Origin of the sequence: Microvirga sp. 2YAF29 (genome assembly GCF_052114605.1) — a bacterium.
Taxonomy (GTDB): Bacteria; Pseudomonadota; Alphaproteobacteria; order Rhizobiales; family Beijerinckiaceae; genus Microvirga.
In genome coordinates this window covers 55490-164794 of the sequence record NZ_JBFRFB010000004.1, presented here as the reverse complement: position 1 = coordinate 164794, position 109305 = coordinate 55490, and the positions used below count along the sequence as shown (strand labels likewise).

Sequence of the window (109305 nt, the reverse complement as noted above, 5' to 3'; positions counted from 1 at the left end):
GGCGGGCGCGACCTTGCACAGCACCGGCACGCGGCGCGACAGACGGTCGATGTCGTTCATGGTGAAGTTCACCTCGGCCTCGCTCGCGGCGGCCAGCAGGTGCAGCACCGTGTTGCTCGAACCGCCCATGGCGATATCGAGCGTCATGGCGTTCTCGAAGGCGGCGAAGCTGGCGATGGAGCGCGGCAACACGCTCTCGTCGTCCTGCTCGTAATAGCGGCGCGCGAGATCGACGATCAGGTGGCCGGCTTCCACGAAGAGGCGCTTGCGGTCGGCATGGGTCGCGAGCGTCGAGCCGTTGCCGGGGAGCGACAGGCCCAAAGCCTCGGTGAGGCAGTTCATGGAATTGGCGGTGAACATGCCCGAGCACGAGCCGCAGGTGGGGCAGGCCGAGCGCTCGATGACCTTGATGTCCTCGTCGGCGATGTTCTCGTCGGCGGCGGCGACCATGGCGTCCACCAGGTCGAGCTTCTTCGTCACGCCATTGAGGATGACCTTGCCCGCTTCCATCGGCCCGCCGGAGACGAACACGACCGGGATGTTGAGGCGCATGGCGGCCATCAGCATGCCGGGGGTGATCTTGTCGCAGTTGGAGATGCAGACCATGGCGTCCGCGCAATGGGCATTGACCATGTACTCGACGGAATCCGCGATCAGCTCCCGCGAGGGCAGGGAATAGAGCATGCCGTCATGGCCCATGGCGATGCCGTCATCCACCGCGATGGTGTTGAATTCCTTGGCGACACCGCCCGCCTGCTCGATCTCCCTGGCTACCAGCTGGCCCAGATCCTTGAGGTGGACATGGCCCGGCACGAACTGGGTGAAGGAGTTGACCACGGCGATGATCGGCTTGCCGAAGTCGGAATCCTTCATGCCCGTGGCGCGCCAAAGGCCGCGGGCGCCCGCCATGTTGCGGCCGTGGGTGGTGGTGCGAGAGCGATAGGCTGGCATGGGTTTCCTCGTAATCGTTGACGTCTTGTTCAACCGAAATTGCGGAAGTTGCAAGAAAAATTGCCATTCCTTCCCGTTCACCCTGCCGTGCCGCAAGGACATTGCGCACCGAGCCGCTTTCGATCAAAAGCGATCCGGCGCCAACAACCGTGGTGGAGGGTTCCCGAACATCATGTCCCCAGACGCTTCCGAACAGGGGCTGCGCCGGATCGTCGCGATCGTGGCCGTCTTGAATCTCGGCTATTTCGGGGTGGAATTCGCGGTGGCTCTGGCCATCGGCTCCGTCTCGCTCTTCGCGGACAGCATCGATTTCCTCGAGGATGCCTCGGTCAATCTCCTCATCCTCCTGGCCCTGGGCTTCACCCCTCTCATGCGGGCACGGGTGGGCATGGTGCTAGCGGGAATCCTGCTGATCCCGAGCCTCGCGACCCTCTGGACGGCCTGGGACAAGTTCATGGAACCCGTTCCTCCGGCCCCGCTTCCCCTGACGCTGGCCGGGGCCGGGGCGCTTGCGGTGAATGCCACCTGCGCCTTGCTGCTCACCCACTACCGGCATCACAGAGGCAGCCTGACCCGGGCGGCGTTTCTCTCGGCACGCAACGACGTCATCGCCAATATTGCGATCGTGGCGGCAGGTCTCGTCACCGCCGCGACCCTGTCCGCCTGGCCGGACCTGATCGTCGGCCTCGCCATTGCGGCCATGAACGCCGATGCGGCGCTGGAAGTGTGGGAGGCGGCACGGGACGAGCACAAGGAGGCATCGGCTTGAGCATAAGGTATCGGACCCAAAAGTGGACTTGCTCTTTTGGGATGAATTCGATGCTTTCTCTTTGAGTGAGAGCATCGTTCGCGTGCAAAACCGGGCCCACTTTTGCGCACGATGCTCTAAGGCCAAGCTGAAACGGCCCATTCTGCCGCGCGTTGTCCCGGTCAGGTTCAACCATCAGGGCGGAAACATCATGGTGCCGGAAACCGATTGGGATGCCCCTGCTCATCTCCAGTTCGAGACCATGGGAGCGCAGAAGGGCGGGCCCGCCGCCCCGAGCGATATCACGGAGTTCAAGACGCTGCGCGAGGCTGTGCACTGGGCCATGAACAACGATGCCCCTGCCGGCATGCATGCGGTAATCCGCACCGCATCCGGTGAGGTCCTGGAGCCGAGCCACCTTGAGGAGCTGTGGGCAAGCTACCAGGGACCCTAGTCAAATCCACCCGAGACTCAGGGCGCCTACTGCGAGATAGCGCCCAGTCTTGGCAATCGCGACGAGCAGGATGAAGACGGGAAGCGGCTCGCGCAGCACGCCCGCCACGACGGTGAGTGGATCGCCGATGATCGGCGTCCAGCTCAACAGCAGCGTCCAGCGCCCGTAGCGCCGGTACCAGCCCTCCGCCCTCTCGACTTGTGCTTTGCTGACGGGGAACCAGCGGCGTCCCTCGAAGCGTGCCAAGAAGCGGCCCAGGTACCAATTGACGATGGAGCCGAGAATATTGCCGAGGCTCGCCACCGCAATCAGCGCCCACCAAGTGTAATGGTCGGCCACGAGCATGGCGAACAAGACTGCTTCCGACTGGAACGGGAAGATGGTGGCCGAGAGAAAGGCCGCGGCGAAGAGACCACCATATTCGAGCAGATGCGGCATGAGGGACGAGAGTTTCCGCGAGAGGAGGCCCGGTCCCTAACACGCTTTTCGATAACCGCCGAGATGCGGTGCCGCCGGCCTGACTGGAATGTGACCGGCGGCATCATTCGCTTACATCCGCTCGCTGAACGTCCCATGCTGGGCCTTCGCATTGAGCTGCGCGAAGTCGGTGCCCTTGAGGTGAATCAGCGTCGTGTGATCGCCGCCTTCGAAATACAGATCCGCTTTTTGCGCGAGACTGTCGTCGATGATGACGTTCAGGCCATAGCAGGAACCGATGGGCGGAATGGCGCCGAACTCGCAATCCCGGAACACTTCTCCCACCTCGTCCTCGCTGGCGAGGTGCATCTCATGTCCGAGTTCTTCCCTGAGATCGGCCAGGCGCAGGTGATGCGATGCAGGCAGAACGGCGAGCATGTAGTTCTGCCCATCGCTGAGCATGATGCCCTTGGCCACGCTGTCGGTTGGCACATGCCCGGCCTGGGCTGACTTGAGTGATGACATGGTTGGCTCGTGGGGGACCAGGTCGTAGCTGATGCCCCGGTCGGCCAGATACTTTTCCAGTGTCGGTGAAATCGACATGGCATAGCCTCCTGTGAACAGAGGAAGCTCGCGTGTCTTGAGAGCGAATGCGCAACCCGTCGCTTCAGACGCGCGGCTGCAAGGTTGAATCTTACACCCGCATGCGGATGCCAGCAATCGATCCGGCATTAGGCCGCAAAAAACCACCAACGATTTTGTATGTGGCTGAATTTATGACCGATTTATCATGATATTTGAGCGAGCTAACGGTCTGTGATCTCTCTCCTGCGAACCGTGAGACGTACTTACGCTTCACAAGGGAGTTCAAACCGCTTCCGGCGCGTCGGCCGGATTGCGCTAGAACCGATAGTGCAGCCGCACGCAGCCCTTGTCGATCGCCTGAGCGCTGATGAGCGTCGGGCTCGCGCGAAAGCCGGTGAGCGGAAAGAGCGGCCGGCCGCCGCCTAGCATTTCCGGAATGACGTAGATCTCGATCTCATCCAGTGCGCCGCGCTCGAGGAAGGCCATCTGCAACTGCCCGCCGCCCAGAATCCAGACGTCCCCGTCGTCTAGCCCACGAAGTTCGTGGATCAGCGCATCGACGTCGCTGCGGATTTCCAGTGGACCCTTCGGGTCGTCGATTGTCCGCGATGTGACGACGATCACGCGCTTGTCCCCGTAGGCCCAGGGCGAGGGATCCCCTGCTAGGAAATCGTACGTGCCGCGCCCCATCACCACGGTGCTCATGCGCTTTAGGAACGTGCGATAGTCGTGCTCGCCGAGGTTCATGCCGTCGTACTTGAACAACCAGTCGAGCTTGTCGTCCTCGGTGGCGATCTGCCCATCAAGACTGGCGGCAATGTAACCCAGGATCTTAGCCATGGTAGTCTCCCTTGATTATTAAATAAATGTACGTTTATATATTTCCATGGCAAGACCCAAGACAATCCCTGATGAGCAGGTGCTTGACACTCTCTTCGAAGCGCTCATGGAGAGCGGGCCCGGCGGCCTCACCTTCGCCTTCGCCGCAAAAAGCTGCGGTCTCTCGCCGGCGACGTTGGTCCAGCGCTACGGGGATCGCGAGGCGTTGGTTCAGGCTATTCTCTTGCGCGCTTGGGACCGACTGGACGCGGAGACCGAGGCAGCGGACGCGGAGGAGACGCCGACGCCTGAAGGCGCGATCAGCCTGCTGCTGCGACTAATGCCGCCCGAAACCGCGGAACGGGATGCCAGCAGCGGCCTGCTGCTCTTGAGGGAAGACCTCCGCAATCCCATCCTGCGCAGCCGAGGTGCGGCATGGGGCCATCGCTTGGCCGAAGCTCTCGGGCGCCGCCTTTCAAAGGATCGGGCGCGAGGCAAACGCCTCGGATGGCAGATGGCGAGCCTCTGGCAAGGCGCGCATACGTGGTGGGCCTTCACGCGCGAGGAGCCGCCGGAACGGGCGATCAGACGGGTGTTGGGAGAGTGGGTTAGAGGGCTGAAATGACCACTGTTGGGTCGAGCCGGAAGTAGACCGAACTTCGGCAAGACAGCGAAGAGCAGGCTCTCCACTGTCCCATCTTGAGTGCTTTCTATGCCCCAGAAATAGCATCAAGGGCAGACCTCGATCGACATCGTCTGCGACTGGCAATGCCGTAGTACAAGAGCATCGATCCGGCAGGCGCTCGCACGTTTTCGATAGAACGAAAACGAAGATCCAAAGCCCGTCGCCACGCCGATACCTCCCAATAGCGTCGCCACATGGGCCTGGTCACTTGCTATGATGCCAAGTCTCTCCATGACGTCCGACGCGATCTCACGTGGTGAAAGAGCGGGGCCGCTGAGAATAAGAGGGGCAGGCGGGGCTTTCGGCGATCCCATAGGGAGCGTTTGCCATGTCTACCTTCACGATCACCATCGACGATCCAAACGGTCTCGACACCAAGTTTATCTTTCCCGGAAGCGCAGCGCCCATCAAGGTGTATGGGGCGGCTTACGGTCCGACCTCGGGTGGTATCGCCTATCAGGTCATCGTCGATGGGGTTGTAGGCCCGCAAGCCTATCAGGCCCAGTTTTTCGGCACGAATTTCGCGCTGGCGACTATCCCGGCTGGAGTGTTCGATGTCGGCGGGAATGTCACCGGAATGACCCTTTTGGATGCAAGCAACGGTTTTCAGACCGTGGCCCGCGTTCAGTTCTCGCTGACCGGGCAAAGCTCGGTGCAGGTGAGCTCGTTGGCAAGCTTCACACCCGACATCCTTCTTTCTAAAACAACGAATGATTACAGCGCGCCCATCTTCTTCATCAACGGCAATATCGGCAACGATATCCTCCGGGGCAGCAACGGCCCTGACACGCTCGACGGCAAAAGCGGCGCGGACCGGATGATTGGCCATGACGGTAACGACACCTATCGGGTCGACAATGCCGGGGATGTGGTGCTGGAAGCGGTGGGTGGCGGGATCGATACCGTTCTGACCAGCGTCAGCTTCGCCCTTGGCGCAGGCCAAGCCATTGAGCACCTGCGGACCACCTCCGATGCGGGGATCGCACCCTTGAGCCTTACCGGAAACGAGCTTGCCAATAATCTGACCGGTAATGCCGGCGCCAATGTGCTCGATGGCTCGGGCGGCCCGGACACGCTGACGGGCGGAGCCGGGGATGACGTCTACGTTGTTGGCGCGGAGGATCAGATCTTCGAATTCGCCGGTGCTGGATTCGATACCGTCAGAACAGCGACCGGATTTACGCTTGCGGCAGGATCGAGCATCGAAGCGATGATCGCGGATGGCAGCTTTTCATTGAACCTGATCGGGAACGAGGCCGACCAGGCCCTGACCGGAAATGCCGGACGAAACTCACTCTACGGTTTTGATGGAAAAGACGTGCTCAGGGGCGGTGCCGGCAACGACAAGCTCTATGGCGGATTGCTGGCGGATACCCTGGCGGGCGGAGCGGGCAAGGACATCTTCGCTTTCGACACGAAGGCAAACGCCAGGACCAACGTGGACAAGGTCGTCGATTTCAAATCGGTGGATGATGCCTTCTGGCTCGATAATGCCGTCTTCACGAGGATAGGCGGGAACGGCAGGCTGAAGGCCGATGCCTTCCATCTCGGCAAACGGGCAGAGGATCGGGAGGATCGCATTGTCTACGACAAGGCAACGGGCAACCTCTTCTACGACGCGGACGGCACAGGGGCATCCGCGCAGATCAAGATCGCCATACTGACCAACAAGGCAAAGCTCGTTCTCAGCGATTTCCACGTGTTCTGAACCAGATCCAGGATTGCCGTAAAGGAAAGCGAAGCTTCGCCATTGCCGGACGTGATCGGACTTGCGATCCGTCGCGCTTTGGGCTTTCAACACCCGAACTTACTGCGCTGAGCCGCGCAGGGCATCAATTCGGGAATTCACCTCTTGGATACTTTCGACGTTGTGGTCATCGGCGCCGGGGCCGCCGGCATGATGTGCGCGGCCGAGGCCGGCAAGCGCGGGCGCTCGGTGCTGATCCTCGACCACGCGGCCAAGCCCGGCGAGAAGATCCGCATTTCCGGGGGAGGGCGGTGCAACTTCACCAACCTTCATGCGGCGCCTGCTAATTACATCTCACAAAATCCCGGCTTCTGCATCTCGGCTCTCAAGCGCTACACCCAACGCGACTTTATTGCGCTCATCGAAAGATATGGCATCGCCTATCACGAGAAGACCCTCGGCCAGCTCTTCTGCGACGGCTCCTCGCGGCAGGTGGTGGACATGATGCTCGACCAGATGAAGCAGGCGGGCGTTGTGTTGCGCCTGGGCACATCCGTCGAGCAGGTCGAGAAGAACGCGGAGGGATTTCAGCTGCGCCTGTCGCAAGGCACCGTTCAGTGCCGCTCGCTCGTGGTGGCCTCGGGCGGAAAGTCGATTCCGAAAATGGGCGCGACAGGTTTCGGCTACGATCTCGCGCAGCAATTCGGTCTCAAGCTTGTCGAGACGCGTCCCGCGCTCGTGCCTTTCACGCTCGACCCCTTGATGCTGGAGCGGCTCAACCCGCTCTCAGGGATCGCGGTGGATGCGGTAGTGGGCCGGGCTAAGACGAAATTCCAGGAAGCGATGCTCTTCACCCATCGCGGCTTGAGCGGCCCGGCCATGCTGCAGATCTCCTCCTACTGGCGCGAGGGCGACGAGATCACTGTCGCCATGCTGCCGGGCGTCGATGTGTTCGAGGAGCTGCGCGCAGCGCGCAAGGAAAACGGCCGGCAGGCTTTGCAGACCGCCTTGTCCAACCTTCTCCCCAAGCGCCTCGCGCAGATGATCGCGGAGAACGAGAAAGGACCGGCCAATCTCGCCGATCATTCGGACAAGCATTTGCGTAAGGTGGAGGAGGCGGTGAAGAACTGGCGCTTCAAGCCTGCGGGAACGGAAGGCTACCGCACGGCCGAGGTCACGCTCGGCGGCGTCGATACGAGGGAACTCGATTCCAGAACGATGGAAGCGAAGGCCGTGCCCGACCTCTACTTCATCGGCGAGGTGGTGGACGTGACCGGCTGGCTTGGCGGCTACAATTTCCAATGGGCCTGGTCGTCGGGATGGTGTACCGGGCAGGTGGCCTAACGGCTTTTGGGTGAAGCATCTGATCCGTGCTATCCTGCCTACCTTGGCAACTGGGGAGGGCCGTCATGTCCTCGCAGATGATCCTCACATGGATCGGCGTCATCCTCGTCATTGCGGGCGTGCTTTATGGCGTGGCGCAGGCCCTGGGACAGGGCCGCCTGAGTGTCCCAAGGCGTATGGGACCGACGGGAGCGAGCGAGAGCCTAGAGCCCCCAGATTCCGTCAAGGCTTTCAGTCTGCGAACACATTGGCCTGCTTTGGCGCTGATTACGGTCGGAGCCATTCTGATCCTGACAGAGACGGCTTTCTGATCAGGCCATTGGTTGCATCTCCAGTTGTGCTGCCTAATTAACCCCGCTGCATCCCTCGAACCTCTGGAGATTGCTATGCAGCAGCGTCGGCTTGGTCCCTTGCAAGTATCCGCTCTTGGTCTCGGTTGCATGGGAATGTCGGAATTCTACGGCGATGGCGATGAAACGGAGTCGATCGCTACGATCCACCGGGCCATTGAGCTGGGCGTCACGTTTCTCGATACGGCCGATATGTACGGCGTGGGCCGAAATGAGGAGCTTGTGGGGCGGGCGATTTCTGATCGGCGCGACAAGGTCGTTCTGGCAACCAAGTTCGGCAATGTGCGCGGCCCCAACGGAGAACGCCTCGGCATCAGCGGCAAACCGGATTACGTGCGCCAGGCCTGCGAGGCGAGCCTCAGGCGCCTGAAGGTCGATGTGATCGATCTCTATTACCAGCACCGGGTTGATCCCGATACGCCCATTGAGGATACGATCGGCGCGATGGCGGAACTCGTGCGGGAGGGCAAGGTGCGTTACCTCGGCTTGTCGGAAGCCGCACCTCAGACCATCCGCCGCGCGCATGCGGTTCATCCTATTGCTGCTCTACAGACAGAGTATTCTCTCTGGAGCCGTGATCCGGAAGGAGAGCTTTTCAACACAGTACGCGAGCTCGGCATCGGCTTCGTGCCATATTCTCCACTTGGCCGCGGCTTTCTGACGGGGCAGATCAAGAGCATCGACGATCTCGCAGCCGACGATTTCCGTCGCAATTCTCCACGCTTTCAAGGCGAGAACTTCCAAAAGAACCTCGACCTCGTAGGCGAGATCGAAACTATGGCACGCGAAAAGGGCTGCACACCGTCGCAATTCGCTCTGGCATGGGTCCTGGCGCAGGGCGATGATATTGTTCCGATCCCTGGTACGAAGCGCCGCAAATACCTTGAGGAGAATGTGGGCGCTCTCGACGTCAGGCTTACTCGTGAGGACCTAGAGCGCGTTGATCGCATCATGCCGATCGGCGCGGCCGCCGGCACGCGTTATGCCGCCGCGGGAATGGAGTCTGTTGGGCGATAATGGCAGCCCACGCATAAGAGCACACCGCGTAAGGGGCTCCGGTTGATCCGGAGCCTTTTCTCATAAGAGTAGATATCCATCCCTTGCATTCAATGATGCATGGTGTGGTGTTTCTTCTTCGCGTGAGGCTTTGCGACGCTGCCGGTCGTCAGGCCCAGCTTCCGCTGCTGCTGCAGCATGGACTGCTGATGCTCCTTCTCGGCATAGTTGCGGTAGACTTTGGGGTTCGTCACCTGCGAGCCGCTGGCACCGGGCACGGGTGTTTGAGCCATGGCGCTGGCTCCGAATGCGAGAGCTGTAATTGTCAGGGTGCCTATCAGAATACGACGCATCGGAAGTCTCCTTGCGTTCAAACGCACCCAAAAGGGTAGCGTTACGGTGAAACGCCAGGGGCGGAGGGAAGGTTCCTGCTTACCAGGTCAGGCGGCGACAGCTGAGCCGCTCTCCATGCGGCGAACAAGCTCGTCCACTTCCTCGACGCTCTGATAGAGGCCGAAGCCGATCCGCAATCGGTGGCCTCTCACATCGGTCACAACATGTTGCCGCTGAAGTTCGGCGTAGAGACCGTGCGCTTGCGGTGTTTCGAACGTCAGGAAGTTCCCGCGCCGCACCTCGTCCTGCGGCACCACGAGGCGAGCTTGACGGAAGACACCCCGATCGGCGGCGCGCAGCAAAAAATGTTGCTGCAAAGCCATGGCATGCGTGTGAACGATGGCGGGCGAGATGCCCTCGTCGCGAAGCCAGCGCATCACCGCGTTGAAACGGTAGAGACCGGATGGATCGAAGGTCGCGCCCATGAAGCGCCAGCCGTCTTCGCTGTATCCCACGCCGCCGTCTTGCGCGTTCGTGAGATTGCCGAAGGCCGCGTACCAGCCGGTGTCTCGCGGGCGAGGACCCCATCCCGGCGGACAATGCATGAAGCACGCGCCTTCGCCCGCCATGGCGTATTTGTAGCCGCCCGCGATGTAGAACGCGCGCTCCGCGACGGGGCCGAGATCCGTGGGACGGGCCATGAATCCGTGATAGCCGTCGATCACCACCATGGCATTGCCGCGCGCCGCTTCCACGAGTTTGCGCACATCCGTGGCGAAACCCGAATTGAAGAAGACCTGGCTGATGAAGACGAGATCGAACTCGTCCATTGATGCCGCCATCAGGCGGTCTTCGAAGCTGATGAGCGGCTCCACCGGAACGCGCGTCACCGCGACCGATCCGTCTTCTTCCAGCCGCGCGATCTGGCGGCTGAAGGAGTGAAACTCGCCGTCCGACGTGAGAATGCGGATCGGGCGGTCGGCCGGGAAACACGAGAGAATTCGCTTGAGAAATTCGTGCGTGTTCGGCGCAATTGCGATGGTGCCGGGATCGGGCAGGTTGAGATGGCCTGCCACATGCGCACGAAACTCGTCGAGAACGGGGCCGAGCATGTGCTCCCATTTGTCGTCGATCAATCTCGCCGCGTCGTCCCAAGCCTGCATATGGGCCTCGCGCGTCACATCCGGCCAAGGATGGTGGCTATGCGCGGCGAAGTGCAGACGCTCCGGTTCGGCGTTGAGAAAGCGTGAGAAATGAGAACGCAAATCGAGCATGTCACAGCCTTCAAAGCTTGCCGCGCACGGACCAGAGTTCGGGGAAGAAATAATGCTCGAGCGCCTTGCGCAGGTAGCTGACGCCGGTGCTGCCGCCGGTGCCGGTGCGCATGCCGATGATGCGCTCCACGGTCTTCATGTGGCGGAAGCGCCATTGCTGGAACGCATCTTCCAGATCCACCAGCTCTTCCGCGAGCTCGTAGAGATCGAAATGCTGGTTGGAGTGACGATAGATTTCCTCCCACACGGACTCGACGCCGGGATGCGCCGCATATGCTTGCGTGACGTCGCGGGTCAGCACCTCCGCCGGCACCGGATAGCCGCGTCGCGCCAGCAGGCGCAAAGCCTCGTCGTAGAGGCTCGGTGCGCGATAGGCGGCGTCCAACTGCGCCGCGAGATCGCCGCGATGCTGGTGCGGCGCCATCTTCACCGCGTCCTTCGCGCCGAGCTTGAACTCGACGAGGCGGTACTGCCAGGACTGGAAGCCGGAAGACTTGCCCAGCGACGGCCGGAAGCGCAGGTAATCCGAGGGCGTCATGGTGGAGAGCACCGTCCATGCCTGGATGAGCTGTTCCTGAATGCGGTTGATGCGGGCAGTGCATTTGAACGCAGGTTGCAGCTGGTCTGCGCGGATATGGTCGAGGGCGGTGTCGAGTTCCCTGTTGAGAAGCTTGAGCCACAGCTCCATCACCTGATGGATGGTGATGAAGAGAAGCTCGTCGTGCTCTCCCGTAACGGGGACCTGGGCGGAGAGGAGGGTGTCGAGCTGGAGGTAATCGCCATAGCTCATGCCTTCCGAAAAATCGGTGTGAATCCCTTCGGTCTCACTCGCCATGTTCCCCTCCCTCCGCCTGCTCGTTTTCCTCGAAAATCCTTGTTTTTCAAGGTATGCCGCAAAGAAACTAGGGCGCAAGCGAACATTGTCACGGGTCCTGTCGCTTCCCGAATTGGCATCGGGGCCGGGAGAGGCTAGGTTGCGCCCGATTTTGCTTCGAACGGAGATCTCTCGCATGGCCGACACGTTGCCCGACCGCCTGTCCACGAACCCGAACAGCCCCCACTACGACGAGGCGCTGCTCGCCAAGGGCGTTGGCATCCGCTTCAACGGGGTCGAGAAGACCAATGTGGACGAATATTGCGTCAGCGAAGGCTGGGTCCGCGTGACCGCCGGCAATGCCAAGGACCGCTTCGGCAACGCCATGACGATCAAGCTCAAGGGCAAGGTCGAGCCCTATCTGCAATCGAAGGATGGCGCGGAACCCGCGTGATCCTTACGGATCATTGCCGCCATTGACCGGCTGGCCAGGAGCCTTGGCGACCCGCGCCGGATCGGTCTCCTGGAGCGTATCCTTCGCAGGCTTTGCATCGTCGGCGGCGATCAATTCATGACCCACCGGCTCGCGCGGAGGCATTCCGTCACGAGCCGGCGGGCCCGCGACCAGGGTGCCGCCCATGTAGGAGGGTGGGTCGCTGGCCGGGAAGGAATATTCCGAGCCGGCATCGACAAGATCGTCTTCTGACTTCTTGGCTGTCACATCCGCTTCCTTTCCATGCTTGGGCGCCTCGCGAGAATATCGAGGCGCGCCCTGGATGTTCGGGCGGGGGCGGCAAAAATTCCGCAGCCAATCCAAGCCTGACGGCTGGACGACGCCCTGGGCGTGCACAACAATCAAGAACAAGCTACCCTTAAAGGCGCTCTCGGGAAAGGCTTGTCCTGCATGGCCTCAGGAAGGACATGGATCATCGTGGCCGCGGCTCTCTCTTTCGCCGCCTCGCAAGCACGGGCCCATAGCTGGTATCCGGCGTGGTGCTGCAGCGATCACGATTGCCGGGAATTGCTGAGGGGAGAGGACGTCACGGAAACGGAGGACGGCTTTCGCCTCTGGGACGGCCGCTTCATCGGCCGCGAATACGCGAAGCCATCTCCGGACATCAAATTCCACCTCTGCGAGGAGCCCGTTACCAGGGCGATCATCTGCTTCTTCGCTCCGCAGGGGCAGTCATGAGCGCGGTCCGCTCGCTCCTGCTGTTCTGCACCTTTCTAGCTGTGCCGGCCGCGCAGGCCCAGGACGCGGAGCAATCGGCGTCGCCGCCCGGTCTGCCCACCATCGGCAAATGGATGCTCACGGCGCAGGGTGTGCCCTCCGATTGGTTGGGGGAAATCTATCAGGGCCGCCATCTGCGTGAGCCCATCAACGTCCTCATTGTCGATGCGACGGCGGCCAATGCCGCCCAGGCTAAGGCGCGGCTCATCGCGGCGGCAGCCCATGCGGGCTATGCGATCCGCCTCGGGCACTCAGCCGGGTATCAGGGTCTCATCGCCGGTGAGCTTTACGCGCAGCTGCCTCAAGGCTGGGACGATGCCTTTTCCAACGAGGTGTTCGAGATCAGCAACAATCACGGCCGCATCTTCGGCCCGCATCAATTCGAAAACGGTTTCCTGTTCACCGCAGCCTTCAGCCGCGAGGTGGTGGACCCGTTCCGCTGGCCGGGCCACCGCTTCGGCTCATTCAAACAGGCGCGAGACGATTTCACGGAGCGGATGAGCCGCGGCACGACTTACAAAGCCGATAGTGCCGTCGATCTCGACAATGCGATTACGGATAATCCGGAACTGACGACCGGCGATCACGACGGCCGCGCGATGGTGCTGCGGACGGGGTCTGATCCGATCACTCCGCCATGAACTTCGCAAAAGCCCTCGGGTCTACGTTGCCGCCGCTGATGACGATGCCGATGCGTTTGCCCTGGCAGGGCACGGCGCCCTGAAGCACCGCTGCCGCCGCGAGGCAGCCGGTGGGTTCGACGACGATCTTCATGCGTTCGGCGAAGAAGCGCATGGTGTCCACCAGCATCGCATCGCTCACCGTGACCATGTCGTGCACCAGCGCGCGGATGATGGGGAAAGTCTTTTCGCCGAGATAGGTGGTCTGCGCGCCGTCGGCGATGGTCTTCGGCACGGGAATGCGCACGATGGAGCCGGCTCGGAAGGATTGCTGGCCGTCATTGCCCGCTTCCGGTTCCACGCCGTAGACGAGACATTCCGGCGAGAGGGCCTGGGCCACGAGCGCCGAGCCCGCGATCAACCCGCCGCCGCCGACCGGGACGAACAGCATGTCGAGGGGACCTACTTCGTCGATCAGCTCCTTCACGGCGGTGCCCTGGCCCGCGATCACGTCGTCATGGTCGTAAGGCGGGATCAGCGTGAGGCCACGCTCCTCGGAGAGCCTGCGCGCGATGGCATCGCGGTCCTCGGTGTAGCGGTCGAAGCTGACCACCTCGGCGCCATAGCCTCTGGTGGCGGCCACCTTCATGGCGGGCGCGTCGTTGGGCATGATGACGACGGCAGGCACGCCCTGGAGCCGGCCCGCATAGGCAAGCGCCTGGGCGTGGTTGCCCGACGAGAACGCCACTACGCCGCGCTTCCTCGCTTCGGGAGAAAGGCGCGAGATGGCATTGTAGGCCCCCCGGAATTTGAAGGCGCCGCCGCGCTGAAGATTTTCCGCCTTGAAGAACAGCTTCGCGCCCGTGCGTTCATCGGCGGTCCGCGAGGTCAGCACCGGCGTGCGATGGGCCACGTCCGCGATGCGCCAGGCCGCCGTGAGCACGTCGTCATAGGTGGGCAGGCCTTCGGGAATGATGGAAGAGGAGGCTGGCAGCGGCTGTGTCGAGGAGGTCATGGTCGATCCATCGCGGGGTGTTCTGGGGTCTGCGAACGGAATACCACTTCTGAGAATCCGTACAAGATTACAATGCGATGCGGCATGCCGGGTATGGTCTTAGCCGATAATTGCAAACAAAAATCCTAATCTTCGGCACCGGATCGAGCATCGCACAATTCCATGGCATGAGTGTGGACATGCGCAAATAGGTGAAGTTCGGAACAGCACTCCCTCGAAAGCCGTTCTGGTGAAGCGATCTCAAGAGGAGGCCACCATGAATCTTTGGCAGATGGTGCTGTCGGACCACGCGAACATCGAAGAGCTCTGCCGTGAGGTGCTGCGGGCCAGTCCCAGCGGCCCCAACAGCCGTGCCGAGCTTTTTGCCGATTTCGAGCTCGAACTCGACCGGCACCTGAGAGCGGAGCAGAACGTGCTCTATCCTGCGCTGGCCCATGACGGGCGCACGGAATCCTATCTCTCGGAGATCGATCACGAACATCATGACATCCGCCGGCGTCTCGATGCGCTCGCCGCGCAACCCGACAAGAACGGCCGCCGCTGGTCGCTGGACTTCAAGGATCTCACCGGCATCATCCGCCATGCCTTCACGCTGGAGGAGAACGGCATCCTGGTCATGGCGCACGGCATCCTTCCTCCGCGCGAGGCCGACAAGATCCGCCGTGCCTATGAGCGCGAGAAGATCGCATCCTACGAGGCAAGCCGCTGGCATCTGCCCGAGGCCATGATGCCGAGCCGCTACGGCATGCCGACGGGGATGGCCTTCGGCGTTCTCGCCGGTCTTCTCGCGGTGGGTGGAGCGGCTGTCGCCTGGAGCATGAGCCGCCACGGCTCCTCTTCCCGGTCCAACCGTCCTCTGCATCGCGTTTCCCGTCGCCCCGAGCGGCCGTTCCCGCTCAAGGCGGGCGTGGTGGATGATCGCATGAGCCGCACGTCGCAAGGGTCGATGAGCCGCAACCGACCGGGCGCTTCCGGGATGCGCGAGACGACAGCCACCGGCACAGGCGGCGAAGACTCGGGCGATAACTGGTTCTCCTCCGCCAATCCGCCGCGCGCGCCCTCGGGTCTTTCAACGCCGCTCCAGCCGGGTGGCACCGCTCCGGGCACGAGCGCCGCCGCGCCGGCGGGTTCGCTGAAGCGGGAGCCTTAAGTCTCTTTGAGGTTCGTGCCCCAGCGGCTGTGAAGGAACCGCTCCCACGGTGAGAACAGCAGGCGATCGACCAGAAGGCCGATCACCACGATCACAATCATGATGCCGATCACCTGCTCCATCGCATTGAGTTCGCGTCCGTAATGGAGCAGGTGGCCGAGGCCGAAGCCGGTGAGGATGGTGACGTAGATTTCCGCCGCCATCAGCGAGCGCCACGCGAAGGCCCAGCCCTGCTTCATGCCGCTCACGAGAAACGGCAATGATGCGGGCAGGATCACTCGCGTCCATTTGTGAAAACCTTTCGAACCCATGGTGCGCGCGGCCTTGGCATAGATCGGCGGAATGTTGCGCGCGCCGTGGTCGGTGGCGATGATCACCGACCACACGGTGCCCATGATGACCACGAACAGCATCGCTCCTTCCGTCTGCCCGAACCAGATGAGCGCCAGCGGCACCCAGCACACGCTCGGCAGCGTCTGGAGTCCGAGCGCCAGGGATCCGATAGTGTCTTCGAGAATCTGCGATGTGCTGGTGAGAAGCCCGAGCGGCAGGCCGATGATCACGCCCGCGATGTAGCCGACGAGCAGGCGCTTGAGTGTGACCCAGGTGGATTCGATGAGCGTGCCGTCCATGAGCGCTGCCCAGATGTATTCGCCGACCAAAATCGGTGAGGGCAGCAAAACGGCGGACCAGCGGCCGCTGCGGACGGCCAGCTCCCATACGAGGGCAATGCCCGCGAAGAACAGGAGGGCGACAATGGTGCGTTTCATTCGGAGACCGCTCCTCGATAGATGCCCTTGAGGGCAGCCGCGACCTCCGATGTGTAGCTCGCGAGCTCCGGAGAGTTGATGTCGCGCGGGCGCGGCAGATCGATCCGGAATACCTGCGAAATGCGTCCCGGCGACGGAGACATCAGCACCACCCGGTCCCCTAAGCACACCGCCTCGCGCACGTTGTGCGTCACGAACACAATGGTCTTGCGGCTTTCCATCCAGATCCGCTGAATGTCGTCGTAGAGCTGATCGCGCGTCAGCGCATCGAGCGCGGCGAAGGGCTCGTCCATCAGCAGCACCTGCGGGTCGGGCGCCAGCGCGCGGGCGAGCGCTACGCGCTGCTTCATGCCGCCCGATAATTCGTGCACATGCGCATGCTTGAACTTCGCGAGACCCACGAGTTCGAGATAATGGTCCGCAATCTCGCGGCGCTGCTTGTTGGTGAGATCGGGGCGCAGTTTCAATCCGAACATCACGTTGCCGAAAGCATCGAGCCACGGGAACAGGGCGGATTCCTGGAACATCACGAGGCGCTGCCGGCCGGGGCCGTTCACGACCTCTCCGTCCGCGAGAACGCGCCCGTCATCGGGCTTCGTCAGCCCCGCAATGATGTCGAGGAGGGTGGACTTGCCGCATCCGCTGGGGCCGATCAGGCACAGGAACTCTCCCTCCGCGACGGTGAGCGAGACATTGTCCAGGGCCTGCACCACGGTGCGCGTCGGGCTGAACCACTTGGTGACGCCCTCGATGATGAGCTTGGCCTTGGGGGCGGCGAGGGTGGCGTTGGGGGCCGCCTCCATCAAGGCGCCTCGATCATGCGCGACAGGTCAGGCGTGTCCCGCAGGAAGCCCACGGCCTGCGCGCTCTTCACGAAGGATTGGAATGCGGCGAGCGTCGTGTCGGGCGTGATCGTCATGCGCGTCCAGGCGCGCGCCACGAGCTCGGCCGGCATGCCGAGCTTGAACGACGCCTGCAACTCTTCCCGCGCGAGACGCTGCGCCTCCTCCGGATTTTTCTGAATCCATTCGGTCAATTCACGATGCGCCGTCACGAAGCGCTTGGCCATGTCCCTGTAGTCCTTCAGGAAGGCGGCGCTCGACACGAGCACCGTGGTGATGGCGTTCTTCTCCTCCACGAGAACCTTGCCGCCGGATTCCGATTCAAGCCGCGATACCCAGGGCTCGACGGTCCACACCGCATCGATCTGCCTGGTCTTGAACAGAGACAGCTGATCGGGATTGCTGGTCGGCAGCACATGCGCGTCGCCGCCCGTCTGCGTGATGCGCAATCCGCCTGCGACGAGCCATGCGCGCGCCGCGACATCCTGCGTGTTGCCGAATTGCGGCGTGGCGATGCGCTTGCCCTTGAAGTCGGCGGGCTTCGTCAATGTCGAATCGCCCTGCACCACGAGCGCGGAACCGCCATTCACGGCGCCTGCGATCACGCGCACCTCATCGCCGCGTGATCGCGCATAGGCATTGAGCGCGGGGTTGGGGCCTACATAGGTGAGGTCGAGCGACTTGGCGAAGATCGCCTCCATGGCGCTCGGACCCGCATTGTAGACATACCACTCGATCTTCACGTCAGGCCCGAGCCGCTCGGCGAACCAGTTCCGGCCCTGCCGCTCCATGGCGCGCGCCACAAGCGCCTGCACATGGGTGATGTTGGGAAAATGCCCGACGCGCAGGGTCATCCCTTGCGCCCAAGCGGAGCCTTGCGCCGTCAGCAATGATAACGCGGCAAAGGCAATAACACGCCATCCATGTCGCATCGTTCGATCTCCCATATTGAGGAAAGGAGGCTAAGGGATCCGATGGCAAGGTCAATGGAGGGAGAATTGTGCCCATAAAACAGGCACTTGCCGCATGCCTTAGCTTCGGAGGGGGCCTGGAGGGAAACGAAGGCATGGATCACGGCGGCGAAGTCCGGCATGATGGGGACCGCCGCAGGAGAAGCCTCTCGATGCGAACCGATGACCTCTGGCCTGATCTCCCTTATCGCCCATGGCGCGAGACCGCGCTGACCCTGCAACTCTGGACGCAGGTCGTCGGCAAGATCCGCCTTGCCCTGTCGCCTTGGCTCAATCATGGCTGGCAGGTGCCGCTCTATGTCAGCGCGCGGGGCCTGACTACATCGCCCATCCCCATCGGCCACGAGGTTCTGGAAATCGAGTTCGATTTCATCGCGCATCGTTTAGCTATGCGCACCAGCCGTGGCGAGGAGCGTTTTCTCGATCTCACGCCGCGCAGCGTCGCCGATTTCTATCGCGAGACGCTCCGACTCCTGCGTGAACTCGGCGTCACTGTTGCCATCAACGACAACCCGAACGAAGTGGCGGACCCTATCCGCTTCTCCGAAGATGACGTGCACGCATCTTACGACGCGGATGCCGCGCATCGTTTCTGGCGGGCGCTGGTGCAGGTGGATCGCGTGTTCAAGCTGTTCCGCAGCGGCTTTCTCGGCAAGGTCTCGCCGGTTCATTTCTTCTGGGGCAGCTTCGATCTCGCGGTCACGCGCTTCTCTGGCCGCACGGCGCCGTTGCATCCCGGCGGAGTGCCGGGCCTGCCAGACGACGTGACGAGGGAGGCCTATTCCCACGAAGTCAGCAGCGCCGGCTTCTGGCCCGGCAGCGATGCCTATCCACACGCGGCCTTCTATTCATACGCCTATCCCGAACCGCCGGGCTTTCGCGATGCCGCTGCCACACAGGGCGCAAGCTTCGACACGGCGCTTGGCGAGTTCATCCTGCCCTATGAAGCGGTGCGCAAGGCGCAGGACCCAGATGCTCTTCTGCTCTATTTCCTCAACCGCACCTATGCCGCCGCCGCCGATTCCGCCGGCTGGGACCGCGCCTCGCTCGAATGCGCGATGGGTGCGCCAGGGAGGGTGAGAGCGGTCTAGTGGCGCCGCGAGAGAGGGCAAAGTCCACCCTTGCGCATTGGTGAGACTTGTGAGGAAATGGAGGCGGGGCGTCCTTTTGAAGGGAGGCCTGCATGCGAACCTATTATGTCTTCCAATCCGGCGCGACGCCCGGGCTGCGCGGTTTCGCGGATGAGCCGCGCGAGAATATTCTTCCCGCCGAGTATGGCCCCTGGGTGCTGGCGCAGCAGATCGAACCGGACGAGGAATGGACGCTCGATGTCAGCCGCGCGGTCGTTGCAGCCGGCATCATCGAGAACGGCTATTATCTCGACGGCCCGCTCAAGGAGGCGGCCCCCAGGCCCGTGATCGAAAGCCACCGCGTGGAGGGAACGGCGGTCTATGACAGCAACAACAATCAGATCGGCACGATCAAGCGGCTCATCATCGAGAAGGTGAGCGGGCGTGTGCTCTATGTGGACGTGACCTTCGGCGGCTTCCTCGGCATGGGCGTTCGCCACCACACGATCCCGTGGGGCATGCTGACTTATGACAGGGAACTGGAAGGCTATCGCACCGGCATCACAGAAGATCAGTTGCGCGCCGCGCCTGTTTTCGAAACGGAGCATCGCAGTTGGCTCGACAGGCGGCGCGAGCGTGAGATGCAGGATTACTGGCAGGGCTTTCCGTGAGGCTCGATGCTCTCTCCCGTCATCGCCAGCCTTGTGCCGGTGACGACGGGAGGTTCGTATCGAGCCGCATTGATGCCGCAACTAACCCATTGCGCAGCGCCGGCGGATGATGCTAAGCATTGCTCATTCCACAGGGGTGCTCCGTATCGCCGGGGCTGAGATGATGGCGCGAAGCCGTCGGACCCTTCAGCTGATCTGGATAATACCAGCGGAGCGAGGCGGCATGTTTTCAGGAGCACAGGTCTCCCTTTATCCCATGTCCGACAATTTCGTCGGCATCATTCTCAAAGCCATCGGTGCACTTGAGCCTTATCGAGCGAACTTTCGCATCGAGACGGACGACATGTCGACTTTGCTCGTCGGCCCGCCCGATCAGCTGTTTCCAGCCATGCGCGATCTCTTCGCTGCTGCGGCGAACGGCGGCACGCATTGCGTTCTCGCCGCCACCGTATCGCGCGGATGCCCCGGCGAGCCGGACGATCCGATCTGCACGCCGATCGAAGGCTCCGCTTTCGACAAGCCGTTGCCGGAGCGCATCGCTGCAGCGCTCGCGGCCGTCGAATCCGCACCGCGTCTGGGCTTGAGCGTTGCGGCGCAGTTCTCGCTCTATCCGCTCGGAAACGGGCATCACATGGATGAGATCTACGGCTGCATCGAGTTTTTGAAGAACTCGGGCGTCTTCGACAGGTCGAAGAATTTCTGCACCAAGCTGCGTGGCGATGCAGGCCCTGTCTTCGCGACATTGAGCGAAGCCTTCCTACGCTTCGGTGCACCGCAGGGCCATGTGGCGCTCGACCTCAAGGTCTCGGCGAACAGCCCAAGCAAAATCTGACGACCATCCACTTCATTATCGAAAGAGGCCAACCATGTCCCATGGGCGTGTCTGGACATTGAGGGAAACCCTCATCGTCGCTGTTCTTGGCGCGGTCTTCGCCGTGCTTTATCTCGGCTGGGTGCAAGTCTGGCTCATCGCGCAGGCGATTTTCGGGCCTGTCACCATGGATGTGGTGATGGGCTTCTGGTTCATCACATCGATGGTCGCCGCCGCCATCATCCGCAAGCCCGGCGCGGCTTTCGCGGTGGAGGTGTTGACCGCCGGCGTGCAGATCCTGCTAGGCAGTCCTGCGGGCTTGCTGTTGCTGGTCACGGGTGCGGTTCAGGGCGCGGGCGCGGAACTGGCATTCGCCGCGACGCGCTGGCGCAATTATTCGCTGCCGGTGATGATGGCGGCGGGCGTGGGCGCGGCCATCTTCTCCTTCGCCTATACCTGGATCCGCTTCGATTACGGCGCGTTGCAGCCGGGCCTGCTCATCGCGATGTTCGTGCTGCGCTGCGTGAGCGGAGCCGTGCTCGGCGGCTGGCTCGGGCATATAATCGTGCAGGCGCTTTATAAGACCGGTGCTTTGTCCGGACTGGCGATCGATCATGACAAACGAGCCGCAGCGGCCTGAGGGCATCGCGCTCTGGAGGGGAGTGGAAGTCCGCTATCCCTTCGCGAAGGACAGCGCGGTCGGTCCCGTTGATCTGTCGATCGGGCGCGGCGAGCGCGTGCTGCTCCTCGGGCCGTCCGGCTCCGGCAAGTCCACGCTGCTGCTGACGCTGACCGGGCTCATTCCGGCCAGCATCCCAGCGGAGGTGTGCGGCGAGGTTACGCTCTTCGGCGAGGATGTGAGCACGCGGAAACCGTGGCACTGGGCGGCGCAGGTCGCGCAGTATTTTCAGGATGCGGACCAGACACTCACCGGCATGCGCGTGGAGGACGAGATCGCCTTCGCGCTGGAAAGCCGCGCGCTGCCGCCCATTGAAATCACTGAGACGATCACGCAGGCCATGCGTCGCGTCGGCCTGCCGGATGCGTGGCGCGCGCGTCGCTCCTCGACGCTGTCGGGCGGGGAGAAGCAGCTCGTGGCACTCGCGGCAACGCTCGTGCAGGATGCCGAGCTCTTTGTCGCGGACGAGCCCACGGCCCATCTCGCGCCGGAAGCCGCGGATCGCCTGCATGCCTTGCTGAGCAATAAGGCGTTCGACAGAAGCATCCTCATCGTCGATCATCGCCTCGAAGGCCTGATCGAGTTCATCGACCGCGTGGTCGTGCTGGGCAGAAGCGGGAGCATCATCGCGCAGGGCTGTCCGCGCGAGATGTTCCGCCGTCATCGGGATGACCTCGCCAACCACGGCATCTGGCGGCCTGCCGCGAGCGTGCTCGATGCAGACTTATACGCAGCGGGACTTGCCTCACCGACACCGCCGCTCTCCATTCCCGAAGCGCTGGATCATCTCGATCCGCACACTATCGCGAAGGCGCGCCCCGTGGTGGAGGCATTCGTGGGGGCTTACGCGCCTCGTATCGCGCAAGCCTCCGCGCAGGCGCCGGTGGTGGTGAAACTCGCGGGCGCCGAATGCGCGCCGTTCCTCGGCCCCATTGTGCTGCGCGGCGTGGACCTGACGATGCGCCAAGGCGAAGTCCTCGGCATCCTGGGCGCGAATGGCGCGGGCAAATCCACGCTGGGCCTGTGCCTTGCGGGGCTGCTGCCCCTGAGGGCGGGCAGGCGCGAGGGGAAGCCCGGCGGCTATGCGTTCCAGCGGCCGGAGAATCAGTTCACGGAAGGCAGCGTCGCGGAGGAAATCGCCTCCATTTTTCCGAAGCATTGGTCCGAGGCCGAGAGACGCGCGCGCATCGCTGAAATTCTCGCCGCATGGGGTCTCGACGGATTCGGCAACCGCCATCCTTTCGAGCTGTCGCAGGGCCAGAAGCGGAGGCTGGCATTGGCCACTCTCACCGCGTCGGACCGCTGGCCGCTTCTGGTGCTGGACGAGCCGCTGGCGGGCCTCGATGCGCGTGGAGCGGATAAGCTCACCCGGACCATCGAGATGCTGCAGGCGCAAGGTCGCACGATCGCCATCATCACGCACGACATGGATTTCGCGATGCGCCTGTGCCCGCGCTCCATCGTGGTGGGGGAGGGCGGCATTCTCGCCGACGGGCCGACGCAACATCTGATAGAGGACGCGAGCCTGCTGCAACGCGCCGGGCTGAAAGAGCCCGTGCATATGCAGGCCGTGCGCTGGCTGCGGCGGAATTCATCATGCTGAAGTCGCTTCACCCGCTCTCGAAACTCGTCGTCTGCGTCGTCGCGCTCACGGCATCCATCACCGTGTTCGATGCGCGCTTTCAAGCAGCGCTCTTCGCATCGGCGTTCCTGGCGCTGCTCGTCATCAACCGCACGCCGCTTCTCACGCTGCTGGCGCTGACGGTGCCGTTCGCGCTGTTCGGCTTCGGCTTTCTCACCACGAGCATCCTGTTCCGGCAGGAGAGCGATTTCGCCGTGCGGATAGCGGGCGAGGCGTTGTGGCACAGGCAAGGTCTCTCGGCAGGAATCGTGCTTTTCTCCCGCGCGCTCGCCTGCGGCATGATCTCGGCCTTCTTCGCGCTCACCACCGATCCCGGCGCCTTCGTGCGCAGCCTCATGCTGCACTTAAAGCTGCCGCCGCGCATCGGCTATTCCCTGTTCGCCGCCATGCAGCTCGTGCCCGATCTCGCGGCAGAAGCCCAGCAGATGCGCTTCGCCCGCGCCATGAAAGCAGGGCGTATCCCGCGCCGCATTCCCCGCCCGATGGAGGCCGCCAGCCTCGTCATCCCACTCCTCGCCTACGCCATCCGCCGCGCCGGCCGCACCGCCATGGCCATGGAGGCGAGGGGACTTTCACCGGATGGGCCGCGCACGATTCTGAATGCGCCGCGTTTTAAGGAAAGGGATGCGGTGTTTGCCGTTGTGGGATTAGGGGTGATTGCGGGATGTGGGATAGTGACACTGCTATGAGTTTGGCCTCTGTTATGTACCCACGATCCTAATAGACATTCTCATATAATCTAACTTAGGCGATTTAGTTCAGACCCATCCCAAGGTCCGCATAAATAATTTCAAGCTCATCATCTGATAATGGACTGTTGTGCTTAGCCATGGCTGGCGAATGTGCTACACAAAAATAGACCAATAGAATTGCGGGCACTCGGTAAAGAGTCGATTCCATAGATCGGACTTTTACACGATTGGATATGAACTGCTTGTTATCGAGAAAAGGCTGCAGATCACTGATGAAATTCTCAGGTGCTATATCCTTATAGTGGTCAATTAAAAGAGAGTTGAGCGGACTCAGACTGGAAGATAGGCCAGTAATTGCCTCATGTTGTTCCGCTACGACAGCTGCAATCTTACGGTATGAAGCCGTCGCTTTGCTCAAGACGTTCGCGACTTGGGAAAAATAATCATCTGTTGCCTCAATGAGTGCCATGCTCTTCGCGACGGCACGTTTCATTTCGGGGGTGGCGGCTACCGTCGGCTTATAAATTGTATCATGTGTGAGCTCACTGTATGCGTGTTGCATCAGTGTTCTAATTTGGATTTCGCAAGGAATTCCTTCTGGTATCGCGGTTTCACCATAGCGATTACCCAATTTTGAGTAGGTAATGTAGTGGACTGATTGATAGTCAAAAACGAAAGGCCTTTCTGCTCGCTCCTCTTGAAAATCTCTAGCCTTTTGCGCGCTCCAAAACTGAGGATTATGCAAAATGGCGTCTTCAATCGTTTTTATATCCTCGGAGAGAAGGACAACAAAACGAAGGCCGACTTTATCTTCGATACCTGCATAAGGATCAGTATAGTTCTTCAGACGATAGAAGGCTTTCTGAATTAGAGAATCTTCAGTTTTTAATCGTGGTATGACAGGCATTCGAAGGAAGAGTTCCAACTGTGTTGGCATAACTTTTCCTTTGATTGCTTCCGAAAGTTGCTCGGCGACAAAGTTACCCCATGCTTGATAAATGGGTTGCTCGTTTCTCCAACGACTAAGGAATTTCTGCTCGTCATGTGTCATGATTGATCAGTCATAGGACGGCGAACTGTTATTTGCGTCCATACCTCGCTTCCATCTCCACCAAATTTAAATGCAGGCCCTGTATCTATTATGACTTCTTCATTTAATAGAGCTTCCGAAGAAGCCGAAAATTCAATTTCATTTCCAAAGCGGAATTTGCGTCTCCGAAGACGGTTCCCCATACTCGAAATGTCTCGAATTACTGCTCGTGTAGGAAATTGCTTAGTTTCGAGGAATCTGAAATAGGGATCTCTGAGCTCAACGGGCAGGTACTTTTCGGAGAATTCCTGTGATGTAAATGTTGGTGCTTGTTCTGTTTTTATGAAAGTGTAGAGCGCATCTCCCAAATCTCGTCTGACCTCTGGCGTTAGATTCGCCTTGCGCATAAAATCTTTAGTGAGGTCATAGAAACGTGACGTTTCGTAGGGTCCGTTTTCGGGAAAAGTGCATCCTAGGAAATTTTCATAGAAGTACTGAGCCGCACTTTCTCGATGGCTGGTCGTAATGTTGCTATCGAAAACGAGAGCGGACCATGCATCTGCCCTAGATGCTTTCGGGTTGGTTTCAATCAAGAAACCAATTTTGTAAAGCCGCTGTGCTGGCGTTAGAAAGATGTCATCTAAGAATTCTGTTATCGTAGATTTTATGCCGCGATTTCGCCGAAACCCTGATTGAGTTTCAGCTTTGATGGTGCCCACGAAGCGGCACTCAGGCGTGCCGATAGTTCCATCAAAAACGATTACGACGCCCCCAGGAACCCCGCGTGCCATCTGAGCACTAATTAGCTTATCTGGGACGCCACGTGATTTTTGTAGGTACTCGTCGTCTGTAGCTCTGACCATTGATTCGGCTAATGCCACCATGCTGCTGTCATCAGCATTCAATATTCGCATCGTCATACTTTTCGATTGAGCGGAAAGTGCATCCATAATCCGTAAATGAAATTGGGCATGTGCCCTCTGCGGCAGCACCTCAAGCTCTGTTGCATATATTGGTGCAACTGGTTTTCGGTCTTCACCGCGCTTGAAGATTTCGTGCATAACTATGCGCCCGACCGTAAGGTTCTCTAGTTTCAATTTAGCCCCTACTTCAATGCGTGTTTAAATCGCTCGTTGTGGGAAATTAAACCAAGAAAACTCTAGAGTTGAAAATAGTACCTTTTTTGCGTGAACAAATAAAGAACAGGCCTTACTGAGTACTTTCTTGCGCCATCCTCAAATCCCCCCGCCGCTTTCAAACCACCATTCCTGCACCTCCCAGCCGTAGCCTTCCTCTTCCTGGATGCGCTGCAGATGGGCGGCGAGAACGTCGCGCAGCTCGTTGAGGGAGCGGGCGGGTGGCTCGTTGGCATATACGTATTCGGGGTCAGCGGTGTTGCCAGTAGCAGAACGATCCCGGGCGGCTTGGGCCGCCTGGCGGGCGGCGAGCTTATCCATGTCGGTGAGGGTGCGGGTCAGGCGGGCGAGCGGCTGCAGGCCGCGCTGGGCGAGTTCAATGGGTTGAGATTCGAGGGCTTCGGCGGTGCGCTCGGTGAGGGCCCAGAGCTTCTGAGTCACGCGCTCGCGCTGGTCGCCGATGCGGGCGGGCAGGGGCGCGCCGGGCGGGCGACGCCAGTTGTTCTCGGTGGCGTAGCGCGAAACGGTGGCGGCCGAGACGCCCAGCTCCTCGCCGATGCGCGCATAGGAGCGGGTGCCGCCTTCCACCAGATCGCGCATCTGCGCGATGCAGTCAGGGGAGAGCTTTTCGCGGAGCGAGCGGCTGCGGGCGCTTCGGGGTTCGGCGGGGCGGTTTTTGGTGCGGGGCATGGCGACAATCAATATTAGAACAAAACATGAACAAAGTAGCGAGTATGGGAGAATAGTCAAGGTTGAGGAGAGTTGGATTCGCGCAGGGCAGGAAGGCTTGGGGCAGGGCAAGGCAGGCGGGTTTGCCTCCCTTTTACGGAGGGGGCGGGGTGGGTGTGGGATGAACGGGTGAAAGCTATCGAGGTCGGGCGCTGTCCCAACCTCTCGCGTGCGGGAGAGATTGACGCGCGTCGGGGCGGCGAGTGAGGGAGTGCCGTTTCCGGAGACGGCATTCCCTCACCCCTGCCCCTCTCCCACATGGGAGAGGGGGTGCTTGCGGAGCTGTTCGTGTTCACTGGAGGATGTCGGGGCATGGGAAGATCGTGCGCGATCGGCTTCATATGCTCCGGGGAGTGCGGGGCGGATCGGGGCCGAGCCGTCGCCGGGTTCTGCTGTTGCCGGAATTGGACCCCAGGGGAGGGCCGGATGGCCTGATGGGGCTATGGGATTTGCGGGTGGATCGGGGTGGCCTATCTCTTCTTCCGTTAGGGAATGATGCTCTCCGGCCTGTAGCTGATTCAGGGCGCTGTAACAGATTTTCTTATTGTTATTCAATTATTTAAGCGCAATTTCAGAGTGCTGGCTTGGAACGTTTCATCACCGTTGCGGCGGCAATCGATGACAATTCATCATTTGTGCTGATGATCCGCTGGGCGTAACGGTGATGCGAAGAAGATTTGAGGGAATGCCATGAGCCACGCCAGCTCTCCCGCCAGTGCCGCCATGCCTGCGTCCGATACGAAGCGGCTCGATACGAGCACGCTCGGGCTTTATGTCGCCACCGTGTTCCTGTGGGGCGTGAGCTGGATCGGCATCCGTGCGCAGCTCGGGGTCGTGGCGCCGGAAATGTCGGTGCTGTGGCGCTTCGCGCTGGCGGCGCTTCTGATGTGGGGCTGGGTTCTGGCCTCGGGGCACCGGGTGCGTTTCGGGCTTGCCGATCACCTGCGCTTCATGGCGGTGGGGTGCTGCCTGTTCTCGTTCAACTTCATCTCGTTCTATTACGGCGGCTTGAGCGTGCCCTCGGGCCTGCTCTCGGTGGTGTTCTCGCTCGCCTCCGTGTTCAATTTAGGCCTCGGGTTCATCGTCTTCCGGCAGAAGGTGGAGCCGCGCGTGGCGCTCGGCGGGCTCATCGGCGTTTTGGGAATCGGGCTTTTGTTCTGGCCGGAAATCACGGGCGCGGGCTTCAATGCCGATGCGCTGAAGGGCCTTGGGCTCTGCGTGATGGGCACCCTGTTCTTCTGCTCGGGCAACATGATCTCGACCGTCGTCCAGAAGCGCGGCGTGCCGCTGTTGTCGGCCACCGCCTGGGGCATGACCTATGGCTGCGTGGTGCTGGTCGCCATCAACCTGTTTCGCGAGAACGCCTTCACCATCGAGCCGACGCTGAAATATGTGGGCTCGCTCGTTTATCTCGCGGTCGGCGCATCGGTTTTGGCCTTCATGGCCTATCTCACGCTGCTGCGGCGTCTCGGGGCCGCGCGGGCGGGCTACGCGACGGTGCTGTTTCCCATCGTGGCGCTGACGGTCTCGACCCTGGTCGAGGGCTATCAGTGGACGCTGCTCGCAGGTCTCGGCGTCGCGCTGGCGCTTGTCGGCAACGTGCTGGTTCTGCGCAAGCCCGCCGCGAAATAGGTGTTATTCGGCGGCGGCCGGCATCGTGCGGGTCGAGCCGAGATTGTCCAGCGACTGCTTGATGTGAAAGCCCAAGGCATCCGCCAGCGGATTCTCCTCGCCGCGGGAGCGGATCAGGCCGATCTTGCACGAGGGCAGGGCGGGGAAGCCGTCGGAGGGGCCGAGGATCCGCATGCCGGGGCGCACGGCGCTTTCCGGCAAAACGGAGACCGCGAGGCCCGCCATCACCGCAGCGCCGACAGCCGTGGAATGCCAGCTCACATAAGCGACGCGGAAGGCGCGGCTCGCGCTCTCCAGCGCCTCGGTGGCGGAGTGGCGCCAGTCGCAGTTCGGGCGACCGAGCGCCAGGGGAATCGGGTCCTCCTCGTGCACGCCATGGCGCGCCGAGGTCACCCAGAGCAGCTGCTCGATGCGCACGATCTCGGATGGGCCGCGCCGGTCGACATGAGTGATGATCGCGAGATCCAGATCGCCGTGCTGCACGCGCTCGATCAGGTTATGCGTCGGCTCGCACATCACCGTCACCTCGGCCTTCGGGTTCGAGCGCGAGAAGCGGGCCAGGATCTCCGGCAGGTAGCGGTCGGCGTAATCGTCGGGGAGCCCTAAGCGCACGCGCCCGGTGAGCTCATGCTCGTTGAAGGAGGCCATGCATTCCGTGTTCAGCCGCACGATCCGGCGGGCGTAATCCAGAAGGCGCTCGCCCTCGTCGGTGAGCTTCGACAGGCGCCCGTCGCGCTCGAAGATCGCCTTGCCGACCCGGTCCTCCAGCCGCTTCATCTGCATGGACACGGCGCTCTGCGTCTTATGCACGATCTCCGCCGCACGGGTGAACGACCCCGTATCCGCAATCGCCACGAAGGTCCGAAGCTGGTCGATATCAAGCAGGTGCATAGCCTAGGTTCCATCATCAATATTCATGATGATACATATCTCAAACAATCGCTTCAAGTGATGAAATGATTCGTGCTACATATTCCAACAGAAAAAAATTTAGTATTTAAAATCAAAGACTTATCATGAGTTTCCTGTGGCGTGCTTCTTTGGCGCCGCTGATATTTCTTTGAAAGATCTCTGACAGATCTTTGGTGCTTCTCGGATGGCTCACGGAGAGTTTTCCGGCAGTCCATGGATCGGCAACCGAGCAGCACCGACAGGCGATAAGGAGACCTGACATGACCCGGTCCGCAGCAACCGTTAAGCCCCTCCCCGGAACCCTGATCCTGGGTCAGTTCGCGCGAGTGCTCATCTCCATCGTCAAAGCTTTCAGGGATCGTCGGGAGATTATGAATCTCGCCGAGTTCGACGACAGGATGCTGGCGGATATCGGGCTCACCCGTGGTGATGTGAGAAGCGCTCTTGAGGAACCGATGCACCTCAGCCCGTCATGGGTGTTGGTTCGACGCGCCGACCAGCGGGCGCGAACGGAGCGGGCGGTTGAGTCCGCGCGGAAGATCCGGCCCGCCGTTTCGTTCGTGAAGAAGGCTGCCTAACGCATCGGTCCAAAAAGTGGATTTGCACTTTCTGGATCAATCCGATGCTCTAGGACTTCTTCGGATCGGCCTTCCAGGCATCCTCCAGAATGGATTGAAGGGACGTGAAATACTGCAACTGCATCTCGTGTCCCTTTTCCATCATGTCCTGCCATGGAGCGGATTGCTGCGGAGGCGGCTCCGGCTGCTTCTGAGTGGGGGCCATCTGGAGAAAGACCGTCATCATGTCTTGGAACGGATTGGCGGGCGGCTTCTGCTCAGTGGTGGCTTTCATCCACCCTTCCCAAAGCTCGGCCCATGGATTGCCGGATGAAAGTTGCGCCTTCGCTTCCTCTGGAGGCGAGAAGTTTTGCGTCATTTGCGCATGCGCCGCCATCCATTGCGCTACACCGCCGGCGAAGATACCGGCAAGAAGGGGCAGGATCTGCTGCATCGTTTCGACGCCGATCCCGGCGTAATCCGCTGCCTGATGCGCCACGCGGCGGCTGGCATCGTCGGAGCCGAAGAGCTGGTCGAGAAGAACATGCCCTTCTTTCTGCGCTTGCGGAAAGAAGGAGGGTCCGGGCGCCTGCCAGAAGGTCTGGTAGCCCCCGCTCATCAGGGACTGGATAAACGGGCCGGCATTGGGGGATGTCATGGCGTGCTGAAGGCCCATCATGAAGGCCGGCATGAAAGCGGCCATCGCCTTCTGCTGCTGATCTCCCGAGAGATGAAACTGCCGGGCAAGAGCATCGAAACCTGCATTTCCTTGAGCTTGGCGGATCAGATCGAACCAGTTGAGCATGGCAGACTCCTCTATGGCATCGGACGCAAAAGTGGACTTTCACTTTTGGGGTCGATCCGATGCTTCCTGCTTCAATGAGAGCATCGTCGCCCCGGCTCACGGAGCAGGAGCAGCTTGCCTCTCCAGACGGCGGATTGTCCAGAACGCAGTGATGATGGCGGCGATGCCGAAAACGATGGAGCCCGCGCCGATGCCGATGAGGGCGCCTTTCGGGCCGCCGACATGGGCGCCGTAATAGGCGAAGGGGATCATGCCGAGCGTGGCGCGCCCCCAATTGAAGAAGGTAGACAGAAGCGGATAGCCGAGATTGTTGAACGAGGCGTTGGCCGTCAGGACGAGGCCGATAAAGAACCAGATGAAGCCGCTGAGCTGGCAGAAAAAGCGCACGAGTTCGGCGGTCGTCGGTGGCGCATTGAACGCGATGACGATCGGCACCTGGAGCAGGACCAGCAGCAGCCACATCGCGAAGACGTAGATGACGATGAAGATCAGCGCATCCTTGAGCGTCTGCCTCATGCGGTCATAACGATACGCTCCCCAGTTCTGCCCGAGAACGGGACCAATGGCGCCTGCCAGTGCGAAGAGACCGGCGAAGGCCACAGGCGTCACGCGGTCGATGATGGCCGAGGCCGCGATCACCTCATCGCCGAACTTCGAGAGGATGCCGGTGAAGAATCCGTTCGAAACCGGTGCTGCGATATTCGTCAGGATGGCGGGAATCGCGATGGTGAAGAAGGGCCGCGCGTCACCGATGACGGATGACAGGGTCGGGCGCATGAGGAGGCGGTGCGAGCCGATGAGGAAGCGATAGCCGACATAGAGGTAGGCGAGGCGGGCGATGTTGATGGTGATCGCCGCGCCGTTGGCATTGAGGCCGAGACCGAAGATCAGGATCGGGTCGAGGAAAACCGTGACAACCGCGATGGAGAGCGTGGCATACATGCTGCGCTTGGCGTCGCCTGCGGCCCGCAGCACGGTGGAAAAAGCCATGCCGAACGCCATCAGCGCGTTGGTCGGCAAGGTGATCCAGAGGAAATGCACGGCAACCTCATATGCCTGCCCGCGTGCACCCATGGCTCCGAGGATCGCAGGCAGCAGCGGTATGGCGATGACGCTGATGGCTGCGGCAACCGCCGCCATCAGGATGCTGCCCGAGGTCGCGAGCCGCCGGGCATCGTCATAGTGGCGTGCGCCCAATGCGCGCGACACGAGCGCGCCGATGGGGATCATCAGGCCGACATTGATCGAGACCGAGAAGAACATGACGACCGTGGCAAAGCCGACGCCGGCGGTCAGGCTCGGATCGTGAAGCCAGGAGATGTAGAGCAGCGAAACCAGATCGACGATGAAGATCGCGATGAGGCCCGCAGCGCCCGTTCCCGTCATCACGAGAACGTGGCGCATGGTTGAGCCGGTGACGAAAACCGGTGTCTCCACGCCTGAGACGGGCGCCACGGTTTCGGACGATCTGGCGTCCATCAAAGCACCTCTTCGCCGAGTATGTCGCGCGTCTCAGGACTGAGCGCCTTGGCGCGGCTGGTGGGTGAGGTGAGGGGCTCGGGTGTGATCTTCGCACCGACCACGAGCTCCGCGCCGCCCATGGTGCCGATTTCCTTCTGGAGCACGAGGCGGGCGATATCGCGCTTGCGTACATCCTGCGCGGCGGCGGCCGCACTGTCCGGGTCCGAGCCGAGTTCCTCCAGAGCGGCCCGTCCGAACACGATGGCGGATTCGAAGGACTCGCGCAGCTGGTAATCCACGTCGAGATTCATCAGACGAACCGCTTGAATGCGGTCATAGGCGCGCACGAAGCTTCGGGCATGCCTGAAATTCCCATGAATGATCTCGGTGATCCGCACGGTCGTCTCGGGATCATTCGTACACACGCAGATCATCTCGGCCTTCTCGGCGCCTGCCGCGCGCAGCACGTCGAGACGCGTTCCGTCGCCGTAATAGACCTTGAGGCCGAAGCGGGCCGCGTCGCGAACGCGCTCGACATCCGTGTCGATGACGGTGGCGTTGATGTTCTGCGCCAGCAGAACCTGATTGACGATCTGTCCGAAGCGCCCGAAACCGATGACCAGCACGCGGCTCGATCCTTCGCCTTCATGGTTTGGCAGTTCATCATAATCCGGCGCCGCTGCCTTTTCGGGGCGCGACTGAAGGGCTTTCTCGATCAGTGTCGAAAGCATGGGTCCGAGCAGCATCGTGATGGCGGCAAGCGCGGTCACGGGCTGCGCTTCGCTCGCCGCCATGAGCCCTAAGCCGGTTGCGACGGGCAGAAGCACGAAGGCGAATTCACCCGCCGTGCACAACAGGGCGCCGGAGCGCAGGCCGTCACGCCATGAAGAACCGAAGATCCGCGAGAGCACGGTGATCAATACCGTCTTGAGGACGATCACGGTGGGGGCGGCAATGGCAAGCATCATCCATTGCTGCTGCACGAGGGCGAGATCGATGGACATGCCCACGCTCATGAAGAACAGACCGAGCAGCATGCCCCGGAAGGGCTCGATATCCGCTTCCAGCTGATGGCGGAAATTCGACTCGGCGAGCAGCAATCCGGCGAGGAAGGCGCCCATGGCCATGGACAGGCCGACTTCCTCCATGAGAAGGGCCGCGCCGAGCACGACGAGAAGCGCGGACGCCGTCATGACCTCGCGCGCCCCCGTTCTGGCGAGGATGCGGAAGAAAGGGTTCAGTCCGTAACGGCCGATCACGATCACGAGGCCGATGGCGCCCAAGGTCTCCGCCACGGTGATCAGGCGGTCGAAAAGGGTTTCATGTTCCACTGCGGCGCCAGTGGCGAGGAGAGGCAGGATGGCGAGGACAGGAACGACCGACAGATCCTGGAACAGGAGGATCGCGAAGGAGCGCTGCCCATAGCCGGTCTGCAGGTCGTTGCGCTCTCCGAGCATCTGAAGCGCGATGGCCGTCGCCGAAAGCGCGACCGCGATGCCTGTCACGAAGGCCGCATTCATGGAGAAGCCCATTGCAACCGCCGCGGCACCGAGGCAGAGGGCCGTGAGCGCAAGCTGCGCGAAGCCCAACCCGAAGATGTCGCGCTTCATCGACCAGAGATGCGATATCTTGAGTTCGAGCCCGATGACGAAGAGCAGAAGCACTACGCCCAGTTCCGCCACCGTCGCGATGGTCTCCGGATCGCCGACGAGACCGAGCACGGAGGGGCCGATGACGACGCCCGCGGCCAGATAGCCGAGCACCGCGCTCAGGCCGAGGAGACGAAACACGGGCACGGCGATAACGGCCGCCCCGCAGAAGGTCAGGACAGGGGGAAGAAAGCTGACGTGGGAAGCTGCGGATGCCATCGAGAGTCTGCAAATCGGGTGGGGCGAACATCCTTTCTATGAGGTCTTGGGTGTCAGGGCGAGCCCCCTTAAGGGAACGCCGGGCAGAAATAGTCATTGTGTGACATTCGGAACCGGAACCACTTCACCGAAAAATGCTCTAGCGCTTGACAGGAGGGGCTTCCTCTCGCCACATCGCCCCATCATGACGAAGCCACCCCTCGATATCCTTCTCTGTGCCCCGCGCGGCTTCTGCGCGGGCGTCGTTCGCGCCATCGACGCGGTGGAGAAGGCGCTCGCGATCCATGGGGCGCCGGTCTATGTGCGCCACGAGATCGTCCATAACAAATACGTGGTGGAGGACCTGAAGCGGAAAGGCGCCGTCTTCGTGCGGGAACTCGATGAGATCCCCGATACGGACGCCCCGGTGATCTTTTCCGCCCATGGGGTGCCGAAGTCGGTTCCCGAGGCGGCGGAAGCCCGCAATTTCTTCGCCATCGACGCCACATGCCCCCTGGTGACCAAGGTCCACCGGGAGGCGCAGGTGCACCACAAGCGCGGCCGCCATATCATTCTCATCGGCCATGTCGGCCACCCGGAGGTCATCGGCACCATGGGGCAGCTGCCCGAGGGTGTCGTGACCCTGGTCGAGACGGTGGACGATATCGCCAGGCTCCAGCCTGCCGAGCCCGACAATCTTGCCTTCGTCACGCAGACCACCCTGTCGGTGGACGATACTCAAGGCATGGTCGATGCTTTGAAGGCACGCTTCCCGAGCATCGTCGGGCCTCACAAGGAAGACATCTGCTACGCGACCACCAACCGTCAGGGCGCGGTGAAGCGCGTGGCTCCCATGGTCGATGCGATGATCGTGGTGGGCTCTCCCAATTCGTCCAACTCCCAGCGCCTGCGCGAAGTCGCCGAGCGGGAAGGCTGCCCGCTGGTCCGCCTCATCCTGCGGGCGGACGACATCGACTGGTCCCTGTTCGGAAATGTCCGCCGCCTCGGCATCACCGCCGGCGCTTCGGCGCCCGAGATCCTGGTGGAGGAGATCATCGACGCCTTCGCCGAGCGCTACGAGGTCTCGGTGGAGAGCGTGTCCACGGCGGATGAGAGCGTGTTCTTTCCTCTCCCGCGCGAGTTGCGTGAGCAGGCGGCGGAGTAAGCGGTGGCAGTTTATACGGAAGTCAACGACGAGGAGCTCTCAAGCTTTCTCGCCACCTACGATATCGGCACGGTCCTGTCCTACAAGGGCATCGCCGAGGGCGTGGAGAACACCAACTATTTCCTCCACACGACGAAGGGTTCCTACATCCTCACCCTCTACGAGAAGCGGGTGCGGGAGGCGGATCTGCCGTTCTTCCTCGGCCTCATGCAGCACCTCGCCAACAAGGGCCTGAACTGCCCTCTGCCGGTCAACAACCACGAAGGGCAGGCTCTTGGCCGCGTGGCGGGCCGTCCTGCCGTCATCATCACCTTCCTCGAAGGCATCGCCGTCCGGCGGCCTACCGCCCAGCATTGCGGCTCCCTGGGCGCGGCCCTGGCCAGGCTGCACCTCGCAGGTCGGGACTTCGCCATGGACCGGCCGAACGCCCTGTCCATGGATGCCTGGGCGCCGCTTTTCGCCCAAGCCGAGGCGCAGGCCGATACGGTCCTGCAGGGCCTTGCCGAGCGGACCCGCCGGGAACTGGCCTTTCTGCAGGATGCCTGGCCGAAGAACCTGCCGTCCGGCATCATCCATGCCGATCTCTTCACGGACAACGTGTTCTTCATCGGCTCGGAAGTGTCGGGCCTGATCGACTTCTACTTCGCCTGCACGGATGCCTTCGCCTACGACGTCGCGATCTGCCTGAATGCCTGGTGCTTCGAGCAGGATGCCTCGTTCAACCTGACGAAGGCGAAGGCGCTGCTCGCAGGCTATCAATCCGTCCGGCCGCTGACACTGCCGGAAATCGAGGCGCTGCCCGTGCTCTGCCGCGGCTCCGCCATGCGTTTCATGCTGACAAGGCTCGTGGACTGGCTGAACGTGCCGCCCGGCGCGCTCGTGAAGCCGAAGGACCCGCTCGAATATGACCGCAAGCTTCACTTCCACCGGCACGTGAAGCATGCCCGCGAATATGGACTTGAGGCATGAACGGAACTGAACGCATTCTGATCTACACGGATGGCGCCTGCTCGGGCAATCCGGGCCCCGGCGGATGGGGCGCGATCCTGTTCTTCAAGGGAAGCGAGAAGGAGGTCTCCGGCGGGGAGGCCCACACCACCAACAACCGCATGGAGCTTCAGGCGGCCATCGAGGGGCTGAACGCCCTCAAGCGTCCTTGCGCCATCGACCTGTTCACGGATTCCCAATATGTGCGCCAGGGCATCACGCAGTGGATGCACAACTGGAAGCGGCGCGGCTGGCGCACCGCCGACAACAAGCCGGTGAAGAACGAGGACCTGTGGCGCGCCCTCGACGAGGCGGCCTCCAGGCACGACGTTTCCTGGCATTGGGTGAAGGGACACGCGGACGATCCCACGAATATTCGCGTCGATGCCCTGGCGGTGGCYGCCATGCAGCCCTTCAAGAAGCGGAGTGGAAGACCGCTGCCCATGACGGGGAGGTGAGCATTTCTCGGCGAAGTGGTTCCGGTTCGCCGTCAAAAAATGCGAGCCAACAAAGAAAAGAGCCGACCCACGTCAGTGGATCGGCTCTGAGCAGCGGCCTCGTTATCTCTCAGAGATCCTTCATCAGGTTCTCGGCGCCGGAGATCTGCGCTTTTGACGGCGTATCTTCCACGTTGAGAGCCGTCACGACGCCGTCCTCGACCACCATCGAGTAGCGCTGCGAGCGGGTGCCGAGACCGAAGCCCGAGCCGTCCATGGTCAGCTTGAGCGCCTTGGCGAAATCGGCATTGCCGTCGGACAGGAACTCGATGCCTTCCGCGCCGGTCGACTTCGACCAGGCATCCATGACGAACACGTCATTGACGGCGGTCACGAGAATGGAATCCACGCCCTTCGCCTTGATCTCGTCAGCCTTCTGCACGTAGCCCGGCAGATGGTTGCGGTGGCAGGTGGGGGTGAAGGCGCCGGGAACGGCTACGAGTACGACCTTGCGGCCCTTGAAGAGATCGTCCGTGGTCTTGGCCACCGGCCCGTCCGGGGTCATGACGCGGAACGTGACCTGGGGAAGGCGTTCTCCAACCTGAATAGCCATAGGCAAGTCTCCAAACAGTACCGAGAGAAAGAGGGCTTTCTCCTAGCGCGGCTTGCCATTCCCGTCGAGGCTCACTTCCGTCTCAATAGCCTTGTCCCCCGCAACGAGAGTCAGGCGCAGGAGCGCGGGTGCCGCATCCTTCGGCTTTTCCTCGACTGTGACGGTGAAGTTGTTGTCCGCATCAGGGGTTGAGGTAGACAGATACCAGTTCTCCGGACCCTCGGCGAAAAGAGAAGGTTTCGTGCCGGCAGGGACCCGCACCTTGATCGCAAGCACGGACTTGTCCGCCTGATCCTTCGCCGTGACGGCGGCCACCGCCAGATCGCCGGATGCTCCCAAAGGCCTGGGAGCGGGAACGCGTGCCTGAAACGGCTCGATGGCGGCGCGGTCAGGGCCGTCTTCGGCTAGCGGCAGGCTCAGCTCCGCATTGGCCGGGATGCAGATGTCCTTGCAGATGCCGTAATCGACAGCAAGCGCAAGCTTGATAGGCTTGCCGGCCTGCTCCGGCTTCACCAGAACGGGCAGGATGACCTTGCGACCATAAACATAGGCGACGCCGGCGGCGTCCTCGTGCCGCTTGGGGGCAGGCCATTGGATCTCGATGGAGGCGGCGTTCTCCGAGCCGGACCAGTCGAAGCGGGGCGGCAGGCCGGATTCGCCGGGATTGCGCCAATAGGTCTTGAAGCCTTGATCGAGGGTGAACTCGATGCCAGCCAGCCACACATACCCTTGCTTGCCGCCGGAGAGCAGGCGGACCTGAGAGTGGAAGCCCTTGGCGCCGCTCGGCGAGGAAAGGGACTGTGCGGCTGCCGAAAAAACGGTCAGGATCAGGAAAAAGGCGGCTGAAATGGTGCGAAACATGATTGCCATGGAACTGACGCCTCTCTGAGGCGCTTCACTTATGCGTTTTATGGTCGGGTCTGCCATCCACGATCCCGTGATCGGGTTGCTGGCCCAGCGAGGCAGATTTCGAATCATGAGCTTTCAATTCTCTTACCCCGGAGACGGATCCCCTTATCTCGATGGGCAGCTTCTCGTCGCCATGCCCGGCATGGCGGATGAGCGCTTCGCCCGAGCGGTCATATATGTCTGCGCGCATTCACCCGAGGGGGCGATGGGGATCATCCTCAACCGCCCGGCTGCCCATGTGACCATGCCCGACCTTCTGGTTCAGCTCGAAATCGTTCCCGAAATGGAGCGCATCCATCTGCCCGAGCGGGTCAATCGGATGCCGGTTCTCATGGGCGGTCCGGTCGAGACGAGCCGCGGCTTCGTTCTCCATACGCCCGATTTTCACATCGTCGAATCCACCCTGCCCATCGATGACGGGGTGTGTCTGACGGCGACCGTCGACATCCTGCGGGCGATCGCCCGAGGGCAGGGGCCGCAGAATGCCGTTCTGGCACTGGGCTATGCGGGCTGGGGCGCCGGTCAGCTGGAACTCGAGCTTCAGACCAATGGCTGGCTGAACTGCCCGGCTGACGCGGAGCTGATCTTCAACACCGCCGTCGAGATCCGCTACGAGATGGCCCTGCGCCGCATCGGGATCGAGCCCGCCATGCTGTCCATGGAAGCGGGGCACGCCTGACGATTTTAAGCCGCTTGCGTCGCCGCGCCCACGAGGTGGCGCGCCTGTAGCACGGACATAGGCTCACCGAAGACCGGACCCTGCGCATATTCGCAACCGAGCTGATAGAGCTCGATGGCTTCCGACTCGCTCTCTGCGCCTTCCGCTACGATTTCCATGCCGAGCTCGTGCGCCATCTTCACGATGGAGCGCAGGATGACCGGCTTGCCCGCGGCCATCTGGCGAACGAAGGACTCGTCCACTTTCAGTGTGTCGAAGGGGAACCGCAGGAGATAGGAGAGGGCGGAATAGCCCGTCCCGAAATCGTCGAGCGAGAGACCGGCGCCGAGATCGCGCAGGCGCGTGAGCATTTGAGCCGAGTATTCCGGGTTCTCCATCACGAGACTTTCCGTCATCTCGATCTTGAGTGATCCGGGCAGGACGCGTGTGCGTGCGATAACGGTCTTCACATCCTGCAGCAGGTCATGACGCAGCAGGTGGTGGCTCGACATGTTGACGCTGGCGAAAATCGGCGGCTCGACTTCGAGCGCGCCTTGCCAGATCGCCAGCTCGCGCGCGGTCTGCTCGAGCAGGAACCCGCTGAGCTTGACGATGAGGCCCGTCTCCTCGGCGATGGACATGAAGTCCTCCGGCCCGATGCGGCCCAGCCGTGGATGATCCCAGCGCAGCATGGATTCGAAACCGGCGATGGTCCTGTCCTCCAAGCGCACGATGGGCTTGAACAGCACCTTCATCTCGTTGCGCTCGAGGGCGTGACGCAGATCGGTTTCCATCGTGAAATGGTCGCTGCGGTCCGAGCGCATGGTGGGGCGGAACACCTCGATGCGGTCGCCGCCGTGGCGGCGCGCATGGGCCATGGCGATCTCGGCGTTGCGCAGCACTTCCTCGCGCCGCGCCGCGATCTGCGGATCGTGCAGGGCGATGCCGATGGAGGCCGTGATGAAAATCTCGCGCTCGCTGTAGGTCACCGGCGTCGTGACGATGCGGCGGACCATGTCGGCGAAAGCGATGATGCGGTCGGGCTCGCGCTCGGAGAGCAGGATGATCGCGAATTCATCGCCCGAAATACGCGCCACCGTATCCTGGGGCTTGAGCAGACGGCCGAGACGGCGGGAGAGCGTGAGCAGGATTGCGTCGCCGGCGGCATAGCCGAATTGCTCGTTGGCTTCCTTTAATTTGTCGAGGTCGATGACGAGTACCGTCGGGCGCAAGGCATCGTCCTGGCTCGCGAATGTCAGAGCCGTTTCGAGGCGATCATAGAAAAGCTGGCGGTTCGGCAGGCTGGTCAGGTTGTCATGCACCGCATCGTGCAGCAGGCGCTCTTCGGCGTTCTTGCTGCTCGTCACATCGGACAAGGTACCGACGATGCGAATCACCTCGCCATCGGAACCGATGACCGGACGTGCCTTCAGGCGATACCAGTGATGCGCATTGGATGTCGAGCGCAGGCGGAAGTCCTGAACGAGGCGACCGCGGCGCTGCTCGATGACCGTATCGAGAGCAAGGCGATAGCGGTCCTTGTCGAAAGGATGGATCAGATCGAGCCAGGCGGAGGCGGGGCCTTCCAGCGCGCCGCGCTTCAGGCCGAGTTGATGCTCCATCTCGGGGCTGACGAAGATGTTGTCGGCCACCACGTCCCAGTCGAACACGATGTCGCCGGCGCCTGCGAGGGCGAGCGCACGGCGCTCCGTATCGTTCACGAAGCCGCGCGCGAAGCCGCCGCCCGCGAAGGCGTGCTGCATCACCGTGAAGCCGATGAGCATGACGATGAGAACGAGGCCCCCAACGAGGGCCGAGGGCGCGATATCGGACAGGACGTGTCCGACCACCGTGAAGCTCGCAGCCACGACCCAGGCGATCAGCAGGAGCCAGGTGGGCACGAGCATGATCGCGCGGTCATAGCCGTGCGTCGCCAGATGGATCACGAGAATGAAGCCGATGCCGGCCACCGCGGCGATGGACATGCGCGCCACGCCCGCCGCCACCGGCGCGTCGATGATCGCAAGGCCGATGAGCGCGCCCAGGAAGGCGAGCCAGAAGGCCGTCACGTGGCTGTAGCGCACATGCCAGCGATTGAGGTTGAGATAGGCGAACAGGAACACCAGGAGCGTTGCAGCCAGTACGGCCTCGGCACCGGCGCGATAGATCTGCTCGGTCGTCTCGGAAATGGGAAAGATGCGTTGGAAGAAGCCGAAATCGATGCACGCATAGGCCAGCACCGCCCAGGCGAGCGCGGCGGCTGCCGGGAAGATCAGGGCGCCCTTGACCACGAAAACGATGGTGAGAAACAGGGCCATCAGGCCCGCGATGCCGATGATGATGCCCTTGTAGAGGGTCAGCCCGTTCACGCGCTCCTTGTAGGCATCCGCATTCCACAGGTGCAGCTGGGGCAGGTTGTCGGTGCGAAGCTCCGCCACGAAGGTGACGGTGGAGCCGGGATCGAGCGTGATGAGGAACACGTCCGCGTCGGGGCTGTCATCCCGCTCGGGCCGAATGCCCTGGCTTGCGGTGACCGCCGCGATGCGGGACGAGCCGAGATCGGGCCAGAGAACGCCGGAGCCGGTAAGCCGGAAATGCGGAGCGACCAGAAGACGGTCCACCTGCTCGTCGGTATCGTTGGTGAGTGCGAAGACGATCCAGTCCTGGCGCAGACCCGACTCGCGCGCCTTCACGGCGATGCGGCGCACGATGCCGTCGCGGCCGGGCGCGGTGGAGATACGGATCTCGTCGCCGTCGGACTTATACCGTTCGATGGCGGGCGTGAGGTCGATCGCCTTCATCTTGGGGTCGACGCGAACGGATTCCACCGCCCAGCCGCTCGATGGCCAGGCGAGCCCCACAAATGCCGCCAGAAGAAAGGCTATGGCGAAAGATACGATCCGCAACGCTTCGGTTCTTTCGTCCGGTACAATACGGTTAAGCTGGATTGGTACCGGTCAGGGAGCCCGAGGGCAAGGCGGAGCCGGGAACCGGTCTGACTTGTCCGCAGGACTCGTTTGTTATCGTTAACCACGCGCATGAAGCCAGTTTGCGGCGGGATTGAGGAGATTTGGGCGTGACCTAAGGTCATGTTTGCCGATCATCCACGCAGCCCGGCGACAATCTTGTCCAGGGAAGGGAGCCCCTTGATGGGGCCGATGGCTGCCAATGTCGGCTGTCCCTCAAGGAGCCGGCTGCCTGCCGCGCGCACGTGATCCTGATCGAGGACATCGACTTTCTTGACGATCTCGTCGCTGCCGACGATCCGCCCCCAGGAGAGAAGCTGGCGCGCCACGCGCTCGATGCGCCCGCCGGGCGTTTCAAGAGCTGTCAGCAGGGCCACCTTCATCTGCGCCTTGGCGCGGATCATTTCGATCTCGCTGATGTCCTGCGTCGCCTGGCGCATGCAGGCCAGCGTCACTTCCATCAGGTTTTTGACGTCCGCACCCGCCGTTCCGGCGCCGATGCCGAACAGGCCGCAATCGGAGAAGGGCCAGTGAAATGAATCGATGGAATAGGCCAGCCCCCGCGTTTCGCGGACCTCATGCCACAGGCGGGAGGTGAGGCCGCCGCCGAGGATATGGGCGAAAAGGTGCGCGCCGTAATAGCCGGGATCCTTGAATGACAGGCCTGGCAGGCCGAGCACGATATTGGCTTGTTCGAGCTTGCGGGAAATCCGCCTCTCGCCGCCCGTGTAAGTGCCGGAATGTGGCTGCTGGATATCGGCGGCAGGCATCGATCCGAAAAGCCGCTCGGCGGCATCGACGATCTGCGCATGGTCCACGTCGCCCGCGGCGGCGAGCACCATCTTCGCCGGAATGTATTCGCGAGCGAGGAAGGCGCGGATCGTGTCCGCATCGAAGCTCTTGATGGTGTCCGGCGTGCCGAGGATCGGGCGGCCCACGGGCTGGCCGGTGAACGCCGTTTCCATGAAGGCGTCGTAGATGAGATCGTCCGGCGTATCCTCGACGGCGGCGTGTTCCTGCAGGATCACGCCCTTCTCGCGGGCAAGCTCCGCTTCGTCGAATGCCGAGTTGATGAGGATGTCGCCGAGAACGTCCAGCGCGACATCCACGTTCTCGCCGAGCACGCGCGCGGTGTAGCTCGTGTATTCCACACTCGTCGCGGCATTGATGTCGCCGCCCACATTCTCGATGTCTTCGGCGATCTGCCGCGCGGAGCGGCGCGCCGTACCCTTGAAGGCCATGTGCTCGATGAGGTGCGAGAGGCCATGTTCATGGGCCTGCTCGTGGCGCGAGCCGGTGCCCACCCATACGCCGAGCGTCGCGGTGGCGATTTCGGGCATGCGCTCGGTGGCGACGGTGAGGCCGTTGGAAAGCCTGGTGATATCGACCCGCTTCTCGCGGACGAAATGCTCGTTCATGCAGCAGCGCCTTTGACGGCGCGGGCGCGCTCGCGGATGAAGCGCTCGACCGCAGCCTGTTCGTTGGGAAGCACCGCGAAGCTCTCCTTGCGCTCCATGAGATCGGCCATGTGCGGCGGGAGTGCGGGGCGCAGGCCCGTGGCGCGCTCGACCGCATCCGGGAACTTGGCGGGGTGGGCGGTGGACAGTGCCACGACCGGCACTTCGGGATTGGTCTTCAACAGGGCACGCCCCGCGCGGGTGCCGACGGCTGAATGCGGATCGAGCACATAGCCGGTTTTGCGATAGGTTTCAGTCATCTCGTCAAGCACGTTCGTTTCGTTGACGGCCTCGGCCGAGAACTCCTCGCGGATGCGGGCAAGCGGGCCTGCCTCGATCATGAAGGCGCGGGACTGGTTGAGACTCGCCATCAGGCGGCGGATCGCTTCACTGTCCCGCCCATAGGCTTCGAACAGCAGACGCTCGAAATTCGAGGAGATTTGGATGTCCATCGACGGAGAGGTCGTGGGCTCGACGCCCTTGATCTCATAGGTGCCGCTGCCGAGCGTGCGGGCGAGAATGTCGTTGGCATTCGTGCCGATCATCAACCGCTCGATGGGCAGGCCCATGCGCTTGGCGGCCCAACCGGCGAGGATGTCGCCGAAATTGCCGGTCGGCACCGAGAACGAGATGGGCCGGTGCGGCGCGCCGAGCGCCACGGCGGCGGTGAAGTAATATACGGCCTGCGCAGCGACGCGCGCCCAGTTGATGGAGTTCACGCCCGAGAGCTGCAGCTCGTCGCGGAAGCGGCCGTTGTTGAACATGGCCTTCACCATGCTCTGGCAATCGTCGAAATTGCCCTCGACCGCGAGCGCATGCACGTTGGGAGATGCCACCGTCGTCATCTGGCGGCGCTGCACGTCCGACACGCGGCCATGCGGATAGAGGATGAAGATATCGACTTGATCGAGCCCCTTGAACGCCTCGACCGCCGCACTCCCCGTATCGCCCGAGGTTGCGCCGACGATGGTGGCGCGAGCGCCTCGCGCCTTCAGCACATGGTTCATCAGCCGCCCGAGGAGCTGCATGGCAACGTCCTTGAAGGCCAGCGTCGGACCGTGGAAGAGTTCGAGCACGAAGAGGTTGTCGTCGAGCTGCGTGAGGGGGCACACGGCCTGATGGCGGAAGGAACTGTAGGCCTTGTCTATCATGAGGCCGAGATCGGCCTCGCTGATATCCCCATCGACCAGCGGCCCGAGGACTGCCTTCGCGACCTCCGCATAGGATTTTCCGGCAAAGCCCTGAATCGTGGCCTTGGACAGGCTCGGCCAGCTTTCCGGCAGATACAGGCCGCCGTCCCTGGCAAGGCCGGCCAGAAGCGCATCGGAAAAGCCAAGCGCGGGAGCCTCCCCGCGGGTCGAGACATGGAGCACGGTTTATCTCCTGAGATTTCGGGCGGACATTAGGAGGAGCAGCCGGTCGCGGCAACCCGCAACCGGCCTAGAGGGTCAAGGTTTTATCCGCGCCATGGCATGGGTATCCACGAAGGAGCCGCCCCGGAAGGCGAAGTCCCGGTGAGTGCCCTCGATCTCGAAGCCGTTACGCTTGTAGAGCGCGATGGCAGGCGCGTTGTCGGTATAGACGGTCAGCTCGATCCGTTTCAGGTTGAGCCAGTCATCGGCCACCATCAGGATTTCCCGCAGCAGCCTGGAGCCGATGCCTCGGCCGCAATAATCGTCGTGCAGGCCCATGCCGAGATAGCCCACATGGGAGCGGCGACCCTGAAGGCGTTCGAACCCGCCGCTGCCGACGATCTTGCCATCACTCTCGACCACCAATGCCACATGGTTGGGAGTGAGGCTCTCCAGCCATTTGCGGGTGGCTTCCGGGGTCTGATGAGGCAGCCTGAGGGTGCCCCATCGATAGCCCGGTTGATTGGCGAGAGCGGCATAGCCCTCATAATCGGCAGGCCTCGCGGCTCGAATGACGATGTTGTCTTCCGCAGTTGCGGAACCGGATCGATGGGAAGATGGCTGGATATTCATGTCGCTCTCCTTGGAAAAGGCGGAGGCGAACTGAACCCGTGAAGCCCTGCTCGTCTCCGCAGGGCTTGGGAAAAATGCTCGACGCTTTCTAACCGCGCAAAGCCTCTCCCGCACGCCCTGAAAGGCGCGTCGTGAGAAGGGTTACGGTCATGACAAGCGTGAACATGGACAAATGATATATCTTTCCGCAACATAAACAAGCTCGTTATTGGAGCCCGCCAATGCGCATGACCATGATCGATTGGATTCTGTTGCCGGTGCTGGTGGCTGTCCTTGCCGGTGTGGCCGTCGGAGCATTTCTGCTCGCGGGCTTCATAGGCTTGGGTGTTCTCGGCCTAATCATCGGCGTAATGACTCAACGCATCGAACTCGAGAAGGATGGCGCCGTCAGCAACTACATGGCGACATCACTCTATGCACAGCAGATCAAAATGCAGGAGACCATGACCCGAGCCGAGCGGGCTGAACGCCGGGAGGAAACCCGTGTTCTCCTGAAATATCTTTTCGTTGCGAAGGTCGTCAGCGCCGGTTTCGTGATTCTCGGCTTCGGACTGTTCTTTATGTATCAGCTCGGCTGAAGCTATCCCTTAACGCGCCGCAGCGCGAAGGCGACGAAGACGCCGATCAGGGTCAGCGCGAGGCCGAACCAGGTGACGGCATATTGCAGGTGGTTGTTGGTGAGCGTGAGCGGCGTCTGCCCGCCTCGGGGCCAGCCGCCTGGGTTGGGGCTGGCATCCGCATCGATGAGGAAGGGGGCGACGCGCTCCAGCTTTCGAGCCTCGGCGATGGCCTGCGGATCGCGGGCGAACCAGTTATTCTTCGTCGGGTCGTCGTCAGGCGTGAAGGGATTGCGGGTCTCCGGCGCCCGCACGAGGCCGATGATCGTCACTTCGCCGGCGGGTTGCGCCTGGGCGCGGGTGGCCGGGTCCTTCAGGCCTGTCGGCACGAAGCCGCGATTGACGATGACGGTCGCGCCGGAGGAGAGCTTGAGGGGCGTGAGGACGTAATAGCCCTGGATCGGCGCGCCCTGGCGCTCGCCTTGGGCAAGGCCATAAACCGGCGCCTCCATGTCGTGCAGGAAGGTGCCGGTGACGCGGACCTTCCGAAACTCGTCCTGATCCGCGCGCCAAGTAGCCCACTCGGATTTGGGAAGGATCGCGCCCGGCTCGCCATAAGCACGGGCCTCGATCTGCTGGATCAAGCTTTCTTTCCAGGCTTTGCGCTGGAGCTGCCAGGTGCCGAGGCCGATGAGGATTGCGAGCGCGATCAGCGTCGCGATCCCCGGCAGGATCAGCGAGCGGCCCTTGTGCAGGCTGGCGCTCGTCACTTGTGGAAGCGCCCTTCCTCGGCCTTATGGTGGTATTGCAGCGCCACCAGCACGCCTTTCAGGGGGCGCATGAGACCGAGGCTCATGACCACGCTCAAGGCCGACCACATGACGAGGTGGAGCCAGATCGGGGGAGAGAAGGCGAACTCGGCCCACAAGGCCAGGGCAACCACCACGATGCCGACGATGGACATGACGAAGAAGGCGGGGCCATCGCCCGTATCGGCGAAGGCGAGATCGAGGCCGCAGACTTCGCATTTCGGTCGAATCGTCAAATAGCCTTTGAACACATGACCCTTGCCGCAGCGGGGGCACAGGCCTTTAAGGCCGGTGATGACGGGGGCGGGAGCCGATTGGTCTTGGGCCACGATTGTTCTCCGTGAGGAAGTCACCCCTCAGATGGGAAGGGGAGGCCGAAAAGCGAAGGGCGGCTTATTAAGCCGCCCCCGTTGATGATCAGTCGTGAGCGGTGTGGGCTTAATGCCCGGCTCCGCCGCCGCCGAAGCCCCACACGTAAATGGAGGCGAAGAGGAAGAGCCACACCACGTCCACGAAGTGCCAGTACCAGGCGGCGAATTCGAAGCCGAGGTGCTGCTTGGGCGTGAAGTCGCCGCGATAGGCGCGCAGCAGGCAGACGGCCAGGAAGATCGTGCCGATGATCACGTGGGCGCCGTGGAAGCCTGTCGCCATGAAGAAGGTGGCGCCGTAGATGTTGCCTTTGAAGCCGAAGGCGGCGTGGCTGTACTCGTAGGCCTGCACGAAGCTGAAGAGAATGCCGAGGATCACCGTCAGCCACAGGCCGGCCTTGAGGCCCTTGCGGTCGCCCTCCAGGAGCGCATGGTGCGCCCAGGTGACCGTGGTGCCCGAGGTCAGCAGGATCAGCGTGTTGAGCAGCGGCAGGTGCCAGGGATCGAAGGTCTCGATGCCCTTCGGGGGCCATACGCCGCCGAGCGCCTCGACACGCGAATAGAGCTGCGGGTCGCCGGCATAGAGAGCGGCGTCGAAATAAGCCCAGAACCAGGCGGCGAAGAACATCACCTCGGAGGCGATGAACATGATCATGCCGTAGCGGTGATGGAGCTGGACCACGCGGGTATGGGAGCCGGTATTGGCTTCGCGCACCACGTCGGTCCACCAGCTGAGCATCGTGTAGAGCACGCCGATGATGCCCGCGCCGAAGATGAAGGCGCCCAGATGCATGCCGCCGAACGCGATGTCCTTCCACCAGGTCACGAAGCCGGACGCCATCAGGAAGGCGCTGACCGCGCCGATCAGCGGCCACGGGCTCGGTTCAAGAATGTGGTAGTCGTGGTTCTTGGCGTGAGCCTCGGCCATTTTAGTCGTCTCCGTGCCTCGATTGTGACTTCGCTTTAGGACGTTTCTGCCCAGCTTGTCACGTTCCTTATTGAACGGTGGGTTTGGTTGATGATGTCGCCTCCGCCACCGGCTGCCCGCCCTTGGACGGGAAGTAGGTGTAGGAGAGCGTGATGGAAGTGAGATCCTTCACATCGGAATCCTCGACGAGGCGGGGATCCACGTAGAACACGACCGCCGATTCCAGGGTTTCCCCCGGCTGCAGGGTCTGTTCCGTGAAGCAGAAGCATTCGAGCTTCGAAAAGTAGGTGCCGGCGAGATCCGGCTGCACGTTGTAGGTCGCGATTCCCGTCGCAGGCTTCGAGCCCGTGTTGGTGACCTTGTAATAGACGGTCGTCGTCTCGCCGAGCTTCACCTTCACGTCGGGCTTCTCGGGAGAGAAGCGCCAGCTCAGGCCCGGAGCGACGTTGGAATCGAAACGCACCGTAACCGTGCGGTTCATCACGTCGGAATTATTGGCGTCGCGCACAATTGGCGTGCCGCCGAAGCCGGTTACCTTGCAGAACAGGTCGTAGAGCGGAACGGATGCATAGGCGAGGCCGACCATGCCCACGACGATGACGGCGCAGGCAAAAGCCGTGCGCTTCATCTTGCGTTGGATGTCTGTGTTCTCAGCCATATCGATCTCACAACGGACGCTGCAGGACCTGGGGTCCGAGCTTGGCGATCGTGATCGCGAACAGAAGGATGCAGAGAATGCCGAGCGTGAGCGCCAGGGCCAGCGAGCGCTTGCGGCGGCGCTGCTTCTCCTCGGGGGTCAGGCTGTAGGAGTTTTTGGAATCCATCGCGCTCACCCAAGAACCGGCCTGAAGAAGCCGAAGCCGTGCTCTGCCAAAAGCGTGGCGAAGAGCAGGAAGAGATAGAGGATCGAGAAGGCGAAGAGCTGCTGCGCCACGCGCATGGCGGGCTCACCTTCGCGCAGGCGATAGACCTGGATCGCAAGGGCCAGCATGCCGAGGCCGCCGATCAGCGAGATGATCGCATAGGCCAAACCGCCGAAGCCGAAGAAGACAGGCGCTAGGCCTAGCGGCGCGAGCAGCACCGTGTAGGCCAGGATCTGAAAACGGGTGGAATCGGGACCGGCGACGTTCGGCATCATGGGAATGCCCGCGCGCGCGTAATCGCCCGACTTCACGAGGGCCAGCGCCCAGAAATGAGGCGGCGTCCACATGAAGATGATGGCGAAGAGAATGACGCTGTCCCACGCCACGGAGCCGGTAACGGCAGCCTGCGCGACGATCGGGGGGAGGGCGCCCGCCGCGCCGCCGATCACGATGTTCTGCGGCGTCGTGCGCTTGAGCCACATGGAATAGACGACGACGTAGAAGAAGATGGTGAAGGCGAGAAGGCTTGCTGCGAGCCAGTTGCTCGCAAGGCCCAGCACCAGAACGGAACCTGCCGAGAGCGTGAGGCCGAAGGCCAGCGCTTCGCCGGGCTGAATCTTGCCGGCGGGAATCGGGCGCTTGAGCGTGCGGGTCATGATGGCGTCGATATCCGCGTCCCACCACATGTTGAGGCAGCCGGATGCGCCGCCGCCGACCGCGATCATGAGCAGCGAGACGAAGGCCAGAACGGGGTTCACATCCGCGTGGCTGACGACCATGCCGACGAGGGCCGTGAACACGACCAGAAACATCACGCGGGGTTTAAGAAGGGCGAAGAAGTCCGACACGTCGCCCTGCGAGACGCCTGCCGTGGCGAGGTTCTCGGTACGGGAATCGGTCAAGCTGTTCGACGCAGTGTTCATCAAATTGATCTTCCGAAATGCTGAAGCCTTAAAAGCCCTCAAAGGCTTCATGATGTCAGCTCCTCGCCGGAAAGCTTGAAAATCCAAGCCTTCGGGGGAGGAGCGGGGCGGCGAGAAATGCCGCCCGGCTCGTGTTGTCTGGGGCATCGGATGGGTCCCAAAAGTGCAAATCCACTTTTGGGTTCGATGCTCGTTTTAGTGGTCCGTGTCGACGATGCGCGGCAGGGTCTCGAACTGGTGATACGGAGGCGGGGAGGACAGGGTCCATTCCAGCGTCGTTGCACCTTCGCCCCACGGATTGCCGGCTGCCTTTTCCTTGCGGACGAAGGCGTAGATCACACCGCCGATGAAGATGAAGAGACCGGCGAAGAAGATGTAGGAGCCGATCGAGGACACCAGGTTCCAGCCGGCGAACGCATCCGGATAATCCGCATAACGGCGCGGCATTCCGGAGAGTCCGAGGAAGTGCATCGGGAAGAACAGCACGTTGGCGCCGATGAACGCGACCCAGAAGTGCAGTTTGCCGATCCAGTCCGGCATCATGTAGCCGGTGATCTTCGGGAACCAGTAGTAGATACCGGCGAAGATCACGAACACGGCGCCGAGCGACAGCACGTAGTGGAAGTGAGCCACCACATAGTAGGTGTCGTGCATGTAGCGGTCGATGGGAGCGTTCGCGAGCACGACGCCGGTGACGCCGCCGACCGTGAACAGGAACACGAAGCCCACAGCCCACTGCATGGCCGCCGTGAAGCGGATGGAGCCGCCCCACATGGTGGCGATCCACGAGAAGATCTTCACGCCGGTGGGAACCGCGATCACCATCGTGGCGAACACGAAGTAGGCCTGCGTCTGCAGCGAGAGGCCGACCGTGTACATGTGGTGCGCCCACACGACGAAGCCGACGACGCCGATCGCCACCATGGCGTAGGCCATGCCGAGATAGCCGAAGATCGGCTTCTTCGAGAAGGTGGAGATGATGTGCGAGACGATGCCGAAGGCCGGCAGGATCATGATGTACACTTCGGGGTGGCCGAAGAACCAGAACAGGTGCTGGTAGAGAACCGGATCGCCACCGCCCGACGGATCGAAGAACGTCGTGCCGAAGTTACGGTCGGTCAGCAGCATCGTGATCGCACCGGCGAGAACCGGCAGCGACAGGAGCAGCAGGAACGCGGTGACCAGCATGGCCCAGGCGAACAGCGGCATCTTGTGCAGCGTCATGCCCGGAGCGCGCATGTTCAGGATCGTGGTGATGAAGTTGATCGCGCCGAGGATCGAGGCCGCACCGGCAAGGTGCAGGGACAGGATGCCGAAATCGAGCGCGGGACCGGGATGGCCCGTGGTCGAGAGCGGGGGATAAACCGTCCAGCCGCCGCCGAAGCCGAGCGAGCCCGGAGCGCCTTCGACGAAGAGCGAGCAGAGCATCAGGCAGAAGGCCGAAACGGTGAGCCAGAACGAGATGTTGTTCATCCGCGGGAAGGCCATGTCCGGCGCGCCGATCATGATCGGGATGAACCAGTTGCCGAAGCCGCCGATGAGGGTGGGCATCACCATGAAGAACACCATGATGAGGCCGTGGCCCGTCACGAAGACGTTGAACGCCTGCGGGTTGGAGAAGAACTGCAGGCCCGGCTCCTGGAGTTCCAGGCGCATGGCGATCGACAGAAGGCCGCCGACGATACCGGCCGTAAAGCCGAAGATGAGGTAGAGCGTGCCGATATCCTTGTGGTTCGTGGAATAGAACCACCGGCGCCAGAAACCTGGAAGGTGATCGTGGTGATCCGCGTGAGCGGCATCAGCTGCATTTGCCATGATGAGACCTCTGTGGTCCTTCGATTACAATTACTGAGCGTTCGCGAATTTGAGCGGAGCCTGGGTTTCGGTCGAAGCATACTTCTGTTTCGACTCTGCCAGCCAGGCGGCATATTGCTGCTCGCTCACGACGCGGATTTCGATCGGCATATAAGGATGGCCGTTGCCGCAGAGCTCGGAGCACTGGCCGTAATAGACGCCTTCCTTCTCGGCCTTGAACCAAGTCTCGTTCAGGCGGCCGGGAATCGCATCGACCTTGATGTAGAAGGACGGCATGGCGAAGGCGTGGATCACGTCGGCCGAGGTGACCTGAACGTGCACGACCTTGCCGACCGGCACCACCATGGCGTTGTCGGCGCCCAGAAGGCGCGGCTGGTCGGGCTTGCGGGCTGCGTCGTCGGTGATCATGTTCGAGTCGAACTTGAAGCCGGCCTGTTCGCCCGGGTACTCGTAGCCCCAGTACCAGGAATAGCCCGTCGCCTTCACGACGATGTCCGCCTGCGGCGGAACCAGCTGCTGGCGCAGCAGGCGGAAGGATGGGATGGCGATGACCACGAGGATCAGCACCGGAACGATGGTCCAGGCGACCTCGAGCAGGGTGTTGTGGGTGGTCCTGGAGGGAACCGGGTTCTTCCGCTCGTTGAAGCGAGCGACGATGATCAGAAGAAGCGCCAGCACGAAAAGGCAGACCGCTGTGATCAGCCAAACAAGGTAGGTGTGAAAGTTGGAGACGCTGTGTCCCAACTCGGTCACCATCTCCTGCATGCCCATTTCCCAAGGGGAAGGCCTGCCTTCGGCGGCGAATGCCTCACTTATGCCCAACACAAGTGCGACCGCTGCCGTGGAGAGGGCGGTCACCGATCGACGTCCAGTCTCGATCCGCATCGGCGTTCCAAAGCTCCTAAAGATGGAGTGGCCCGGAGGCCACGAAAGCATAAAGTGACGACGTGGACGCGCGAGTATCGGCGCCCAGATTGCGCCATCACTTTAGATTTGTGCCAAAGACCACAGGACGCGCAGAAGCGCAACGGTTCAGTGGACGCAATTTATGCGTCATAACCGCCAAAAGGCGCTGAAGTGCCACAATTGGCTTCCCTCGCTTGACATCGCGGCCCTAGCCATGGTCCCAACGGGCAATATTGATCCGAGCGGCCGGGCCGCTGCCCCATATGGGGTTCGAGAGAAGGAGAGGCCTATGGGCGTGTCACGCTGGGTTCGCTTTGGAGCGAGGGCTTTGGGGGCAGTGGCCTTCGTGGGCCTCATGGCCCTGTCGTCCACCAAGGGGGCCGTGGCCCAGGGCATGGTCAAGAATACCTTCGGCGACTGGCAGATGCGCTGCGAGATTCCCGCCGGCGCCACCGCCGAGCAATGCGCCCTCGTGCAGAACGTGGTGGCCGAGGATCGCCCGAACGTAACCCTCATCATTATTGTGTTGAAAACCGCCGACGCCAAAAACCGGCTTCTGCGCGTCGTCGCTCCTCTCGGCATTCTCCTGCCGTCGGGCCTCGGCCTGAAGATCGACCAGACCGATATCGGCCGGGCCGGATTCGTGCGCTGCCTGGCCACGGGTTGCGTTGCCGAGGTTGTCATGGAAGATAATCTCATCAACCAGATGAAGACCGGCCAGGCCGCGACCTTCATCGTCTTCCAGACGCCCGAGGAGGGCATTGGCATTCCCGTGTCGCTGAACGGCTTCGCGCAAGGATACGATGCTCTGCCATAAGGCGGACAGAGTCTAAGAACGTTGGGGTGACTTCCATGAATAAAGGATCTGGCAGCAAGGCCGGCCTTGCTCTCGTCGTGCTCGGCCTCACGGCCCTTGCCGGCTGCTCCACATCTGGAGACAGCTCTCCGGGTTTGGGAGAAATGCTGCTGACCGGCGGCGCGACCCGGCCGCCTCCGCAGCAGGTCGCCGTCGACGACGTCTACTGCCCGCCCGTTGAGATCTTGGACGGCGGCTCCGCCATTCAGGTCTATGCCGGTGGCCGATCCGGAGACAGCAGCGCCCTGCGCAGCCAGGTCGCCATCACCAATCTGGCCCGCGAATGCCAGGGCCAGCCCGACGGCTCGACCCTCGTGAAGGTCGGCGTCGAAGGCCGTGCGCTCCTGGGCGTGGGCGGCGGCGCGGGCCGCTTCAATGTCCCCGTGCAAATCGTCGTGAAGAGCGGCTCGGGCGCCATCGCGAACCGTTCGCGCCAGACATCCGTGGCGATCCCGTCCGGCGACACCCAGGCGAGCTTCGCCGTGATCGAGGGCGGCATCGTGATCCCGGCGGCCTATGCCAACACCTTCGAGATCGAAGTTGGTCTCGGCAGTCGCGCGGCTGCGGGCCGACGCGGATAAGTCGAGCGATTTCGCGGAAGAAATACAGTCTCTCAAATGAGGAAAGCCGGCTCCATTTGGGTGGAGCCGGCTTTCATTGTTTCGGAAACTGTTTCTTTTAGAGCAGGGCTGCCGCACCGGCCCGCTGGGTCAACGGAATCGCCAGCACCTTGTCGATGCGGCGCTCGTCCAGGTCGACGACCTCGAAGCGCCAGCCGAGCGTGTCCACATGCTCGCCCGTGCTGGGAAGGCGCTGCAACTCGCTGATCACGAGGCCGCCGACCGTGTGGTAGCTGCGCCCATCGGGAAGCGGAACGCCCAGGATCTCGGCCATTTCATCGACGGGCATGGAGCCCGCGAGCAGCCAGGAGCCGTCCTCTCGGCGGATGGCGTCCGGCTCGGGAGCCTCCGTATCCGAACGGAAGGCGCCGACGATGGCTTCCAGCGCGTCGGCGGGGGTCACGACACCTTCGAAATGTCCGTACTCGTCATGGACGAGGGCCATCGGCACCTCCGCATCGCGCAAGGTCGCGAGGGCGTCGAGGGCGTAGAGCGTATCCGGGATCACCGGGGCCTGCTGGATATAGGCGCGGAGGTCGAGCGCCTCGCCCGCCAGCAGGGCCGCCAGGAGCTCGCGGGACTGCACCACGCCGATCATATTGTCAGGCTTGCCGTCGCTGACGGGCAGGCGGGAATGGGGCGTCTCGATCAGCAGCGCGCGGATCGTCTCAGGGTCGTCCGACAGGTCGATCCAGTCCACGTCCGTGCGAGGCGTCATGAGGCCCCGGACCGTGCGGTCGCCCAGGCGCAGGACGCCGGAGATCATGCGCCGTTCCTGCTCCTCGATCACGCCCGCGCTCTCGGCCTCGCCGACGAGGTGCTTGATCTCCTCTTCCGTCACGGTCGAGCTGTCGTCGGATGATGAACCGAAAAGGCCGAAGATGAAGCGCGTGGAGGCGTTGAGCAGCCACACGGCGGGGGCCGCGGCCTTGGAGAGCACCAGCATCATCGGAGCGACGGCGCAGGCGATGCCTTCGGGATTGCGCAGGGCCAACTGCTTTGGCACCAGCTCGCCGATGACGATGGACAGGTAGGTGATGATGCCGATGACGATGCCGAAGCCGAGCGGCTCCGCCGCGCCTGCGGGCACGCCTTGGGCGAGGAGGATCTGCGTGAGCCTGTCGCCCAAAGCCGCGCCGGAGAAGGCGCCCGCCAGAATGCCGACGAGGGTGATGCCGATCTGGACGGTGGAGAGGAAGCGGCCCGAATCCTCCATAAGGGCAAGGGCGACATTGGCCCCGGTGCGGCCTTGTTCGGCCATGGCCTTCAGGCGTGGGCGTCGGGCGGAAACGATGGCAAGTTCAGAGAGAGCGAAGACGCCATTCAAGGCGACGAGAGCGATAACGATGACCAGTTCGAACAACGGTGCCAGGAGCAGCCGACCGGTTCAGGCCGCGTTCTCCCCTTCTGTGGATGATGGTCCTAACATGGAGTGTCCGAGGCCCGCCGTCAATTAAAGCGGGGAGATGACGAATGCGGCAGCCTGCTTTGTTGACAGGATTGGTTTTCCTCTTCAGAGCTAAGGGCAGCCGATGATCCCCGCGGAAGAGACCGGGCTACGAGCCCGGCGCCGAAGGCGCAACCGCCCCGGAAACGCTCAGGCAAAAGGACCGCGTGGGAGCTGGCACTCTGGAAAGCGGCGACGCTAAAACGTCGCCCACCGACGGGCGTAACCCGAGCGTTCAGGCGCAAGGGGAAATCTCTCAGGTCTCGTGACAGAGGGGGCGCAAGGAAACGGGCCGCAAGGCCCGATGAAACGCGCACCTTTGAGGGAACCTGATGGCCGAGACAGCGCATAGCGACCAGCCGCTTCTGCAAACCCCGCTTCACGCCCAGCACGTGGCGCTTGGCGCCCGCATGGTGCCATTCGCCGGCTACGACATGCCGGTGCAGTATCCCACCGGCATCATGACCGAGCACAACTGGACCCGCGAGCATGCGGGCTTGTTCGACGTCTCCCATATGGGCCAGGCCTTCCTCGTTGCCGAGGACAAGAGCCATGAGACTGTGGCGAAGGCCATCGAGGCGCTGATCCCCGCCGATGTGCTGAACCTGAAGCCCAACCAGCAACGCTATTCGCAGCTGCTTAGCCAGGATGGCGGCATCCTCGACGATCTCATGGTCACCCGTGTCGGTGCGCCCGGCCACGAGGGCTGGCTCTATCTCGTCGTGAACGCTTCCATGAAGGAGCAGGATTACGCGCATATCCAGGCGCGCCTGCCGAATGGCGTGAGCCTGAACCGCAAGGACGGGCTCGGCCTCATGGCGCTGCAGGGCCCGTCCGCCGAGGCCGTGCTCGCCAAGCTTGCGCCGGAGGCTGCAAGCCTTGCCTTCATGATGTCCGCCGACGTGCAGATCGACGGCATCTGGTGCCACATCTCCCGCTCCGGCTACACAGGGGAGGACGGCTACGAGATTTCCTGCCACGCCGAGGATGCGCCGAAGCTCTGGAACAAGCTGCTCGAAAATCCGGAAGTGAAGGCCATCGGCCTTGGTGCGCGTGATTCGCTGCGTCTCGAAGCCGGGCTTTGCCTCTACGGCCACGACATCGACACCACCACGTCGCCCATCGAGGCGGGCCTGATCTGGTCGATCCAGAAGCGCCGCCGCGAGGAGGGGGGCTTCCCCGGTGCCGAGCGCGTTCAGCGCGAGATCAAGGACGGCGCTTCCCGCGTGCGCGTCGGCATTCAGCCGGAAGGCCGCGCTCCGGCGCGCGAAGGTGCCATCATCACCACTCCTGACGGGCGCGAGGTCGGCATCGTGACCTCGGGCGGCTTCGGCCCCACCGTCAACGGTCCGGTCGCCATGGGCTATGTCTCGAAGGACGTGTCCGCTGTGGGCACCGATCTCCATCTCATCGTTCGCGGCAAGCCGCTGCCGGCCAAGGTCGCGGCCATGCCTTTCGCTCCGCATCGCTACAAGCGCTAAAACTAAGAGGGAACCACCATGACCACGCGCTACACCAAAGATCACGAATACATCCGCGTCGAAGGCGATGCCGGCATCGTCGGTATTTCCGATTACGCTCAGAGCCAGCTCGGCGACGTCGTGTTCGTCGAACTGCCGAGCGTCGGCAAGTCGCTGGCAAAAGGCGCTGAAGCCGCCGTCGTCGAAAGCGTGAAGGCAGCGAGCGAAGTTTATGCTCCGGTCTCCGGCGAAGTGCTCGAGGTCAACAGCGATCTCGAAGCCGCCCCCGGCACCGTCAACGAAGATCCCGCCGGTCGCGGCTGGTTCCTGAAGATCCGTCTCACGAATCCGAGCGAGCTCGATGGTCTTCTGACCGAGGAGCAGTACCAGGAATTCGTGAAGTCGATTTCTTAAAGAACGACAGGGCAATGGCACACGAATACACGGCCAGTGTGGTTTGGAAGCGCGGGGAGGGCGAAGCCTTCTCCGACAACAAATACAGCCGTGGCCACCAATGGTCGTTCGACGGCGGCATCACGGTGCCGGGATCGTCGTCGCCCTCCGTCGTGCCGTTGCCGCTCTCGCGTGAGGATGCCGTCGATCCCGAAGAGGCTTTTGTGGCGGCGATCTCCAGCTGCCACATGCTCACCTTTCTCGGCATCGCCGCGAAGAAACGCTTCGTCGTCGATCTTTATGAAGACATGGCGGTAGGCGTCATGACGCCGAACGAGAATGGCAAGCTCTTCGTCTCGAAGGTCACGCTCGATCCGGCCATCGAATTCTCCGGCGAGAAGCGCCCGACGCCGGAGCAGATCGCCGACATGCATCACCTCGCTCACAAGGAATGCTTCATCGCCAATTCCGTGCTCACGGAGATTGTCGTGAAGGGCATCCCCTCGCACTAACCAAACCAAGGTTTTTAGCCGATGCGTTATTTGCCTCTTTCCGACACCGACCGCGGCGAAATGCTCGCGCGCATCGGCGTCAAAACGGTGGACGAGCTGTTCGCCGATGTGCCGAAGAACCTGCTTTTGAAAGAGCCGGTGGACCTGCCGCGCCGTAAGGGCGAGCTGGAGGTGGAGCGCATCCTCTCTCGCATGTCCTCGAAAAACGTGTCGGCGTCCTCCGTGCCGTTCTTCGTGGGCGCGGGCGCCTACAAGCATCATGTGCCGGCGACCGTCGATCACCTGATCCAGCGCTCGGAGTTTCTGACGAGCTACACGCCGTATCAGCCGGAAATCGCTCAAGGCACGCTGCAATATCTGTTCGAGTTCCAGACGCAGGTTGCTGCGCTCACCGGCATGGAGGTGGCGAACGCCTCCATGTATGACGGCTCCACCGGCACGGGTGAAGCGGTGCTCATGGCGCATCGCGTCACCAAGCGCCGCAAGGCCGTGCTCTCCGGCGGCCTGCATCCGCATTACACTGAGGTGGTGCGCACGCTCTCCGATATGGCGAGCGACGAGCTTGTCATCATGAAACCGGATGTCGCGGGCTCCGAGGACATTCTCTCGCAGATCGACGACACCACGTCCTGCGTCGTCGTGCAGTCGCCGGACGTGTTCGGCAATGTGCGCGACCTTAAACCCATTGCCGAAAAGGCGCACAAGCACGGCGCGCTGCTGATCGCGGTCTTCACCGAAGTCGTGTCGCTCGGCCTCGTCGCGTCGCCCGGCAGCCAGGGCGCAGACATCGTCGTCGGCGAAGGCCAATCCATCGGCAATGCGCTGACCTTCGGCGGTCCTTATGTGGGCCTCTTCGCGACGCAGTCGAAATTCATGCGTCAGATGCCGGGCCGTCTCTGCGGCGAGACCGTGGATGCGGACGGAAGCCGCGGCTTCGTGCTCACGCTCTCGACGCGCGAGCAGCATATCCGCCGCGACAAGGCGACTTCGAATATCTGCACCAATTCAGGCCTCTGTGCGCTCGCCTTCACCATTCACATGACATTGCTGGGCGAGACCGGATTGAAGCGCCTCGCCCGCGTGAATCATGCGAATGCGATCAAGCTTGCCGATCAATTGGCAGGCGTGAAGGGCGTCGAGGTTCTCAACAAGACCTTCTTCAACGAGTTCACCGTGAAGCTGTCGAAGCCCGCCGCTGAAGTGGTCGAGGCTCTCGCCAAGAAGGGCGTGCTCGCGGGCGTTCCCGCCTCGCGTCTGCTGCCGGGTGCTGGACTCGACAACCTGCTTCTGGTGGCCTCCACCGAAGTGAACACCGATGATGATCGCGCGGCCTTTGTCGCCGCCTTGAAGGAGGTTCTGTGATGTTGAACCGCCAGGGACGTCCCACCAGCGCCGGTGAAGCCGGCACCAATGCGCATCCGACCTTCACCGGCAACAAGGCGCTGGCGCAGGTCGAGCCGCTGCTGTTCGAGATCGGCCGCTACGACACGACCGGCGTCGACATCGACGAGCCGGAGGATTTCAAGCCGCGCCTCGGCGGGCTGGAGCGCAAGGAGGCCATCGGCCTTCCCGGTCTCTCCGAGCCCGAGACCATGCGCCACTACGTGCGCCTGTCGCAGCAAAACTACGGCATCGATACGGGCCTGTTCCCGCTCGGCTCCTGCACCATGAAGCACAATGCGCGTCTCAATGAGCGCATGGCCCGCCTGCCGGGCTTCTCGGATGTGCATCCGCTGCAGCCGATTTCCACCGTGCAAGGTGCGCTGGAGCTGATGAACGAGCTCGGCCGCTATCTCGTCACGCTCACCAACATGACCTCCGTCGCGCTCTCGCCGAAGGCCGGCGCGCATGGCGAGCTTTGCGGCATGATGGCGATCAAGGCCGCCATCGAAGCCAAGGGCGAGGGTAAGACCCGCAATGTGGTGCTTGTGCCCGATTCCGCGCACGGCACGAACCCGGCGACCGCAGCCCTCATCGGCTTCATCGTAAAGCCGGTTCCGGCCCGCGAGGACGGCTTCGTGCATGTGGAGGACGTGAAGGAGCGTCTCGGTCCGGATGTGGCCGCGATCATGCTCACGAACCCCAACACCTGCGGTCTTTTCGAGCCGCAGGTCGTGGAGATTGCCAAGGCGATCCACGATGCAGGCGCTTACTTCTATTGCGACGGCGCGAACTTCAACGCCATCGTGGGCAAGGCGAAGCCGGGCGATCTCGGCGTCGACGCCATGCACATCAACCTGCACAAGACCTTCTCCACGCCCCACGGCGGCGGCGGCCCCGGCTCCGGCCCGGTGGTGCTCTCCGAGCGCCTTGCGCCTTTCGCGCCGGTTCCTTTCGTGCGCGTGGGCAAGAATGGTTTCGAGCTGGTTGAGCAGGAAGCCGATGCCGCCGAGAAACCCTTTGGCCGCATGACCGCCTTCCACGGCCAGATGGGCATGTATGTGCGCGCTCTGTCCTACATGCTCTCGCATGGCTCGGACGGCATGAAGCAGGCATCCGAAGACGCCGTGCTCAACGCCAACTACATCCGCGCGGGTCTCTCGGACCTCATGTCGCTGCCCTTCGGCGACAAGCCGTGCATGCACGAGGTGCTGTTTGACGATGCGTGGCTGAAGGACACGGGCGTGACCACCCTCGACGTGGCGAAAGCCATGATCGACGAGGGCTATCACCCGATGACCATGTACTTCCCGCTGGTGGTGCATGGCGCGATGCTGATCGAGCCGACGGAATCCGAATCGAAGTCGTCCCTCGACCTCTTCATCGCGACCCTGCGCGACCTCGCCATGGCCGCGAAGAACGGCGACAAGGAGCGCTTCACCGGCGCTCCCTACCACGCCCCACGCCGCCGCCTCGACGAGACACGGGCCGCGCGCAACCCGGTCCTCAAATGGACCCCGCCGTCACCGGTGGCCGAAGCGGCCGAGTAAGGACCGCAACAACCCTCTTCCCTCTGTGGGAGAGGGGCGGTCCTCATCTCTTCCCGAAGTAGAAGAGCAGCGCTGCATCCGTAGCGCTGCTTTTTTTGTGCCTTGCGTTGCCACTCTCAAAGGCTAAAGAGCTCAGGCCGCGATTTGGTTTATGTCACTGACCCTCAAGCGTCCGTCTCATATTCCTGTCGAGTTCATCATAGCTCGCTTTCAACGCATCGCAGATTGGTTTGGCTGCACCACACATGATGCGGTGAACTTTACTCCAGCTCTTGTCCGCTCCCTGCACAGTTCGTGTGCAGACGACTGTCGGAGCCGCTGGGTGTGGATCGCGATAGAAGTTCCAGATGATCAGGTTGCGCTTGTCGATGAGGACATCAATGTTTTGGTTATTGGGTTGGCGCTCTATTCCAGGCTGACGCTCGATTTCTTCAAGAATTCGCTCCAATGAAGTGAGTGACTTCCCGCAGATCCTATGGCGTTCTTCTGCGGCGACCGAAGTCCAGGAGGAGGTCAGCACAAGGAAGATTACAAAACCGGTATATCTGCTCATGATATGACTTCTACCCAGTGGCCGTCTACCTAGCTCAATTTCAATTTATATCGTTGCAAAAGAAAGGGATAAATTCTTTTCAAGGTTTTATTATTAGTGGTGAGTAGAGGAATGGCAGCGAGGTGCAGGCTGACCTACTAGTGAGTTGCTTCCGACAATTCCGCCATCCGCTCGATCACGACCGAAGCACCAGCCTGCCGCAGCGTCCCGGCATGGCCCGGTCCGCAATGCCCACCGCCGGTGAAGCCGATCACGCGCATGCCTGCCGCAACAGCTGCCTGGACGCCGGCTGGCGAATCCTCAATGACGAGGCAGTCATCCGGATGCGCGCCCATCCGTTCGGACGCGAACAGAAACAGATCCGGCGCAGGCTTCCCGCGCGCGACCTGTGTCGCGCTGAAGATGTTGCCGAACAGATCGGCCAGCCCCGTCACGCGCAGGGAAAGAGCGATTCGCTCGGGCACGGACGAGGAGGCGACGCAACGCGGATGGGGGAGGGAAAGAATAGCCTCACGCACGCCTGCAATCGGCTTCAGATCTGTCTCGAAGCGCGCGAAGAGTGCGCGGTTGATCCGCTCAGCGAAATCGCTGGGCAGTGCCCGCCCATGATCGACTTCGATGCGGGCGATCATGTCCTTCATGCTCTTGCCGACGAACTGCCGCGCGATCTCGTCGGCGGTGTAATGCAGGCCGAGATCGCCCAGAACATCGACATCCACCTGGCAGGCGAGCGGCTCCGAATCGACCAGCACGCCGTCGCAATCGAAAATCAGCAGCATGAAGACCTCTTAAGCAAAAAGGCCGCCTTCTCGAAGGCGGCCTTTTTGAAATCGTTGACGATGTCCGCAGCCCTTACTGCAGCTTCGCCCGCACGTCGCTGAGACCCTGGCTCACCAGCGAGGAGGCGGTGTTGCCCGTGATCTCCTGGCGCAGCACGCGCTCGGAGGCCTTGATGGCGGCGTCGACGGCGGCGGCGCGGACCTCGGCGGAGGCCTGAGCCTCGGCCTGTGCGATCTTCGCCTCGCCGGAAGCGGTGCGGCGCTTCACGAAATCGGCCATCTTCTCCTGGGCTTCGCTGGCGAGGCGCTCGGCCTCGTCCTTGGCATTGGAGACGATCTCGGCGGCCTCGCGTTCAGCGGCGGCACGCTTGGCCTCGAATTCCTTCAGGAGCTTCTCGGCTTCCATGCGCAGGCGCTTGGCCTCGGCGAGCTCATCGGCGATGCGCTTGCCACGGGAATCGAGCTGGCCCAGCACTTTTCCGGGCACGCCGTAATAGAACAGGATGCCCCAGAAGATGACAAAGGCAACGGCAACCCAGAATTCGGCGTCGGCGAACAAATGGCTCATGGGGGCCTCCTGATCAGGCGTTGGTCTGGTCGAGGGCGGCCTCGACCGTCTGCGGGGCCGGAGCCTTGCCGGTCAGGCGCTCGATGATGGCGCTAGCCGTGTCGCGCGCGATGCCGTGCACATGGCCCATGGCCTCCGTCTTGCGGGCCGTGATGGTGGCCTCGGACTCGGCAAGACGCTTGTTGAGATCGGCTTCGAGAGCCTTGCGCTTGGCGTCGCTCTCGGATGCCAGCTTGGCACGGGTTTCCCGAGCGAGAGCCTGAGCACGGCCCTTGGCCTCGGCGAGGGCCTTTTCGTAGGCTGCTCCGGCCTCTTCGGCGCGGGTCTTCATCGCGGCGGCCTCGTCAAGATCGCTCGCGATGATGGAGCGCCGGTTCTCGATGATGCCGGTCAGGCGAGGCAGGACTAGCTTGGAAATCAAGATGTAGAGCACCCCGAAGGTGATCACGAGCCAGAGGAGCTGTCCGGCGTAGGTTTCCGTCTCGAAGGGCGGAAAGCCGACATCCTCGTGAGCGCCACCGTGCGCTTCAGTTGTGGCATGGGTCGTTTGAGCCTGAGCCATGGAGCAGATCCTAGAAGCCTGAAAATTCTTTCGAGATTGTGCCGTTCGGGCGAACTGAGAGCACCTTCTCCTGCGCGTTCATATCATGCCAGGAGACCTGGAAGGCCATCTCAGCAGGATGGAGTAGAAACAAGGGTGACGGCGGATTTCCGCCGTCACCCTTGTCGAGGCGAAGCGCTTAAGACGCCTCGACCTCCCGATCACCGTCTTGGAATTAGGTGAAGAGCAGAACGAGAGCGACGACGAGGCAGAAGATGCCGAGACCTTCCGCGAGCGCCGCGCCGATGAACGCGCGGGCGAACTGGCCGTCAGCAGCCGACGGGTTGCGCAGAGCGCCCGACAGGAAGTTGCCGAAGATGTTGCCGACGCCCATGGCGGCGAGACCCATGCCAATGCAGGCGAGGCCCGCGCCGAGGTACTTGAAAGCAATCGGATCCATTGTGAACTCCTTGAGTAGTGCTGTGATCGGGAGGGGAGGAAGGGAAGTAACGAGAGCGCAGACCTAGTGGCCCGGGTGCAGCGCATCGTTAAGGTAGATGCAGGTCAACACCGTGAAGACGTAGGCCTGCAGAGCGGCGACGAGGAATTCGAGCGCCATGAGAGCAACCGCCATGATGAGCGGTAGCGGAGCGAGAAGCGTCAGGGCTCCACCGGCGCCCAGGAGCGCCGCGACGAAGCCGCCGAAAACCTTCAATGCGATGTGTCCCGCGAGCATGTTCGCAAACAGACGCAGGGACAGCGAAATCGGGCGAGACAAGAACGAGATGACCTCGATGACCACAATGAAGGGCAGAAGCCAGACCGGTACTCCCGACGGCACGAAGAGGCCGAAGAAGTGTGTTCCGTGCTTGATGATACCGTAGACCACGACGGTGCCGATCACGAGCAGGGCCAGCGCGAAGGTGACGATGACGTGGCTCGTGACCGTGAAGAAGCCCGGGATCATGCCGAGAAGGTTCGCCGTAAAGACGAACATGAAAAGTGAGAAGACGAGAGGGAAGAATTTCATTCCCTCCTTGCCCGTCGCGTCCGTGAGAGTGCCGGCGACGAAATCGTGCAGCACTTCGGCAATCGACTGGCCGCGGCCCGGAACGAGCGCACGCTTGCGGGTCGCCAGAATGAAGCCGCCTACGATCACGGCTGCGGCGCCGATCATGAACAGCGACGAATTGGTGAAGCTGATAGCCGGAATGATAGGCTTGATCTGGAATTGTTCGATCGGGCTCGCCATGTTCCGCTCTCAAATCTCGCTGTTGTTCACTGTCGTTCGGCTATCGAAATTCGGGCGTTTGTCAACGCTTCTCGTCATACTTGGCTGGTTTGGCCAGCCCGGCTGCCCGCATGAGGTTGAGCATGCCAGCGCAGAAGCCGAGTATGAGACAAACGATCAGGCCCCAAGGGGAAGTCCCGGCAAAATAATCGACAAGCCAACCGATGATCCCGCCTGCCGCGACTCCCGCAACGAATTCGGCCGATAGCCTGAAGGCTTGGCCCATTGCTTTGGAATCCGAAGTCTGACGAGTGCGAGGCTCAGACTCAGTCCGATGCGCGGATGCTTGGGAGATCCGGACATCGAGTGATTTCAGCCTCGCAGATAGGTCGGCATTATCGGTATCGTCCGGTTTCCGCTCATTCACACCGTTGCGCTCGTTAGGGCCCGCCATTGCGATCTCCTGAAAAGCGTTACGGGAAAATGCTTGAAAGCCCAGCCCCGAAAGCCGCGCGCAACATATGAGCGGGGTGCCCCCCTGTCAAGGATAGTCTGAAAACATCTAAATATATGATATTATTGAGATAAGTGATGTTTTGTGCGCGTCTGGGCGGAAAGCGCACACGTTTTTAAGGCCGAAGCGTGGCAAAGGCTGAAAGCCTTAAGCTACCTCAAGAATGCGCTCGGCACTCTGCAAGTCGACCGAGACGAGCTGCGAGACGCCCCGTTCTGCCATGGTGACGCCGAACAGACGGTTCATGCGGGCCATGGTGATCGGGTTGTGGGTAATCACGACGAAACGGGTCTCGGTCTGCTGCGCCATCTCCTCCAGAAGGGCGCAGTACCGCTCTACGTTGGCGTCGTCGAGGGGCGCGTCCACCTCGTCGAGCACGCAGATCGGAGAGGGATTCGTGAGGAACACCGCGAAGATGAGCGCGGTGGCCGTCAGCGCCTGCTCGCCGCCGGAGAGCAGGGTCATGCTCTGGGGCTTCTTGCCGGGCGGGCGGGCCAGGATTTCGAGGCCTGCTTCGAGCGGATCGTCCGAATCGACCAGGGTCAGCTCCGCCGTGCCGCCACCGAAGAGGGTGCTGAAGAGGCGCTTGAAGTGATCATTGACCACATCGAAGGCGGCGAGCAGGCGCTCACGGCCCTCGCGGTTGAGGCTGCCGATGGCCTGGCGCAGGCGCTTGATGGCCTCGACGAGATCGTCCCGCTCGCCCGTGATGCTGTTGTACTTGGTTTCGAGCTCCGTCAGCTCCTCGTCGGCGCGCAGGTTCACGGCGCCGAGACGCTCCCGGTCCGATTTGAGAGAATGGAGCTTCGACTCGATTTCCGAATGCGGCGGCAATTCGGTCACTTCGCGCAAGCCTGCCATCTCGATGAGGCCGGCAGGCGTCGTTTCGAGATTCTCCGCGATAGCGCGGGTGATCTCGGCCAAGCGCTGCACGGCAGCCTCATGACGGGCCTGGGAGCCGGCGCGGGCCTCACGGGCGGCAGCGAGAGACTCAAGCGAGGCGCGGGCCGCGCGGTCGGTCTCGGCAAGCCCCGTTTCCGCATCCGCCAGCCGGTCGGCGGCTTCCTTGCGCCTGGCCTCCGCCTCCTCGACCTCGGTCAGGATGGCGCGGCGGCGCTGGAGATAGGTATCGGGCGCTTCCAGCAGGCGCTGATGCTCGTCCTGGGCGCGCTCCAGGCGCTCGCCCAAATCGTCGAAAGCCTTGGCGGCGCGAAGGACGCGCTCGCCCCACAGGCGGATATCGCCGTTGAGCGATTCCTGGCGACGGCGGCGAAGCTCGGCCTCGTGGGTCAGGGATTGAACGGCGGCGCGGGCCTCCGAGGCGGCGGCGCGGCGTTCAGCCACGCGGGTGCGCTCTTCGAGAAGGCGGCTTTCGAGATCGGGGGCGGGGGCAAGCTCCTGCAGGGCACCTTCCGCATCCTGCACGCGCTCCAGGGCCTCCGCTTCGCTCTCGGACAGGCGGGTGAGACCCTCCTGAAGCGCGGAGCGGCGCTGGCCCAGCTCAGCTTCCTTGCGCTCGGCAATCGAGAGGCGTGTACGGGCGGCATCGAGGGCCTGCCGGGCCTGGCGGGCGGTCTCTATGGCCTGCATTTCGCGAGAGGCTGCCTGACGCACGGCCTCAAGCGCGGCCTCGGCCTCGAGGCGCAGCTGCTCGGCCTGCTCGCGGGCTTCCGCAGCCTCGCGCTCAAGGTCCCCTAAGCGATTCTTCTCCGCCAGACGGCGGGCGGCGGGCGAGGGAGCCTCGGCCGCGGTGGTGAACCCGTCCCAACGCCACAGGTCGCCTTCCTGCGAGACGAGGCGCTGACCGGGCTTCAGCATACCGCGCAGGCGCAGGCCGTCGGCCTTGCTCACCACACCGATCTGGCGCAGGCGGCGCTGCATCTCGGCGGGAGCGCGGGCAAGGTCAGCGAGCGAGCGCACGCCTTCCGGCAGGACAGGATCGCCTTCGCCGGAGCCGCTCAACGCCCAATGGTGCGGGGCGGAGGGATTGGTGGATGCTTCGAGATCGTCGCCGAGGGCTGCGCCCAGCGCCGTCTCATAGCCCTTCTTGACCGTAATCTGGTCCAGCGCCGGCGGCCACAGGTCGCCGGTGGCGGAGGTGACGAGCTTGGCGAGCGTCCGCACCTCGGTCTCAAGCCGCTGTGCCTTGCGCTCGGCCTCGCTGACGGGCTGGCGCAGGCGGCTTTCCGCGTCGCGGGCTTGGGCGAGAGTTTCGCGGACCTCGAGCACCGCCTCTTCCGCGCCCTGCATGGCGTCCTCGGCAATCGCCATTTCCTCGCGCAGGTCGTCGATGGGCGGGCCGTCGCTGTCAGTGGCGGACGAAAGAGCCTCGATCTCGCGCTCCAGACGCTCCTTCTCGGTGCGGAAGCGGGAGGCGCGGTCCATTTCCTCGCGCACGGCGCGCTCCAGGGCGGCGCGGCGGGCATTGAGGTCGGAGGTCTGGGCCTGAAGGGCGCTGAGTGCTGCTTCGGCCTCGGCCAGGGCCGCCTCGGCCTGATGCAGGCGCTCTTCGTTCTCGGCGCGGGTATCGTCCGCGCCCTCGTTGGTCTCGGCGAGTTCGGCGGCCTCGGTCTGGAGGCGCTCGATGGTCGCCTCGGCGTCCGTGCGCTGGGCCGCCTCGCGGGCGATGTCGCGGTTCAGGTCGCCGATATGGCGCTCCAGCTCGACCACGCGCTCCTTGGAGCGGCGCTCCTCGGATTCGAGCTCGTTGCGGGCGTGAGTGAGACGCTGCAAGGCGGCGGCAGCCTCAGCTTCGGCCTGACGCAGGGCTGGGAGGCCATGGGCGGCGACGGCCTGGGCCGTGGCGGTCTTGGTCTGGTCTTCCGTCAGGTCCGCGACGGCCTTGAGGTTCTCGGCCACCTGACGCTCGGCGGTGGCGGCCTGATCCCGCGCATCGGAGTAGCTGATGGCGTACATCAGGGCTTCGAGGCGGCGGATCTCGGAGGAGAGGTTCTTGTAGCGGGAGGCCTGGCGGCCCTGGCGCTTCAGGCTCTCGATCTGGGTCTCGAGCGCGCGGATCACGTCCTCGACGCGGACGAGGTTGTCCTCGGCGGCCTTCAGGCGCAGCTCCGCCTCGTGGCGGCGGGCATGGAGACCCGCGATGCCGGCGGCGTCTTCGAGAATGCGGCGGCGGGCCTGGGGCTTGGCCGAAATGATTTCGCTGATCTGGCCCTGACGGACGAGGGCCGGGGAGCGGGCGCCGGTGGCGGCATCCGCGAACAGGATCTGCACGTCGCGGGCGCGGACTTCCTTGCCGTTGACCCGATAGGTGGAGCCTTCCTCACGCTCGATCTTGCGCGAGATTTCCAGGAGGTCGCTGTCGTTGAAGGCAGCAGGCGCCGTACGCTCCGTATTGTCGATGGTGAGCATCACCTCGGCCCAGTTACGGGCCGGACGGCCGCCTGAGCCGGAGAAGATGACGTCGTCCATGCCCGTGGCGCGCATGTTCTTGTGGGAGTTCTCTCCCATCACCCAGCGCAGGGCTTCCACGAGATTGGACTTGCCGCAGCCATTCGGCCCGACCACGCCGGTAAGACCCGGCTCGATCAGGAAGTCGGAAGGCTCGACGAAGGTCTTGAAACCCGCAATGCGAAGGCGCGTCAGCTTCATGGACGCGCCTTTCCGGCCCACCTGGCGAAGGGAGGGGTAAGGGGCTTACTCGCCCAGCAGAGGTTTGATGACCTTTTCAATCTCATCGATCGACAGGCTTCCCGGATGACGCTGACCATTGATGAAGAAAGTCGGCGTGGAGTCTACGTTGAATTGCTCCATACCCCGGTTCTTCACCGCGTTGACTGCGTCATAAAGTTTCTGGTCCTTGAGGCAAGCGTCAAATTTTTCCTGTGAAAAACCTGCCTGCCGCATGAGCTGACGGAGCGAATCCAGGGGCTTTTCCACAAAAGCCCAGTTCCGCTGCTGCTCGAACAGGAGGTCCGTGACCGGGTAATATTTGTCGTTGCCGTCGCAGCGAGACAGCATGAAGCCTGCCGTTGCCAGCGGATCGAGCGGGAATTCGCGCAGGATGAAGCGGATCTTGCCTGTGTCGATGTAGCGCTTCTTCAGCTCCGGCCAGGTCGTCTTGTGGAAAGCGGCGCAGTGGGAGCAGGTGAGCGAGGCGTACTCGACGATGGTCACCTTGGCGTCTTCCGGCCCCAAGGCCACATCCCCGAGGGGGCCGGGCACCGCGAGGTCCTGTACGGCGACGTTCTGAGCGAAGGCCGGAAGGCTCGTGGCGAGATAGGCGGTTACGGCTGCGGTCCCGAGAAGCTGAAGCGTCTGACGCCGGGTGATCATGAGGGTAAGGCTCCTAAAGAGATGCTGCTTTGCGGTAGAATGAGACATGCGCCGTGGCAAGGCCCGCCATGTCACGCTTTCGTGCGTGAACCGGAGCTGACTATTGCCTGGCCCAGCCGGTCGAGTGCGGCCTTCAGGCCTTCCTCCTCGATGGGGCCGATGGCTGTGTTCACCTTCTCCTGGTCCTCCGGGGTGAGGGTGGGAGCGGACGGACGCTTCTTCTCAACCCGCCGCACGGGCCCTTGTTTCAGGACAAGTTTCCCGATGCAGCGCCAGCCGTAATAGGTGTTCACCCGGTCGATGATGGTGGGCGCCAGGTGTTGAAGCTCCAAGGCGAAGGCGCTTTCCACCCGGATCACGAGGGTGGACGGCTCCGGCCGTGATTCCGGATCGGCATGGGGCGCCTTCCTTTTCCATTCGATCTTCAGCGGCTGGGTGAAGGCGGCAAGCCGCTCACCCACGATATCACCCCAGGCCATGATGACGTCGGACGTGGCAAAGCCTTGCGCCGCCAAGCTCGGGGAGAGGCAGGCATCCAAAAATTCCGCAAGGGGTCGAGCAAGAGGGCGGGCCATGGGCCTCGGTCGTCTCATGTTGAATGTCCAAAAGCCGCGTTGGAATATGATCGCAGGACCGGTATTCCACATCACATGTTAACGCCCGCTTTGAGCGCGACCAAGCCCGACCCTCAGGATCTGCTCGACTGGTACGATCGCCACCGGCGCGATCTGCCGTGGCGCGCGAAGCCTCATGAGGCCTCAAACCCTTACCGTGTCTGGCTTTCGGAGGTCATGCTCCAGCAGACCACGGTCGCTGCCGTCAAACCCTATTACCTAAACTTTCTCCAGAGGTTTCCCACAGTGGAAGCCCTGGCCGAAGCGCCCACGGATTCGGTCATGCAGGCCTGGGCGGGGCTCGGCTACTATTCCCGCGCCCGCAACCTCCACGCCTGCGCCAAGGCGGTTGTGGAAAACCATGGCGGGGTTTTTCCGGGGACGGAGGCCGAACTCCTGAAGCTCAAAGGCATCGGCGCCTATACGGCGGCGGCGGTGGCGGCCATCGCCTTCAACCAGAAGGCCGCCGCAGTCGATGGCAATGTGGAGCGGGTCATGTCCCGCCTCTTCATGATCGAGGAGCCGCTGCCGAAGGCGAAGCCCCTCATCCGTGAACTGACGGAGGAGCTGGTGCCCGAGGATCGGCCCGGCGATTTCGCGCAAGCGGTGATGGATCTCGGCGCCACCATCTGCACGCCCAAGCGCCCGGCTTGCGCCCTCTGCCCCTGGATGAAACCGTGTCAGGCCCGTGCCGCCGGCCTGCAGGAGACCTTCCCGAAGAAGCAGAAGAAGGAGACCGGGCAATTGCGGAAAGGCGCTGCCTTCGTGGTGCTGCGCGCCGACGACACCATTCTTCTGCGCACCCGCCCGCCGACGGGCCTCCTCGGGGGCATGGCCGAGCCGCCGACGAGCGAGTGGGAGCCCGCCTACGAGCCCTCCCGCGCCGTGCTGGACGCGCCCATCGAGGCGCGCTGGCAGCGCCTTCCCGGCACCGTACGCCACGTCTTCACGCATTTCCCGCTGGAGTTGACCGTGCTCTTCGCCAAGGTCCCGAAGGGAACGCCCGCGCCGCACGACATGCGCTGGACACCGCGTCTGCAGCTGCATGAAGAGGCATTGCCCGGTGCGATGAAGAAGGTGTTGACGCACGCGCTGGGCGATATGCCAGGTGCTAACGTAAAACCGACATCGAAACGCGCCAAGGCCCCTAACTCATCGGGATAAGGACACGGCTTTCTTTGTCTTCGCCAGCTGGTGGGGAAGACGAAACCTGCATTCGTCTACAGTCAGTCCAAGACTGTCGAAGGGCTTGTCAGCGATAGCCCTTGGCGTGGCTTTGTAGTGGAGCACGCCGTTCTCGTCGCTGGTTGCAGCAGTCAGGGGGCATGATCGTGATCGCAGCCTTCCTCAGAGGGCTATTGCTCTTTGGTTGCAAGTACACGGCGCGTGCTTGACTGCATGGATGCGGTGAGATCGCAGCCCTGCTCTTCTCCCACCTGAAGGGCTATTTCTATACCACTTAGACCTGACACCTTTCCTCTTTGAGTGGGCTCCTCACTGCCTTGGAGCCTCGACGACGGTCGCAACGATCCGGCGGACAAGCGGCATCACGGCGAGCGCCGTCGGAAGCGCGAACGCGTATGATAGTCCCCAGGCCTGCACGATCTTGAAGACAATATCGGGTTGAAACCCAATGGCCCTCAGGGTGGCAATAGTCGAAACAATGCCGGACATGAGCAATGAGAGCACCATCGGGAAGACGATGGAATGGGCTCTCGCAGGCAGCTTACGAAAGCGGAAGTTTACGGAACTTGATATCATTACCTATATCGCCTCGCTCATGACATCCAGTTCTTCTCAATCGGCTTGATGCCGGCAACCATGTCGCGGGCGAAGAAGGCCTGCGTGTGGGGCAGCTTCATATGCTGGTTGAGAGCCTCCGCATCGGTAAAGTCCTCGATCAGCAGAAAGGCATTTTCATCGCCGAGGGCTTGGAAGAAAATGAATTCCCGGCAGCCGGGCTCGGCTTGGGTCGCCTGCTGCAGCTCTGTTAATGCCGTGCGGGCAGCCTCTGCCAACCCAGGCTTGGTTTGGATGCGGACGATTTTTCTGACATTGGTCATAGGTCTCTCCTTGTGTGAGAACATAATTTGCATCCTCACTGAACTGTGCGAAATTCCCCAAGTTTTCCCATCAGATGTGAAGGAATAGGGGATGTTCGACTGGGACGACCTCCGCCATTTCGTGGCCCTGGCCGATACGGGCTCCTTGTCAGCGGCTGCGCGACGGTTGCGGGTCGAGCATGCGACGGTGGCCCGCAGGATCGCGGCGCTCGAAGCAGCGGCAGGGGTTAAATTGGTAGACCGCCGGTCGGGGCGCTACGCCCTGACCTCGGATGGGCAACGGGTAGCGGATCATGCCAGACGCATCGAAAGCGAGGCTCTTGCCCTGGAGCGGGCGCTTCTGTCCCGGCAATCCGATTTTGCGGCAGAGGTCTCGATCAGTGCGCCGCCACAGATTGCCGTATCCTTGATCACGCCGCGTCTTGCGGAACTGAGGAAAGCTCATCCGCAACTCAGGCTACGGCTCCTAGGTGAGAGCCGCATGGTCTCGTTGCCACGCCGGGAGGCTGATATTGCCATTCGCCTGACCCGCCCGAGCGATACGACGCTGATGACGCGCAAAGTTGGGGAAATGGTTTACTGCCTCTACGCCTCTAAAGAATATTTGGGCTCGCGGACGGAAAGAGACTTGGAATTCATCGCTTTCGACGAAAGCCTCGATGAATCGCCTCATCAACTCTGGTTGAAAAAGCATGCGGGCAAGCGTCCTATCGTTTTTCGATCAAACGAACTCTCGATCCTGCTCGCTGCGGCGCAGGCGCATATGGGGGTCACCGTACTTCCCGCATTTGCAGCGGAAAACTCCAATCTGCAAAGGGTCGAAATGGAGGACCGGTTTTTCAAGCGCGATGTCTGGATCACCTATCACCAGGACATGCGCGACAACCCGGCTGTCGCGACGACCGCTGCTTTCCTGGCCGGGTGCTTTCGTCAGGACAGGTCTGATCCGACAAGCGCCTTCTGATTGCGCTTGAACAGATCCGCCAATGCATTCGCGACCCGCGTCACGCTTGCGCGGCTTCTGCTGCGCCGATGCATGACGAGGAACACGTCCTCGATCAGGTCACCCTCGGGCTTCACCACCTGCACGAGATCGGGATCTGAATCGCCCAGCCAACAGGGCAGGAAGGCGGCTCCTAAGCCTGTTTTCGCGGCCTGATAGCGGATTGGCATGTCGCCGATGCGCGCGGCGATGGTGCGGCCTTGCGCGAATTCGGCCACATAGGCGGCCTGTTTCGAAAGGGTTGGGTCTTCGGGTGGCGCGATGACGGTTTCAGGGGTCGCCGTCGTGGCATAGATGGCAAACGCGATCTGCCCGATGCGGCGCACGACGAGATCGTCGCTTCCCTCAGGCAGGTTGCGCATGCGCAGGCCGATATCGGCTTCGCCGGATGCGAGATCGAGCCTTTGCCGCGTGGGGATATAGGCGATCTCCACCGGTGCCGCGGCCTCATGCAGTTCCGCCGAATGCAGAGATAGGAACATGGCGACCGAGGAGGTCGCCGTTATCCGCACAGGCGCATCGGGATTGGGCCGATAGGCGGCGGCGGTGCGCGAGACGATGCTTGCTGCCTCACCCATCGGGGAGGCAGCCTCGAAGATGACTTGGCCTGCTTCCGTCAGTTCAAGATTGTTGGGACCGCGCTGAAACAGATCGAGTCCCAGGGTTTCCTCCAGCGCCTTGATACGCCGGGCAATGGTCGGCTGGCTCTGGCCCAGGGCCTTCGCCGCGCTGTTCATCGATCCATGAGCCACCACGGCCAGGAAGATCTTGAGGTCGTCCCAGGACGGTTCGGTGTGGAAGGGGCCGAGGGCAGCAGGCATGCGGACAGAAGAAGGAACCATGTGTCGATGTTAAAACGCTTAGGCTGGGCTGGCATAGGGAAATGTTCGCTTTCAGGACGTTTCGGAAGACGCCTGCACCATCGCCGGAAGCTCCGTTGACCGCAGCCCCGCAGCAACATGAGAGCATTCTACAATCCTGATGGGGCGAAGCGTCCTCACAAGCGGGAAGGCTTGAGCAAAAACGTCTCGGAATTCGAATGCGGAAGCGGCAGCCATGCGCGGCACCATTCCATCGGGCGGCTTCGCGGAATTGCTGCAATGGCTGACGTCCCGCTGGTGCGGTCTTGAAACGGAAATGGCCGGCATTGCGCCGGCCATTTCATTGTATCTTCGCTTCGTATCGGGATCAGGCCGCCATGTCCGCCCGCACCTTCGTGCGGAAATCGTCGATGGAGACGAGGCCGTCCTTCCGCTCAACGTGCCAGAAGGTCCAGCCGTTGCAGGAGGGCAGGCCCTGCACGAGCGCGCCGACCTTGTGGATCGAGCCGATGATGGGGCCGAGCGACAGGGTGCCGTCGGCGCGCACCACCGCCTTGTAGCGGCCGCGCGCATCCACCAGCGTCTCGCCGGCCTTCACATAGCCGCCCTCGATGATGGACAGGAACGGCACGCGCACTTCCGTGCGCTTTTCCGGCGGAGCGGCAATCGACACGTCGGAGAGCGGCTCAACCGCATCGATGCGGGCGCGAGCGGCCTTCGCATAGGTGGGATCGCGCTCGAGGCCGATGAAGTTGCGGCCCAGCATCTTGGCGACGGCGCCGGTGGTTCCGGAGCCGAAGAAGGGATCGAGAACCACATCGCCGGGATTCGACGACGACAGCAGCACGCGGGCCAGCAGTGACTCGGGCTTCTGGGTCGGGTGAACCTTGCGGCCGTTCTCATCCTTCAGGCGCTCGTCGCCCGTGCAGATGGGAATGAACCAGTCCGAGCGCATCTGCACGTCTTCGTTGCCGGCTTTCAGCGCGTCGTAATGGAAGGTGTAGCCCTTCGAATCCGAGCCGCGGGAGGCCCAGATCATGGTCTCGTGCGCGTTGGTGAAACGGCGGCCCTTGAAGTTCGGCATCGGGTTGGCCTTACGCCACACGATGTCGTTGAGGATCCAGAAATCGAGATCCTGCAAGGCCGCGCCAACACGGAAAATGTTGTGATAGGAGCCGATGACCCAGAGCGTCGCGCTCTTCTTCATCACGCGGCGCACGGCGGACAGCCAGGCGCGGGTGAAGGCGTCGTATTCGGCAAAGCTCGCGAACTTGTCCCAGTCATCGTCGACGGCATCGACGAGGCTCTGGTCCGGGCGCGTGAGCGCCTGTTCGAGCTGGAGATTATACGGAGGATCCGCGAAGACCACGTCCACACTCTCAGGCGGGAGCTTCTCGAGATTGGCGATGCAATCACCGAGAAGGATCTCATTGAGAGGAAGAGACTTCGGCAGAACGGAGAGGGGCGTTTTACGCCCCGTCCGAGGAGCCGGCGCAGACCGCCCGGTACGCGAGACACTAATCCGGGAGGCGGCGCCGGCAGCCCCGGTACGCGAGGTACCCATGGGTGATCACCGATTACGCAACTGACACTCAGGATCATCGTCCGTTAGGGTAAAGAACGCGTTTATCGCTCAGAAAAAATGCGTGCTATTTTGGGTCGGCAAAACTTGCCGACTTATTGAAAGTATTGATTTTTTCGGGTTAACGGGCGTTAAGCGGGGTTACAGGTCCAGTAACCTTTGTTTCAAAGGCGCGAAACTCAGGCGGTGATAGGGGCAGGGGCCGTCACTCGCCAGCACCGTGAGGTGAGTCTTCGTGCTGTAGCCCGCATTGCTCGCAAATCCATACGCCGGATAGGTTTCGCTCAGGCGGGCCATCATGCGGTCACGGACCACCTTCGCGACGATGGAGGCCGCGGCGATCGAGGCAATCTTCGAATCACCCTTGATGACGGCTTCCGTGGCGCAGGGCAGGCGCGGCGGGTCATTGCCGTCCACAAAGGCCATATCCGGCCTGCAGGGCAGGGCCGCGAGCGCCCGGCACATGGCGAGCAGGGAGGCCTGGCGGATATTGATGGTGTCGATTTCCGTATGAGAGACGGAGGCGATGCCCACATGCGAGGTCGTCAGGATCTCGGCGAAAAGAGTTTCGCGCCGGGCCGCCGTCAGCGCCTTCGAATCCGCGAGGCCCTGTGGAACGTTGCCGAGATCGAGTACGACCGCCGCCGAAACCACCGGACCGGCGAGCGGCCCGCGCCCGACCTCGTCGAGCCCTGCGATACAGGTGTAGCCCGCCGCGCGGGCAATGGTTTCGCGCTCAAGGCCAAGGACGGATTTCGGGGGGCGAATCGGTGCGTTCATGCGAGGGATCAAAGCGGCGAAGAGGCCGCTTGTCATCCCATCTGCGTCGCTATGGCCCGCGGCCCTTCGGTTCGTCTCAAAACAGGCTCATCTGCCCCGCCTCCTTGGCGGGCGCCTTGAACAGGTCCTTGCGCAGGGACAGGTTGCGCTTGTTGAGGCCCAGCCTTTCCGTCGCCGTCTCGAAGCGGCGGCCGATCATCCAGGCATAGGGGCCGATTCCGGATTGGCGGGTGCTCCAATCCGCATCGTAATCCTTGCCGCCGCGCGCTTCCTGCAGCAGTGTGAAGACGTGCTTGAGCTTGTCGGGGTAATGCTCGGCCAGCCAGTCGCGCATCAGCTCCTTGAGGTCGTGCGGCAGGCGCAGCAGCACGTAGCCTGCTTCCCCGGCGCCTGCGAGCTGGGAGGCTTTCAGGATCTCCTCGATCTCGTGATCGTTAATCGCTGGAATGATCGGGGCGACGAGCACGGTTACCGGAATGCCGGCCTCATGAAGCTTGCGCACCGTCTCCAGGCGCTTCAATGGCGCGGCGGCGCGGGGCTCCATGCGGCGGGCGAGCTTGGGATCGAGGGTCGTGATCGAGATCGCGACCTTGACCAGATGCTTGTCCGCCATCTGCTTCAGGATATCGATGTCGCGGGTGACCAGCGCCGATTTCGTTACGATGCCGACGGGATGGTTGGCGCGATTGAGCACCTCCAGGATCGAGCGCGTGATGCGGAACTTCCGCTCCACGGGCTGGTAGGGGTCCGTGTTCGCGCCGAGCGCGATGGTGGTCGGCACATAGCCGGGCACGCGCAGCTCCTTCTCCAGAAGCTCCGCCGCATTGGGCTTGGCGAAGATCTTCGTCTCGAAATCGAGTCCCGACGACAACCCCTGGAAGGCATGGGTCGGCCGCGCGAAGCAATAAGAACAGCCATGCTCGCAACCGCGATAGGGATTGATGGATTTCTCGAAGAGGATATCAGGCGAATCGTTCTTGGTGATGATCGTGCGGGCCTTCTCGACGATCACCTCGGTCGGCAGCGGCGGCAGCTCCTCCTCGAGATCCCAGCCATCGTCGAACGCCTCCCGCTGCGCGGGCTCATAACGCCCGCTCGGGTTCGCGGAGGCCCCTCGGCCACGGCGGCGGTCCACCTCGACTATATAGGTCGGATCGTCCATGCGCCGCCGTGCGGCCTCGGCCGCCTCCAAAGGCGTGCGCGGGGCAGGCCGGGAGCGGAAGGGGACACGGGCATTGTCCTTGGCACGAACGGTCATGGCGGCCTCAAGCGAATCTGGAAGCGAGAACGTATAAAGAACAAAGAACAAAAAAGGAACAAAATCAAGTCATCTTGGGGGCTGTGGATTCCGATGAAATCGCTATAGTTCTCGAATGATTACCGTCCTCGTCCGCGTCACCCATGGGCCGGAGGCCCTGGCTGCCACCTTGAGTGCCCTCGTTCCCGCCGTCGCCGCAGGGCTGATCGGAGATGCGGTGATTCTCACGGGCAAGCAGGACGATGAACTCGTGCAGGTGGCGGACGCCGCAGGTGCGAGCCTCGTCGAGGGCAAGGCCTGGGCGGATGGCGTGAAGGCTGCCCGCCGCGAGTGGCTTCTGTGCCTCGATGACGGCGATATCCCGCAGGAAGGCTGGGTCCGCGTGCTCGACCGCTTCGTGGGCCTTGCAAAGCCCGAGCAGGGCCTCGCCCGTATGCGCCGTCAGCGTGCGGGGCTGATGAGCATGATCGCTTCTCTGCTCGCTGGCTCGTCTATCCGCGCCGGCGACCTCGTGCATCGCCGTGTGCTGATGAACGAGGTCAAAGCACGCATGCCCGTGCGGCTTTCCGCGACAGTCGAACGCGATCCGGTTTTCGGCTGACGCCCTCCATGCTGCCTCCATCTCAAGCAGTCATGTTATGTCCGGATGCCGAGCTCGGTTATGAGCGCAGCCGAACCCGTTTTGAACCCGGGGAGGGTCTCGTCCTCGACGAAACCTACAGGCACGCGCATCTGCCTCTAATTGCTCCCGATCATCCTCGCGTCATCGCAACGCGTGAAGGTTCATCCTATGTCATGGGAAAGCACGAGCGTGTCTTCTCGCTCGTGTTGCCGGTTCCCGGCAATCCTCTGCTTCAATCGCCAGCCTACCACGAACTGGATGCGGAGATGAGAGCAGCGCCGTTCGCCGGCAAGGTCGCGTGGGATTTGCTCGACAGACGGTCGGACAAACTTCACGCGACGATTTGCGGCTCACTTGCCACCGGCGTCCCGCCTCTCATCGGCCAACAACAGCGCGGCGCATTGGCGGAGTTGGGGCCGATCACGGTTGAACTCAGAGGGATGTTTTCCGGCAATGTGAACCGTGGTCGACTTTACCTGCGGGCTTATCCGGAAAGCCGAAACGGAGAAAACGTCTTCCGGCAGATTCAGCGCAGTCTCGGCTGTCGTGAGACCGATCTCTACGTCGTCGGCCTCTATAACCTGACGGACGATCTCAATGCAGCCGAAACGGCGGCCCTTGCATCCCTCATCGACCGCTGGTGGGATCGGACGATTTTGCGCTTTGAGATCGATCACCTCTGGCTCACGGGAGCGAGCGATGATCTGGTCCTGGATTCCGCTGTCGAGGAAAGTATCTCACTCGTGTGAAGTGAAGGTCCGTTCAGTTCTTCAAGCCTTCAGCTTCCCGCGCTTCAGATGTTCGTCGAGACGCGGCATGATCTCGACGAAATTGCAGGGGCGATGGCGATAATCGAGCTGCGCTTGAAGAATGCCGTCCCACGCATCCTTGCATGCACCGGGTGAGCCCGGCAGCACGAAGATGAATGTCGCGCCCGCAACGCCCGCCGTTGCGCGCGATTGAATCGTGGACGTGCCGATCTTGTCGTAGGAGATGCGGTGAAACACGGCGGAAAAGCCGTCCATCCGTTTCTCGAACAAGGGCTCGATGGCTTCGGGCGTCACATCGCGGCCAGTAAAGCCCGTGCCGCCCGTGGTGATGATCACGTCGATGGAGGTGTCGTCGATCCAACTCTTAACCTTCGCGCGGATCGCATCCACATCATCTGTGACAATGGCGCGATCGCCAAGGCGATGTCCGGCATTCGTAATGCGCTCGGCCAATGTCGAGCCGGATTTGTCCTCATCTAGCGAACGCGTGTCGGAGACCGTGAGCACGGCGATGGAGAGGGGAATGAAGGTCAGAGTTTCGTCGATGCCGGGCATGGGAGCATTCTCGCGTGATCGATGCCTTTGTAGCGCAGAGCGGCTCACGCATCCACAAGTGTCATCCCGGACGAAGCGCAGATCCGGAACGTTCGACAAGTATAGCTCGGTGTCATCCCCGCGCAGGCGGGGAGCCATACCCATGACGTGTCGAGGAAAGGCACTTCGACACGATCAGCTTTATTCTAGTCGGACTGTGTTTCTGGATTCCCGCCTGCGCGGGAATGACAGAGTTGGGCCGCTGGCGCTTTATCCTGCGCGCGGTCCCGGATCGCATGCCGTCCGGGATGACACTTTGTTTAAAGCTTGCTCGCCCTGAACGTATCGCAGGCCTGAACCTGGCCGGTCTTCAAGCCCGTGGTCAGCCAGCGCATGCGCTGTTCGGACGACCCGTGCGTGAAGGAATCCGGCACCACGCGGCCCTGGCCCTGCTTCTGCAGGCGGTCGTCGCCGATGGCTTCTGCTGCGCGGATCGCTTCCTCGATGTCGCCTTGCTCCAGCGACTGCCAACGCTGGTTGGAATGGTGTGCCCAGACACCGGCGAGGCAATCGGCCATCAGCTCGACGCGCACGGAAAGCTGGTTGCGCTCGGCCGTGCCCACTTCCTGCTGGCGCTGCTGCACGCGGGGAAGAATGCCGAGCTGGTTTTCCACGTGGTGGCCGACCTCATGCGCGAGCACATAGGCATAGGCGAAATCGCCGCCCGCGCGGAAGCGCTGCTGCATTTCCTGGAAGAAGGAAAGGTCGATATAGACGGTCTGATCGAGCGGACAATAGAACGGCCCCATGGCCGATTGCGCGCCGCCGCAGCCGGAGCGCGTCGCGCCGGAGAACAGCACCAGCTTCGGCTCCTGATATTGCCGGTTCGCCTGCTGGGGCAGGACCTCTTTCCACACGTCCTCGGTGTTGCCGAGGATTGCGGAGGCGAAGCGGCCCATCTCGTCCTGCGGCGTGCCTTGCTTGCCTTGTTGCTGCTGATAGCCGGAGCCGCCGCCCGCGATCATCTCCGCGCCGCCGATCAAGATGCGCGGATCGATTCCCAAGGCCCAGCCGATGAGGCCGAGGACAACCATGGCGCCGATGCCAAGGCCGCCTGCGCCGCCCATGCCCATGCCGCGACGGTCTTCTACATTGGACGAGGTTCGAAAATCTTCCCAGCGCATGATCCACCTGCAATCAACGGCACTTATAGTGCGCAGCTTCTTAAGGCGTGAGCATATGAACCGGTTCCGGCCGGCTCTCAAGGCGCTCTTTTATTCCTTGCCGTCCAGCGCCCGCCGCAGGGCCTGAAAATCGCGCCAGCCGAGCCGCTTTTGCAGCGGCTGGCGCAGGAGATAGGCCGGATGCAGCGTCGGCAGGGCGCGGATTTCGCGTCCATCCTCGGTCTTGTAGGTGAGCCAGCGGCCACGGGTGCGAAGAATGCCTTCCTTCAGGCCGAGCAGGTTCTGGGCTGCGGGGCCGCCAAGGCAGATCACGAATTCAGGGCTCGCCAATTCGATCTGCCGCGCGATGAACGGCTTGCAGATGGCGATTTCCTGCGGTGTCGGGGTGCGGTTGCCAGGCGGACGCCAGGGAACGACGTTGGCCACGTAAACCTGGGAACGGTCGAGCCCGATGGTCGCCAGCATCCGGTCCAGCAATTGGCCGGAGCGGCCCATGAAGGGCTTGCCGATCCGGTCCTCATCGGCGCCGGGGGCCTCACCCACCAGCATCACCCGGCCTTTCGGATTGCCGTCGGCAAAGGCGAGGTTCTTGGCCGAGAATTTCAGGGCGCAGCCTTCGAAACCGGCGAGGATCGCCTCCAGCTCCTCCAGTGATTGCGCATGGCGCGCCTGCTCGCGGGCAAGGCTCGCCACCTCGTCGGGCGCGGCGGCGGCGACTTTGGGCAGGGCGCGGGGAGGGGGTGACGAGGGTGCATCACGCTGCGGAGCGGCAGCCTTTGCCTGGGCAGGCTCGGCCTTCGGCTCGGCGAAGCGGTTATGCGGGGTCTCGTCGAGCGCAAGATCCACCCCCGCCTCGACATGGAAGTCGAGCAGCGCCTTCAGAGCATCCGGGTCGGAGGGGTAATCCTGCATGGAATGTATGTAAGCATTTCAGGGCCGATGAACAACTCAAGTCAGCAAAGGATAAGCCAATACCTGCGCCCTCATCCCGGGACTCTGGCCCATAAAGGCATAGCGCTATTTCCCTCCCCCTTGTGGGGAGGAGTTGGAGGTGGGGGTGGCGGCGACAGCTTATCAAGGTCCGGCGCCAACACCCCCACCCTTAATCCCTCCCCACAAGGGGGAGGAGGGCCTGTCAGTGCTTTGTGAGCCAGCTCTCACGAAATCAGGTCGAAGAGCGTCGGGCTCTCGTCGCGTCGGGCGCCTTCGATGGCGAGAAGGCGGCGCTTCGTCATGCCGCCGCCATTGGCTGAAAACCCGCCGAGCTTGCCGCCCGCCGCCACGACCCGGTGGCAGGGCACGATGATGGCGAACGGGTTTTTCCCGAGGGCCTGGCCGATCAGCCGGGCGTTATCGATTCCGAGCCGGGACGCGATCTCGCCATAGGTCATGAGCTTGCCGGGCGGGATGGCGCGAGCGACCTCGTAAACACGGCGGTGAAGCTCCGGCACGCCCTCCATGTCGAGCGGGATGGCGGAAAGGTCACGCGCTTCGCCCTTCAGCAGGGCGACCACCTCCGCAATGATCGTCTGGATGTGAGGCGGTGGCGGGGCTTCAAGGCTTTCCGGAAAGCGTTTCGCGATCCGGCTGCGCGACTTGGATGCGTCATCCTCCGGCAATTGCATGCCGACGACGCCACGGCCATTCCAGGTCATGCCGCAGAAGCCGATGGGCGTATCGAAAAGCGTATAGAACGCCTCGCGCTCGGGGAGGTGATCCTGCATGCCGCCATTCTAAGCTCATCAAGCAAGCAGGACAACTCGGGACAGCTTGCGCGACTACAATCATCGCAGGGTATTTCCATTGAGTGGAACAGCTGCGGAGGCGTCGTGACGTTAGGTAGTCTAAGCTGTGCATGAACCTATGCAGAAAGAGAACTTTCCGCCCGGTAGCATTGCAGTTAGGAAAGCTTCTAGTTTAGGCCGCACTTGAGAAATCGGACGGATGGTTCATATGCAAACCATCTGTTGAGAAATCTCGAAGTTGCGTAGGAGGAGGAACCCGATGGCCGATCTGCCCGCCCGTGAGTCGATGGAATTTGATGTTGTCGTCGTGGGCGCGGGGCCTGCGGGCCTGGCAACCGCCATCCGGCTGAAGCAGCAGGCGGCGGAGGCGGGGGCGGACATCTCCGTCGTGGTGGTGGAGAAAGGCTCCGAGGTCGGCGCCCATATCCTCTCCGGCGCGGTGATAGACCCCAGCGGCCTCGACGGCCTTCTGCCCGAATGGCGTAGCGATCCCGACCGGCCCCTCAAGACCGAAGTGACCGCCGACGAGTTCATGTATCTGGGCCATGCCGGCGGCGTGAAGATGCCCAACGTGTTCATGCCCAAGCTCATGAACAACCACGGCAATTTCGTCGGCTCGCTCGGCAATGTCGCCCGCTATCTCGGCCGCAAGGCGGAGGAGCTGGGCGTCGAGATCTATCCCGGCTTCCCTGCCGCCGAAGTGCTCATCGAGGACGGCAAGGTCGTCGGCATCGCCACCGGCGACATGGGCATCAGCCGCGACGGTGAGCCCAATGCAAACTTCACCCGCGGCATGGAGCTTCGCGCCAAGTACACGATTTTCGGCGAAGGCGCGCGCGGCTCGCTCACCAAGCAGATGGTCGAGCGCTTCGGCCTCAACGAGGGGCGCGACCACCAGAAATACGGCATCGGCATCAAGGAGCTCTGGCAGGTCAAGCCGGAGCATTTCCAGCCCGGCCTCGTGCGCCATTCCATGGGCTGGCCGCTGCCGAACAATGCCGGCGGCGGATCGTGGCTCTACCATTTCGACGACAACCTCGTGTCCGTCGGCTTCGTGGTGCACCTGAATTACAAGAACCCGACCCTGTCGCCCTTCGACGAGTTCCAGCGCTTCAAGACCCATCCGATGGTGCGCGACGTGTTCGAGGGCGCCAAGCGCATCGGCTACGGCGCGCGCGCCATCATGGAGGGCGGCTGGCAATCGGTGCCGCGCCTCTCGTTCCCCGGCGGCTGCCTCGTGGGCGATTCGGCGGGCTTCGTGAACGTGCCGCGCATCAAGGGCAGTCACAACGCGATCCTGTCCGGCATGCTCTGCGCCGACCATGTATTCGCGGCGCTGCAAGAGGGCCGAGCCCATGACGAGGTGGCGGCCTACGAGGAATCCTGGCGCTCCTCGCCCATCGGCTACGATCTCAAGCGCGTGCGCAACGTGAAGCCCCTCTGGTCCAAATACGGCACGGCGGTAGGCGTGGCCCTGGGCGGGCTCGACATGTGGCTCACCGAGCTGTTCGGATGGTCGCCCTTCGGCACCATGAAGCACGGCAAGCCGGACCATGAGTGCCTGCTGCCCCTCAACCAGGTGAAGCCGATCAAGTACGACCGCCCCGACGGCGTTTTGACCTTCGACAAGCTGTCCTCGGTGTTCCTGTCCAACACCAACCACGAGGAGGACCAGCCGGTCCACCTGAAGGTGAAGGATATGGGCCTTCAGAAAGCCTCCGAGCACGACGTGTTCGGCGGGCCCTCCCAGCGCTACTGCCCGGCTGGCGTTTATGAATGGGTGGAAGGCGAAGGCGGCGCCCGGTTCCAGATCAACGCGCAGAACTGCGTCCACTGCAAGACCTGCGATATCAAGGACCCGAACCAGAACATCAACTGGACCACGCCCGAGGGCGGCGGCGGGCCGAATTACGTGAATATGTGAGGCAGTCTATTAGCGGTCATCCCGGGGCTGCACAGCGGAGATCCGGTATCGTCGGCCGGATCGAGCTCCCCTATGTCATTCCGGGGCCGCGCAGCGGAGCCCGGAACCCATAACCACAACGTTGCAAGAAAAAGCGGTACGATCCGAATAACTTTATTTTGCAACTGCGGTGGTTATGGGTTCCCGCCTTCGCGGGAATGACAGCGGTGAGGTTCCCGCGCTTCATTCTGCCAACGATCCCGGATCGGCTGGCACCGTCCGGGATGACTATCCCTGGAAGGAATTCATCTCCCCCTCACAAGGCTTTTACGCACCAGCGTCAATTGTCCCCTTGCCGATGGCAAAGGGAAACGCCATTCTCCGGCCTGATTTGGCGCACATCTCCCCTAAAGCCCTGAGATGTCGCGATATTGGAGCCGCACTTCGTGCCCACATTCAAATTGCCTTCGGCCCGCAAAGGCCTGCCTGTGCTCGTGTTGACCGCCGCCAGCCTGCTGGTGGCGCCTGCCATGGCCAGCAACACGGACCCGAACGAGACCCTGAAGCCCGCGCAGAGCCTGGAGGGGAACTTCCTTTCGGCCTATGTGGCCGGATCCGCCCGGGATACGGAAGCAGCCTCCGTTTTCTTCCGCGAGGCGATTTCCGAGGATCCGAGCAACCAGGAGCTTCTGGAGCGCGGTTTTGTGGCCTTCCTCGCCAGCGGCGCCATGCCTGAGGCCTATCGTGCGGCGGAGCGCCTGTCGGTCCGCGACGGCTCCAACAATCTGGCCCAGTTCGCCCTCGGCGTGCGGGCTCTGAAAAACCAGAAATATGCGGATGCCCGCTCGCGCCTGGCGCGGGGGACCCGTGGCCGGCAGGCGGACCTGACCGCCACGCTTCTGACCGCCTGGGCCTATGCGGGCGCAAAGGACGGCAAGCAGGCGCTCGCCACCGTGGACAAGCTCAAGAACGAGCGCGCCTTCAACCAGTTCCGCGAGTACCACGCGGCCCTGATCGCCGACGTGATCGGCAATGCCACCGAGGCCGAGAAGCGCTTCAAGGCGGCTTACGAGGGCGAGCGTAACACGCTTCAAGTCGTCGATGCCTATGGCCGCTTCCTGGCCAAGCGCGGCCGCAAGGACGATGCCATCAAGGTCTACAAGGCCTTCGACGAGTTGGCTCCGCGCCATCCCATCGTCATGGCTGCCCTGAAGGCGCTTGAGGAGGGCAAGCCCCTCAACCCCCTCGTCACGAATGCCCAGCAGGGCGCGGCCGAGCTGCTTTATGGCCTCGGCGTCGTGGGCAATACCCAGGGCGACGAGCTGACCGCCATCATCTACCTGCGCCTCGGCCTCGATCTGGAGCCCGATCATCCGCTTGCCCTCGTCACCCTGGGCGACGTCTATGAGCGCCTCAAGCAATACGATCAGGCCAACGCCATCTTCGAGCGGGTTCCCAAGGCCGCTCCGGTGCGCGCCAGCGCCGACATTGCCATCGGCCAGAACTACGAGCTGATGGGGCGCGGCGACGATGCCATCGGACACCTGGAAAAGCTCATGAAGGAGCGTCCGTCCGACGTCGAGGTCGTCATGGCGCTGGGCAACGTGCAGCGTTCGCGCAAGAAATTCGCGGAAGCCGCCGAGACTTACGGCAAGGCGATCCAGCTCGTCGGAGAGCCGCAGCGCGGCCACTGGATCCTCTATTTCTATCGCGGCACGTCCTATGAGCGCTCGAAGCAATGGGACAAGGCCGAGGCCGATCTCAAGAAAGCGATGGAACTCGTGCCCGAGGGCCTTCCGGCCGCGCAGGCGCAGGTGATGAACTATCTCGCCTATTCCTGGGTGGACCAGAACATCAACATCGACGACGCCTTCAAGATGCTGCAGCGCGCGGTGGAGCTTGCTCCCCGTGACGGCATGATCATCGATTCCCTCGGCTGGGCCTATTACCGCATGGGCCGCTACGAGGAGGCCGTGCGCGAGCTGGAAAAGGCCGTGGAGCTGAAGGCCGGCGATCCGACGATCAACGATCACCTGGGCGACGCCTATTGGAAGATCGGCCGCAAGCTCGAAGCGAAGTTCCAGTGGGACCACGCCAAGAACTCGGATCCGGAGCACGAGGACCTCGTGAAGATCCTCAAGAAGATCGACAGCGGGATGGAAGAGGACCCTAAGCCCGCCGCCGCGGAGAGCACGCCCGCACCGGTTCCTGCTCCGAACGGTGGCTAATCCCAGTCTGATCCATCAGCTTTCGTCATGGCCGGGCTCGTCCCGGCCATTTCTTTTTGGGAATGCCTGCTCTGACATCCTCACACGTCATCACCGGCCTTGTGCCGGTGATCCCGCTTGCTTGAAGCGTTGCGCCCTTCCATTCGGGATGGCCGGGACAAGCCCGGCCATGACGCGGAGTGCTACCTTCTGTATAAGGTTGAGCCTAAAGTGAGCATTCCCTAGTACAGCTCCGCTCTTCCCATCACTGCCTCTCTCGGGCATGGAAGAGCCATGTCCCAGCCTCTCGCCACGCGCGCTCCCGCCAAGATCAACCTGACGCTCCACGTCCTCGGGCGGCGGGCGGACAACTATCATGTGCTGGAAAGTCTCGTGGCCTTCGCGGGCACGGGCGATGATCTTCGGCTCGAGCCTGGGCCGGCCCTCGCTTTGCATGTGCAGGGCCCGACCGCGCCGCTGGCGGGGAGTGATGCCGACAATCTCGTGCTGAAGGCGGCAAGGCTTCTGGCCGAGCGCATCTCCAACCTGAAAACCGGCACCTTCCAGCTCACGAAGCGCCTGCCGGTGGCGGCCGGAATCGGCGGAGGATCGTCGGATGCCGCCGCTGCCTTGAGATTGCTCGCGCGACTTAATGGATTCCCCCTGTCCGATCCTGCATTGCTGGAAGCAGCACGATTGACGGGCGCGGATGTGCCGGTTTGTCTTGAACCAAAAGCGCGCATGATGCGCGGTGTGGGCGATGAGCTTGGACCAGCTCTTATCCTGCCGCGTCTCTTTTCCGTGCTGGTCAATCCGCGTGTGCCGGTCGAAACGCCCGCCGTGTTCAAAACGCTTGGGCTTCAGCCAGGACAGGCATTGGAGGACGACGTGCATCCGGTTGTGCGGGCTGGTGCAGTGTCGATGCTCTTCGACAATCTGAAAGCAGCTCGTAACGATCTCGAAGCGCCCGCTCTCAAACTTCAGCCGATCATCGGCGACGTGATCGGCTTGATGAAGACGACACAAGGCTGCCGACTCGCACGCATGTCGGGATCGGGCGCGACGGTGTTCGGATTGTACGATGACTGCAACGCGGCTGCTGACGCGGCAAAGTCGATTCAGCGCGCGCAGCCCGGTTGGTGGGTGAAGGCGACGAGCTTGCGCTGAGACAGCCCGAGGGTAGCCTTAGTACGCACGGGCGATGCAGAAATCGACCGTGTCCAGCAGGGCCTGCTTCATCGGGCTCGACGGGAAGAGGGCGAGCGCGTCGCGGGCCATGGCGCCGTAATGGCGGGCGCGATCCACCGTATCCTCCAGCGCCTTGTGGCGGCGCATGATACTGATGGCCTGTTCGAGATCCGCATCCTCGATCTCGCTGCGCTCGAGCACGCGCTTCCAGAAAGCGCGCTCCTCGTCCGTGCCCCGGCGGAAGGAGAGGACGACGGGCAGGGTGATCTTTCCTTCACGGAAATCGTCGCCCACGTTCTTGCCCAGAGTTGCGGCCTTGCCGCCGTAATCGAGCGCGTCGTCCACGAGCTGGAAGGCGATGCCGAGATTCATGCCGTAGGAGCGGCAGGCGGCCTGCTCGGCCTTGGGGCGACCGGCGATGACGGGGCCGACTTCGCAGGCGGCAGCGAAGAGTTCCGCCGTCTTGCCGCGAATGACCGCGAGGTATTCGTCTTCCGTGGTCTCGGTGTTCTTGGCGGCGGCAAGCTGCATCACCTCGCCCTCGGCGATCACGGTCGCGGCGGCGGAGAGGATGTCGAGGGCGCGCAGCGAGCCCACTTCCACCATCATGCGGAAGGCCTGGCCCAGCAGGAAATCGCCCACGAGCACGCTCGCCTCGTTGCCCCACTTGATGCGGGCGGCGATCTTGCCCCGGCGCATGTCGCTTTCGTCCACGACATCGTCGTGGAGGAGGGTAGCCGTATGCATGAACTCGACGGCGGCCGCGAGCTTCACGTGGCCGTCGCCTTCGTAAGCCGACAGGCCCGCCGTCGCGAGCGTCAACATGGGCCGCAGGCGCTTGCCGCCGGAAGAAATGAGGTGGTTGGCCACCTCCGGGATCATGGTGACCTCGGAGCCCGTGCGCGACAGGATCATCGCGTTGACCCGTTCCATATCGGAGGCCACAAGGGAAACGAGCTTCTCGATGCTCGCATTCTTCTCGGGGTGCTTATCTTCGAACGGAACGACGACGCCCACGTGCCAAACCCGGGTTGCCGGCTCTCAGGACCGGTAGGAATATGAAGCCCGTCCCGGATCAGGTAACGAAACCTCATCACAGGGCGGATTTTGACTCTATGCTCTTACGTGGCATGGCACTTTCCATGCTGCAAAGCAAACGCCTGACGCAGGGAAAGGGCTCAAAGCCGATGGTCGAAATCGTCCGCACCAACGATCTCGTTGTGATCGGCTTCCTACAATCCTTATTGGAAGACGCCAACATCCATGTGTTGGTCGCAGATATGCATGTCAGCGCCATCGAGGGAATGATGGGCGCGTTCCCTAAGCGGATCCTCGTGCTCCAGGACGACCTGGAAGAGGCTCGAAGCCTGATCCGCGAAGCCGGCCTCGGCGCAGAGTTGCTGCATGACTGACATCACGCAGGATTTACTGCTGGGAGGGCGCGTGCAGCTCGCCCAGCCCGCCAAGGGACATCGCGCCGGAACCGACGCCGTGCTGCTGGCCGCCAGCGCACCCGTGAAGCCGGGCGACGTGGTGATTGATATCGGGGCATCCACCGGCGCCGTCGGCTTGATGGTCGCGGCGCGGGAGAAGAGCGCACGCTATGTCTTTGTCGAGCGCGATTCGACCCTCGCCGAACTCTGCCGCCGCAACTGTGCGGCCAATCAGGTCGAGGGCCGGATTGCCGTGTCGGACCTGCTGGAGAAGGAATCGCGCCGTGCAGCGGGATTGCTTCCCGAAAGCGCCGACATCGTCCTGACGAATCCGCCCTTCCTGGAAGAGGGGCAGGCCCGCATTTCACCGGACAAGGGCAGGGCGGCGGCCCATGCCCTGCCGGCGGGCGGGCTAGAGGCCTGGCTTCGTGCCTGCCTTGGCCTGGTGAAACCCAAGGGGCGCTTCGTGCTGATCCACCGAGCCGACCGTCTGGCCGAGTGCCTTGCCTCGTTGAACGGGCTCGGCGGGATCGAGCTTCGTTTCGTGCATCCGAGCGCCGACAAGGCTGCCATCCGGCTCCTGCTCTCCGGGACCAAGGGCAGCCGCGCCCCTTTAAGCATCCTGCCACCAGTCATTCTGAACGGTCCGGACGGGCGCTTCACCTCCGAGGCGCAGGCGCTGCATCAGGGCGAAGCTAGCCTCCTATGAAAAAGGGCGCCCGAAGGCGCCCTTGATCGAGTTTACCAGCGAGGGCCGGGGCCGCGGCGGACCGTGCGGCAGACCTCGACGGAACGGTGCACATAACGGTAGCCGTTCCAGACGCGGCGGGGCTCGGCCCAGCAGCGGCGGACTGCCCGGGCCGGACGATAGACCGGGGCAGGGCGATAGACGCGGCGCGGAGGCCGGCGATATTCCTCACGGACGAGGACGGGGCCGGCGCGGTATTCCACGACAGGCGCCCGATGATAGCCGGGACGGCCGTAATAGGGCTGGGCTTCGGCCTGGGGAGCCGACAGGGCGCCGAGTCCCAGGGTCGCGAGGCCAAGAAGGCCGACAATCAGCTTACGCATGGTCTTTTTCTCCTCAGCACCTCTCAGGCACGGGCCTGAGACAGTGAATTGATTGGAATGTTATCCATGCCCAATCTTTAACCGACCGTAACTGAACGAATGCCGACGCATTCCCTAACGGTATGTTCATCTTGGGCGTCAGCCCCAAGTGCACTACATGAAGCCTATGCCGCAAACATTCCTGTCTTCCGTGCTTCCCGAACGTCTTCAGTTTCTCCTTCCCGGCCCGTTCCGGAATTACGCTCACCCCATCGTTCCGGTCTTGCGCCTTTCCGGCGCCATCGGGGCCGTCGTGCCTTTCAGGCAGGGCCTTGCCATGGCCACCGTGGCGCCATTGCTGGAACGGGCATTCTCCGTTCCCGGCGCCAAGGCGGTGGCCCTCGTCATCAACTCGCCCGGCGGATCGGCGGCCCAGTCTCATCTGATCTTCAAGCGCATCCGCGTGCTCTCCGAGGAAAAGAAGATTCCCGTCATCGCCTTCGTGGAGGATGCGGCGGCCTCAGGCGGCTACATGCTCGCCTGCGCGGCGGACGAGATCTATGCCGATCCAGCCTCCATCGTCGGCTCCATCGGCGTGGTGTCCGCGAGCTTCGGCTTCCAGGAGCTGATCGCCCGCATCGGCGTAGAGCGGCGGGTGCATACGGCAGGCGAGAACAAAGCGATGCTCGACCCGTTCAAACCCGAAAACCCGGAGGATGTGGCCCGCCTCAAAGGGCTTCAGCGCAAGATCCACGAGGTCTTCGTGGATCTCGTGAAAACCCGCCGGGGCGAAAAGCTCAACGATTCCTATGAAGACCTGTTCTCCGGCGCCTTCTGGGTCGGGGCGGAGGCTCTGGACCTCGGCCTCGTCGACGGTCTCGGCGACATCCGCACCATCCTGCGCCAGCGCTTCGGCGAGAAGGTCCAGTTCCGCATGATCGAGCCGGCCCGTCCGCCGTTCCTCGGCCGCCTCCTGGGCCGCCGCTCGCTGACCTCGGGGAGCTTGATCGATCCGGGCGAGGTGGTGGGGGCGCTGGAGGAGCGGGCTACCTGGGCGCGGCTGGGGTTGTGAATTGCGCTGCCCGAGCCCTCCTCCCCACAAGGGGGAGGGGAATAAGGCCCACGCTTGACTTGCAGCCCCCATCATCCCAAGGGTTCGCCTGAAATACTCTAAAGACCGGACGCTTTTCATGACCAGCGAACCCGCGCACATGAACCCCGCGCGCTCTTTCCAGGGCCTGATCCTCACGCTCCAGCGCTATTGGGCGGAGCAGGGCTGCGTCATCCTCCAGCCCTACGACATGGAAGTCGGCGCAGGCACGTTCCACCCGGCCACGACCTTGCGGGCGTTGGGCCCCAAGCCGTGGCGCGCGGCTTATGTGCAGCCCTCCCGCCGCCCGAAGGACGGGCGCTATGGCGAAAATCCGAACCGCCTTCAGCACTATTACCAGTTCCAGGTGATCCTGAAGCCGAACCCGCCGAACCTGCAGGAGCTTTATCTCGGCTCGCTGAAGGCTATCGGCATCGACACCTCTGTCCACGACGTCCGCTTCGTCGAGGACGATTGGGAGAGCCCGACGCTCGGCGCGTGGGGCCTCGGCTGGGAATGCTGGTGCGACGGCATGGAAGTGTCGCAGTTCACCTATTTCCAGCAGGTCGCGGGCTTCGAGTGCTCGCCGGTCGCGGGCGAGCTGACCTACGGCCTCGAGCGTATCGCCATGTATCTGCAGGGCGTCGAGTCGATCTACGATCTCAACTTCAACGGCCTCGAAGGCGACCGGAAGGTCACCTACGCGCAGGTATTCCAGCAGGCCGAGCAGGAATATTCGCGCCACAACTTCGAATACGCGGACACGGAAATGCTCTTCCGCCACTTCCGCGATGCGGAAGCCGCCTGCCGAAAGTATCTGGCCGACGGCGAGCCGAAGGCAGGCTCCAACGACAACCGTCATCTCATGGCATTGCCGGCCTATGACCAGTGCATCAAGGCCAGCCACATGTTCAACCTGCTCGATGCGCGTGGCGTGATCTCCGTCACCGAGCGCCAGAGCTACATCCTGCGCGTCCGCGAACTGGCGAAAGCCTGCGGCGCGGCATGGCTGAAGACCGAGGGCGGGGGCGTGGCTGCTTAAAAGGCCACGCGCTCACCCGTTCCCTCAACATTAAAGTTTCAAATCTCCCATGCCCGATCTTCTCCTTGAACTGTTTTCCGAAGAAATTCCCGCCCGCATGCAGCGCCGTGCGGCGGAGGATTTGAAGAAGCTTGTGACCGATGCGCTGGTGGAGCGCGGCTTCGTCTATGAGGGCGCGCAGGCCTTCTCCACGCCGCGCCGCCTCGCGCTCACCATCGCGGGCCTGCCCGTGAAGGGGCAGGATGTGCGCGAGGAGCGCAAGGGTCCGCGCGTCGGCTCGCCCGATGCGGCGATCCAGGGCTTCCTGAAAGGCGCAGGCCTCGCCTCGCTCGATCAGGCGAAGATCGAGAGCGATCCGAAGAAGGGCGAGTTCTACGTCGCCATCATCGAGAAGCCGGGCCGTGCCACGGCGGATGTGCTGGCGGAAATCTTACCCGCAATCATCAAGACGTTCCCGTGGCCGAAATCCATGCGCTGGGGTGCGGCCTCCACGGAGCCCGGTTCGTTGCGCTGGGTGCGTCCGCTGCAATCGATCCTGTGCACCTTCGGACCTGAAACCGAAGATCCGGAAGTGGTGCGTTTCGAGGTCGACGGCATCGCGTCCGGCGACACGACCTACGGCCATCGCTTCCTGGCTCCCGATCCGATCCGCGTGAAGCGCTTCGACGATTACGTGCCGGCGCTGGAGCGCGCGAAGGTCGTGCTCGATGCGGATCGCCGCAAGGACATGATCCTGCATGACGCGAAGGATCTCGCTTTCGCGCAAGGCCTCGAACTCATCGAGGATGACGGCCTGCTGGAAGAAGTCTCAGGCCTCGTCGAGTGGCCCGTGGTGCTCATGGGCTCGTTCGAGGAAGCCTTCCTCGACATTCCGCCGGAAGTGATCCGCACCACCATCCGCGCGAACCAGAAATGCTTCGTGCTGCGCGACGCGAAGACCGGAAAGCTCGCCAACAAATTCCTGCTCACCTCGAACCTCATCGCAAGCGATGGCGGCAAGACGATTGTGGGCGGCAACGAGCGCGTGGTGCGCGCTCGCCTGTCCGACGCCAAGTTCTTCTGGGAGACGGACCAGAAGGTGAAGCTGGAAGACCGGCTTGAGAAGCTGAAGAATATCGTCTTCCACGAAAAGCTCGGCACGCAATACGAGCGCGTGGAGCGTATTGCGGCGCTCGCGAAAGAACTTGCGCCCATCGTTGGCGCCGATCCCGCATTGGCCGAGCGCGCCGCGCGTCTCGCCAAGGCCGATCTCGTGACAGAGATGGTCGGTGAGTTTCCCGAACTGCAGGGCCTCATGGGCCGCTACTACGCGACGCTGCAGGGTGAGAATGCGTCAGTCGCAGCCGCTATCGAAGAGCACTACAAGCCGCTCGGCCCGTCCGACCGCGTGCCGACCGATCCGGTGTCTGTCGCCGTGGCGCTCGCCGACAAGATCGACACGCTCGTAGGCTTCTGGGCGATTGATGAAAAGCCGACAGGATCGAAGGACCCTTACGCGCTGCGTCGTGCTGCGTTGGGTGTCGTCCGACTGATTCTTGAGAACGATATCCAATTTGGTCTCACCGGCCTATTCATCCGCAAATTTGACCGGTTCCCAAATGTCGACTCGGTCGCTCTCGCATTTGATTTAATTCAATTCTTTGCGGATCGTCTCACTGTTTATCTTCGTGACAGGGGAGCGCGGCACGACCTGATTGCCGCTGTTTTCTCTACGGATGCTTCCGAGAACAAGCCGAACGATCGCGACCTCCTCATGATCGTCCGCCGCGTCGAAGCGCTTGGCCTCTTCCTCGACACCGAGGACGGTGCAAACCTCCTCGCCGGCTATCGCCGCGCGGCCAACATCCTGCGCATCGAGGAGAAGAAGGATGGGCGCTCCTATAGCGAGGCACCCGATCTCGAAATCGTGAATAGCCAAGGTTTGATCGAGGAGAAGGCTCTCGCTGTCGTTCTTCATGGAGCGAAGGAAGAAGCGCAAAAAGCGGCCGAAGCGGAAGATTTCGAGGGCGCGATGCGCGCATTATCGCGGCTTCGCCAGCCTGTCGATGCGTTTTTCGACAAGGTGACCGTAAACGCGGACGATCCGGCCCTGCGCGCCAACCGCTTGCGGCTCCTCAACGATATCCGCGAAGCGACCCGCACGGTGGCCGATTTCTCCCGGATCGAGGGGTAATAGAGTTAATTCCCATTAAGGTGTTGCATGAGGGGCACAGCCAAAGGCCCCTCATACGCCTAGGTAGTCGGCAACATCTTTTCCGGTAGATTCCTCATGTTCCGACGCCTGCTTCTCGGCGCTCTCCTGAGCGCCTCTCTCGCCGCCTGCCAAACAGCCCAGCAGCCCGCCCCCGTCGAGGTGGCGGCGACCGAGGATGCCGCCTGGTATATCGGCTCCATGCCCGATCAGCCCTTCGATGTGCCGCTGGTCGACCGCAGGCTGATGGATGCGAAATACGCCAAGCAGACGGTCAATTACGATGGCCCCGAGAAGCCCGGCTCCATCGTGGTCGATATCGACGAGCGGCATCTCTACCTCGTGCAGCCCGACAAGAAGGCGATTCGCTACGGCGTCGGCGTCGGCAAACAGGGCTTTTCCTGGAAGGGCGTGGCCTCGGTCGGCCGCAAGGGCGTGTGGCCCGCCTGGCGCCCCACCAAGACCATGAAGGGCATCAACCCGGATCTGCCGGAACACCGCGAGGCCGGCCTCGACAATCCCCTCGGCGCCCGTGCGCTGTATCTCTACCAGAACGGTCAGGACATCCTGTTCCGCATCCACGGCACCAACGAGCCCTGGAGCATCGGCGAACAGGTCTCCTCCGGCTGCGTGCGCATGCTCAACGAGGACGTGGTCGACCTTTACGAGCGCGTTCCCGCCGGCACCACGGTCTACGTGAAGCGCAACGGCCGCTACCGCGTCTGATACGGGGTTGCAGAAATTCCAGAATGGCCGGGCATGTCCCGGCTATTTTTATTTGCGGAACAATGTTTCCGGCAGGGAGCCGTTTCCCCTTGAACGGCCCCGTCGGCACCCTCTATGCAACTAAGGAACCTTGGCTGTTCAGCTTGCGTTTGGGCCCTACATGCTTCAAGCCAACACCTGCGCTGCAGCAGGGCGTTTATAGAGCCAAGGGGTCGAGCGATGACGCAGTGGGTTTACACCTTCGGTGACGGTAAGGCCGAAGGCCAGGCGGGGATGAAGAATCTGCTTGGCGGCAAGGGGGCGAACCTCGCCGAGATGTCCAATCTCGGATTGCCGGTTCCACCCGGCTTCACCATCACCACGGAAGTCTGCACCTATTATTACGACCACGGCAATTCCTATCCGGAGGAATTGAAGACCCAGGTCGAAAAAGCCCTCGCTTACATTGGCAAGCTTACAGGCCGCACCTTCGGCGATGCCGACAACCCGCTTCTCGTCTCCGTCCGCTCCGGCGCCCGCGCATCGATGCCGGGCATGATGGACACGGTGCTTAATCTCGGCCTTAACGACGTGACCGTGGGTGCTCTCGCCAAGGGCGCGGGCGACGAGCGTTTCGCCTACGATTCCTACCGCCGCTTCATCACCATGTATTCCAACGTGGTGCTCGATCTCTCGCACCACCATTTCGAGGAAGTGCTCGACGAGTTCAAGGACCGCAAGGGCTACACCCTCGACACGGACATGACCGCAGAGGACTGGAAGGCCATTCTCCCGCGCTACAAGGTGCTGGTCGAGAAGGAACTCGGCAAACCCTTCCCGCAGGATCCGCACGAGCAGCTCTGGGGCGCCATCGGCGCCGTGTTCGGCTCCTGGATGAACAACCGCGCCATCAAGTACCGCGAGCTGCACGCCATCCCAGCGAGCTGGGGCACGGCGGTGAATGTGCAGGCCATGGTATTCGGCAACATGGGCGAGACCTCCGCCACCGGCGTCGCCTTCACGCGCAATCCCTCTACCGGCGAGAGCGAGCTCTACGGCGAGTTCCTTATCAATGCGCAGGGCGAGGACGTGGTGGCGGGCATCCGCACGCCGCAGGATATCACCGAGAAGGCACGCATCGCATCGGGCTCCAACAAGCCTTCGATGGAAGGCGAGATGCCCGACGCCTACAACGAGCTCGTGCGCATCTACGGCATTCTCGAAAAGCATTACCGTGACATGCAGGACATGGAATTCACGGTAGAAAAGGGCAAGCTCTGGATGCTCCAGACCCGCAACGGCAAGCGCACCGCGAAAGCGGCCCTGCGCATCGCCGTGGAGCTGGCCTCCGAAGGTCTGATCACGCAGGAGGAGGCGGTGACCCGCGTCGAGCCTGCGGCGCTCGACCAGTTGCTTCATCCCACCATCGATCCCAAGGCCGAGCGCAAGATCATCGCCACGGGCCTGCCCGCATCGCCGGGTGCGGCGTCCGGCGAGATCGTGTTCAACTCCGACGATGCGGAGGCCGCGAAGAAGGCGGGGCGCAAGGTCATTCTCGTGCGCGTCGAAACCTCGCCTGAGGACATTCACGGCATGCATGCGGCCGAGGGCATTCTCACCACGCGCGGCGGCATGACCTCGCACGCGGCGGTGGTCGCGCGCGGCATGGGCAAGCCGTGTGTGTCCGGCGCGGGCTCGATCCGCGTGGATTACGCCAAGCAGACCATGTCCATCGCGGGCCAGACGCTGAACAAGGGCGAGGTTCTCACCATCGACGGCTCGAACGGCCAGGTGCTGCTCGGTCAGGTGAAGATGCTGGAGCCTGAGCTGTCGGGCGAGTTCGCGACCCTCATGGGCTGGGCCGACAAGGTGCGCCACATGAAGGTGCGCGCCAATGCGGAAACGCCGCTCGATGCCAAGACCGCGCGCAATTTCGGTGCCGAAGGCATCGGCCTTTGCCGCACGGAGCACATGTTCTTCGAGGGCGACCGCATCATCGCAGTGCGTGAGATGATCCTCTCCGACGACGAGGCGGGACGCCGCGCGGCGCTCAGCAAATTGCTGCCCATGCAGCGCAAGGACTTCGTCGAGCTGTTCACGATCATGAGCGGTCTGCCGGTCACGATCCGCCTGCTCGATCCCCCGCTGCACGAGTTCCTGCCGCACTCGGAAGAGGAGATGCAGGAAGTCGCAAAAGCCATGAATGCGTCGGTCGAGAAGCTGAAGCGCCGCGCGTCCGAACTGCACGAGTTCAACCCGATGCTCGGCTTCCGGGGCTGCCGTCTCGCGGTCGCCTATCCGGAGATCGCCGAGATGCAGGCGCGCGCCATCTTCGAAGCGGCGGTGGAAGCCGGCAAGACGACCGGTCAGCCGGTGGTGCCGGAGGTCATGGTGCCGCTCGTCATGGCGAAGGCGGAGCTCGATCTGGTGAAGGATCGCATCGTCGCCATGGCCGAGGCTGTCGCCAAGGAAAGCGGCGTGAAGGTCGAGTATCAGGTCGGCACGATGATCGAGCTGCCCCGCGCGGCGCTTCGTGCGGGCGAGATCGCGGAATCGGCGGAGTTCTTCTCCTTCGGCACCAACGATCTCACGCAGACTACGCTCGGCATCTCGCGCGATGATGCGGCCTCGTTCCTCGGCCCGTACACGCAGAAGGGCCTGCTGCCCGCTGATCCGTTCGTCACCATCGACCAGGAAGGCGTGGGCGAACTGGTGAAACTCGCGGTGGAGCGCGGCAAGAAGACGAGGCCGAACATCAAGCTCGGTATCTGCGGCGAGCATGGCGGCGATCCGGCCTCGATCCATTTCTGCCAGGAGGCGGGCCTCGATTACGTGTCCTGCTCGCCTTATCGCGTGCCGATCGCCCGCCTTGCCGCAGCGCAGGCGGCGCTGGGCAACAAGGCCGCGAGCCAGGCTTGATGACGCGCATGACGATGTCGAAAAGCCGTCTCATCTATATCGGCGCGGTGCTGGTTTCCGGCATCGTGATCGGCCTCGTCATGCTGCAACGCCCCGAATGGCAGCATATGGCCGTGCCGCCCGCGGCATGGCCGTTTGCGGTTTCCCTCATCCTCGATATGATCATCGGCCAGATGGCGGCTCAGGGGAGGGTGGAACCCCTCACCATGGGCGACCGGTTCGTGGCGGTGATCGGCGCGGGCCTCATCGTGACGGTGATGACGGCGCTCGGATAACGAGGGCGAAAACGGGGAAGAATAATGACGCTGCACAAGGGTTCGTGCCATTGCGGCAAGGTGGTTATCGAGGTCGAGGCGGATCTCGATCAGGTGATCGAATGCAACTGCTCGATCTGCAGCCGCAAGGGCTATCTCCTGTCCTTCGCTCCGCGCGCAGCGATGAAGGTGATCCAGGGCGAGGACAACCTGACCACCTATCTCTTCAACACCCACAACGTCCGCCACCGCTTCTGCGCCACCTGCGGCTGCGCGCCTTTCGGCGAAGGCAAGGCGCCGAACGGCCAAGAGATGGCGGTGATCAACATCCGCTGCCTGGAGACGATTGATCTGGCTGACGTAAAGCCGGTGCCGTTCAACGGGCGAGATCGGTAAATACATTCCCACATCGTCATCCCGGACGAAGCGCAGCGCAGATCCGGGATCGTGTGCAGGATAGAGCGCGCGGCTTCCCTCCCCGCAAGGGGGAGGGAGTAAGCGCAGTGTCCTATTCTGCCAACGATCCCGGATCGGCTTCGCCGTCCGGGATGACAGTCAGGTGTTCAGCATGATGCCTCACGCCATCGCTTCCGCCGACCGACGCAAGCCGATGAACTGAAATTCCGCATACATCAGCACCGCAAGCGCCTGCATGATCACGAAGGCATAGCCTGCCGTGGTAGGCTGAACCCATCCGCTCACGAGAAGCAGGATACTGTCGATGACCCAGAGCGCGTTCACGACCACCACCGCCCACACGAGAGGCTTCTGAACCTGCTCGCGCAGTCCGAGCCAAGCGAGAAAAGCCGCAAAGGGCAGAAGCACGAGTCCCGCGATCCGTAGCAGCATCTCCGGCAGCCCGAGCAGCCCTCCGAGCGGGCCTGCTGCAATCAGCATCAGAAAACCGAAGGCGGCGCTGGTGGTGGCATCGGCCAGAAGGGCTTGGCGAAGCAACGGGGAGGACTGGATCGACATCATGACAGGCTCCTTTTGAAAAACTCGGTTGAGACTTTCAACCTGCATGGAAGGATGCCGCCCCTTGAGAAGCGGGTCGATTACCTCGGAGGTCATGGAAGTGTGGTTCAGGCCGCGCTATGCTCCCCCCATGAAAACGAGCACCCCCACCCAGCATGTCGGCGATTACCTGCGCGAATGGCGCCAGCGGCGGCGCATGAGTCAGATGGATCTGGCGCTTGAGGCCGAGATCTCGACGCGGCATCTGAGCTTTCTCGAAACGGGCCGCTCGCAGCCGAGCCGCGACATGGTGCTGCTGCTCTCCGAGAAGCTCGACATGCCGCTGCGCGAGCGCAACATCATGCTGGTGGCTGCAGGCTTTGCGCCGGTCTATTCGCAGCGCTCGCTCGACGATCCCGCGCTTGCCGGCATGCGCCAAGCCGTCGATCTCGTGCTCAAGGGGCACGAGCCTTATCCGGCGCTCGCCGTCGACCGGCATTGGTCGCTCGTATCGGCCAACGATGCTCTGATGTCGCTTGTCGGGGACGTCGATCCGGCACTGCTGAAGCCACCGGTCAACGTGCTGCGTCTCAGCATTCACCCCACCGGCATGGCGCGACGCATCGTGAATTTCACCGAGTGGCGGGGCCACTTGGTCGAGCGCCTGCGTCATCAGGTGGATGCGACGGGCGATGCGGTGCTTGCCGCGCTCGCCGAGGAATTGCTGGCCTATCCGACGCCAGATGCGGCTGTCCGTGCCAAGAAGCCCGCGCATGATTATGCCGGTATCGTCGTGCCGCTGCAGCTGATGACGGAGGAGGGCGTGCTGACCCTCTTCAGTACCACCACGATCTTCGGGACGCCCGTGGACGTGACCCTGTCTGAACTCGCCATTGAGGCCTTCTTTCCGGCCGACGAGGGAACGGCGGATGCCTTGAGGCGCATTACGGCGAAGCGGCAGTCTGCCGCAGCAAGGGCGGCGGAGTAGGGAAGGCTTCTTAACCACCCATCAACCTTAACCCGCGATAACCATAAGGAAGTCGGGCGTTCCTGTCGGATGCTCGCCGAGTTTGTTTTTGTAGGGTGTATCGCGTGCGAGTTCGGAATCGTCGCTCACGGGTGAGATGGATCTGCGCCACAACGGCGCCCTGGGCGCTCGCCACCGGGCTCCTGATCTCGTTCACGGCTTCCGCCAGCAACGACATTCAGGCGGGCGTGAGCTTCTCCCCCCGCAATGCAGTGGCCTATCTCAACCAGGCCGCGCTCGTTCCGCCGATCACCGCTTCCATCGCCGGAGGCCGTCTCGACCTCGGACGCGATATCCTGCGGAGCCTGCCGCGCTATGATCTTCCCGACGCGTCGGCGAATGCCGTAATTCCGAAGGCGGACCGCAAGGCCGGCGCGGGAGGCGACCCGGTCGTGGAACGCACAGGCAAAGGCGATCCGCTGGTGGCGCGCGTGACGCTCTCCCTCCGTGCGAACCAGATGCGCTCCTCCCTCGAGCAGGTCGGCGAGTCCCGTCTCCTCTTCGGCCAGGACGAACGCCTGCTGCCGCCCACCATTCTCATGGAAGGCGAGTTCGAAGCGCCTGAAATGGAGCAGGCTTTCGAGCCATGGGAAGCTCCCGAATTCACCACCACGCGCCAATCGACATCCGTGCAATCACCGGCGGCAGCCGCAGCCGGCTCGACGGGCGCATCGGCCAGCCCCACGACTCCGATGGTCAAGCGCGCCGTAACCCTCTCGTCCACGACGCCCGCTCCTGTGGAGGCTACGCCCATCGAGATCGCCGCGGCGCCCGTCTCGCTGCAATCGCCGCGCCTCGACAAGGGTTATGGCGAAAGCATCATCTCGAAATCCGATGACGGCGAGCGCCCGCGCTACGCCGACCTCATCGACCCCGACAATATGAACAAGGAACAGCGCTGCCTGGCCGAGGCCGTCTATTTCGAGGCGCGCAGCGAGCCAGAAGCAGGGCAGGCGGCTGTGGCCCAGGTGGTGCTCAACCGCGTGAAGAGCGGGCTCTACCCGTCCTCCATCTGCGGCGTCGTCTACCAGAACCGCCACCGGCACCTGGCCTGCCAGTTCACCTTCGCCTGCGAAGGCAAGGCCCTGCGCACGACCGATACGTTCTCATGGGAACGCGCAAAGCGCGTCGCCACCGCCGTGCTCGAAGGCAAGACCTATCTGGCCGATGTGGGCGGCGCGACCCATTACCATGCGGATTATGTGAAGCCTTACTGGGCGCGCCGTTTGAAGAAAATGGACGTCATCGGCCGGCACATCTTCTACAAGCTGAAGCCGGGGCAAACGTGAGGGTCCTTGTCGAGCGGCGCCGATAAAGAAAAATCACCTACGATTCATCACGGTCGCTCATGGTCTGCGCAACAAATTTCCAATGTTGTGCCTGCGGGAGTTGCGCTAGTCTTCGGCCTCTTGTTTCGTCCCTAAGGGCCACGCCGATGTCCACACCTGCCACCCAGTCCCGGGTCTCGCCGGAACTCATCGTTCTGTCGGGCTGTCTGATCGCCCTGATCACCTTCGGGCCCCGGGCCTCGGCGGGCCTCTTCCAGATCCCGATGACGACGGAATTCGGCTGGGGACGCGACACGTTCAGCTTGGCCATTGCCATCCAGAATCTGCTCTGGGGTGTGGGACAGCCCTTCGCGGGCGCGATTGCGGATCGCTTCGGGACGCTGCGCGTGCTCTGCCTTGGCGCTGTGCTCTACGCACTGGGCCTTGTGGTGATGGCCTATGCGACCACGCCCGGCATCCTGCACATGGGTGCAGGCGTGCTCATCGGCTTTGGCCTGTCGGGTTGCTCGTTCAATCTGGTGCTTGGCGCGTTCAGCAAGCTTCTCCCTGAGAAGTGGCGCCCCATGGCCTTCGGCGCGGGCACGGCGGCTGGCTCCTTCGGCCAGTTCCTCTTTCCGCCCATCGGCAACGTGCTCATCGATGCCGTGGGCTGGCAGCAGACCTTGATCCTCTTCGCAGGCTCGATCCTCATCGTCCTGCCCCTGTCGATCTCCCTCGCGACGCGGCCCAATGCATCCGCCGGATCGCAGGGCGGGCTTCAGCCCGTTCCCGGCCAGTCGATCGCACAGGCGCTGACGGAAGCCTTCCGGCATCGCTCCTATGTGCTGCTGGTGCTCGGCTTTTTCACCTGCGGCTTCCAGCTCGCCTTCATCACCGCGCATCTGCCCGCTTACCTGCGTGATGCGGGCCTGTCCGCCTCCATCGGCGGATGGACGCTTGCCGTCATCGGCCTCGCCAATGCCTTCGGCTCGCTCACATCCGGCTGGCTGTCCACGCGCATGTCGAAGCGCTGGCTGCTCGCGTGGATCTATCTTGGACGCTCGGTCGCCATCGCAGCCTTCATCCTCTTGCCGATTACGCCGGTCTCCTCGATTGTCTTCGGCATTTCCATCGGCCTGCTGTGGCTCTCCACCGTGCCGCCCACATCGTCCCTGGTGATGCTGATGTTCGGCACGCGCTACATGGCGATGCTCTACGGCTTCGCGTTCTTCTCGCATCAGGTCGGCGGCTTCCTCGGCGTGTGGCTCGGCGGCATCCTCTACGAGGTCTACGGCAATTACAGTCTGGTCTGGTGGCTCTCCATCGCGCTCGGCATCGCCTCGGCCTTGATCAACCTGCCGATCAAGGAGCGTCCGGTCGAGCGCGGTCCGGCGCTTCAGCCTGCGGAGTAAGGCGAAGGGATAAGAGCACGGCGCTTGTCCCGGTCCTTCCCTGCATTCCAAAATCGGGACTGAGGAGGATTCCACATGGGAACGTTCAAGGCGCTCGTCATCGACAAGAGCGATGCGGGTCAACAGGTCGGCATTCGCGCCTTCGATGAAGCCGATCTCATGGACGGCGACGTCACCGTCCGCGTGTCGCACTCGACCCTGAATTACAAGGACGGCCTCGCGCTCACCGGCAAGGCGCCGGTAGTGCGCCGCTTTCCCATGATCCCCGGCGTCGATCTCGTAGGCGTCGTGGAACAGTCCACGAGTCCCGATTTCAAATCCGGCGACGCTGTGGTGCTGAACGGCTGGGGCCTCGGCGAGACGCATCTGGGGGCCTATGCCGAGAAGGTACGCGTCAAGAGCGACTGGCTCATCCCGCTGCCGCAAGGTTTGACACCTCTCCAGGCCATGGCCATCGGCACGGCAGGCTACACGGCGATGCTGTGCCTCATGGCCATCGAGCGGCATAGCCTGAAGCCTGAGCGCGGTCCCGCCATCGTCACAGGCGCTGTCGGCGGTGTCGGCTCCGTTGCCGTGGCTTTGTTCGCGAAAGCGGGCTGGCATGTCATCGCCTCGACCGGACGGCCGGAGGAAGGCGAGTACCTGAAAGGCCTTGGTGCGGCTGAGATTCTGGATCGAAGCGAACTCACCGGCCCGGTCCGGGCCTTGAACAAGGAGCGATGGGCGGCTGGCGTCGATACCGTGGGCTCCATCCCGCTCGCCAATGTCCTGTCCATGACGAAATACGGTGGCGCGATTGCCGCCTGCGGTCTTGCTGCCGGCATGGACCTGCCCACGACGGTCGCGCCTTTCATCCTGCGCAACGTGGCCCTGCTCGGCGTCGATTCCGTCATGGCGCCGAAGGCGCTTCGCATGGAGGCGTGGAGCCGTCTCGCGCGCGAACTCGATCACCACAAGCTCGCGGCCATGACCTCCACCATCCGTCTCGACGACGTGATGGAGGCGGGTAGCAAGATCGTCGCCGGTCAGATCAAGGGACGCGTCGTGGTGGAGATCCGCTGAACCGGTGCTTTAGCGTTTTCCGCCGCCCTCGATCCAGCGCTTCTGCTTGCCGATCTCGGCTGCCATGAAATCCATGAAGGCGCGCACGCGCGCCGATTGGCGAAGATCGGGATGGGTGAGGAGCCACAGGCCCGCCGAGAAATCCGGGTTGATGTCCGAGAGCCGCACGAGATTGGGGCTCGCATCCGCGATGAAGCAGGGCAGGGGGCCGATGCCCGTGCCGGCCTCCACCGCTTCCGCGAGGCCGAGCACCGTGTTGACCTTGTAGACGAGGTTCTCAGGCGCAACACGCTCGCGCACGAAGCGCGCTGCTTTCAGCGCCGCGAGGTTGTCGCCCAGCGCGACCCAGGGGCGGTTGTAGATGTCGAGGGAGTTGATGTCGGCCGGGCCCTGGTAATTCAGGAAATCCACGGCGCGGCCATAGATCGCCCAGGCGATGGTCGCGACGCGGCGGCCGACCAGTGTTTCCGGCGGATCGTCGGTGGCGCGGATCGCCACATCCGCATCGCGCTTCGAGAGGTTTAGTGCCTGATTGGCGAGCACCACATCGAGCCGCATCTCCGGGCAGGCGGTGATGAAGCGCGCGAAGATATGCGTGAGCAAGTGGACGAGAAGAGTGTCGTTGGTGGTAACCCGCAGCTCGCCTGCCGGGGCCACGGCCTGGCCTGCCAACTTGCGGGTGAAGGAGGTGACGTTCTCCTCCATCTGCTCGGCGAGCGCCGACATCTCCTCGCCCGCAGGCGTCAGCACATAGCCTGTGCGGTGGCGCTCGAAGAGCTTGACCGCGAGATTCTGCTCCATCTGGCCGAGCCTGCGGAAAACCGTGGAATGGTTGACCCCAAGCCTCTCGGCCGCACCCGCCAAGCCGTTGGCTTCAGCGATGATTTTCACGAGCTTGAAATCATCCCAGTCGAGGTTCTGCTGCTTGGCCATGATATCTTGCATTGGTGCAATGGAGATCCTGCATATCTAACATTTGTTTTGCAGACTGGAAAGCTTATCCTGTCTTAGTCACAAGATTGCAGGACGGTCACCTCCGAACCATGATTCCGGAGCTTCGATCGCTTGCGTCACATCCGTCATGATTGGAGATCCCATGACCAAGGTTCTGGTGCTGTATTATTCGTCCTGGGGACATATCGAGCAGATGGCTTACGCGGCTGCCGAAGGCGCGCGCGAAGCCGGTGCCGAGGTCGTCGTGAAGCGCGTGCCTGAGCTCGTGCCCGACGAGATCGCCAAGGCCGCTCACTACAAGACCGACCAGAAGGCCGAGATCGCCACCGTCGAGGAATTGCCGGAATACGACGCGATCATCATCGGCACGCCGACCCGCTACGGCACAATGACCGCGCAGATGAAGAACTTCCTCGACCAGACCGGCGGTCTGTGGGCGCAGGGCAAGCTGATCGGCAAGGTCGGCTCGATCTTCACCTCCACCGCCACTCAGCACGGCGGCCAGGAAGCCACCATCCTCACCACGATCCCGGTGCTGCTGCATCATGGCATGGTGGTCGTCGGTCTGCCCTACTCGTTCCAGGGCCAGATGGGCGTCGACCAGATCCGTGGCGGCTCGCCCTACGGTGCTTCGACCGTTGCCGCCGGCGACGGCTCGCGCCAGCCGAGCGAGATCGATCTCGACGGCGCCCGCTTCCAGGGCAAGCACGTCGCGCAGATCGCCGCGAAGCTCGCAGCGAAATAAGGCCCGCATTCGCGGAGCGGGCTACCGCTCCGCGGCGGCGCGCCGGAGGCGGTCGTTGATGGCTTCGCCAAGGCGGGTCTCGGGAATGGGTGCAACGGCGATGGTCGGCGCGCCCGATGCGTCGAGCTTTCTCAAATAAGAAAACAGATGAGCGGCGGCCTCCCTGAGGTCGCCGTTTTCGCTTAAGTTGAGCATTGCTTTCGCGGTCTCGTTGCCCGGCAGGATTTGCGCGCCGAACAGCATCGCAGCCTCTCCCGGTTCGATCCGCTTCGCATTCAACCGCACCTGCGCGCGCGGCGCGTAGTGCGAGGCCAGCATGCCTGGCGCGAGCGGGTTCTTCTCGCCCTCCACGCCATTTTCCAGCCGCTGCCCGATCAACTCCTCGATTGCCTCTCGCGGCACGCCGCCGGGGCGCAGCAGGCGCGGTACACCTTCGAGGCAGGACACGATGGTGGATTCGACGCCGACCTCCGTCGCGCCGCCATCAAGCACCGCATCGATGCGCCCATCGAGGTCGCCGAGTACGTGATCGGCATCGGTCGGGCTGACCCAGCCTGAGCGATTGGCGGATGGAGCCGCGACAGGGCGGCCGGTCGCCTCCAGAAGCGCGTGGGCGAGGGGATGGGCCGGAACGCGCAGGCCCACGCTGTCGAGGCCCGCTCGGGCTAGCTCGGACACGGTGCAGGTCTCGGCCACCGGCACCACGAGGGTGAGCGGGCCGGGCCAGAAAGCTTCCGCGAGGCGACGGGCGGTCTCGTTGAAGATGCCCTGCACCTTTGCCGCCTCGAAGCTTGCCACATGGGCGATCAGCGGGTTGAAGCTCGGGCGCTCCTTGGCGGCATAGATGCCCGCGACCGCGTCGGCATCGGTGGCATCGGCGCCGAGGCCGTAGACTGTCTCTGTCGGGAACGCCACGAGCCCGCCACGCCGCAGGATCGCGGCAGCCTCCGTGATGCCGGCCTCATTGGCGGCAAGACGTTGCGTCATAAGCATTGACCCGTGATCGTTCACCTCTAAACTGTCCTTTGCCCAGGCCACCGGCCATTTCCAAGCCGTGGATGATACCTTGGGCGGGTTTAATGGCGCGGGAGAACGCGTCAATATCAAAAAGCCGAAGCTTTGAGAGGAAATATTATGACTTATCGCGCGCCCGTGTCGGACATTGTCTTCACCATGCGACACGTGGCGGGGCTCGACCGGGCTGTCGATGAAGGCCTCTATGGCGATCTCACTCCCGATCTCGCCCAGGCGATCCTGGAAGAGGCCGGACGCTTCGCCAATAACGTGATCGCGCCCCTCAACCGCGAGGGCGACAAGCATGGCGTGACGTTGAAGGACGGCGAGGTCACGACGGCTCCCGGCTGGAAGGAGGCCTACAAGGGCTGGACCGAGGCGGGATGGAACGCGCTTCCGGGACCGGTGGATTATGGTGGGCAGGGCTTGCCGACGCTGCTCAACTCGGCCTGCGTCGAGATGTGGAACGCCGCCTCCATGGCATTCGGCATTGGGCCAGTGCTCACCCACGGTGCCATCGAGGCGCTGGTTCAGCACGGCTCCGAGGACCTGAAAAGCCGTTATCTCGAAAAGCTCGTCTCAGGCGAGTGGACGGCGACGATGAACCTCACCGAGCCGCAGGCGGGCTCCGATCTCGCGGCCATTCGCTCGCGCGCCGAGCCCATGGGCGACGGCACTTATCGCATCACCGGCCAGAAGATCTTCATCACCTATGGCGAGCACGATCTGACCGACAACATCATCCATCTCGTGCTGGCGCGTCTGCCGGATGCGCCACAAGGCACGCGCGGCATTTCGCTGTTCCTCGTTCCGAAGTTCATGCCGGACGGCACGCGCAACGACCTGCGTTGCCACAGCATCGAGCACAAGCTCGGCATCCATGCCTCGCCCACATGCACCATGATTTTCGGCGATAATGGCGGCGCTGTCGGCTGGCTCGTCGGCGAGGAAAATCGCGGGCTCAACTGCATGTTCACGATGATGAACAACGCGCGCCTCGCGGTGGGATTACAGGGTGTCGCCATTGCGGAGCGCGCCTATCAGCAGGCTCTCGCCTATGCGCATGAACGGCGCCAGGGCCGCGCCATTGGTGCGGCGGAAGGCATGAGCCCAATCGCAGCGCACCCTGATGTGCAGCGCAATCTGCTCACCATGAAGGCGCTCACTGCGGCTGCACGCGCGATCTGCTACATGACTGCGGAGGGTATCGACCGGGCGCATCTCGAACAGGATGCAACGAAGGCCAAGACAGCAAACGAGCGCGCTTCGCTGCTTACGCCCGTGGCGAAAGCCTTCTCCACCGATATCGGCGTCGAGGTTGCGTCACTTGGCGTGCAGGTCCATGGCGGCATGGGCTTCATCGAGGAGACGGGCGCGGCGCAGCACTTCCGCGATGCGCGCATCGCGCCGATCTATGAGGGCACCAACGGTATCCAGGCCATCGATCTCGTGGCGCGCAAGCTGCCGCTCTCCGGAGGCGAGACCGTGCGGGCGCAGATCGCCTCCATGCGCGCCATCGTCGCGCGCGTCATGAAAGAAGGAACACCCGCCTTCGGCGCAACCGCATCTCGCTTGCGGGATGCCATCGAGAGCCTTGATCGGGCGACGAGCTACATGCTGCAATCTCTCTCATCCAACGCGCAGGGCGAGGCGCTTGCAGGCGCAACGCCTTACCTTCGCCTCTTCGCTCTCGCGCAGGGCGGTGCGGCACTGGCGGAGGCTGCACTCGCCGCGAATGCCATGATCGCTGGCGGCGACAACGATCCGGCCCATGCGGGACGCATCGCGCTGTGCCGGTTCTTTGCGGAGAACATCGCGGTTGGAGCCAGCGGCCTCGAAGAGACTGTCCTTGGAGGCGCGGGCTTCCTGCAGGATGCGAACCTGGCATTGGCGAGTTGATTCCATGACACTCAAAGGCAAGACGCTTTTCATCACCGGAGCCTCGCGCGGCATCGGTCTCGCCATCGGCCTTCGGGCGGCGCGGGACGGCGCGAATGTGGTTATCGCGGCCAAGACCACTGATCCGCATCCCAAGCTCCCCGGTACCATCTACACGACGGCGGAGGAGATCGAGAAGGCGGGCGGCAAAGCCCTTCCGTTGGTCGTCGATGTTCGCGACGAGGCGGCGGTGAGCGGGGCCATCGACAAGGCCGTCGCAACCTTCGGCGGGCTCGATATCGTGGTGAATAACGCCAGCGCCATCAGCCTCACGCCGACGACGATGACGGATATGAAGCGGTTCGATCTGATGCACCAGATCAACACGCGGGGCACCTACATGGTCTCGAAATATGCGATCCCGCATCTGGAAAAGGCCGAGAATCCGCACATCCTCATGCTCTCGCCACCGCTCGACATGAGCGAGAAATGGTTCGCGCCGCATCTGGCCTATTCGCTGGCGAAATACGGCATGAGCCTGTGCGTGCTGGGGCTTGCGGGCGAGCTGAGGCCCAAGGGCATCGCCGTCAACGCCCTGTGGCCGCGCACGACCATCGCGACGAGCGCGGTGAAGAACCTGCTCGGCGGCGACGAGATCGTGCAGGCGAGCCGCACACCGGAGATCCTGGCCGATGCTGCCCATGCGATTTTCCGGAAGCCCTCCAAGAGCTTCTCCGGCCATTTCCTCATCGACGACGTCTTCCTGAGCGGGGAGGGCGTGAGCGATTTCGAGAAGTACCGGGTCGATCCGTCAAAGCCCTTGATGCCGGATTTCTTCGTGCCGGACGATACGCCGCCGCTGTCATCATTGTGACATGTGCTGGTGATCCCGCTCATTTCACACAATCCTCATCGTGAGCGGCGTCTCGAAGGATTTTCCAGTGCGCTTTGGAGCCCCCTTCGAGGCGGTCACTTTGCGACTTCCTCAGGATGAGGATAGTGTTTCTTTGAAACGTGGGTGGCCGGGGCAAATCCGGCCATACAGGTTGAAATAACGAAAACTCCCAGCGGCGGAGATGTGCATGATCCTCATCCACAGGCCAGGACAGGTCCTGACCCATTTGGGCGAGTCCCTCGACCGATATGCTTTGGCGCCGGGTGAGCCGATCCCTGAGGATGCTCTGTGGATCGACATTGTCGAGCCGACCCGCGATGAGGACAGGCTCGTCGAGGCCCACCTCCATATCGAAATCCCTACCC

The 109305-nt window shown here is 62.6% G+C and carries 115 protein-coding genes and 2 riboswitches (2 of these 117 only partly in view); of the genes, 56 read left to right on the top strand and 59 right to left on the bottom strand.

What is annotated here, in order from left to right; genetic code table 11:
* Positions 1–951, bottom strand: the 5' portion of a protein-coding gene (gene ilvD, locus AB4Y85_RS07150) for a dihydroxy-acid dehydratase (protein ID WP_441984184.1). It extends 879 nt beyond the left edge of the window; the window shows 951 of its 1830 coding nt (coding positions 1–951); its start codon is at positions 949–951; the stop codon falls past the left edge of the window.
* Positions 952–1123: 172 nt separating this feature from the next.
* Between ilvD and AB4Y85_RS07145 the strand changes: the two genes are divergently transcribed.
* Positions 1124–1720 (top strand): cation transporter, encoded by a 597-nt coding sequence (locus tag AB4Y85_RS07145; protein WP_441984183.1) that lies wholly within the window; start codon positions 1124–1126, stop codon positions 1718–1720.
* Positions 1721–1910: 190 nt separating this feature from the next.
* On the top strand, positions 1911–2153 hold the full coding sequence (locus AB4Y85_RS07140) for a hypothetical protein (RefSeq protein WP_441984182.1): 243 nt from the start codon (positions 1911–1913) through the stop codon (positions 2151–2153).
* On the opposite strand, the gene AB4Y85_RS07135 is transcribed toward AB4Y85_RS07140, so the two are convergent.
* Together AB4Y85_RS07135 and AB4Y85_RS07130 are read right to left on the bottom strand one after the other, a co-directional pair.
* Positions 2154–2591 carry a YqaA family protein gene (locus AB4Y85_RS07135; protein WP_441984181.1) on the bottom strand — a complete coding sequence of 146 codons (438 nt, stop codon included), beginning with the start codon at positions 2589–2591 and terminating at the stop codon, positions 2154–2156.
* Between the two features lie 111 nt (positions 2592–2702).
* Entirely contained in the window at positions 2703–3173 is a 471-nt protein-coding gene (locus AB4Y85_RS07130; protein ID WP_441984180.1) for an aminoacyl-tRNA deacylase, read from the bottom strand.
* Between the two features lie 47 nt (positions 3174–3220).
* On the opposite strand from AB4Y85_RS07130, the gene AB4Y85_RS07125 reads away from it, so the two are divergent.
* On the top strand, positions 3221–3364 hold the full coding sequence (locus tag AB4Y85_RS07125; RefSeq protein WP_441984179.1) for a hypothetical protein: 144 nt from the start codon (positions 3221–3223) through the stop codon (positions 3362–3364).
* A 106-nt stretch (positions 3365–3470) separates the two neighbouring features.
* On the opposite strand, the gene AB4Y85_RS07120 is transcribed toward AB4Y85_RS07125, so the two are convergent.
* The gene (locus AB4Y85_RS07120; protein WP_441984178.1) at positions 3471–3995 is read right to left on the bottom strand and encodes a dihydrofolate reductase family protein; all 525 of its coding nucleotides are present in this window, start codon (positions 3993–3995) and stop codon (positions 3471–3473) included.
* A 46-nt stretch (positions 3996–4041) separates the two neighbouring features.
* On the opposite strand from AB4Y85_RS07120, the gene AB4Y85_RS07115 reads away from it, so the two are divergent.
* From AB4Y85_RS07115 to AB4Y85_RS07095, 5 genes are all read left to right on the top strand, one after another.
* Positions 4042–4599, top strand: a complete 558-nt coding sequence (locus AB4Y85_RS07115; protein ID WP_441984177.1) for a TetR/AcrR family transcriptional regulator — start codon at positions 4042–4044, stop codon at positions 4597–4599.
* Positions 4600–4987: 388 nt separating this feature from the next.
* The gene (locus tag AB4Y85_RS07110; protein WP_441984176.1) at positions 4988–6367 is read left to right on the top strand and encodes a calcium-binding protein; all 1380 of its coding nucleotides are present in this window, start codon (positions 4988–4990) and stop codon (positions 6365–6367) included.
* Between the two features lie 144 nt (positions 6368–6511).
* Complete coding sequence (locus tag AB4Y85_RS07105; protein WP_441984175.1) at positions 6512–7690, top strand: NAD(P)/FAD-dependent oxidoreductase; 1179 nt, start codon at positions 6512–6514, stop codon at positions 7688–7690.
* Between the two features lie 65 nt (positions 7691–7755).
* Positions 7756–8001, top strand: coding sequence for a hypothetical protein (locus AB4Y85_RS07100; RefSeq protein WP_441984174.1), 246 nt, complete (start codon positions 7756–7758; stop codon positions 7999–8001).
* Positions 8002–8076: 75 nt separating this feature from the next.
* Positions 8077–9057 carry an aldo/keto reductase gene (locus AB4Y85_RS07095; RefSeq protein ID WP_441984173.1) on the top strand — a complete coding sequence of 327 codons (981 nt, stop codon included), beginning with the start codon at positions 8077–8079 and terminating at the stop codon, positions 9055–9057.
* An 89-nt stretch (positions 9058–9146) separates the two neighbouring features.
* Here AB4Y85_RS07095 and AB4Y85_RS07090 read toward each other — a convergent pair whose 3' ends face one another.
* From AB4Y85_RS07090 to kynA, 3 genes are all read right to left on the bottom strand, one after another.
* Positions 9147–9389 (bottom strand): hypothetical protein, encoded by a 243-nt coding sequence (locus AB4Y85_RS07090; RefSeq protein WP_441984172.1) that lies wholly within the window; start codon positions 9387–9389, stop codon positions 9147–9149.
* 87 nt (positions 9390–9476) lie between these two features.
* On the bottom strand, positions 9477–10643 hold the full coding sequence (locus tag AB4Y85_RS07085) for an aminotransferase class V-fold PLP-dependent enzyme (RefSeq protein ID WP_441984171.1): 1167 nt from the start codon (positions 10641–10643) through the stop codon (positions 9477–9479).
* 10 nt (positions 10644–10653) lie between these two features.
* Positions 10654–11478 (bottom strand): tryptophan 2,3-dioxygenase, encoded by an 825-nt coding sequence (kynA, locus tag AB4Y85_RS07080; protein ID WP_441984170.1) that lies wholly within the window; start codon positions 11476–11478, stop codon positions 10654–10656.
* 175 nt (positions 11479–11653) lie between these two features.
* On the opposite strand from kynA, the gene AB4Y85_RS07075 reads away from it, so the two are divergent.
* Positions 11654–11911 (top strand): DUF3297 family protein, encoded by a 258-nt coding sequence (locus AB4Y85_RS07075; protein ID WP_441984169.1) that lies wholly within the window; start codon positions 11654–11656, stop codon positions 11909–11911.
* A gap of 3 nt (positions 11912–11914) precedes the next feature.
* Here the strand turns inward: AB4Y85_RS07075 and AB4Y85_RS07070 are convergent, their stop codons facing one another.
* Complete coding sequence (locus AB4Y85_RS07070) at positions 11915–12178, bottom strand: hypothetical protein (protein ID WP_441984168.1); 264 nt, start codon at positions 12176–12178, stop codon at positions 11915–11917.
* Positions 12179–12361: 183 nt separating this feature from the next.
* Between AB4Y85_RS07070 and AB4Y85_RS07065 the strand changes: the two genes are divergently transcribed.
* Together AB4Y85_RS07065 and AB4Y85_RS07060 are read left to right on the top strand one after the other, a co-directional pair.
* Entirely contained in the window at positions 12362–12649 is a 288-nt protein-coding gene (locus tag AB4Y85_RS07065) for a hypothetical protein (protein ID WP_441984167.1), read from the top strand.
* Positions 12646–13329, top strand: a complete 684-nt coding sequence (locus tag AB4Y85_RS07060) for a hypothetical protein (protein WP_441984166.1) — start codon at positions 12646–12648, stop codon at positions 13327–13329. The genes AB4Y85_RS07065 and AB4Y85_RS07060 overlap by 4 nt, the downstream gene beginning before the upstream one ends.
* Here AB4Y85_RS07060 and AB4Y85_RS07055 read toward each other — a convergent pair.
* Entirely contained in the window at positions 13316–14323 is a 1008-nt protein-coding gene (locus AB4Y85_RS07055; protein WP_441984165.1) for a threo-3-hydroxy-L-aspartate ammonia-lyase, read from the bottom strand. The two genes, AB4Y85_RS07060 and AB4Y85_RS07055, sit on opposite strands and share 14 nt — an antisense overlap.
* A gap of 256 nt (positions 14324–14579) precedes the next feature.
* On the opposite strand from AB4Y85_RS07055, the gene AB4Y85_RS07050 reads away from it, so the two are divergent.
* Positions 14580–15473 carry a hemerythrin domain-containing protein gene (locus AB4Y85_RS07050; protein ID WP_441984164.1) on the top strand — a complete coding sequence of 298 codons (894 nt, stop codon included), beginning with the start codon at positions 14580–14582 and terminating at the stop codon, positions 15471–15473.
* Here the strand turns inward: AB4Y85_RS07050 and AB4Y85_RS07045 are convergent.
* Genes AB4Y85_RS07045 through AB4Y85_RS07035 form a run of 3 tightly spaced genes read right to left on the bottom strand, consistent with a single transcriptional unit; the run spans position 15470 to position 17939 of the window.
* On the bottom strand, positions 15470–16243 hold the full coding sequence (locus AB4Y85_RS07045) for an ABC transporter permease (RefSeq protein WP_441984163.1): 774 nt from the start codon (positions 16241–16243) through the stop codon (positions 15470–15472). The genes AB4Y85_RS07050 and AB4Y85_RS07045 overlap by 4 nt on opposite strands.
* A complete protein-coding gene (locus AB4Y85_RS07040; RefSeq protein WP_441984335.1) occupies positions 16240–17046 on the bottom strand; it encodes an ABC transporter ATP-binding protein in 807 nt (268 codons plus the stop codon). The genes AB4Y85_RS07045 and AB4Y85_RS07040 overlap by 4 nt, the downstream gene beginning before the upstream one ends.
* The gene (locus AB4Y85_RS07035; protein ID WP_441984162.1) at positions 17046–17939 is read right to left on the bottom strand and encodes an ABC transporter substrate-binding protein; all 894 of its coding nucleotides are present in this window, start codon (positions 17937–17939) and stop codon (positions 17046–17048) included. Before AB4Y85_RS07035 ends, AB4Y85_RS07040 begins: the two co-directional genes overlap by 1 nt.
* Before the next feature lie 269 nt (positions 17940–18208).
* On the opposite strand from AB4Y85_RS07035, the gene AB4Y85_RS07030 reads away from it, so the two are divergent.
* The 6 genes from AB4Y85_RS07030 to AB4Y85_RS07005 all read left to right on the top strand — a co-directional run bounded on the left by AB4Y85_RS07030 (position 18209) and on the right by AB4Y85_RS07005 (position 23618).
* The gene (locus AB4Y85_RS07030; protein ID WP_441984161.1) at positions 18209–19147 is read left to right on the top strand and encodes a DUF5996 family protein; all 939 of its coding nucleotides are present in this window, start codon (positions 18209–18211) and stop codon (positions 19145–19147) included.
* 92 nt (positions 19148–19239) lie between these two features.
* Positions 19240–19797 carry a PRC-barrel domain-containing protein gene (locus tag AB4Y85_RS07025; protein ID WP_441984160.1) on the top strand — a complete coding sequence of 186 codons (558 nt, stop codon included), beginning with the start codon at positions 19240–19242 and terminating at the stop codon, positions 19795–19797.
* 122 nt (positions 19798–19919) lie between these two features.
* A riboswitch (TPP riboswitch) is annotated at positions 19920–20032 on the top strand.
* Positions 20021–20629, top strand: coding sequence for a YkoF family thiamine/hydroxymethylpyrimidine-binding protein (locus tag AB4Y85_RS07020; protein WP_441984159.1), 609 nt, complete (start codon positions 20021–20023; stop codon positions 20627–20629). It overlaps the preceding riboswitch by 12 nt.
* A gap of 34 nt (positions 20630–20663) precedes the next feature.
* Complete coding sequence (locus tag AB4Y85_RS07015) at positions 20664–21248, top strand: ECF transporter S component (RefSeq protein WP_441984158.1); 585 nt, start codon at positions 20664–20666, stop codon at positions 21246–21248.
* Complete coding sequence (locus AB4Y85_RS07010) at positions 21223–22890, top strand: ABC transporter ATP-binding protein (RefSeq protein ID WP_441984157.1); 1668 nt, start codon at positions 21223–21225, stop codon at positions 22888–22890. The genes AB4Y85_RS07015 and AB4Y85_RS07010 overlap by 26 nt, the downstream gene beginning before the upstream one ends.
* Positions 22884–23618, top strand: a complete 735-nt coding sequence (locus tag AB4Y85_RS07005) for an energy-coupling factor transporter transmembrane component T family protein (RefSeq protein WP_441984156.1) — start codon at positions 22884–22886, stop codon at positions 23616–23618. The genes AB4Y85_RS07010 and AB4Y85_RS07005 overlap by 7 nt, the downstream gene beginning before the upstream one ends.
* A gap of 64 nt (positions 23619–23682) precedes the next feature.
* Here AB4Y85_RS07005 and AB4Y85_RS07000 read toward each other — a convergent pair whose 3' ends face one another.
* The 3 genes from AB4Y85_RS07000 to AB4Y85_RS06990 form a co-directional block, all read right to left on the bottom strand.
* Positions 23683–24672, bottom strand: coding sequence for a GTP pyrophosphokinase (locus tag AB4Y85_RS07000; RefSeq protein ID WP_441984155.1), 990 nt, complete (start codon positions 24670–24672; stop codon positions 23683–23685).
* Positions 24669–25712 carry a nucleoid-associated protein gene (locus tag AB4Y85_RS06995; RefSeq protein WP_441984154.1) on the bottom strand — a complete coding sequence of 348 codons (1044 nt, stop codon included), beginning with the start codon at positions 25710–25712 and terminating at the stop codon, positions 24669–24671. Before AB4Y85_RS06995 ends, AB4Y85_RS07000 begins: the two co-directional genes overlap by 4 nt.
* Before the next feature lie 174 nt (positions 25713–25886).
* Entirely contained in the window at positions 25887–26477 is a 591-nt protein-coding gene (locus AB4Y85_RS06990) for a hypothetical protein (protein ID WP_441984153.1), read from the bottom strand.
* Positions 26478–27206: 729 nt separating this feature from the next.
* Between AB4Y85_RS06990 and AB4Y85_RS06985 the strand changes: the two genes are divergently transcribed.
* Positions 27207–28148: a DMT family transporter gene (locus AB4Y85_RS06985; protein ID WP_441984152.1), complete on the top strand. Its 942-nt coding sequence runs from the start codon at positions 27207–27209 to the stop codon at positions 28146–28148.
* A 3-nt stretch (positions 28149–28151) separates the two neighbouring features.
* Here the strand turns inward: AB4Y85_RS06985 and AB4Y85_RS06980 are convergent, their stop codons facing one another.
* Entirely contained in the window at positions 28152–29039 is an 888-nt protein-coding gene (locus AB4Y85_RS06980) for a LysR substrate-binding domain-containing protein (RefSeq protein WP_441984151.1), read from the bottom strand.
* Between the two features lie 281 nt (positions 29040–29320).
* Here AB4Y85_RS06980 and AB4Y85_RS06975 point away from each other — a divergent pair, with 281 nt between their 5' ends.
* Positions 29321–29638, top strand: coding sequence for a DUF1127 domain-containing protein (locus AB4Y85_RS06975; RefSeq protein WP_441984150.1), 318 nt, complete (start codon positions 29321–29323; stop codon positions 29636–29638).
* A 49-nt stretch (positions 29639–29687) separates the two neighbouring features.
* Here AB4Y85_RS06975 and AB4Y85_RS06970 read toward each other — a convergent pair whose 3' ends face one another.
* From AB4Y85_RS06970 to AB4Y85_RS06960, 3 genes are all read right to left on the bottom strand, one after another.
* Complete coding sequence (locus AB4Y85_RS06970) at positions 29688–30422, bottom strand: DUF937 domain-containing protein (RefSeq protein ID WP_441984149.1); 735 nt, start codon at positions 30420–30422, stop codon at positions 29688–29690.
* A gap of 96 nt (positions 30423–30518) precedes the next feature.
* Entirely contained in the window at positions 30519–31901 is a 1383-nt protein-coding gene (locus AB4Y85_RS06965) for an MATE family efflux transporter (protein ID WP_441984148.1), read from the bottom strand.
* Positions 31901–33751 (bottom strand): monovalent cation:proton antiporter-2 (CPA2) family protein, encoded by a 1851-nt coding sequence (locus AB4Y85_RS06960; RefSeq protein ID WP_441984147.1) that lies wholly within the window; start codon positions 33749–33751, stop codon positions 31901–31903. Before AB4Y85_RS06960 ends, AB4Y85_RS06965 begins: the two co-directional genes overlap by 1 nt.
* Positions 33752–33935: 184 nt before the next feature.
* On the opposite strand from AB4Y85_RS06960, the gene ispH reads away from it, so the two are divergent.
* From ispH to rnhA, 3 genes are read left to right on the top strand one after another with little or no spacing between them, the layout of a single operon-like run.
* On the top strand, positions 33936–34895 hold the full coding sequence (gene ispH, locus AB4Y85_RS06955; protein WP_441984146.1) for a 4-hydroxy-3-methylbut-2-enyl diphosphate reductase: 960 nt from the start codon (positions 33936–33938) through the stop codon (positions 34893–34895).
* A 3-nt stretch (positions 34896–34898) separates the two neighbouring features.
* Positions 34899–35864, top strand: coding sequence for a homoserine kinase (locus tag AB4Y85_RS06950; RefSeq protein ID WP_441984145.1), 966 nt, complete (start codon positions 34899–34901; stop codon positions 35862–35864).
* Entirely contained in the window at positions 35861–36340 is a 480-nt protein-coding gene (gene rnhA / locus AB4Y85_RS06945; RefSeq protein WP_441984144.1) for a ribonuclease HI, read from the top strand. Before AB4Y85_RS06950 ends, rnhA begins: the two co-directional genes overlap by 4 nt.
* A 109-nt stretch (positions 36341–36449) precedes the next feature.
* Here the strand turns inward: rnhA and AB4Y85_RS06940 are convergent, their stop codons facing one another.
* Both AB4Y85_RS06940 and AB4Y85_RS06935 read right to left on the bottom strand, forming a co-directional pair.
* The gene (locus tag AB4Y85_RS06940; RefSeq protein WP_441984143.1) at positions 36450–36932 is read right to left on the bottom strand and encodes a peroxiredoxin; all 483 of its coding nucleotides are present in this window, start codon (positions 36930–36932) and stop codon (positions 36450–36452) included.
* 42 nt (positions 36933–36974) lie between these two features.
* On the bottom strand, positions 36975–37802 hold the full coding sequence (locus AB4Y85_RS06935) for a protein-disulfide reductase DsbD domain-containing protein (RefSeq protein ID WP_441984142.1): 828 nt from the start codon (positions 37800–37802) through the stop codon (positions 36975–36977).
* A gap of 106 nt (positions 37803–37908) precedes the next feature.
* Between AB4Y85_RS06935 and AB4Y85_RS06930 the strand changes: the two genes are divergently transcribed.
* Positions 37909–38520: a YqgE/AlgH family protein gene (locus AB4Y85_RS06930; RefSeq protein WP_441984141.1), complete on the top strand. Its 612-nt coding sequence runs from the start codon at positions 37909–37911 to the stop codon at positions 38518–38520.
* Between the two features lie 5 nt (positions 38521–38525).
* On the opposite strand, the gene AB4Y85_RS06925 is transcribed toward AB4Y85_RS06930, so the two are convergent.
* From AB4Y85_RS06925 to AB4Y85_RS06910, 4 genes are all read right to left on the bottom strand, one after another.
* Positions 38526–41405, bottom strand: a complete 2880-nt coding sequence (locus tag AB4Y85_RS06925; protein WP_441984140.1) for an EAL domain-containing protein — start codon at positions 41403–41405, stop codon at positions 38526–38528.
* A gap of 194 nt (positions 41406–41599) precedes the next feature.
* A complete protein-coding gene (locus AB4Y85_RS06920) occupies positions 41600–42883 on the bottom strand; it encodes a M16 family metallopeptidase (RefSeq protein WP_441984139.1) in 1284 nt (427 codons plus the stop codon).
* Positions 42880–44295: a threonine synthase gene (thrC, locus tag AB4Y85_RS06915; RefSeq protein WP_441984138.1), complete on the bottom strand. Its 1416-nt coding sequence runs from the start codon at positions 44293–44295 to the stop codon at positions 42880–42882. The genes AB4Y85_RS06920 and thrC overlap by 4 nt, the downstream gene beginning before the upstream one ends.
* 75 nt (positions 44296–44370) lie before the next feature.
* Positions 44371–44907 carry a GNAT family N-acetyltransferase gene (locus tag AB4Y85_RS06910; protein WP_441984137.1) on the bottom strand — a complete coding sequence of 179 codons (537 nt, stop codon included), beginning with the start codon at positions 44905–44907 and terminating at the stop codon, positions 44371–44373.
* A gap of 221 nt (positions 44908–45128) precedes the next feature.
* On the opposite strand from AB4Y85_RS06910, the gene AB4Y85_RS06905 reads away from it, so the two are divergent.
* Positions 45129–45485, top strand: a complete 357-nt coding sequence (locus AB4Y85_RS06905; RefSeq protein ID WP_441984136.1) for a hypothetical protein — start codon at positions 45129–45131, stop codon at positions 45483–45485.
* A gap of 2 nt (positions 45486–45487) precedes the next feature.
* Here the strand turns inward: AB4Y85_RS06905 and AB4Y85_RS06900 are convergent, their stop codons facing one another.
* From AB4Y85_RS06900 to coxB, 8 genes are all read right to left on the bottom strand, one after another.
* A complete protein-coding gene (locus tag AB4Y85_RS06900) occupies positions 45488–46234 on the bottom strand; it encodes an SURF1 family protein (protein WP_441984135.1) in 747 nt (248 codons plus the stop codon).
* A complete protein-coding gene (locus AB4Y85_RS06895; protein ID WP_441984134.1) occupies positions 46231–46602 on the bottom strand; it encodes a DUF983 domain-containing protein in 372 nt (123 codons plus the stop codon). The genes AB4Y85_RS06900 and AB4Y85_RS06895 overlap by 4 nt, the downstream gene beginning before the upstream one ends.
* A 109-nt stretch (positions 46603–46711) precedes the next feature.
* Positions 46712–47569, bottom strand: a complete 858-nt coding sequence (locus tag AB4Y85_RS06890; protein ID WP_441984133.1) for a cytochrome c oxidase subunit 3 — start codon at positions 47567–47569, stop codon at positions 46712–46714.
* 67 nt (positions 47570–47636) lie between these two features.
* Complete coding sequence (locus AB4Y85_RS06885) at positions 47637–48227, bottom strand: cytochrome c oxidase assembly protein (RefSeq protein WP_441984132.1); 591 nt, start codon at positions 48225–48227, stop codon at positions 47637–47639.
* Between the two features lie 7 nt (positions 48228–48234).
* A complete protein-coding gene (locus AB4Y85_RS06880; RefSeq protein WP_441984131.1) occupies positions 48235–48393 on the bottom strand; it encodes a hypothetical protein in 159 nt (52 codons plus the stop codon).
* A gap of 5 nt (positions 48394–48398) precedes the next feature.
* Positions 48399–49355 carry a heme o synthase gene (locus AB4Y85_RS06875; RefSeq protein WP_441984130.1) on the bottom strand — a complete coding sequence of 319 codons (957 nt, stop codon included), beginning with the start codon at positions 49353–49355 and terminating at the stop codon, positions 48399–48401.
* A gap of 195 nt (positions 49356–49550) precedes the next feature.
* On the bottom strand, positions 49551–51170 hold the full coding sequence (ctaD, locus tag AB4Y85_RS06870) for a cytochrome c oxidase subunit I (protein ID WP_441984129.1): 1620 nt from the start codon (positions 51168–51170) through the stop codon (positions 49551–49553).
* Positions 51171–51200: 30 nt separating this feature from the next.
* Entirely contained in the window at positions 51201–52055 is an 855-nt protein-coding gene (gene coxB / locus AB4Y85_RS06865) for a cytochrome c oxidase subunit II (RefSeq protein WP_441984128.1), read from the bottom strand.
* A 310-nt stretch (positions 52056–52365) separates the two neighbouring features.
* Between coxB and AB4Y85_RS06860 the strand changes: the two genes are divergently transcribed.
* Together AB4Y85_RS06860 and AB4Y85_RS06855 are read left to right on the top strand one after the other, a co-directional pair.
* Complete coding sequence (locus AB4Y85_RS06860; protein ID WP_441984127.1) at positions 52366–52893, top strand: invasion associated locus B family protein; 528 nt, start codon at positions 52366–52368, stop codon at positions 52891–52893.
* Between the two features lie 35 nt (positions 52894–52928).
* Positions 52929–53513 carry a hypothetical protein gene (locus AB4Y85_RS06855; RefSeq protein ID WP_441984126.1) on the top strand — a complete coding sequence of 195 codons (585 nt, stop codon included), beginning with the start codon at positions 52929–52931 and terminating at the stop codon, positions 53511–53513.
* A 97-nt stretch (positions 53514–53610) separates the two neighbouring features.
* Here AB4Y85_RS06855 and AB4Y85_RS06850 read toward each other — a convergent pair whose 3' ends face one another.
* Positions 53611–54915 carry a hemolysin family protein gene (locus AB4Y85_RS06850; RefSeq protein WP_441984125.1) on the bottom strand — a complete coding sequence of 435 codons (1305 nt, stop codon included), beginning with the start codon at positions 54913–54915 and terminating at the stop codon, positions 53611–53613.
* A gap of 169 nt (positions 54916–55084) precedes the next feature.
* Positions 55085–55175, top strand: a riboswitch (glycine riboswitch).
* A 156-nt stretch (positions 55176–55331) separates the two neighbouring features.
* Here AB4Y85_RS06850 and gcvT point away from each other — a divergent pair.
* From gcvT to gcvPB, 5 genes are read left to right on the top strand one after another with little or no spacing between them, the layout of a single operon-like run.
* On the top strand, positions 55332–56480 hold the full coding sequence (gene gcvT / locus AB4Y85_RS06845) for a glycine cleavage system aminomethyltransferase GcvT (protein ID WP_441984124.1): 1149 nt from the start codon (positions 55332–55334) through the stop codon (positions 56478–56480).
* Positions 56481–56498: 18 nt separating this feature from the next.
* Positions 56499–56873: a glycine cleavage system protein GcvH gene (gene gcvH / locus AB4Y85_RS06840; protein ID WP_441984123.1), complete on the top strand. Its 375-nt coding sequence runs from the start codon at positions 56499–56501 to the stop codon at positions 56871–56873.
* Positions 56874–56887: 14 nt separating this feature from the next.
* Positions 56888–57364, top strand: coding sequence for an OsmC family protein (locus AB4Y85_RS06835; RefSeq protein WP_441984122.1), 477 nt, complete (start codon positions 56888–56890; stop codon positions 57362–57364).
* 21 nt (positions 57365–57385) lie between these two features.
* Positions 57386–58726 (top strand): aminomethyl-transferring glycine dehydrogenase subunit GcvPA, encoded by a 1341-nt coding sequence (gcvPA, locus tag AB4Y85_RS06830; protein ID WP_441984121.1) that lies wholly within the window; start codon positions 57386–57388, stop codon positions 58724–58726.
* Positions 58726–60294, top strand: a complete 1569-nt coding sequence (gene gcvPB, locus AB4Y85_RS06825; protein ID WP_441984120.1) for an aminomethyl-transferring glycine dehydrogenase subunit GcvPB — start codon at positions 58726–58728, stop codon at positions 60292–60294. Before gcvPA ends, gcvPB begins: the two co-directional genes overlap by 1 nt.
* Before the next feature lie 154 nt (positions 60295–60448).
* Here gcvPB and AB4Y85_RS06820 read toward each other — a convergent pair whose 3' ends face one another.
* The 10 genes from AB4Y85_RS06820 to AB4Y85_RS06775 form a co-directional block, all read right to left on the bottom strand.
* Positions 60449–60847 (bottom strand): hypothetical protein, encoded by a 399-nt coding sequence (locus tag AB4Y85_RS06820; RefSeq protein WP_441984119.1) that lies wholly within the window; start codon positions 60845–60847, stop codon positions 60449–60451.
* Positions 60848–60984: 137 nt separating this feature from the next.
* Positions 60985–61626 (bottom strand): HAD family hydrolase, encoded by a 642-nt coding sequence (locus AB4Y85_RS06815; protein WP_441984118.1) that lies wholly within the window; start codon positions 61624–61626, stop codon positions 60985–60987.
* A gap of 73 nt (positions 61627–61699) precedes the next feature.
* Positions 61700–62194, bottom strand: coding sequence for a F0F1 ATP synthase subunit B family protein (locus AB4Y85_RS06810; protein WP_441984117.1), 495 nt, complete (start codon positions 62192–62194; stop codon positions 61700–61702).
* A gap of 13 nt (positions 62195–62207) precedes the next feature.
* A complete protein-coding gene (locus AB4Y85_RS06805; protein ID WP_441984116.1) occupies positions 62208–62756 on the bottom strand; it encodes a F0F1 ATP synthase subunit B family protein in 549 nt (182 codons plus the stop codon).
* 214 nt (positions 62757–62970) lie between these two features.
* Positions 62971–63195 carry a F0F1 ATP synthase subunit C gene (locus AB4Y85_RS06800; protein ID WP_099508815.1) on the bottom strand — a complete coding sequence of 75 codons (225 nt, stop codon included), beginning with the start codon at positions 63193–63195 and terminating at the stop codon, positions 62971–62973.
* Positions 63196–63258: 63 nt separating this feature from the next.
* Positions 63259–63987, bottom strand: a complete 729-nt coding sequence (locus AB4Y85_RS06795; RefSeq protein ID WP_441984115.1) for a F0F1 ATP synthase subunit A — start codon at positions 63985–63987, stop codon at positions 63259–63261.
* A 61-nt stretch (positions 63988–64048) separates the two neighbouring features.
* Positions 64049–64420, bottom strand: a complete 372-nt coding sequence (locus tag AB4Y85_RS06790; RefSeq protein ID WP_441984114.1) for an AtpZ/AtpI family protein — start codon at positions 64418–64420, stop codon at positions 64049–64051.
* 207 nt (positions 64421–64627) lie between these two features.
* Complete coding sequence (locus AB4Y85_RS06785; RefSeq protein WP_441984113.1) at positions 64628–68089, bottom strand: chromosome segregation SMC family protein; 3462 nt, start codon at positions 68087–68089, stop codon at positions 64628–64630.
* A gap of 45 nt (positions 68090–68134) precedes the next feature.
* On the bottom strand, positions 68135–68773 hold the full coding sequence (locus tag AB4Y85_RS06780; protein WP_441984112.1) for a DsbA family protein: 639 nt from the start codon (positions 68771–68773) through the stop codon (positions 68135–68137).
* Positions 68774–68844: 71 nt separating this feature from the next.
* Positions 68845–69348, bottom strand: a complete 504-nt coding sequence (locus AB4Y85_RS06775; protein ID WP_441984111.1) for a DUF721 domain-containing protein — start codon at positions 69346–69348, stop codon at positions 68845–68847.
* 75 nt (positions 69349–69423) lie between these two features.
* Between AB4Y85_RS06775 and mutY the strand changes: the two genes are divergently transcribed.
* Positions 69424–70551: an A/G-specific adenine glycosylase gene (mutY, locus tag AB4Y85_RS06770; RefSeq protein ID WP_441984110.1), complete on the top strand. Its 1128-nt coding sequence runs from the start codon at positions 69424–69426 to the stop codon at positions 70549–70551.
* Between the two features lie 330 nt (positions 70552–70881).
* On the opposite strand, the gene AB4Y85_RS06765 is transcribed toward mutY, so the two are convergent.
* Entirely contained in the window at positions 70882–71148 is a 267-nt protein-coding gene (locus AB4Y85_RS06765) for a DUF2798 domain-containing protein (RefSeq protein ID WP_441984109.1), read from the bottom strand.
* A 17-nt stretch (positions 71149–71165) separates the two neighbouring features.
* The gene (locus AB4Y85_RS06760; RefSeq protein WP_441984108.1) at positions 71166–71450 is read right to left on the bottom strand and encodes a putative quinol monooxygenase; all 285 of its coding nucleotides are present in this window, start codon (positions 71448–71450) and stop codon (positions 71166–71168) included.
* Positions 71451–71541: 91 nt separating this feature from the next.
* Here AB4Y85_RS06760 and AB4Y85_RS06755 point away from each other — a divergent pair, with 91 nt between their 5' ends.
* Positions 71542–72414: a LysR family transcriptional regulator gene (locus AB4Y85_RS06755; protein WP_441984107.1), complete on the top strand. Its 873-nt coding sequence runs from the start codon at positions 71542–71544 to the stop codon at positions 72412–72414.
* On the opposite strand, the gene AB4Y85_RS06750 is transcribed toward AB4Y85_RS06755, so the two are convergent.
* From AB4Y85_RS06750 to AB4Y85_RS06735, 4 genes are all read right to left on the bottom strand, one after another.
* The gene (locus tag AB4Y85_RS06750; RefSeq protein WP_441984106.1) at positions 72381–73295 is read right to left on the bottom strand and encodes a LysR family transcriptional regulator; all 915 of its coding nucleotides are present in this window, start codon (positions 73293–73295) and stop codon (positions 72381–72383) included. The genes AB4Y85_RS06755 and AB4Y85_RS06750 overlap by 34 nt on opposite strands.
* A 346-nt stretch (positions 73296–73641) precedes the next feature.
* Positions 73642–74838, bottom strand: a complete 1197-nt coding sequence (locus AB4Y85_RS06745; protein WP_441984105.1) for a site-specific DNA-methyltransferase — start codon at positions 74836–74838, stop codon at positions 73642–73644.
* A 159-nt stretch (positions 74839–74997) separates the two neighbouring features.
* On the bottom strand, positions 74998–75636 hold the full coding sequence (locus AB4Y85_RS06740; protein WP_441984104.1) for a ribonuclease HII: 639 nt from the start codon (positions 75634–75636) through the stop codon (positions 74998–75000).
* 76 nt (positions 75637–75712) lie between these two features.
* Positions 75713–76894, bottom strand: coding sequence for a PA0069 family radical SAM protein (locus AB4Y85_RS06735; protein ID WP_441984103.1), 1182 nt, complete (start codon positions 76892–76894; stop codon positions 75713–75715).
* A gap of 115 nt (positions 76895–77009) precedes the next feature.
* Between AB4Y85_RS06735 and AB4Y85_RS06730 the strand changes: the two genes are divergently transcribed.
* Positions 77010–77495 carry a hypothetical protein gene (locus tag AB4Y85_RS06730; protein WP_441984102.1) on the top strand — a complete coding sequence of 162 codons (486 nt, stop codon included), beginning with the start codon at positions 77010–77012 and terminating at the stop codon, positions 77493–77495.
* A gap of 8 nt (positions 77496–77503) precedes the next feature.
* Positions 77504–78265 carry a hypothetical protein gene (locus tag AB4Y85_RS06725; RefSeq protein ID WP_441984101.1) on the top strand — a complete coding sequence of 254 codons (762 nt, stop codon included), beginning with the start codon at positions 77504–77506 and terminating at the stop codon, positions 78263–78265.
* A gap of 21 nt (positions 78266–78286) precedes the next feature.
* Here the strand turns inward: AB4Y85_RS06725 and moaB are convergent, their stop codons facing one another.
* The 4 genes from moaB to AB4Y85_RS06705 form a co-directional block, all read right to left on the bottom strand.
* On the bottom strand, positions 78287–78841 hold the full coding sequence (gene moaB, locus AB4Y85_RS06720) for a molybdenum cofactor biosynthesis protein B (RefSeq protein ID WP_441984100.1): 555 nt from the start codon (positions 78839–78841) through the stop codon (positions 78287–78289).
* 299 nt (positions 78842–79140) lie between these two features.
* A complete protein-coding gene (gene ypfJ / locus AB4Y85_RS06715) occupies positions 79141–80004 on the bottom strand; it encodes a KPN_02809 family neutral zinc metallopeptidase (RefSeq protein WP_441984099.1) in 864 nt (287 codons plus the stop codon).
* A 90-nt stretch (positions 80005–80094) separates the two neighbouring features.
* Positions 80095–80916 (bottom strand): uracil-DNA glycosylase, encoded by an 822-nt coding sequence (locus tag AB4Y85_RS06710; RefSeq protein ID WP_441984098.1) that lies wholly within the window; start codon positions 80914–80916, stop codon positions 80095–80097.
* Positions 80917–81161: 245 nt separating this feature from the next.
* A complete protein-coding gene (locus tag AB4Y85_RS06705; RefSeq protein ID WP_441984097.1) occupies positions 81162–81728 on the bottom strand; it encodes a methylated-DNA--[protein]-cysteine S-methyltransferase in 567 nt (188 codons plus the stop codon).
* A 280-nt stretch (positions 81729–82008) separates the two neighbouring features.
* Between AB4Y85_RS06705 and AB4Y85_RS06700 the strand changes: the two genes are divergently transcribed.
* The 3 genes from AB4Y85_RS06700 to AB4Y85_RS06690 all read left to right on the top strand — a co-directional run bounded on the left by AB4Y85_RS06700 (position 82009) and on the right by AB4Y85_RS06690 (position 87026).
* The gene (locus AB4Y85_RS06700; protein WP_441984096.1) at positions 82009–83673 is read left to right on the top strand and encodes an electron transfer flavoprotein-ubiquinone oxidoreductase; all 1665 of its coding nucleotides are present in this window, start codon (positions 82009–82011) and stop codon (positions 83671–83673) included.
* A 425-nt stretch (positions 83674–84098) separates the two neighbouring features.
* Complete coding sequence (locus AB4Y85_RS06695; RefSeq protein WP_441984095.1) at positions 84099–85880, top strand: tetratricopeptide repeat protein; 1782 nt, start codon at positions 84099–84101, stop codon at positions 85878–85880.
* A 273-nt stretch (positions 85881–86153) separates the two neighbouring features.
* Positions 86154–87026, top strand: a complete 873-nt coding sequence (locus AB4Y85_RS06690; protein ID WP_441984094.1) for a 4-(cytidine 5'-diphospho)-2-C-methyl-D-erythritol kinase — start codon at positions 86154–86156, stop codon at positions 87024–87026.
* Between the two features lie 18 nt (positions 87027–87044).
* Here AB4Y85_RS06690 and AB4Y85_RS06685 read toward each other — a convergent pair whose 3' ends face one another.
* Entirely contained in the window at positions 87045–88064 is a 1020-nt protein-coding gene (locus AB4Y85_RS06685) for a polyprenyl synthetase family protein (protein ID WP_441984093.1), read from the bottom strand.
* A 41-nt stretch (positions 88065–88105) separates the two neighbouring features.
* Between AB4Y85_RS06685 and AB4Y85_RS06680 the strand changes: the two genes are divergently transcribed.
* Both AB4Y85_RS06680 and AB4Y85_RS06675 read left to right on the top strand, forming a co-directional pair.
* Complete coding sequence (locus AB4Y85_RS06680; RefSeq protein ID WP_441984092.1) at positions 88106–88459, top strand: putative signal transducing protein; 354 nt, start codon at positions 88106–88108, stop codon at positions 88457–88459.
* On the top strand, positions 88452–89189 hold the full coding sequence (locus AB4Y85_RS06675; protein ID WP_441984091.1) for a tRNA1(Val) (adenine(37)-N6)-methyltransferase: 738 nt from the start codon (positions 88452–88454) through the stop codon (positions 89187–89189). Before AB4Y85_RS06680 ends, AB4Y85_RS06675 begins: the two co-directional genes overlap by 8 nt.
* 32 nt (positions 89190–89221) lie before the next feature.
* On the opposite strand, the gene AB4Y85_RS06670 is transcribed toward AB4Y85_RS06675, so the two are convergent.
* On the bottom strand, positions 89222–89551 hold the full coding sequence (locus AB4Y85_RS06670; RefSeq protein ID WP_441984090.1) for a hypothetical protein: 330 nt from the start codon (positions 89549–89551) through the stop codon (positions 89222–89224).
* Positions 89552–89717: 166 nt separating this feature from the next.
* On the opposite strand from AB4Y85_RS06670, the gene AB4Y85_RS06665 reads away from it, so the two are divergent.
* The 7 genes from AB4Y85_RS06665 to AB4Y85_RS06635 all read left to right on the top strand — a co-directional run bounded on the left by AB4Y85_RS06665 (position 89718) and on the right by AB4Y85_RS06635 (position 98127).
* A complete protein-coding gene (locus AB4Y85_RS06665; RefSeq protein ID WP_441984334.1) occupies positions 89718–90602 on the top strand; it encodes a S49 family peptidase in 885 nt (294 codons plus the stop codon).
* Positions 90603–90720: 118 nt separating this feature from the next.
* Entirely contained in the window at positions 90721–91662 is a 942-nt protein-coding gene (locus AB4Y85_RS06660) for a glycine--tRNA ligase subunit alpha (protein WP_441984089.1), read from the top strand.
* Positions 91663–91711: 49 nt separating this feature from the next.
* Complete coding sequence (gene glyS, locus AB4Y85_RS06655) at positions 91712–93835, top strand: glycine--tRNA ligase subunit beta (protein WP_441984088.1); 2124 nt, start codon at positions 91712–91714, stop codon at positions 93833–93835.
* Positions 93836–93931: 96 nt separating this feature from the next.
* Entirely contained in the window at positions 93932–94579 is a 648-nt protein-coding gene (locus AB4Y85_RS06650; protein WP_441984087.1) for a L,D-transpeptidase, read from the top strand.
* A gap of 219 nt (positions 94580–94798) precedes the next feature.
* Positions 94799–97477: a pyruvate, phosphate dikinase gene (gene ppdK, locus AB4Y85_RS06645; RefSeq protein ID WP_441984086.1), complete on the top strand. Its 2679-nt coding sequence runs from the start codon at positions 94799–94801 to the stop codon at positions 97475–97477.
* Positions 97478–97485: 8 nt separating this feature from the next.
* Positions 97486–97752, top strand: coding sequence for a hypothetical protein (locus AB4Y85_RS06640; protein WP_441984085.1), 267 nt, complete (start codon positions 97486–97488; stop codon positions 97750–97752).
* A gap of 24 nt (positions 97753–97776) precedes the next feature.
* Entirely contained in the window at positions 97777–98127 is a 351-nt protein-coding gene (locus tag AB4Y85_RS06635; protein ID WP_441984084.1) for a GFA family protein, read from the top strand.
* A 180-nt stretch (positions 98128–98307) separates the two neighbouring features.
* On the opposite strand, the gene AB4Y85_RS06630 is transcribed toward AB4Y85_RS06635, so the two are convergent.
* Positions 98308–98709 carry a hypothetical protein gene (locus tag AB4Y85_RS06630; protein ID WP_441984083.1) on the bottom strand — a complete coding sequence of 134 codons (402 nt, stop codon included), beginning with the start codon at positions 98707–98709 and terminating at the stop codon, positions 98308–98310.
* 127 nt (positions 98710–98836) lie between these two features.
* On the opposite strand from AB4Y85_RS06630, the gene AB4Y85_RS06625 reads away from it, so the two are divergent.
* The 4 genes from AB4Y85_RS06625 to acuI all read left to right on the top strand — a co-directional run bounded on the left by AB4Y85_RS06625 (position 98837) and on the right by acuI (position 103454).
* Positions 98837–99673, top strand: coding sequence for a helix-turn-helix domain-containing protein (locus tag AB4Y85_RS06625; protein WP_441984082.1), 837 nt, complete (start codon positions 98837–98839; stop codon positions 99671–99673).
* A 104-nt stretch (positions 99674–99777) separates the two neighbouring features.
* On the top strand, positions 99778–101001 hold the full coding sequence (locus AB4Y85_RS06620) for a cell wall hydrolase (RefSeq protein WP_441984081.1): 1224 nt from the start codon (positions 99778–99780) through the stop codon (positions 100999–101001).
* Between the two features lie 146 nt (positions 101002–101147).
* On the top strand, positions 101148–102392 hold the full coding sequence (locus AB4Y85_RS06615; protein WP_441984080.1) for an MFS transporter: 1245 nt from the start codon (positions 101148–101150) through the stop codon (positions 102390–102392).
* A gap of 75 nt (positions 102393–102467) precedes the next feature.
* Positions 102468–103454: an acrylyl-CoA reductase (NADPH) gene (gene acuI, locus AB4Y85_RS06610; RefSeq protein ID WP_441984079.1), complete on the top strand. Its 987-nt coding sequence runs from the start codon at positions 102468–102470 to the stop codon at positions 103452–103454.
* 9 nt (positions 103455–103463) lie between these two features.
* Here acuI and AB4Y85_RS06605 read toward each other — a convergent pair whose 3' ends face one another.
* The gene (locus AB4Y85_RS06605; protein WP_441984078.1) at positions 103464–104399 is read right to left on the bottom strand and encodes a LysR family transcriptional regulator; all 936 of its coding nucleotides are present in this window, start codon (positions 104397–104399) and stop codon (positions 103464–103466) included.
* Positions 104400–104550: 151 nt separating this feature from the next.
* On the opposite strand from AB4Y85_RS06605, the gene wrbA reads away from it, so the two are divergent.
* Positions 104551–105153 carry an NAD(P)H:quinone oxidoreductase gene (wrbA, locus tag AB4Y85_RS06600; RefSeq protein WP_441984077.1) on the top strand — a complete coding sequence of 201 codons (603 nt, stop codon included), beginning with the start codon at positions 104551–104553 and terminating at the stop codon, positions 105151–105153.
* Positions 105154–105174: 21 nt separating this feature from the next.
* Here wrbA and AB4Y85_RS06595 read toward each other — a convergent pair whose 3' ends face one another.
* Positions 105175–106140: an L-threonylcarbamoyladenylate synthase gene (locus tag AB4Y85_RS06595; protein WP_441984076.1), complete on the bottom strand. Its 966-nt coding sequence runs from the start codon at positions 106138–106140 to the stop codon at positions 105175–105177.
* A 147-nt stretch (positions 106141–106287) separates the two neighbouring features.
* Here AB4Y85_RS06595 and AB4Y85_RS06590 point away from each other — a divergent pair, with 147 nt between their 5' ends.
* From AB4Y85_RS06590 to AB4Y85_RS06580, 3 genes are all read left to right on the top strand, one after another.
* Positions 106288–108066, top strand: coding sequence for an acyl-CoA dehydrogenase (locus tag AB4Y85_RS06590; RefSeq protein ID WP_441984075.1), 1779 nt, complete (start codon positions 106288–106290; stop codon positions 108064–108066).
* 4 nt (positions 108067–108070) lie between these two features.
* Positions 108071–108919 carry an SDR family oxidoreductase gene (locus AB4Y85_RS06585; RefSeq protein WP_441984074.1) on the top strand — a complete coding sequence of 283 codons (849 nt, stop codon included), beginning with the start codon at positions 108071–108073 and terminating at the stop codon, positions 108917–108919.
* A 208-nt stretch (positions 108920–109127) separates the two neighbouring features.
* Positions 109128–109305, top strand: partial view of a magnesium transporter CorA family protein gene (locus AB4Y85_RS06580; RefSeq protein WP_441984073.1) — the beginning only. 818 nt of this gene lie beyond the right edge of the window; 178 of the gene's 996 nt are visible here — the first part of the coding sequence; the start codon lies at positions 109128–109130; its stop codon lies beyond the right edge, outside the window.

Excerpts from the sequence above, each read along its gene's own strand:
- AB4Y85_RS06660 (WP_441984089.1), top strand. The coding sequence starts at position 90,721 with ATGACCAGCGAACCCGCGCACATGAACCCCGCGCGCTCTTTCCAGGGC.
- AB4Y85_RS06680 (WP_441984092.1), top strand. The coding sequence starts at position 88,106 with ATGAAGCCCGTCCCGGATCAGGTAACGAAACCTCATCACAGGGCGGAT.
- ppdK (WP_441984086.1), top strand. The coding sequence starts at position 94,799 with ATGACGCAGTGGGTTTACACCTTCGGTGACGGTAAGGCCGAAGGCCAG.
- AB4Y85_RS06960 (WP_441984147.1), bottom strand. The coding sequence starts at position 33,751 with ATGGCATCCGCAGCTTCCCACGTCAGCTTTCTTCCCCCTGTCCTGACC.
- AB4Y85_RS06815 (WP_441984118.1), bottom strand. The coding sequence starts at position 61,626 with ATGCTGCTGATTTTCGATTGCGACGGCGTGCTGGTCGATTCGGAGCCG.
- AB4Y85_RS06970 (WP_441984149.1), bottom strand. The coding sequence starts at position 30,422 with ATGCTCAACTGGTTCGATCTGATCCGCCAAGCTCAAGGAAATGCAGGT.
- AB4Y85_RS07095 (WP_441984173.1), top strand. The coding sequence starts at position 8,077 with ATGCAGCAGCGTCGGCTTGGTCCCTTGCAAGTATCCGCTCTTGGTCTC.
- gcvPA (WP_441984121.1), top strand. The coding sequence starts at position 57,386 with ATGCGTTATTTGCCTCTTTCCGACACCGACCGCGGCGAAATGCTCGCG.
- kynA (WP_441984170.1), bottom strand. The coding sequence starts at position 11,478 with ATGGCGAGTGAGACCGAAGGGATTCACACCGATTTTTCGGAAGGCATG.
- AB4Y85_RS06710 (WP_441984098.1), bottom strand. The coding sequence starts at position 80,916 with ATGCAGGATTACCCCTCCGACCCGGATGCTCTGAAGGCGCTGCTCGAC.
- AB4Y85_RS07030 (WP_441984161.1), top strand. The coding sequence starts at position 18,209 with ATGCGAACCGATGACCTCTGGCCTGATCTCCCTTATCGCCCATGGCGC.
- AB4Y85_RS07140 (WP_441984182.1), top strand. The coding sequence starts at position 1,911 with ATGGTGCCGGAAACCGATTGGGATGCCCCTGCTCATCTCCAGTTCGAG.
- AB4Y85_RS06765 (WP_441984109.1), bottom strand. The coding sequence starts at position 71,148 with ATGATATCAAGTTCCGTAAACTTCCGCTTTCGTAAGCTGCCTGCGAGA.
- AB4Y85_RS06985 (WP_441984152.1), top strand. The coding sequence starts at position 27,207 with ATGAGCCACGCCAGCTCTCCCGCCAGTGCCGCCATGCCTGCGTCCGAT.
- AB4Y85_RS06995 (WP_441984154.1), bottom strand. The coding sequence starts at position 25,712 with ATGCACGAAATCTTCAAGCGCGGTGAAGACCGAAAACCAGTTGCACCA.
- AB4Y85_RS07115 (WP_441984177.1), top strand. The coding sequence starts at position 4,042 with ATGGCAAGACCCAAGACAATCCCTGATGAGCAGGTGCTTGACACTCTC.
- acuI (WP_441984079.1), top strand. The coding sequence starts at position 102,468 with ATGGGAACGTTCAAGGCGCTCGTCATCGACAAGAGCGATGCGGGTCAA.
- AB4Y85_RS06855 (WP_441984126.1), top strand. The coding sequence starts at position 52,929 with ATGAATAAAGGATCTGGCAGCAAGGCCGGCCTTGCTCTCGTCGTGCTC.
- AB4Y85_RS07040 (WP_441984335.1), bottom strand. The coding sequence starts at position 17,046 with ATGGAGGCGGCCCCCAACGCCACCCTCGCCGCCCCCAAGGCCAAGCTC.
- AB4Y85_RS06650 (WP_441984087.1), top strand. The coding sequence starts at position 93,932 with ATGTTCCGACGCCTGCTTCTCGGCGCTCTCCTGAGCGCCTCTCTCGCC.
- AB4Y85_RS06700 (WP_441984096.1), top strand. The coding sequence starts at position 82,009 with ATGGCCGATCTGCCCGCCCGTGAGTCGATGGAATTTGATGTTGTCGTC.
- wrbA (WP_441984077.1), top strand. The coding sequence starts at position 104,551 with ATGACCAAGGTTCTGGTGCTGTATTATTCGTCCTGGGGACATATCGAG.
- AB4Y85_RS06880 (WP_441984131.1), bottom strand. The coding sequence starts at position 48,393 with ATGGATTCCAAAAACTCCTACAGCCTGACCCCCGAGGAGAAGCAGCGC.
- AB4Y85_RS07010 (WP_441984157.1), top strand. The coding sequence starts at position 21,223 with ATGACAAACGAGCCGCAGCGGCCTGAGGGCATCGCGCTCTGGAGGGGA.
- AB4Y85_RS06750 (WP_441984106.1), bottom strand. The coding sequence starts at position 73,295 with ATGGTTCCTTCTTCTGTCCGCATGCCTGCTGCCCTCGGCCCCTTCCAC.
- AB4Y85_RS07000 (WP_441984155.1), bottom strand. The coding sequence starts at position 24,672 with ATGACACATGACGAGCAGAAATTCCTTAGTCGTTGGAGAAACGAGCAA.
- AB4Y85_RS06905 (WP_441984136.1), top strand. The coding sequence starts at position 45,129 with ATGCGCATGACCATGATCGATTGGATTCTGTTGCCGGTGCTGGTGGCT.
- AB4Y85_RS06885 (WP_441984132.1), bottom strand. The coding sequence starts at position 48,227 with ATGGCTGAGAACACAGACATCCAACGCAAGATGAAGCGCACGGCTTTT.
- AB4Y85_RS06605 (WP_441984078.1), bottom strand. The coding sequence starts at position 104,399 with ATGCAAGATATCATGGCCAAGCAGCAGAACCTCGACTGGGATGATTTC.
- AB4Y85_RS07120 (WP_441984178.1), bottom strand. The coding sequence starts at position 3,995 with ATGGCTAAGATCCTGGGTTACATTGCCGCCAGTCTTGATGGGCAGATC.
- AB4Y85_RS06595 (WP_441984076.1), bottom strand. The coding sequence starts at position 106,140 with ATGACGCAACGTCTTGCCGCCAATGAGGCCGGCATCACGGAGGCTGCC.
- AB4Y85_RS06975 (WP_441984150.1), top strand. The coding sequence starts at position 29,321 with ATGACCCGGTCCGCAGCAACCGTTAAGCCCCTCCCCGGAACCCTGATC.
- AB4Y85_RS06860 (WP_441984127.1), top strand. The coding sequence starts at position 52,366 with ATGGGCGTGTCACGCTGGGTTCGCTTTGGAGCGAGGGCTTTGGGGGCA.
- moaB (WP_441984100.1), bottom strand. The coding sequence starts at position 78,841 with ATGCCCGGCATCGACGAAACTCTGACCTTCATTCCCCTCTCCATCGCC.
- AB4Y85_RS06760 (WP_441984108.1), bottom strand. The coding sequence starts at position 71,450 with ATGACCAATGTCAGAAAAATCGTCCGCATCCAAACCAAGCCTGGGTTG.
- AB4Y85_RS07035 (WP_441984162.1), bottom strand. The coding sequence starts at position 17,939 with ATGACCCTGCGCGTCGGGCATTTTCCCAACATCACCCATGTGCAGGCG.
- AB4Y85_RS06805 (WP_441984116.1), bottom strand. The coding sequence starts at position 62,756 with ATGGCTCAGGCTCAAACGACCCATGCCACAACTGAAGCGCACGGTGGC.
- AB4Y85_RS07065 (WP_441984167.1), top strand. The coding sequence starts at position 12,362 with ATGGCCTCAGGAAGGACATGGATCATCGTGGCCGCGGCTCTCTCTTTC.
- AB4Y85_RS07050 (WP_441984164.1), top strand. The coding sequence starts at position 14,580 with ATGAATCTTTGGCAGATGGTGCTGTCGGACCACGCGAACATCGAAGAG.
- AB4Y85_RS07055 (WP_441984165.1), bottom strand. The coding sequence starts at position 14,323 with ATGACCTCCTCGACACAGCCGCTGCCAGCCTCCTCTTCCATCATTCCC.
- AB4Y85_RS06890 (WP_441984133.1), bottom strand. The coding sequence starts at position 47,569 with ATGGCCGAGGCTCACGCCAAGAACCACGACTACCACATTCTTGAACCG.
- AB4Y85_RS06615 (WP_441984080.1), top strand. The coding sequence starts at position 101,148 with ATGTCCACACCTGCCACCCAGTCCCGGGTCTCGCCGGAACTCATCGTT.
- AB4Y85_RS06670 (WP_441984090.1), bottom strand. The coding sequence starts at position 89,551 with ATGCGTAAGCTGATTGTCGGCCTTCTTGGCCTCGCGACCCTGGGACTC.
- AB4Y85_RS07060 (WP_441984166.1), top strand. The coding sequence starts at position 12,646 with ATGAGCGCGGTCCGCTCGCTCCTGCTGTTCTGCACCTTTCTAGCTGTG.
- ctaD (WP_441984129.1), bottom strand. The coding sequence starts at position 51,170 with ATGGCAAATGCAGCTGATGCCGCTCACGCGGATCACCACGATCACCTT.
- AB4Y85_RS07015 (WP_441984158.1), top strand. The coding sequence starts at position 20,664 with ATGTCCCATGGGCGTGTCTGGACATTGAGGGAAACCCTCATCGTCGCT.
- AB4Y85_RS06705 (WP_441984097.1), bottom strand. The coding sequence starts at position 81,728 with ATGCAGGATCACCTCCCCGAGCGCGAGGCGTTCTATACGCTTTTCGAT.
- AB4Y85_RS07110 (WP_441984176.1), top strand. The coding sequence starts at position 4,988 with ATGTCTACCTTCACGATCACCATCGACGATCCAAACGGTCTCGACACC.
- gcvPB (WP_441984120.1), top strand. The coding sequence starts at position 58,726 with ATGTTGAACCGCCAGGGACGTCCCACCAGCGCCGGTGAAGCCGGCACC.
- glyS (WP_441984088.1), top strand. The coding sequence starts at position 91,712 with ATGCCCGATCTTCTCCTTGAACTGTTTTCCGAAGAAATTCCCGCCCGC.
- AB4Y85_RS06790 (WP_441984114.1), bottom strand. The coding sequence starts at position 64,420 with ATGGCGGGCCCTAACGAGCGCAACGGTGTGAATGAGCGGAAACCGGAC.
- AB4Y85_RS07100 (WP_441984174.1), top strand. The coding sequence starts at position 7,756 with ATGTCCTCGCAGATGATCCTCACATGGATCGGCGTCATCCTCGTCATT.
- AB4Y85_RS06820 (WP_441984119.1), bottom strand. The coding sequence starts at position 60,847 with ATGAGCAGATATACCGGTTTTGTAATCTTCCTTGTGCTGACCTCCTCC.
- AB4Y85_RS07045 (WP_441984163.1), bottom strand. The coding sequence starts at position 16,243 with ATGAAACGCACCATTGTCGCCCTCCTGTTCTTCGCGGGCATTGCCCTC.
- AB4Y85_RS06630 (WP_441984083.1), bottom strand. The coding sequence starts at position 98,709 with ATGATGTCGATCCAGTCCTCCCCGTTGCTTCGCCAAGCCCTTCTGGCC.
- AB4Y85_RS06835 (WP_441984122.1), top strand. The coding sequence starts at position 56,888 with ATGGCACACGAATACACGGCCAGTGTGGTTTGGAAGCGCGGGGAGGGC.
- AB4Y85_RS07130 (WP_441984180.1), bottom strand. The coding sequence starts at position 3,173 with ATGTCGATTTCACCGACACTGGAAAAGTATCTGGCCGACCGGGGCATC.
- coxB (WP_441984128.1), bottom strand. The coding sequence starts at position 52,055 with ATGCGGATCGAGACTGGACGTCGATCGGTGACCGCCCTCTCCACGGCA.
- AB4Y85_RS06745 (WP_441984105.1), bottom strand. The coding sequence starts at position 74,838 with ATGGGTACCTCGCGTACCGGGGCTGCCGGCGCCGCCTCCCGGATTAGT.
- AB4Y85_RS07090 (WP_441984172.1), bottom strand. The coding sequence starts at position 9,389 with ATGCGTCGTATTCTGATAGGCACCCTGACAATTACAGCTCTCGCATTC.
- AB4Y85_RS06990 (WP_441984153.1), bottom strand. The coding sequence starts at position 26,477 with ATGCCCCGCACCAAAAACCGCCCCGCCGAACCCCGAAGCGCCCGCAGC.
- AB4Y85_RS06725 (WP_441984101.1), top strand. The coding sequence starts at position 77,504 with ATGCTGCCTCCATCTCAAGCAGTCATGTTATGTCCGGATGCCGAGCTC.
- AB4Y85_RS07075 (WP_441984169.1), top strand. The coding sequence starts at position 11,654 with ATGGCCGACACGTTGCCCGACCGCCTGTCCACGAACCCGAACAGCCCC.
- AB4Y85_RS06980 (WP_441984151.1), bottom strand. The coding sequence starts at position 29,039 with ATGCACCTGCTTGATATCGACCAGCTTCGGACCTTCGTGGCGATTGCG.
- AB4Y85_RS06910 (WP_441984137.1), bottom strand. The coding sequence starts at position 44,907 with ATGAATATCCAGCCATCTTCCCATCGATCCGGTTCCGCAACTGCGGAA.
- ypfJ (WP_441984099.1), bottom strand. The coding sequence starts at position 80,004 with ATGCGCTGGGAAGATTTTCGAACCTCGTCCAATGTAGAAGACCGTCGC.
- AB4Y85_RS06785 (WP_441984113.1), bottom strand. The coding sequence starts at position 68,089 with ATGAAGCTGACGCGCCTTCGCATTGCGGGTTTCAAGACCTTCGTCGAG.
- AB4Y85_RS06625 (WP_441984082.1), top strand. The coding sequence starts at position 98,837 with ATGAAAACGAGCACCCCCACCCAGCATGTCGGCGATTACCTGCGCGAA.
- AB4Y85_RS07125 (WP_441984179.1), top strand. The coding sequence starts at position 3,221 with ATGCGCAACCCGTCGCTTCAGACGCGCGGCTGCAAGGTTGAATCTTAC.
- gcvH (WP_441984123.1), top strand. The coding sequence starts at position 56,499 with ATGACCACGCGCTACACCAAAGATCACGAATACATCCGCGTCGAAGGC.
- AB4Y85_RS06640 (WP_441984085.1), top strand. The coding sequence starts at position 97,486 with ATGACGATGTCGAAAAGCCGTCTCATCTATATCGGCGCGGTGCTGGTT.
- AB4Y85_RS06665 (WP_441984334.1), top strand. The coding sequence starts at position 89,718 with ATGCCGCAAACATTCCTGTCTTCCGTGCTTCCCGAACGTCTTCAGTTT.
- AB4Y85_RS06780 (WP_441984112.1), bottom strand. The coding sequence starts at position 68,773 with ATGATCACCCGGCGTCAGACGCTTCAGCTTCTCGGGACCGCAGCCGTA.
- AB4Y85_RS06635 (WP_441984084.1), top strand. The coding sequence starts at position 97,777 with ATGACGCTGCACAAGGGTTCGTGCCATTGCGGCAAGGTGGTTATCGAG.
- AB4Y85_RS06690 (WP_441984094.1), top strand. The coding sequence starts at position 86,154 with ATGTCCCAGCCTCTCGCCACGCGCGCTCCCGCCAAGATCAACCTGACG.
- AB4Y85_RS06940 (WP_441984143.1), bottom strand. The coding sequence starts at position 36,932 with ATGGCTATTCAGGTTGGAGAACGCCTTCCCCAGGTCACGTTCCGCGTC.
- AB4Y85_RS07025 (WP_441984160.1), top strand. The coding sequence starts at position 19,240 with ATGCGAACCTATTATGTCTTCCAATCCGGCGCGACGCCCGGGCTGCGC.
- AB4Y85_RS07020 (WP_441984159.1), top strand. The coding sequence starts at position 20,021 with ATGTTTTCAGGAGCACAGGTCTCCCTTTATCCCATGTCCGACAATTTC.
- AB4Y85_RS06735 (WP_441984103.1), bottom strand. The coding sequence starts at position 76,894 with ATGACCGTTCGTGCCAAGGACAATGCCCGTGTCCCCTTCCGCTCCCGG.
- AB4Y85_RS06775 (WP_441984111.1), bottom strand. The coding sequence starts at position 69,348 with ATGGCCCGCCCTCTTGCTCGACCCCTTGCGGAATTTTTGGATGCCTGC.
- AB4Y85_RS06755 (WP_441984107.1), top strand. The coding sequence starts at position 71,542 with ATGTTCGACTGGGACGACCTCCGCCATTTCGTGGCCCTGGCCGATACG.
- AB4Y85_RS06730 (WP_441984102.1), top strand. The coding sequence starts at position 77,010 with ATGATTACCGTCCTCGTCCGCGTCACCCATGGGCCGGAGGCCCTGGCT.
- AB4Y85_RS07135 (WP_441984181.1), bottom strand. The coding sequence starts at position 2,591 with ATGCCGCATCTGCTCGAATATGGTGGTCTCTTCGCCGCGGCCTTTCTC.
- gcvT (WP_441984124.1), top strand. The coding sequence starts at position 55,332 with ATGGCCGAGACAGCGCATAGCGACCAGCCGCTTCTGCAAACCCCGCTT.
- AB4Y85_RS06930 (WP_441984141.1), top strand. The coding sequence starts at position 37,909 with ATGAGCTTTCAATTCTCTTACCCCGGAGACGGATCCCCTTATCTCGAT.
- AB4Y85_RS07085 (WP_441984171.1), bottom strand. The coding sequence starts at position 10,643 with ATGCTCGATTTGCGTTCTCATTTCTCACGCTTTCTCAACGCCGAACCG.
- AB4Y85_RS06740 (WP_441984104.1), bottom strand. The coding sequence starts at position 75,636 with ATGAACGCACCGATTCGCCCCCCGAAATCCGTCCTTGGCCTTGAGCGC.
- AB4Y85_RS06875 (WP_441984130.1), bottom strand. The coding sequence starts at position 49,355 with ATGAACACTGCGTCGAACAGCTTGACCGATTCCCGTACCGAGAACCTC.
- AB4Y85_RS06920 (WP_441984139.1), bottom strand. The coding sequence starts at position 42,883 with ATGAACGAGCATTTCGTCCGCGAGAAGCGGGTCGATATCACCAGGCTT.
- AB4Y85_RS06800 (WP_099508815.1), bottom strand. The coding sequence starts at position 63,195 with ATGGATCCGATTGCTTTCAAGTACCTCGGCGCGGGCCTCGCCTGCATT.
- AB4Y85_RS07145 (WP_441984183.1), top strand. The coding sequence starts at position 1,124 with ATGTCCCCAGACGCTTCCGAACAGGGGCTGCGCCGGATCGTCGCGATC.
- AB4Y85_RS06935 (WP_441984142.1), bottom strand. The coding sequence starts at position 37,802 with ATGGCAATCATGTTTCGCACCATTTCAGCCGCCTTTTTCCTGATCCTG.
- AB4Y85_RS06675 (WP_441984091.1), top strand. The coding sequence starts at position 88,452 with ATGACTGACATCACGCAGGATTTACTGCTGGGAGGGCGCGTGCAGCTC.
- AB4Y85_RS06590 (WP_441984075.1), top strand. The coding sequence starts at position 106,288 with ATGACTTATCGCGCGCCCGTGTCGGACATTGTCTTCACCATGCGACAC.
- ispH (WP_441984146.1), top strand. The coding sequence starts at position 33,936 with ATGACGAAGCCACCCCTCGATATCCTTCTCTGTGCCCCGCGCGGCTTC.
- AB4Y85_RS06810 (WP_441984117.1), bottom strand. The coding sequence starts at position 62,194 with ATGAGCCATTTGTTCGCCGACGCCGAATTCTGGGTTGCCGTTGCCTTT.
- AB4Y85_RS06965 (WP_441984148.1), bottom strand. The coding sequence starts at position 31,901 with ATGGACGCCAGATCGTCCGAAACCGTGGCGCCCGTCTCAGGCGTGGAG.
- AB4Y85_RS06795 (WP_441984115.1), bottom strand. The coding sequence starts at position 63,987 with ATGGCGAGCCCGATCGAACAATTCCAGATCAAGCCTATCATTCCGGCT.
- mutY (WP_441984110.1), top strand. The coding sequence starts at position 69,424 with ATGTTAACGCCCGCTTTGAGCGCGACCAAGCCCGACCCTCAGGATCTG.
- AB4Y85_RS06585 (WP_441984074.1), top strand. The coding sequence starts at position 108,071 with ATGACACTCAAAGGCAAGACGCTTTTCATCACCGGAGCCTCGCGCGGC.
- AB4Y85_RS07005 (WP_441984156.1), top strand. The coding sequence starts at position 22,884 with ATGCTGAAGTCGCTTCACCCGCTCTCGAAACTCGTCGTCTGCGTCGTC.